Below are 115,343 nucleotides of genomic sequence, written 5' to 3'. Positions count from 1 at the left end.
TCTCTGACAGCGGGTTGGTTTGGTCGAGGAACTGCGACAGCTGAGAAGTACCAAAGAATGAGTTGATAACTGAGCTCAACGTACGTGCGTTGATCAGGTCAACAGGGGTAAATACTTCGTTGTCACGAACGTTCATACGTTCACGAATGGTACGGGCCATACGGGCCAAACCAACACCAAACTGCGCATACAACTGCTCGCCTACAGTACGTACACGACGGTTGCTCAGGTGGTCAATGTCATCAATTTCAGCCTTACCGTTGGTGAGTTTCACCAGGTATTTTACGATGGAAATGATGTCTTCTTTGGTCAGTACCTTCTTGGTAATAGGATAATTGAGGCCCAGCTTGCGGTTAATTTTGTAACGACCCACTTCGCCGAGATCATAACGCTTATCGCTGAAGAACAGCTTGTCGATGATACCACGGGCAGTTTCGTTGTCCGGAGCATCGCTACCACGCAACTGGCGGTAGATGTGCTGCACGGCTTCCAGTTCACTGTTCGAAGTATCCTTATTCAGCGTATTGTAAATGATAGCAAAATCACCACCTACGTCTTCTTTCTGGACAAACAGGCTCTTGATGCCCATTTCCAGAATTTCTTCCAATGATTTTTCGTCGAGTACACTGTCGCGTTCCATCAACACTTCGTTACGCTCCAGGCTCACTACTTCACCGGTATCCTCATCCACAAAGTCTTCTACCCAACTGCGGAGTACACGGGCAGCCAGCTTACGACCTACGAGGGTTTTGATAGATTTTTTATCGATGTTGATTTCATCGGCCATGCCAAACAACTCCAGAATGGATTTATCGGTTTCGAAACCGATAGAACGCAACAGGGTGGTTACGGGGAACTTTTTCTTACGGTCGATGTAGGCATACATCACGTTGTTGATGTCGGTCGCAAATTCCATCCAGGCACCCTTGAAAGGAATTACACGGGCACTGTAGATTTTGGTACCGTTGGGGTGCAGGCTCTGGCCAAAGAATACACCGGGACTACGGTGCAACTGGCTTACCACTACACGCTCCGCACCGTTGATAACAAATGTACCACGGGGAGTCATGTACGGGATATTGCCCAAGAACACATCCTGAACGATAGTCTGGAAGTCGATATGCTCTTCATCGTTACAGCTCAAACGCAGCTTAGCCTTCAGGGGCACAGCGTAGGTAAGGCCACGCTCCATACACTCATCGAGTGAATAACGGGGCGGATCGATAAAGTAGTCGAGAAATTCCAGCACAAAAATGTTACGGGTATCACTAATCGGAAAGTTTTCCTTAAACACCCGGAAAAGGCCTTCGTTGTTTCGCTTATCGGGGGTTGTTTCCAATTGGAAAAACTCTTTAAACGATTGAATCTGAATAGCCAGAAGGTCAGGAGACTCGGCGAGGTTTTTGGCTTTACCGAAGTTAATCCTGTTGGTCAGTTGTGTTGAAGACATATGCTAGAACCTGTTTTTTTTCTGTTCAAAAGCCGCAAAAACACTTAGAGCCCAGCCGGCAGAACCGGTGAGCCAATCTTGAAAACCATTAAGAATGAGCTGTTTGTGCCCCCAAAGTGTAAATGCCCTAATTTAAAAAAGGATGGCAAAAGTAAGGGCGAACAATCAATAATCCAAAACGGCTTTGGTGCTGTGGGTAATTCATTTGTCACAACGGGCCATTTAGGAGTGCTGGTAATTTTTTTGGCAACTCTTTTGCATTTAAAACTCTTTTCAGCCTACTTCAAAATACCACATAGGAGTTCAAATATACCTGCCATCCACTGTAAATAGATAATCTGTTCCTTTTCGAAAAAACAAGTGCTCCCCTGCCACTGCGGGCAGCACTTGTTATTGGTGAAAATAGTTATTGATCTGCCCCCTGCGGGTGTTGCTTTTGGGGCATAGCCCTTTTTTCAGGCAGTGGTTTAGTGGTTCCTTTTGCTGGTATTTTCAAACTCCCCTTATTGGGCAACATGCTGGCGGGCTTTATGCTTCCTGATGGCAAAAGTTCCTGATCGGCCCCAGCAGGATTGATGCTGCCTGCTGCCGGGTACACAACATCGCCATTTTCTTCAAGCAATATTTTTTCTAAAGGCCTTGGTGTATTGCCACCGCCGGTACAGCCCTGTATATAAGCCTGAAATTTTGTGCCTGACCGTGCACTGAAACCAGGATTTAATTGAACCCTGTTGCCGGCATTATAAGCTACCGATGTGCCCACACCGCCCGTAAGCACCTGTGTGGATGTAATGGTGGTAGACATTTCGGTGTAATTTAAGCCGGTAACATTGCCACTAAGCGTAATAGATGCGCCGCAACCTGTGTAAACTTCTGAATAGAAAACACCCCTGCCAAACGTGGCCGCATACACTCTGTGCGGCGACAAAGCACGGTTAATCTCAATATCGTACACCCGTGTTGTAGGAAGCCTGGTGCTGTACATAATCCAGTTTTGGAGCACATCGTTTCTTACAAAAACGCCTATATCTGTACCAACATAAATGGTATTGCTGGCATCATCGTCCATGGTTATACAATTGATGGGCACGTTGGGCAGCACCCCAACAATACTATTCCAGGTGGGGGTTGCAGCGTTGGCGTTGAAGGTTTCATACACTTTTCGGGTGGCTGTATAACCCCCAACTGAAATAAGAACATGCGAAGAATTGTTGGGATCTACGGCCAATTCGGTAATGTTACTCATGGCGGGCAGGTTGCCAGTAATAACAGTTGCCGCCGACCAAACACCTCCACTCAAATTGAAACGACGAACAGATGTGCCATCTGTAGCATACAAAATTGAGTTGCTACTTGGGGCAAACTCCAACGATTCGATGGCGCCGGCAAATCCGGTGGTGATGGTGCTCCAAGCGCCATTACCAGAAGTAGTATTGTAATCAATATTGGTGTAGCCGATATAAATATGGGTATCAAAACCCGGCCTTAAAACCGCTGGTGTTGTCCAGTTACCTGCACCACTTCTGATATCGGTATTGGTATTGCCGCCATCATCGCTTCGTGAAAAGTTGCCGTTTTGAGAGGACAGATAAATCACATTTGTATTACTCGGGGTTACTATGGTTTCCATACCATCGCCCCCACCAATGCTTTTGTATTGTGCCCCGGTGTTTCGGTAGGTGCCATTGTCTTGGAGACCAACGGTTACAAAAGCAGCAGAAGCCGTTGGGTCAATACCCATGCGGTACACCTGGCCTGTTTGCATGTTGTTGTTGAGACTGGCCCAACTATCGGTGCTGCGGGTCATGCGGTAAACGCCGCCATCGGTGGCAGCCCACAGGTAAGTACCATCACAAATGAGTTCGAAAATATCGGCATGGCAAAACTGATTGGCGGCAGTGGTGAACCAATCGGAAATCTGCGTCCAACCGCCGGTAGCACCACCTGTTGTGCTTTTGTACACATCAAGGCCACCTACATAAATGTCTTCTGCATCGGTGGGCGATACAGCAATGGCAATATTGCGCCAGGCCTGACTGCCCAAAACATTGGGGGCACTGCTGCGCAGCGCAAAACTGGTACCGCCATTGGTACTCCGGTACAAGCCCTGATAAGAAGTGCCATTGCCATACAGCAGATAGATGTAGGAACTGTTGGCAGCCGTAACACCAATTTGAGCTCTGCCACCAGATGTGGGTAGTCCGGCACCTACCCTGTCTACCCTTAAAAAGGTGAGGCCGCCATCGGTGCTTTTATAAAAGTACGGGCCGTTGCTGGTGGCATACAAGGTAGTAGTACTGCCGGGCTGAAATACAATATCGTATGCATTGGTAGAAAGATTGGTTTGCGTACCGCCAACGGTGGTATAGTATGTAACCAATTCCCAACTGGTGCCACCATTGCCGGTTCTGTAAAGGCCTGCATCGGTACAAGCCCATACAATACCTGAATTGCTGGGATGTACCAATAGCTTGTACCCCTTTGTGCTACCGCTTTCTGAAAAGTTGAGGCCTGTCAATTGCCATGTACTGCCAGCATCAGTAGATTTGATAACGCCGGTACTACGATACCCCGAGGCCGAACCCACCGCACCGGTAAGGGCATACATGACGTTGGTATTGGAAGGTGCAATTTCAATATCCTGCACGGCAAGGTTTGGTATGCCATCTGTTTGAGGACTCCAGTTGTAAGTGGTGCCACTTACAAAATCGCCAAACCACATACCGCCTCCGGGTGTGCTCACCCAAATATCATTGCCTTTAAAATCGAGACTGCTGGTGCGGCCTACCCCGTTTTGAGCGTATCCAGCCGGATAACTGGGGTTGGGTTGCCCCAACGCAATCCAGTTGGAAGATGCTGCCAGGGGCGTTACAGCTCCTTTGAGTAATTGGCTGGCTTTATATTGGTCGAGAGCTCTCTGGTTATTCTTTACCATATCGGGCAAAGTGCCATCTTCCGAAATATTATTTTTTACCATGAACTGCCAGCGTTTGTATTCTTTGTAGCCGGTACCCACCGTTCCATTGGCTGCAAAAAAAGCCTCCGCTTTTGCTACTATTGTGTAGTAATTATTGCTGGGGTCTCTGAGTATCTCGTCGATGTTGGTGGCTTGTGCCATAGCAGCGGAGCCCATCATTGTACAGAGACAGATGCAGAGCAACAGGTGTTTGATTGTTCGTGTCATGTTTGTGCATTAACTGATAAAGAAAAAAGCCTGTTCAGCATTACTGTTGATGGAAAGCTTTGCTTTCTAATGCCTGCACTTTTTGTGCAAGCACTTCGTTTTTCTTATTCAGTTCAATGATATAGAGTGTGAGCTCTTCCACTTTTTCCATGAGCTTTCGGTTCATCTCTCCCAATACAATACCATTTTGTTTTACTTCTGCAGCCGAGGGTATGTTGGGCAAATGTTTGTTCTTTAAAATATTTTGCTCAACTTCTGCAAGGGGCATGAGTTTGTACGCTTCATCAAACACATAATCGGGCCAGGTGGTGCTGTTTTGTACAGTTACCTCTTCTGCCATTATTCTTCCATCTACACTCAATTGATAACCCGTAGCAATACGGGATGAATTATTGCCAATCAGCTGTGAGCCATTGACATGAAATTTTGCGTTAGGCGTATAAGTACCAATGCCGGTGTTGCCCCAGCTGGGTTGCAACACGAGGTAGTTATTGGAAGCACTATTGCTCCATATCACCAACGAAGTATCAGTAGGAAAAACAGCACCGCCAAAAGCAGCTTCATTGGCTGTATAAAAGTTGATGCCAGTGCCACCCATATTCAGCGTTCTTCCATAGCTGGTACCGTTATAGCCAATACCCATTCTGCCATCATCCCGCATTCTCAACAGCGTATCTCCAAGACTATTGCGTAGCATCAGCGTATTGGTACTGCTGGTAGTACCTGCACCAATTACATCTACCCTGCCCAAGGGTACGCCAGGACCAGAAAAACCACCAATGCCCATGTTACCGTTTTGACTAAAGTAATGCCGCGGCGTAATGGTGGTACCACCATCGGTAGTGGTATACCAACGTAGATCCGCTCCAGCACCCGTGGTAGCCATCTGCCATTCGTTGGCTCCATTGTAGCCAAAGCGAATGAGACCGCTGCTGCTCTGTACAAATAAGTCGCCGCCGTTGATGTGCAGCAAATGCGCTGGTGAAGTAGTACCAATTCCTACCTTACCATCGGCTCCAATAGTTAATCTTGGGTTAGCCTGTATGGCCAGGTGCAATTTGCCGGCACTATTGCCAGTACCGGTGCCAAAGTCCACATCGGTTTCTGCTCCCGAATAAGAGCCCCAGTAGCCACGGTATACATCATTTTCGAAGATGCCCATGTACATAGGGGCTGCGCCATTAAACTGAGCCACGTAGCTACTGGTGGTTTTTACATCAAGCCTTGCTGCGGGAGTGTTGGTGCCAATGCCTACATTTTGAGATTTACCAAGGTTGCATACAATCAGCATTACGATTGCAAAGGGTACTTTTTTCATGTTGGTGAATTAGTGTTGGATAAAGAGTGGAAACCTTTTGAAGTGCAATAACAGGTGCGTCTGTTTATTACTTTATCAATGTAGAAACTTTATGTAACAACTAAAAGCAAACTCCCCTGTTTATATTCAGGTCATTCGTAAAATGGTCGATATTTCGATAAATGGCCACTGCCAATGAACAATATTGCTATCCGCTGCCACTTTACCTATTTACATTAAGCACAAGTACAACACCATGCCCAGTTCTCATAAAAAATCATTTTTGCCTCAGAAAACCTGCCTTACCTGCGGCCGTCCATTTACCTGGCGCAAAAAATGGGAAAAGGTTTGGGACGAAGTGAAGTACTGTAGCGATGCCTGCAGAAAGAAGAAAAAAACTTCCAACACCCAGGTGTAGCACTTATGACCATACGCATATTAGTGCCCGCAAAAGCCAGCTAATTTGCCCACCTATTTTGGTGTACTATGGCAAGTCGGTCGCAATCTATTCAACCTCATAATGTGCAACACGGCACAGATGTTTTAAAATGGGTAAAACTCTCATTAATCAGTTTTGCATTGGTGGCATTGGTGGGTGTAATGATGCGTATTAAAATTGGCTGGTCATTTCCGTGGCTCGATCAAAAACAACTGCAGCATGCCCACTCCCATTTTGCATTTGCCGGATGGATAACGCAAACGTTACTCTTACTGATAGCCACCCGTGTGTGGCCTGGCCAACCGGAAGCTGACCAAAGAAAAATGCGCAGAATATTGCTGTATAATTGGATATGTGCCGCCGGTATGCTCATTGCCTTTGCAATGCAAGGTTATGGGGCGGTGTCTATCAGTTGCTCCACTTTGTCTATCGTTGTGTTTTTGTGGGCAGCAGTTTACCTATTTCGTTGGATGCGCCTTGCTACGCCACATCCGGCCTTTGGCTGGCTAAGAGCAGCGCTATGGTTTGGACTGCTGTCAACAGTTGGTACAGCTGCATTGTCTTACATGATGGCCACACATCAGATAACGCAACACAATTATCTGGCTGCAGTGTATTGGTACCTGCATTTTCAATACAATGGTTGGTTCTTTTTTGGGGGCATGGCTTTGTTTAGCTGGTGGCTCACCGACCTTACAACCATTCCGCCCATACCAGCACTAGCAAGGCATTTGCTGGTGTGGAGCTGCCTGCCTGCATTTGGGCTCAGTGTGTTGTGGATGCACATACCACTGCCACTGTACCTGCTGGTAATTATAGCCAGCATTGCACAAGTGGCCGGCTGGGGTTTGATATTGATTCATGTACATAAGTATCGTTTATTACCACAACTGCCAGCCCAAAAAATGCTGAAGCTGCTGCTCATTTGTATAAGCATTGCCGTGAGCATAAAACTGTTGCTTCAATTAGCGTCCGTTATACCGGCAGTCAGCAAGTTGGCATTCGGGTTCAGACCCATTGTGGTGGCGTATCTGCACCTTGTATTGCTGGCTATCATTTCCCTTTTTCTGATGACTTATTTGTATGGCAAGCAGTTACTCTGCCAGCACAAAATGGTACCCAAAGCATTGCTGCTTTTGCTGGCAGGCATTGGCATCAATGAATTAACGCTGGGTATCCAGGGCATTGCATCGCTCCAATATATTGCCATTCCATTTACAAAAGAATTGCTGCTCCTTGCCAGCCTCCTGATGCTTTGCGCCATTGTTTGGCTCGTTGTTATGCAATGCCAAAAATCATCTGCAACGCAGCAATACTTATGATTGCAATCATAACGGCCGCCTGAGGTGCTGAATACATTTGGTAGTAAAACCAAACCAATATGAAAAGAAAATTTGTAATACCTGCACTGCTGATGGCGGTGGCAGTGTACGCCTGCACTTCACCTGCTACCGAGAATGCTGCGGCTACTACGGAAACCGCAGCAACTTCACCCACTACCGGGCAATCAGGTGTACAGGATGATGTATCGAACCCCAACGTAGTGCAAGTGGCGGTGAGCAGCAAAGACCACAGCACATTGGTAACTGCCGTAAAAGCGGCGGGACTGGTAGATGCGCTGAGCAACGCCGGACCGTTTACTGTTTTTGCCCCCACCAATGCGGCGTTTGATAAGCTGCCCAAAGGCACTGTTGAAGATTTGCTGAAGCCCGAAAAGAAAGGCGACCTCGAAAACATTTTAGGGTATCATACATACGTAGGCGTACTTAATGGTGCATTGCTGCAGGACGGATTGGAATACGACATGGTATTTGGTGGTAAAGTAAAAATTACCAAGCAGGGCGACAAGGCATTTGTAAATGGCAAAGAGATTGTAGCCACCATTACAGCCAGCAACGGCGTAATTCACGTAATTAATGATGTGCTGCTGCCGCCAGCAAAATAATGATCGGTTGGATTGTGATAGAACAAAGGGCACCGGTAATTAAACCGTGCCCTTTTTTGTTGCTCTCTTGTAAAAAAGAATGTATAACAATTGCTTATTGATGATGCAATATTTTCAATTGCATCACGGTAGCAATACTGGTAGCCCGCTGTTTGATGGTCTCTGCATTATCACCGGCAAATAACCGATCTACGGTTTGCGAAAATAAATACAACCATTGCTCAAAATGCGCTGGCTCCATGGCCGACTGATGATGCAATTGTTTGTGTCGCTCCATGGGATTGCCCGAATAGCCGCCTGTATGAAAGAGTACATTTTCCCAAAAAGCATACATGATGGGCAAATGCTTTTCCCAGTTGACAGCCACGGCTTCTGTAAAAAAATAACCGATGGTCGCATCTGCTTTTACGGCATCATAAAACTGATTGACCAACCGCTCAATATCTTGCCGGTTGGTAATGTCTGTCCGGTTGTTGGCAGTGTGTAACATAAGCATCAAAGGTCTTTACGTTTGAAAATGCGTAACGAAATCCAGAAAGGCACCAATGCCCAGGCAAGGAGTAAACCAAAGGATAATACAACACCCCATCCGCTGCCAAAATAGTTTTTGAAAATAGCGCCGGTGTAGCCCATCATGGCCGAAGCATCAATCTGCATGAGGTTGAGAATGCGGGCCAAATCCAAGGGACTTGTAGCACTTAACAGCACCATTGGTTTTTCTATAGGATAGTCAGCAAACTGAAACATCAGGAATAGCACCAGTCCATCGAACAATAAAGCGAAATACAACCACAACAAAATAGACACCCCAACGCCTTTGGCTTTATCACGGCTCATAATGGCGGCTAAAAATGCAAGGGCTACAAATATGGCAGACAACAAACAGCCTGTAGCAAACAGTATTACAGCCTGATGAAAATCGGCAAATAAAAAGAGCGGCAAGCCAACTGCCACCGCAAAGGCAATGATGAAACTGATAGACAAACCGCCAAACAAACTCAACCAAATTTGCGGCCGCTTTACAGGCTGGCTCAGCAACAGCTCAATAAACTCAGCACTGTTGTAAATGTAAATGGTAGAAAACAACACAGACACCAGTGGCACTACCAGCAACACAATATTGAGCAATGTGAGTACACCTTTACTGCCGGTGTCTTCCATATTAAAAACCGTCCACGACAACACGGCCATAAGCACAGCATAGGCAATCACAATTCGGTTGCGTAAAATATCTGTCAATACAAATCGTATAATCTTCTTCATGATGCCTGCTCCCGTAAAATGTGAGAAATCGCTTTGGCAATACTGTCTTTACCCGTATCTGCTTTCAGTGCTGCATTCGATTTGTGAAATGCCACCGATCCATCTTGCATAAATACTACTTCAGATACAATATCTTCCAACTCACTCAGCAAATGCGAGGTAATCATCACCAGCTTTTTGCGTTGCATTTCGGCCATGATTTTTTCTTTCAAAATTTCTGCAGCCAAAGGATCGAGCCCTGCTGTTGGCTCATCTAAAATGAGGATGCCCGGATTGAACATGAATGCCAACACTGCACTTACTTTTTGCCGGGTACCACCACTCAAAGTGTTCATGCGTTTGCCTAATAGCTGTTGCATTTTATAGGCTTCGTACAAATCAGTATCCACCGACTTATCTGCTCCACGCAATGTTTGAATGGTTTCAATCACCTGGCCCACATTCATGTTTTCGGGGTAGCGGCCAATCTGCGGCATATAGCCAATATCTGAGCGATATAAAAAATCGCCGGAGATGTCTTTGCCATTCACCAATATGCGGCCACTATCCGGAATTACCATGTTGAGTATGGATTTGATGAGAGTGGTTTTACCACAACCATTGGGCCCAATAAGTGCAATACACTCGCCGCTGTTACAGGTCAAATCCACCTTTTGCAACACCTGCAGTTTTCCAAATTTTTTGCTTACAGCTTCTACACGTATCATAATGGCAGCGGTTTCATTCTCGGGCTTTTATCTATAAACTGTTCGGGGGTAAGGCTGGGAAAAATCTTTTCTGAACGATCGAGGAGGCTTACCAGAAAACTGCGAAACAGCAGCATGGCAGAGGGATTTTTTTCGACAACCACACTGAACATGCTTAATGGCCTGAAAGGCACATCGGAAAATCCATTTCTATCTAAATCGTACCCTTCACATTTATCCCAATAGTTGCTGGCTACTGTGTTGAGCACCACATCGCCATTGGTTCCCATATCAAATGTGTTGGCTATAAAATTATTATCAGTAATGAGGTTGTCCATACAACTGGCTTGCACTTGCATAGCCCAACCATTTTGTACAAACGCATTGCGTTCCATTTTTATCCGGCTGGTACCCTCCATCCAAATGCCAGAAGTATTTTGCCGAAACTGATTGCCCGAAATATAACTGTCTGAAATTTCTTTGAGCAGCAATCCATACGCCGCATCACCCCAGTTTTGCTCAAAGTTGTTGTTCATCATGGTTACCTGCTTGCTGTACATGACCGCCACGCCGGCACCATTGTTTTTAAATGTATTGGTGAAATAACTGTCGTTGTTGGAAAACATAAAATGCAAGCCGTAACGAATATTGCCGGCAGAAACATTGCGCCAGATAACAGAAGCTGTCACAAATTCAAAGTAGATACCATCGCGGTGTCCGGAAATATTATTGCCAATAATTTGCAGGCTATCGCTTTTCCAGCAATGCACTCCATTGCCAATCTGTTGTTCTTCTTTGCCAAAGGCAACAAGGGTATTGTTTTTTATGAGGCAATGTTTACCGTACTGTACATACACACCAAAGAAATTATCGTACAATACATTCCCTTCAATCACCACATAATTGGCTTCCAGAATTTTAATGCCCCCCGGATCATCAAGCGATGCATGCCCCGAGTGTTGCACCCGAAAACCTTTTACAATGGTACTGTCAGCAGTTATCGTCAACACCTCGTATTTATGCTGACCATCTAATTCAGGAAAGTTTTCGCCCAACAACACCAGGCGTTTGTTGACCACTATATTTCCTTCTTTGTACAAACCTGCTGCTACCAAAATAGTATCGCCGGCACGGCTTTGCTTAATGGCAGCTTTAATGCTGTTGATGGCATGCTGCTTCCCCACCCTAATGGTGGCAGCCTGCAATTGGCAAGCCAGCAAAACACACAAAAAGATGCAGCCGTTTTTTTTCATTACTCACTTTTACTCACACTATCCCAAATGGTAACTGCCGCCTGCAATTTAGTTGCTATGGCACCTGCAGCTTCTTTGCTTACAAATGCAGCTGTGTTGCCACGCATGGGGCTATTGAAGGATTCATCTTGAATGTAATAGGCTGTTTTAGCATCAATGAGTTCTTGATGTCCGTTAAAATTACTGACCCACAAGCCGGAAAAAGCTACTTCGTTATGCTCACGTAAATAGGCAGTCATACAGGTAATATCATCAAACTTATACACCCTGCCTTTGGTAGTTTTTACTTCTGCTGCAAAACGAGGATCTGTAATCGTCATTTTGCAGTGACTGCAATTATCGCGGTTGTAGGCAATAGCTTCAGGCTCATTGCTGCTACAGCTTTGCAACAACAGCAACAACATTGTAGCACCTGCCAGCTTTTTATTTAAGAAACGATTAAGTACACCCGCTTCTTTAAGCACAGCTACTAACAACATTGCACCAGCTACAATAAACAACCATCCACCTGTATCGGGTATAGAAAAAGCCCCAAAATTAAGCAGCTGCTTAAAGCCAATCAACGGAGGCTGATAAGCCATGCCCGGCACAATGATGGCTGCATTGGGATCGAGGTTGTGACCATAGTCGTATTCCCAACGCCAAAAGTCAATCATAGCAACCACACCAAAAATTACAAAGGCAAAAAATACAATTTGCAACAACTTTCGTTTACCAATAGCTGCAGCTAACAATGCGGCTAATGCAAAGGCGGCAATGATGTACGGCAAAACTGTAAACTCTACAAAGTTTTCAGCATGCAAGGTTTGCATACCTATATAGTGGTTAAGGCCATTGATAATGTCTACATCGCCACCCAGTTTATGCGGAAAAATTTGCAACGCCAACCCTTCGGGGTATTGAGGTGCATCGAGTTCGATACGCCACATGGGCACGAACAAAGAAATGACCAACGCTATTCCTGCCAAAGCACTTAATACTCTCGACAACGGACTAATACCAGTCTTTTTCATATCACATTTTTTAAAAATAAAGGGAACAGGCACAGTTGATAAATGCCTGTTCCCTTTTAAAAAATCAACGCACTTATCAGGTTACTTCTTCGTTTCGGCAGGCTTGTTGGTGCCTACGCTATACGTAAGTGGCACATTGCTTCCTGCTGGTGAAACCCTTATGTATCCTTGCATTTCCTGGTGCAATGCACTACAGAAATCGGTACAGTACATGGGGAACATACCTACTCTGTCTGGCACCCATTTCAGGGTGGTTGTTTCGCCAGGCATAATCAGCAATTCTGCATTGGCGGCACCTTTTACAGCAAAGCCGTGTGGCACATCCCAGTCTTGCTCCAGGTTGGTTACGTGGAAGTAAACTTCATCACCCAACCTTACACCTTCAATATTATCTGGTGCAAAGTGTGAACGGATGGAAGTCATGTACACATGTACTTTATTTCCTTCCCGAACCACTTTTGCTTCTCCTTCACCTTTAGCGGCATAAGGGTGTTTGTTGTCGGCAATTTTGTAAATTTTTAATTGCCCGTTATTCTTTATAATATCCGCTGATGCAGCTTGTGCATAGTGTGGCTCACCAATGGTAGGAAAGTCAAGAATCATTTGCATTTTTTCGCCACTGATATCGTACAACTGTGCACTCTGCGCCAACTCTGGACCTGTTGGCAGGTAGCGGTCTTTGGTGATTTTGTTGTAAGCAATCAGGTATTTGGGATTTGGTTTGCGAGTATTGCCACCGGGGATACACAAGTGACCAACAGAATAGTAAGTAGGCACACGGTCTACCACTTTCAGGTCCTTGATGTTCCACTTCACTACTTCAGAAGAAACGAAGAATGATGTGTAGGCATTGCCTTTACCATCAAACTCGGTATGCAATGGTCCCAGGCCAGGCTTCTGCACTTCCCCATGCAAAGCCGCTTCATATTTCACTACAGGAATGCCTTCGTATTCGCCATCATAAGCCTTGTCGGCAATGGCTTTTTGAAGTTTATCAAAACTAAACACAGGAATTAACGCAGCCAGTTTGCCGCTACCTACAATGTATTCGCCGGTTGGGTCTACATCACAACCGTGTGGCGACTTAGGACAAGGAATGAAATAGCAGATGTCTTTCAACTCAGCTACGTCCAACACTGTTACTTCAGTTTTAATTTCTGACTTGGCAGTATGAGTGGCTTCATCCCACTTGTTGTGAGCATACTTCACTTTTACTTTTTTACCCTTGCCAGCTTTCAGGTACTCTTCGGCTTTTTTCCAGTTTACAGCCAAAATGAAATCCTTATCCCGCTGCGAAGCATTTACCTCCAGCAAAGTGTTGGCTTGCTCTGTGTTGTAGCAGCTGAAGAAGAACCAGCCATGCGATTTGGCTTTACCGGCACGGGCCAGGTCAAAGTTTACACCGGGTGTTTTCAGCTGAAAAGCGATGTCCATTTCGCCATTCTCTTTGTTTACACTTACAAAGCTGATGTGGCCTTTAAAGTTTTGCTTGTAACTATTGATGGGCACATCACCATTTACATCGTCAGGAGGAACGCTAAAGCGGGTACCAGCCACAATGTATTCAGAGTTTTCGGTACCAAAAGGTGAGCTGTGGTTGCCGCCGCTGTTGGGCAGTTCAATGATTTCAGCCGTCTTGAATGTTTTCAAATCAATACGGGCCAGGCGAGGCGTGTTGTTTGCATTTCCAAACACCCACTTGCCATCAATTTCACCATTGGTTTGGCTCATTTCTACGTGGTGCAAATCATCCCAAGGTACAAATCCGTGAGACGTGTTGAGCATAGGCTTGGTTTCTTCGCTGTAGCCCCAACCCTTTTCTGGATCAACAGAGAAAACAGGAATAACCCGCATAAGTCGGCCACTGGGCAAACCGTACACACTCATTTGGCCACTAAAGCCACCCGAAACGAAATTGTAAAACTCATCGTGCTTACCTGGTGCTACATAAGCTTTTGCAGCGGCATCGCCACCTACGGCACTGCCTGCATTTTTGGGTTTACATGCCTGAAAACCCAGCGCCAGCATTGCCGTTGCCAGCAATGGGAGTTTGAAATACTTGGTTGTTGTTTCCATATTGGAGGGGGATTAAAGTCGTTCGCTTATTTGGCACCATCGTTTTGGCGCATGAACTCCAGAATCTGCTTAGCATCATCTTCGGTAAGGTTCTGATTGGGCATACGCACCAGACAGAGTTCCAGTTGAGCCTGCACTTCGGGATCCTTGTCAATCATAGGATCGGGATTGGTAATGAAGTTGAGAATCCAGTATGGAGCTTTGCGGGTAGTAATCCCTTTCCAACCGGGGCCCACCAATCTTTCATCGGTAGTTTTGTGGCAAGACAGACATTTTGTTTCGGCAATCGCTTTGCCTTTGGTAGCCAAAGCAGCATCCAACGCACCCAGCTTCGTGTTTTCTTCACTAAACTTTCCTTCGCCACGCTTGGGGTCGTAAGAAGAAGCATCTGCTACCATACTTTTAGGTGCAGCAGTTTCGCCGGTAGTAGTTGCAGCAGGCTCGCTACTGCCACCGCCACATGCCACCAACAATACAACAGCAGTGGCAGCGGCAAATAGTACAAATGATTTTTTCATGTAGATTTCGTTTTGTTTTCAAAAGTAAAATGGGCATTTCCGGGCCATTATGATTGCAATCATAATGGTGCCTTTATCTCATAAGCGGCTACCAAACAAGTGCAAATGCCACTCCAACATCCGGCAAACTTTCATACTCCGGAATTGCCCACCTTTGTTACTCAGCAATTCATACTGACCTATGTTTTTCCTTCAATCGGCTGCGGCAGGCAATGGACCCATACTAAGCATAGAAATGCTACTGAGCTATGGTGCTGCCTACAAACAGGTAAAAAAGGGCGAACTTATTTTTCGGGAAGGACAGCAAGCCATTTTTTTTTATGTAATAGAAGCGGGTAAGGTTAAAATGTATAATGACACCGAAGGCGGCAAGGAATTCATTCAGGGCTTTTTTAGCTCCGGTGAAAGTTTTGGAGAGCCCCCAGTGATAGCAGGCAAAACCTATCCGGCATCGGCAATGGCCATGGAAAATGCCACCCTGTTGCGCCTGTCGAAAGACAATTTTATCATGCTGCTCAAAGAAAATCCGGAAGTGCACATCAGCTTTACGCAGCTGCTGGCCAACCGCCTGATGGCCAAGTCGAACAACATGAAAGACCTGACCAGCTATGGCCCCGAGCACCGCATACTCAGCCTGCTGAAGCAATACAAAAAACACTGTGGCTGCCCCGAGCAAGAGCAAATGCAGGTAAACCTTACCCGGCAAGAAATAGCCGATATGACAGGCCTGCGGGTAGAAACCGTCATCCGCACCATGAAGGCCATGGAAGAAAAAGGCGAACTCACCATTGCCAATCGAAAAGTGCTTATTTAAATCAGTATTGCCGCCATTCATCCGGCACAAAAGCCTTTAACCATTTATTTACGAAGCTTGTCGTATAATTGTACTTTCTTTCATTTTCAGAAGTATCATTACTTATGGCAAAGCAACTGAGCAATAAACCCACAGAAAGCGAACTGGAGATTTTGCAAGTGCTGTGGCAGCGGGGCAACGCCACCGTACGTGAAGTGCACGAAGAGCTGGCTGCCGTAAAAGATGCCGGCTATACCACCACCCTGAAGCTGTTGCAGATTATGCACGACAAAGGCCTGGTAACCCGCGACGACAGCAGTAAAACGCACATATACCAACCCAATGTAAGCAAGGAAAAAACGCAGCAGCAAATAGTGGGTAAAATGATGAATACCTTGTTTGAAGGCTCGGCCAGCCAACTGGTAATGAGGGCACTGGGCACAGCCAAACCCTCTAAAGAAGAACTGGACGAAATACAACGCCTGCTGGACAGCATGAAGTAACCACCTGTAACGAACGCACCACTATGCTCACCAACCAAATCAATACTTATTTGTACGCCATTGGCAACGGCATGCTGCACAGCATTTGGATTGCCGCCTTGCTCTTGCTGGCTTATCTGGCCATCACCCGCATTTGGAAACTATCGGCAAGCAGCAAATTCACTTTAGCAGTTGTTGCCAATGGCATAGTATTGGCCTCTTTTTTCTTAGTCATATTTACACGCACTGCTACGTATCAAGATGTTTGGACATTGCCTATGGCTGCACAAACATGGCTGCAAACTGCACTCCAAATTGTACGCATACAACTCATACCCATATTGGCCGCAGCCTATTGTATAGTAAGTGTGGGCATGCTATTGCGCCTGGCTATGGGCTGGCACAACATCAGCTATATGCGCCAGCACAACTTGCAAAAACCTGCAGTAGACATCCGGCTTTTTGTACAAGAAAAAGCACAATGGCTGCACATACAACAACCAGTAAAAGTTTGGTTAAGCAACCACATTAGCAGTCCCATGACCGTTGGCTTTTTAAAGCCGGTAATTTTGCTGCCGGTAGCCATCGTAAACCAACTTACACCAGCACAGGTAGAAGCTATTTTGATACATGAACTGGCACACATCAAGCGGTACGATTACCTCATCAATATTGGTTTGCAAATAGCCGACAGCTTCTTATTCTTCAATCCATTTGCCAAACAATTGTTGAAGATTGCGTATGCAGAAAGAGAATACAGTTGCGATGACTGGGTGCTGCAATTCAACTACGATAAACAGCTGTATGCACAAGCACTGCTCAACATAGGCAAAGCCAGTTTGCAGCCTGCCATGGCCATGGGATTGGCCAACAAAAAACATGGTTCGTTGTATCAACGCATTTGCCGCTTGGCAGGTATACAAACAGTGGGTGGACTTGCCTACAGCCAATACATTGGTCGCAGTATTTCATTGCTTTTGGTAATCGCTATCATCAGTATTGCAACGATTGAAAACAGGCAAGTGGCAAAAAGTAACAGTGAGCAATTGGCTCAACACAAAGAAGCCGTAATAGAACTGAAGTATGTACAAATGGCATTTGACTGGATGTTTGGCAATAAGGCAGCACCACTGAAAAACACAGCTGCTAAACCATTATCAGAATACACTACCATTGAAGAAACGCCTGCAACATTTGCAGCGATTGCCGACACGCATGAAGAACCAGCAACTATTCCCATGTTTGCCGTGGCCAATAATAATCATGAAGCAATTGTAGCAGACCTTTTACCCGATTTGCCTGCTGATGTAGCGCATGCCAACCAACAGGTGGCAGAGCTGGAAGCGTTGGGAGCGGAATTAGCGCACAGAGAAGCCGTGCTACAACACGAAATGGCCAGAAAAGAGGCTGTGCAGCAACAAGCCAAAGCTGCACAGCAAGAACTGGCACAGTTGAACAAGTGGAAACAATGGTTGAAAACTGTGTTGCTCGAAAACAAACACTCCATTGAAGCGTTGGAACAAGCCAAGGTATTGGAGCAGCACCTTGCAGTAGCTTCATTGAAAAAAGCGACTTATCCTGCTGTCAAACAACAAGAAGGATATACAGTGTTTGAAACACCAGACCTTTCTGTATCACTTAATGAAAACGAAGACCTGATTATTGCCCCAAAGAAACCTTTGGTTAAGCCTTTGGCACCTGTTTTGAAGATGGATAGCCTGCAATTCAAGCCTGCCAAACCCAGAAGGATTATTGCCCTTTAAGCAACATTTTTTGACGGCGAATGATGCTGAACTTCACCAATGTGTGTACCGCACCAAGCAGCAGCATAGATGTGATAGCAAACCAGCATTGCGTGGTTGCATCTCCATTTTTCCATACAAAATAAATACCGGCATTCAGGAGCAATTGAATGCTCATGTACAGCGCTGAAACTGCCACATGCGGCCATTGGGCCTCATTGGCCAGGTATTGAAATAAATGCTGGCGGTGAGCTTCAAAAATATTTTCCCGCTTCATCAATCGGTGTACGATGGTTAGTACGGTGTCTACACCATACACTCCAAACAGCAAAATAAACAACGGATTTCCTGTGGTAAAAATGAGCAGCATCACCGGAAAAATAAGAGAGAAAGCCATGCTGACACTGCCCACATCGCCGACAAAGCACAATGCTTTTTTACGAAAGTTCATGTATGCAAATACCAATGCTCCTGTAAGTAAAGCATACAGGTATTGTACATCTATAAACGAAACCTCCTGATGTAAGAAAATAAGGGTCAGCAACATGATGATAGCATACCCGCTGGTGATACCATTGATGCCATCCATGAAATTATAGGCATTGATTACCCCAATACTTAGCACAAAAAGGATGGGCAACAACCAATATGGCAAACTCATTTCATTTACCTGAAACAACAGCAACGATACAGCTGCAAAATGCACGGCCAGCCGGAGTTTGCGGGATTGATGTTTTAAATCATCGGCAAAACTAATAACAGCAATTAGGGTGAGCCCTGCTATAAAAAACAAGTATGGAAAACCATGAATAACTGAATACAACAATAAACTGACAGGAAAAATAACCCCACCACCCCGAACTGTAATACGTGTGTGACTACTACGCTGGTTGGGTTTGTCAATGATATTCAGTTTATCGGCCATACGCAGATAGGCCGCAGCCACCAGGCATAGCACCAGCAACAACAACAGATTTTCTATCAGCAATTCACTCATGCAATCATTTTTTTAAGAATCGGTTTATACAAGTGTCGATTCCAGCACTGGCTTCGGCAACCAGCCAAATGCGGCTTTTGCTTTAGCATCATTAAAAGTGAGTGTGGCTGTAATTTTGCGAAGCTTATCGCAATTAATAGGTGCCCGGCTGCCTAAAAAATTACCGGCGAATGCAGCAGGCAATGCCACCCAAGAAGGAAGATTGCCCGGCGGATTGCAATGCAACTGTTTCGCTATAACGGTAGCGAGTTCTGCAAAGCTGGGATGAAAACCGTCAGTAAGATTATACACGCCACCAACAGCCGCAATCTTAGGTATCCAGTTGGCCACATCTTCAGCAAGTACTACACTTTTACGGGCTTTGCCTTCTGATATATTAAAGTAACGACCAGTGCGAATGCCGTTCACCATTGCACCCAAATTACCGGGAGCATTTCGACCTGCTACCAATGGCAATCGCAGCATACTCAATCGAATATTTTTGTGGTCGCACCATTGCTGTAACCATTGCTCTGCTTGTATTTTACTCAACGCATAAGGCGTTTTACCTAGCAATGGATGGTCTTCATTAATGTCTGTTCCCTCATCTCTTCCATAAACGGCTACTGTGCTTATAAATACAAATTCCTGAGGCAATGAAGCAGCATTTTCCAATGCACTACAAAGCCTTTTCGTGCCCTTCAGGTTGACATCAAAGAAAGCTTGTGCTTCTGCATCGGTTGAAGGCACCATGTGGGCCTTGCCCATGGCATGTACTACCAAATTGGCATTGATATTACTAAGGTCTGGCACACTAACGGCGAGGTCGCATTCTATAGAGCTGGAACGGTGGCGGCCTAAGGTTGACACATGCCAGTTTTGCTGCGTAAATACATCTACGATATACTTGCCTAAAAATCCGGATGCTCCGGTGATTAAAACATGATTCATACCGGTAACAATTTATAAAGAACGAAGCAATACGGCTGGATTACCGGCATATACACCCGGTTCAGTAATATCTTTTGTAACCACACTGCCTGCTCCAATAACGGTATGGCTGCAAATACGCACCGGCAGTATGGTAGCATTACTACCAATGCTTACATGATCTTCTATCATGGTTGTTTTCCATTTGGATTGATCGCCTCCTGCAGGCTTTCCGTCAGTAAACAAATCATTTACAAACATGACCCCGTGACCAATAAAGCAATGATGCCCAATAGTAACTCCTTCACATATAAAACTGTGGCTTTGCACTTTGCAATGAATGCCCACCACAACGCCCCGTTGCACTTCGGTGAAGGGCCCTATAAAGCTGTGGCTGCCTATCACACAATCATACAAATTGACCGGAGCAATGATGGTTACATTTTCTCCGAGTTGAACATCTCTCACGCCAGATTGATGCATGGTATAAGCCATAGTACAAAAATTTACAATGAAGTGTGCTTTACGGTTTCTTCAACCTTCAAACACTGCTTCATTTTACGAACAAACAATTCAGCACCTGCCTCTCTGCTAAAATTACTACGTATGCGGATGGCATTGTTTTTATAAAACTGATACAAATCATGATTGTATTTCAACTGCTGAATAAAATCACAAATAGCCGACACTTCATCATTGTCGAATGCTTTACCCACCTGATAAGTATCGAGCAATTCACCACCTTCACTTTTAGGTGTGAGCACTGTTGGAATACCTACACCTATGTATTCGCTTACCCTTACAGGTATGGATCTTGCACTAATTTCATCATCGGTTCTGAAAGACAAACCCACATGGGCTTTTTGAATGATCTTAGCAAGTTCTTCATTATTCAACCTTCCTTTGAATTCAAGATTATTGAGGCCGGCTTTCTTAAATACTTGCTCCTTCGAGCCGGAGCCTATTGCAATACAGTGGAAGGTTTCTCCTCTATTGTTCAGCTCTCTTACAACTTCCACCAATAGCTCTGGATTCTGAAATTGTCCAATGTTGCCATGGAATGCCAACGTGAATTTTTCTTCCTTATCAGCGACTGGAATGAAAAGCTTGCCATTGAAACCATTTTTAATCAATTGCACATCAGCCTTCTTGCCTGTATTTTGAATGTAGCCAACTAATAACGGCGTAACCGTACTCGTAAACAAGGAATTGTTATAGCAGTATTTACTAACCCTAAACAACAGCTTAAATACCCATCCGTTTCTACTAATAAAACCAGAATTGGCATATACCAAAGGGTAGATATCTCTTACATCAAAAACATAGGGCTTGCGAGAAAAAAAGCACCCGAGTGCCACCATACACGATACAATAAATGGAGGGCTCGAAATGATTACTATCTGTCTTGGGGCCACTAATACTTTAAGAAACAACTCGGTTCCCAACAAGAGTTCCTGCATAAACCGCACATAAGGTTTTGTCCGGTTATCAGGTGTACTGAAAAAGTTTGGTATAACACCGGCCTGCCCTTTTGAACCTTTGTCTGTGTGAATCGTAATGCTGAATTTTCCAGCATCATTCAGCGCATCAACCCAAGGCTTCATTCGCAGTGATGTAGCATGGCTAGATGGTGTATACCAGTCTACCACAAATTTTACTTTCGAAGGTTCATTGCTGCGTAGCTGCTTCTCTCCCAACTGCACAGCCATTCTTTTTGCCCATGTGTTTTTATATGCCTCCTTTATCGCTTGAAGCATATCGGTTGCACACTTATCTCTGCTAAATACTCCGGCAGCCAATACTCTTGCATTGTTGGCGTCATTATTTCGGCGCTGTTCATCATCCAAATAAATGCACATCGCCGCTATCATATCCTCCGGCGCATCGGGCAACACGGTAATGCCAGCCTTGTGCTCTTCCAACATTTCCTTTATCCAACCTTGTGTAGTTTGAACAATGGGAACACCCGCAGCAAATGCATCAAACATTTTATTGGGTGATACAGTATTGAGTACAGGCACATTTTTAAAACAAACTACGGAGCAAACTGCATGTGTAAGCAGCGGAGCAAGTTCAGTTTTAGGTATGAGTCCTAAAAAAATAACGTGCTCAAGTTGATGTTCCTTTTTATAGGCTTCCATCATACTTCGCTCAATACCATCACCTATAATTAAAAACACTACATCCGGATACTTTTTAGTATCGAGCAATCTTGCGGCTTCCATTATTTGCATGCAATGATCCATTACACCCAATGAACCTGCATACACAATTAAACGCTTGTTGCTGTATGCGGCAGGCTTGGGTGCGTTTGCAAAAGGAGCAAAGAACTGGGTATCACAGGCATTGGGCACCACCACAATATTGCTGTATTGAAAACGGTTGTAGATATCCGCTTTCATGCCTTCGGAACAGGCCACAATAAGATGGGCATTTTTATAGCACAAATGCTCAAACCAATACGATAGCCTGATGAGCAATTTATTCTTCAACACCCCAAGCTGCACCGATCCTTCGGGCCACATATCCCGCACCTCAAATACAAATTTTTTGCGCCGTATTTTTTTGGCCACCAACCCTAAAAAACCAACGGTGATAGGCCCCGAAGAAGCGACAGCCACATCGTAACGCAACCGAAAAACATAATAAACAGCAAGCACGATGTATTGCAAAAACCGAACAATCCGCTTTAGTGTACTTTCCTTATTGGACTGTGGCACATTGAGTACAATGACGTCAATACCATCAATGGCAAAATGCTGCCGCCACCCTTTAAACGCTTCAATATCGCTTTTATCATATGGCGATGTAATGACGGTTACTTCATGCCCCTCATCTACCCAGCGGCGACACATCTCATACACACGTGTACTCCATCCACCCTTAGTAGTGCCGAAGTATTGGTAGAAATAGATGATTCGCAGTTTTTCTGAATGCATAGTAAGGTGCTATTATTTACAATGAAGGAAGCTGAAGTAATTCGCCTACTTTATAATCGTCTGCATTGTTTAAGAAAGGTCCATGGCCCCCCTCGGGGAACATGGTAATTTCGCCAAAGAAAATGCGGTCATCGTGTAAGTACAAATCCACCCTGGCAAACAAAAAATCTTTGCTGAGTTTTCTTACCACTTCCAGCATTTCGTTGAGCTGTGCTGGCTTGGGCACCTCTTCTTTGGCAATGGCATAACAAATACTAAAATCAAGTTTCTGCCAGTTAGTATCGTAATAAGCTCTTTCGTGATTGGTGAAGCGGCCAATATCAATTTGTACAAAAGCAGGCTCTCCGTTGAAACAGAAAAACTTATAATCCTCAATATTGAACCGCAGAAAAGACTCACACAAAATGGCCGGGGGAATGTTTTTATACTGATACTCACGGCTGAGGTAAAAAGCATTGTAACCTAACCAGCGGTTGAATTTTTTGCGTGTCAGTGCAATATCTAACGTTTGCTTATTGGTGCACACCACATTCCATCCAGAGCCATGATTTGTTTTCAACACAAACTTTTCTGGCAATTGCTCAAAAGGAATTTCGGCTGCTGTATTGTACACGCCCAACACGGGTATCAGATATTGCTCACCTATTTTTTCCTTTACATATTCCCGCACTGCTACCTTATCCGCCACCAATGTACCCAAAGGGTTTTGGTGATGCATCTTCAGGTAATTGAGCTTCTCGTTGAAAGAAAGTGGCTGCTCCAGATTCATGTCGTAAAATGGAGCATTAAATCTTTTGAAAGTGAGGTAAGTGGTAAGAATATGGAAATGCTTATCTGGTAGCAATATGAATACATACCGGCAAAGCAAATAGTAAATATGGCGTAGGAAATCTTTCATGTGCTTGAACTTACTTTTCCGAATACTGGTCAATTAATTGATGATACTTGTCCGCTATCTTTTTCATATTCACTTCGTAATTAGCATACGATTCAATAAAATCACGGTTATCATTCACTGCCTTTGATAATACTTCGGGTTGATGATAGAGGGTAATAATTTTTTCAGCTAATGCAGCACTGTCGTTTACAGGAATCAGTTGACCGTTATCACCATTGCGAACCCAATACCTGTTGCCAGGCAAATCTGTTACTAGCGGATAACAGCCTGCGGCCATGGCTTCAAACAGGGAAGCACTCACTCCTTCGGTCATGGGCATGCTCACATAAAAGGTGCTGCTGGCCAAATAAGCAGGCAAATCATGGTTGTGAATGCGGCCCAGAAATTTCACGTCTTGCTGTAAACCCAAATCGGTTACATACGCTTCTAATTCCTGTCGCAACACGCCATCGCCAACGATGAGCCATTCCAGTTGTATCCCTGCTTTTTTGATGCTGGCCGCTGCATCAAAAATAACTTTGTGGCAGTACACCCATGTAAGACTTCTGGTAACAATAACCCGCACGGGCTGCTGTTGCTTTTGTGCGATTGTGGTGAACTGAAACTTGCGCAAATCAATACCCTTCGGCATCACCATCACTTTTTGCATATCCGTTCCTACTCGTTGCATGTGTTCTGCCATCACAGGCCCCCATGCATGCAGCACATCGACATTGGTAAATGCTTTGCGTTGCAACCGCTTTTTTATAGGAATCATGATAGAACCAACAGGAAACAAATCGGTAACACCTTGCTGTGCCACGGCTATAGGATGCACACCACTAACAGCAGCAAGATATCCATAGCTGGTGGTACGTTCTGCAATCACCATGTCTGGTTTTTCTTGCCTTATTTTTCTCCGCACCTGCAAAGGGCCAATGAATAAGAACTCCAAAAAGCGAAAGATTTTTTTCCAGCCGCCGCCCTCTCCTTTCAATTCATAACTTACTATGTCGAAATCGCCAAACTCTTTCAGGCCATTGATCCACGTTTGTGCATCAGCCCGATAGACTTCTCCCAAAAACAATATTTTTCTTTTACCCGTCATTTGCTTGCTTCTACTTTATAAGGTCAGGTTTTTACAATAGCGTTGTATACTTTCAACACTACTTCAATAGCAGCTTCTTCCGAAAAAAACTTGTGTACATGCTTTTGCAAACGAGTTGCTTTATTAGCCGCTTCATCAGGATGCGTTAATGCATACAACATATTATCGGCCAACTCCTGCGGATGAGCAGCAGGTACTATCCATCCACTCTCCCTGTTTACCACAGCGGCACTCTGCCCCACATCGGTACATACAACCGCACAACCAGCAAACCCGTATTCAATAAGCGTTAATGGCAGCCCTTCACTGGATGAACTCAGCACAGCAAGATCTGCTATATTGTAATAGGCGAAGGGATTGGGCTGAGCTCCCATCAAGAATAAAGTATTTTGCAAACCAGCTGCTTCAATTTTCGCTTTTAGCGAATCTTTGTAAGCTTCGTCTTTGCCAGCACCAATGCAATACACTACTATATCCGGCAACTTTTGCACCAGCAATTGTACAGCAGCAATTAAATTTCCATGATCTTTTTGCGGCCGCAAATTGGCACTCATTACAATTACTTTTTTATCCTTCGGCTTGGCTACCTGCTGCGCAGGCGTAACCTGTAACGGTACCGAAAAGTTGTACAATAACTGTATGTGATGCGGATTTACATGCAAGTGTTTTTGTGCATTCTCTACCAACTGCTGAGATACACAAAACACATAATCGAATAACGGAGAAAACATTTTGTACGGATAGTTACGTTTGCCATCGGGCCGAACGGGTAATCCATAGTGGTCGTGCCAAATCAACATGAAATTGGAAAATGGCTCGAGGATAGCAGGGTATAAAAACGAAGTGGAATGCGCATGAACCACATCTACATTATTACGGATAAAATATTTGCGTAGCCGAAACAATGCTTTGATATCCAGCGGACCTTTTTTATTAAGTACCAGCAATTGTACTCCGGGTGCTATCCGCTGTCGCAAATCGCCGTCAGCATGGCGGGTAACCACCAAATGCGCCGTCACTCCCTCCACCCGGCTCAAAGCGTTGGCCATATTCACCGCTACTACTTCGGCACCTCCTGTGTCAAGACTATCAATAATGTGTGCTACAACCATGGAAATTGAATGGGCAATTTGGTTGCAATATTACGCTAATTGGGCAACCAGCCTTTGGCTCTTAATACATTGAGCTTTTGCCGGAACCATTGCTCCAATTGGTAATGGTTGGGATAATCCAAAATCGACTTGACCGGGGCGGCCATCATGGCATCGAATTGCGCCTCAGTAATGCCCAGTTTTTTAATCACAAACAGCCGGTCGCGGTGGTTTTGCAGCTCCGGTTGCTGCGGTTGCTGCAACGTGGCCAACGCCTCTTCCCTGCTCACTTCACCCGTACTCATCATGAGGCAGCTGAGGTGAGCTTTTCGCTTATCAATCCCAAACTTTTTGGGCAAGATGTACGACTGAAAAAAACGAGTATAAATCGATTCGTGATGCTTGCCTTCGTAGGGCCGGTAGCCCAGTTTTTCCTGAATAATGGCCATCGCCTCGTCTTTGCGAAAGGGCACATAATTGAGGATGCCCACATTTTTAATGCCTAGCACCAGGTTGTAATACAAAAAACGAGCTACGGATAAATGCGGCAAATGCCGGATGGACTTACTGCCAAATTGCTGTTGCACCGAACGAATGTATTTCCAATCCAAATGGCCCCTTGCCCAGCTGGGGGGCAACATGCCCTCGCTGCGAAAATTCATGCCGGATAAAATGTATTGCACACCAAACCTGGCGGCCACTTTGTATAGGGTAGCGAAAATGATATGGTCGGTGGGAATTTCGGCATCGGGTGTTGATGCTTGCAAAAACGACCATTGCAAATCTCGAAAGGTTTCCCAATCGAGCACTTCGGTATACAAGTCTATTTGTAAATGCTGCAGCAGTCGTTCAATGTTTTTTACTGCCAGTTCACTGTTCCAGCCATTGTCGAGATGCACTGCCAACGGCCGCAGCCCCAGTTCTTTTACCAACCAGGCCACGTAGGTGCTATCCACGCCACCACTCACCCCAATGATGCAATCGTATTGTTTTCCCTTGCCGGCGTTTTTAATGGATGAGACAAGCTTCTCCAATTGTTGTTTGGCCAGCTCCGGTTCGGGCACCCGTATTTTTAGTTTTTGTGTAAATGCATGGTAGTAATTGCATACGCCATCCGCATCGAACCGGATATCCGGATCGGCGATGTTGTCCATTACTGTTTTGCTGCAAATTTGATAGGCCATGCTATTGGTCAAATGTACGGCGTAGCGTGGCTGCATCGGGATAGTTGATGAGCACGGCTTTGTGCGGCCCGTAGTAAATAAACATAGAACCTGCGGCAAATGCCTGCATGCCCGACTGCACAGCCAATTGCTGCATGTGCTGCAAGCTGCCAGCACCGCCACAAGCAATTACAGGAATGCTGACTGATGACGCCAAATGTTGCATTATTTCCACCGGATAACCTTGCATCATCCCATCGGTACCAATGCTGTGGAGCAGCAATTCTCCGGCGCCTTGGGCTTCACATTGTTGGCAAAAGTCTAGCGGATGTATGCCCGTAGCCCGTTGGCCATTGTGGCTGTACACCTGCCATTTGCCCCATATATTTTTCTTGAAATCAACCGAAGCAATCACCGTAGAAGCACCGAAGCGTTTTGCAATTTGAGAGAGCAGTTCTGGATGTGTAAACAGGGCCGCATTCAACACCACTTTTTCTACGCCCAACCGCAATAGCTGCGCTACATCTTCCACCGAAGTAATGCCGCCACCATAGGTTAATGGCATGAAGACTTCGCTGGCCAATTGTTCTATCAACTCAAACTGAATTCTTTTTTTAGCTGTGGCTTCAATATCGAGCACCACCAGTTCGTCTACTTCTTTATCGTTGAATAATCGGACGGCATTCACTACATCGCCCACATAGCGTGGCTGCTTGAATCGAATGGTTTTTACCATCCCCATTTTACCCAACAATAGTACCGGTATTACTCTTGTTTGCAGCATGCTTACAGGTTGATGAAGTTTTGATACACCTGCATCCCAAAACGATGACTCTTTTCGGGATGACATTGAAAACCCATGAGGTGATGCTGCGCTACAACGCTGGTAAAATCAGCTCCATAATGTGTGATGCCCGCTACAAACGGCGCATTTGTTTGTTGCACAGCATACGAGTGTACAAAGTAAAATCGATTGTCTTCTGCGGACAGATTATTGAACAATGAAAAGCCGGGTTGTGCAAATTGAATATGATTCCAACCCATGTGCGGCACCCGCATTTTTTTATCACTGAATTGAAATTTTGTAACCACGGTATCAAACCAACCTAAGCCCTGCAGTTGGCCTTCCTCGCTGCCGGCACACATGAGCTGCATGCCGAGGCAAACGCCCAGCACAGGCTTGCGATGCTCTATAGCAAATGCCTGCAACGGAGCCAGCAAATCCTTTTGCCGGAGTTGCTTTATAGCTGTATCATAAGCACCAACGCCGGGCAAAATCAACTTGTCACAAGCTTGCATTGCTGCAGCGTCGCTCACCAGCATACAACTACCCTGCAAGTATTCAATCATGTTGACGATTGAACCAATATTGCCCATATCGTAGTTTACAATGCCAATCATGAAACAGTGCGTTGTTGTGTTAGTTGCGCATACAAATTGTTGAGCTGATGGCCAATGAAAGCATGCGTTACTGGTTCTATACATTGCCGGCCATTGCTGCGTTCATTGGCTTGCAAGATAGTCGCTATGGCAGCTACAAAATCTTTTACATCGAAGCCTTTGATAGCAACACTATGCGTTACGCCTGCCAGCCTTTCTTCCGCATCGCCTACTGCTGAAGCTACTACCGGGCAGTTGCAAGCCAGTGCTTCTTTCAACGAATTATTCGACCCTTCGTGCAAAGAAGGCAGCAGTAACAAATGTGCCGCATTATAATACAATGGCAGCTGCTGGTGAGGTACCTGTTGCACCCGCAGCATTTCTACAGTTGGAAATTGTTGTTGCACTGCTTGCAGTACTTCTTCAGCAAATGGCGCATTCTTTACCCGGTTGCCATTGTCGAAAAAAAGGATGTATTGTTTTGCTTCATCCCAACCCAACAGGCGTTTGGCTTCCTGCATAGGCATGGGGGAAAACAAACTATCATCAATACCTTCGGGGATGACATGCGTTTTATTGTACAAAGCCGGCGATAAACGGCTCTTCATTTTTGCCGACATCAATACCACTGCGTTAGCCCGAATGGCCGCCAACCGGCTGGTCCATTGCAGCAGCCAGCCTTTCCAAGATGATTTGCCTGCTGTATTGTAAGTGCCCATCAAATCGCTGCCCAACAATGACAAAACATAGGGTGTTTTGCCCGTGGCCTTGCTCATCATCCACGCAGCGGGGCCACCCCAAAACTGGTGTACGATATCAATGTTTTGTTGTTGTATAAATTGTTGCAATGCATTGGCCTGCTTTTTCAGCAGCCAGATATTTTGGCGTTGTACAATATGCCGTATTTCTATATGGCTATTATTGCCCAAAGCATGCTGCAAAGCCGCAATCGTCTGCAGGTTATTGACAAATTCCAGCCGGTCAAACACATGCGTTTGCCCCAGCAAATCTTTGCCAGGCAACTGTCTATCTGCCGGCAGTTCGTTGGGGGCATATACTTTTCCGGTGAGTAATATGAGTACCTGCATTAGCGAAACACTTTTGCAATGGTACGCAAATGCCAGGCGGCTTCTTCACTCGTTTGCCAAATTTGCTGCACAGCAGTATCAGGCATAAAACTGAGTGCTGATGGCAAATCGATTTTCAGTGTATTGGTGGCGCTGTTGTTTCCATTACGAAGCGCATTGATTTGCCGCAACGCATTTTTCAACCAAACCGGACCACTCCTGAATTGCTCTTGCAACCACTTTTGCGCAGCAAATCCAACACTGCCCAACCGATAGCCATTAGCATCGGGTATGGTTTGTAAGGATGCATCCAACTCCTGCATAAATGCATGATAGAAGCGGTATCGCTTTTTATACTCATCGGGCACTTGCATGGCCATTTGCACAAATACAGGATGATAAAACGGCGTGGTACTCCACATGAATAACCGGTTGCGGTCTTCGCCTTCAAAGTAGGCCCGGCGGGCCCTTTCGCTCAGTACAAAATGTATGCTGCGGTCGTTCATGCTGTGCTCGGAATACGCCGCCACGCATTCATACACCGACTGTGCCAATTCATCGCGGTGCAGTCCGGCCGCCTTTGCCGCCAACGCCGCTGGCACAATGGTATGTCGTACCAATAGCTTTTCCACTAAATCATCCAACGATGTCGGAGCTGTTGGTTCGCCGAGGTAAGGCAACATTTTATCGCCGCCATCTCCCGTAAGCATGATGTGTTGCGGATAGGCCGCAGCAACCTGTTCGAGATACGGTTTGATGAACGCCATGCCAGCGTAATTGAAACCCGCTTTGGCATGTATCAGCCAATCATCTTCGGTGGTGGGAGCTACTGTAAATGCCTGCCACGGTACACGGTACTGTGCAGCCAACTGCTCCGCTATCATGGCATCTGCAAAACCTTGGCCCATAGTAAAAGAAGATGCAGACAAATCTGGCGTTGCTTTTACAAAACCCGCCAGCACGGCCCTTGCATCTTGCCCACCCGACAGCGACACATGCCAATGTGGATGAGCAGCCGCCATCTGCTGGCAAACGGACAAAAATTGTTCGGCCAATGCTTTGGCCTGTACCTGCATCGGCGCTGTATTACGGGCGCTGTAATTGGCTATTATTTGGTTTAATACCTGATGCTTACCTGTTTGTTTTTCTATCAGCCAAATACTTCCGGGCGGCACTACTTCCAATTCTTTATACATGCTGGTGCTACCCAATGCATAGCCTGCCCATAAGGTTTGTGCAATGCCAACGGGGTTGGGCGTCAGAGAAATTTGTTGGCGAAGTGTTGTCAGATTTCTGCCCATGAATAACCGGCCGTTTTGCCGGCAGGCATACACGGGTAATCTTCCCTGTATATCATTGAAAAAAAGATTGGATTCGGGTGTTTCTATCCAGCAGGCAAACTCGCCGCCAGCATGTTGAAGCGCAGCCATCTCGGAAAGCAATGAGTTTGCATCTGCTAACGCTAATGTATGTGCTAATTTTTCCAACAACTCTTTTCTTGCTTCATTGTTCTGGCAGCTAAAGCCATTCCAATAAATGGTGCCAATTCCTGATTGAGGAAAAATATAAGTGCTCCTGTAAATGCTGTCTGCTTTATTAAACCCGATGCCATCGGGTTGTTCAGCAGCAATGCTCGCTTCCAACAAAACAAATCCGGGTGCTGCCATTTTGCATACAGTTTTCAGCACAAATGAAAAGGCTATGCCTCTTGCGTTTCAGGAGCTGCTTTCAAAGAATTTGCAAGCCCTTTATTAGCCCTGAGGTGCAGGGGTTTTAAATGTTTTTGTTTGCGTTGCTTTCCAACCAATGGGCGCCAATCGAAATCGGTAGGTACATATTGTATGAAGGCAAACGCAAACAGCAGCGGCGTAATCATGGTACGCATGGCGCTGTGAAAAGTAGAAGCAAGTGCAATGATAAGAAAAAGGAGCATGATTGATCGTCGATAATTATTGGGGTCATGCCACACTTTATAAAAGGGATAAATAAAAATCATGACCACCAATGCAAGGCCAAGCGAACCATGCTCTGCAAGCAATCGGGAAAATTCTAGGTGCGGGTTCATCCCTTCGCCGGCGCCATAATTCACACGTTGTATTTTGGAATAACCTACACCAACACCAAGCGCAGGATAATCTAAAAACATACGCAAATCAGAGATCATGATTCTATATCGTCCGGATGATAGCTGATCAATGTCTGCAGTTTTATTAAATCCGGTTTTCAAACTTCTCTCAGTTCGTCCCTGGTAACGGTACAACAGATAGTTATTTGTGTAAATATTAATAATGATAAAGCTGGCTGCCACCACCGTAAAAGTGAGGAAAATACTGGCGGGAGAAAATGAACGCAGCCTGATTTCACTATCCTGCCAGGCGGCCTTTGCTTTAGGAAAAATCATGACCAAGAAAATGGCAAATACAGCTGTCACCATTCCACCTCTCGAAAACGTAAGCAAACCCCGAACCATAAGCAACCCCATTACAGACATGTCTAAAACCCGGTACTTGAAAATTTGTTGCTTGGTGATGTACATCAACGCAATGAGGGCGATACCCAAACCAAAGAGTGTTGACACCTGGTTGGTAAAACCACCACCTGCAGCTTCGTTGTTTGCTGTAAGACCGTAGTCGATTTTTTCAATTTGCGCCGCATTAAAATAAGCAAAAAATGCCAGCGATATAATGGGAAACAAGATGACCGCCGCAAGTTCTTTAAAATCTTTGAAGGTGAGAATTTGACGGCTACAAAAAATTACACCCAAAAACAAAGCCAACGGTCCAAAATAGTTTAGGATAATAGGCTTTACGTTTTCGTATGGCGCCAATGCCAATGCTGGTGCCGACAACAGCAGCATGCCCACGCCATAAAGCGACACCCGTTTGATGGGGCCACCTAGCGCAAGTCCAAATGCAAACAGCACCACACCCAAATACTTACCCATTTGGTCGGGGATGTAGGGGTATGCTTTTAAAGCCCGGCCCAAAACTTCTACTCCTAATGAATATCCAAGCAGATAAACGATCTTAATCGAATTTTGCTTTTTGCTGTAGAAGAAAGAAAGGATGGTAGAAAAGAATAGGATGTAATACCAGACAATCAACGGCCATCTGGAATATACAGAGGCATAACCTAAAGCCACATGAAAAAATAACCAAAAAACTCTGAGTTCTTCTTTTCGGAGTAATGCTAACATGAGTGGCTGATTAAAATACTGCTGTTGATTGGTTTAGCGCAAATGTACAGGTTATGCCATGTTTGTGGGTATCACTATTTGTAAAGTAGTATACCTGTTTGCTCCCGAGGTTCATGGTCAGATTTTGCTGCAGATGGCTATTTTCGCCACAATTGGTTAGGCGATGCCAAAAAATGCTGCAACTCCAACCAACCAATGAAGCATCCGCCATGTCAGCCGTTCGCCACATTATCATTTGCCACAACTACAACAGCTTTTCGTATGCTGCCAACTCTGTGGCATTGGCGCAACAATTGGCAAGAGAAGGGCATCAGGTATTGTTTATCAGCCACGCCATACCCGAAGAGATGGCTGCTATTCCCAACCTCACAATAGTAACATGGCCGGGTGAAAGACCGGTTGGCTGGCAAGCATTCCGCTTTATCGCCATATGGATCCGCCGGCACAAATGCGATGTTCTGTTGGCACAGGCAGCCGCATTGAACATCGCCGGGCTGGCAGCCTGGCTTTTGAGGGTACCCAAGCGAATTGGCTACTACCACAGCATGTATGCCTCTACCGTAATCGACAACGCCGAGAGCAACTGGAAAACAAGCCTCAAAAAGTGGCGTAAAAAAATGTTTCTGGTTTGCTATGGCCACATGGTTTGCGTTAGCCGGCATGCTGCCAGCGATCTGCAAGTGCATTTTCAATTTCCCGCCAAGCGATGTCATATTATTTACAACAGCCTTGCCGACCGCGGACAAGATTTGTTAGACCCAAAACCAACAGAGGGGCCTATCCGCTTTTTTGCGCCTACCCGTCTCGATCCGGGCAAAAACATGTTGACAGTTATTGAGGCGTTTCAAACTTTTGTAGCAAACACAGGTATAGACGCAATGCTAGAGATTGCCGGGAGTGGCCTGCAAGAAGAACAGGTGCAACAACTGGCAGCCCAACAACCATGTACTCAATTTGTGGGGCTCCTGCCGTATCATCAGATTGATGCACATTTTCAACATGCCCATTTTGTGGTATGCTCCACTTTGTCTGAAGCTTTTGGGATGGTGAATATTGAAGCCATGATGCTGGGTACTCCTGTTATTGCCAGCAATATTGGCGGCATACCCGAAATAGTAACGGATGGAGAAACGGGCATACTGGTGGATGGAAATTCGGTGGAGTATTGGCAAGCCGCTTTTGCCAAAGCATGCCATCTCTTTGTAGCAGAAAGCGAAAAATATGAACGCATTCGCCAAGAGGCCCGGCAGCATTTTACCCAATCATTTACCCAACCGCAGCAACTACAGCAATTACACAAATTGATATTGGAAGACTGATATCAAATCAGCTTTTTTAAATCGGCTTCAAACTTATCCAACGTAAACTGGCGGCTCCATTCCATGCACAATGTACTCATGTGCTGGCACGCTGCTTTGTCGTTCCATAAAGCAAGCACCCGCTCCGCCATAGCAGCAACAGCATCGTTGGGTTTTGTCAAAATGCCCCGTTCGCCCTGGCCCAGCATTTCCGGAACGATGGATACTTCTCTGGTAACAGGAATGGCACCCCAAAACATGCTTTCTGCCACTGCTTTGGGCCATCCTTCCGATTTGGATTGAAACAATAAAAAATGAGCCGACTGATAATGCCGTTTCATCTCATCTTTCGGAATGCTGCCGGTACACTGCACCTGAGCCGCCAATCCATCTGCTGCGGCCATTTGCTCAATGGCAGGTTGTAAATAGCCGCCGCCACAAAATACCATTCGGGCACCTGGCACTGCCGTTGCAATGGTTTTAAATAATTGATACGCTACCAGTGGCTGCTTGTGTTCTTCGAGCACACCGCTAAACATAAACACAGGGGGCGCATTCCAGTCTTTTGTTACAGGTATTTTTTCCTGCTCCCGATAAGTAGCCGTAAAAAACGGCAGGATGTTTTTTGACCTGTACGGCCAGCTGCCATACACCAGCACTTGTATATTATGCGTTAGCCAGGTGTTGTTCGGAATTCGTTTTTGTAGTTTGTATGAAAAAGGGGCCGGAAAATGCCAGTCCCAGTTGCCGGCATATTTCATCGTTTTCTTTTTCCAAGGAAAAAGCATTTGAACAAACGTGGCAATGAGTGCAATGGAGGCGGGCCCACGAAAATGGATATGATCGGCCAGCCACATTTCGCGGATCATTCGAAAAATAAGCAGTGGCAACAAGGCTACTGAACGAATACTTGCTTTGGCAGATGTAAATTCAAATCCTTTGTGCCCCACCACTTTAATGGGTTTGGAATGCTCATAAGGAATGTCCATGCCTGCTGGCTCTCCATCGTGCAATTCGCACATTACCACCACTTCGTCTACCTGCGAAATCCAGATATTCATTTCACGTACATACGGGCCATAGGCATAAAACAGACCGTTTTTTTTGTAGTGATAAGCGCCGGATATGATCAGGAAACGCATGTGGTATGAATGGATTTAACGACCAATGAGGGATTGATAAAACAACACATTTTTCTGGACAAGCGTGGCAGCATTGTATTCATTTACCACCATCGTTCTTCCCGCACTGGCCATACTTGCTGCTTCCTGAGGATGCAACAACATGTAGGTGATTTTTTCCGCTATATCTGAGGGTTGGTGAGGATCGCAGAGCAACCCGTTTTGGTGAGGCGTAATTACTTCAGGACCGGGGCCCAGCTGGCTCCCTATAAACGGACGTTGCATGGCCAATGCTTCCAACCAGGCCAGCGGCATCGCTTCCATGTGCGATGGCAACACAATCACTGATGCTTTGGCCAATAAAGCCGGCATTTCATTGTTGGGCAACGCTTCGTGTATGTATACATTTTGCAATTTTAACTTTGCCAGCAATGTTTCCAGCAATGCTTTGTAGCTATCGCCACTTGGCCGCATGGGTATATCACGACCGTAAATATGCAAGGCTGCATTTTTCACGTTTTCATTTACCAAAGGCATGGCTTCAATGAGCTGGCGTACGCCTTTTTTTTCGGTAAGCGAACCAAAGAATAAAATGAATCCGTCTTGTTGCTCCCCTTCAAATTTGGATGGATCAAACCTGTTGACCAAAATGGGATTGGGAATAATGGCACTGGGCAAAGCCTGTATAAACGGATAATAGCTTTGTGTTTGTGTAAGTACATACTTGCTTACACCAATGATAGCATCTGCATTTTTCAACGATCTCTTTTCTACAAAAGCTTTTCGCCTGCGGGGTGGCGTATCGGTTGTGCTTTTCGCAAAAAAAACATGGCCACCGTTTAATCGAACCACGTATTGCACACCCGGTATTTTCTGCAAGGCAAACAATCCATACTCTGGTGCTTCTACAATGTGTAGCGGAGAACGGGCGTGTATTTGGCGCAATACTTTGTTGGTGTCAAGCTTTACTTTAATCAACCGCAGCTTGCCCCACTGGTTGGTATTAACCCAGTAGATGCTGAAACCGTCTAATGTTTCATGTTCGAGAGAAGCCTGCTGTTTGCGAAACGAAACAATGCTCACCTCATGTCCCTGCTTTACCAACTCGGCACTCAGGTTGGCCACAAATGTGCCAATGCCGCCGGTTTTAAAAGTGGGGGTGGCTATTTCGCCTACAAAACAAATGTGCATGCTACTGCAGTTTTTGGGCCTTGCCCGCTTCATCAATCGGTTACAAAATAGAACGGTACCACTCAATGGCCTCAGCCAGTTGCCCATCCAAATCATCATCGGGTGTGTACCCAATGGTTTGTTTGGCTTTGCTCACATCTGCAAGGCTTTGCATGATATCGCCGGGCCGGTTGGGGCCGTGTGTAACAGCTACTGTAGCTCCGGTAATACGACAAATTTTTTGCCATAAATCATTGAGCGTTGTGGTTTTGCCACAAGCAATGTTTAATACTTCATGAAAGCCTTCCGTTCTTTCTAATAGCAAGCTGTTGATATTGGCTTGCACCACATTTTTGACCGGGGTAAAATCACGGGTGATATTTCCATCGCCATTGATGGTGGGCGAAGTATTGGTGAGTGCCGCTCTTATGAACAATGGAATAACGGCGGCATATGGTCCGTTAAAACTTTGGTTCGGTCCAAATACATTGAAGTACCGGAAACCAACCAACTGCATGCCATAACTTTTGCTCCATGCCTGCGCATAAATTTCATTGGCATATTTGGTAGCCGCATAAGGAGACAGGACTTTGCCCACTCTTGTTTCTACCTTGGGGCTATCGGGCAAATCGCCATATACAGAAGATGAAGATGCATACACCATACGACGGATACCGGCTTTGTTAGCAGCCTGCAGCATGTTCACAAATCCGTTGAGGTTTACATCATGCGAAGTAACAGGATCGGCAATGGAACGAGGCACAGAACCCAGTGCAGCCTGATGTGAAATAGCATCGATGCCTTCTACTGCTGCCGCACAATCTGCAGCATGGCGAATGTCGCCCTCCAGCAATTCGAACTTTGGATGCTGCAAAAATGGCTGCAGATTCTCCCGATAGCCAGTCGCAAAATTATCGAACACCCTAACCAGCGTTACAGCAGGATGTTGCAATAAAGCCCCACACAAATTGCTGCCAATAAATCCTGCGCCGCCTGTTATTAAAATTTTCATGAAGTTGACGATTAGAAATGTTACAACCTGGCGTTCACAGCAGTCTTGGGTAAAAACGATTTAATGTCGTACACAATGCAATTTTCTCCTTTCAAAACATCGAGATTGAGCCCTGCAAATTCGGCATGAGCAACCGCTAAAATGATGGCATTAAACGGGCCTTGTGGCAGCGTGTTCGTTACAGCAATGCCGTATTCATGCTGCACTTCAGCAGGGTCGGCCCAAGGATCGTACACCACTGTATTCAGTCCAAACGCTGCCAGGCCTTCATACACATCCACCACTTTGGTATTGCGTACATCCGGGCAATTTTCTTTGAACGTAATACCCAATATCAACACGTTGGCTCCCTTTATCAGGTGATCTTTGTCTATCAGTTTTTTTACGACTTCAGTAGCTACATATTGCCCCATGCCGTCGTTGAGCCGGCGACCAGCCAAAATGATTTCGGGGTTGTAGCCATGCTCTTGTGCTTTTTGTGCCAGGTAGTATGGGTCAACACCAATACAGTGCCCCCCAACCAAGCCAGGTTTGAATGGCAGGAAATTCCATTTGGTACCCGCCGCTTCCAACACTTCTGTGGTATCAAGCCCCAACAGGTTAAAGATTTTAGCCAGCTCATTTACAAAGGCAATATTGATGTCCCGTTGGGCATTTTCAATCACCTTGGCTGCCTCTGCCACTTTAATGCTTGGTGCCAAATAAGTGCCCGCCTCAATTACAGAAGCATAGAGTTCATTTACATATTTGGCTATTTCAGGAGTAGAGCCCGATGTAACCTTTCTGATTTTGGTAACCGTGTGTTTCTTATCACCCGGATTGATGCGTTCGGGGCTGTACCCGGCAAAAAAATCTTTATTGAAAGTGAGTCCGGATACCTTTTCCAAAATGGGTACGCATTCCTCTTCAGTTACACCGGGATACACGGTGCTTTCATATATAACAACATCGCCTTTACGCAAAACTTTCCCAACCGTTTCGCTGGCTTTAATCAGCGGTGTAAGATCGGGGCGGTTATACTTGTCAACCGGCGTAGGTACAGTTACAATAAATGTGTTGCAGCTTTCCAAGTCTTGCCATTCGCAGCTAAAGCTGAGCTGTGAACTTGCTGCTAATTGTTCGGCTTCTACCTCAAGGGTTCTGTCGTGGCCAGCTCTTAACTCTTCTATCCGGGCAACGGCAATATCAAAACCAACGGTTGGAAATTTTTTACCGAATTCAACTGCCAGGGGCAGGCCAACGTAGCCAAGACCAACTACAGCAATCTTGGGTTCTGAAACCACTAAATCTTGAAATGTATTGTTCATAACAGATAATGCAACTTGATTAAGAATTTTCAATAACAATGGATGCGAGTGCTGCATGCCATTGCTGTGTTACCGTTTCGTTATACCCTGCATATTGTGCTGCAAAGCGTTGCTGATTTTGCTTTCGCATATTCATTCTTTCAGCTGCAGGCATTGCCGCAAAGAATTCAATCTGTGATTTCCATGCTTGCAACTCATTGGGGTTGGCTACAACAGCGGCATGATAACCTGCTACCAAATCTGGCATGCCGCCACTTTTACTTACAATAGGAATGGTTCCTCCTTGTAAATATTCTTGCAAGAGTACCGGCGCATTTTCAAACCATACACTGCTCATAATTCCAACATCGGCTTTGCCGATTTCTGCCAATAGTTCAGGCTGCTTCATACGGGGTAGTTCAACCACCCGAACACCGTTCAACGTATACTCACGACGATGGCTGCCCACATAGCGCAGTTCCATTTTATACTTCCATTGCTCCCCAATAGAAGCTACAGCGTTGAGCAGCAATTGCAACCCCTTATTGAGTGCGGTTCCTCCGCCATGAAAAATGGTAAACCTTTCCTGTGCCTGCACAATATCATTTGCCACAACAGTTTCGGCATTGATATGATTGGGAATGATATGCAAGGAAAAGGGCAGTGTATTTTCTTGCAGCCGGTTCCAGATGAATTGATACAAAGCCTGTGTTGGTACCACTACATGCAAGGGCTTACTTACTGCTTGTAAAAAAAGAGAGACGTCAGCCTGTTTTGGGAAATTGTGACACCAGAAAAAAACCTGCTGGGCCGAAAATGCATTGGCGAGCATTGCGGCACCAAGTGTATTTGGTGTTATCATGATGGCATCGTGTAGCCCACGTGCATTAAGCTGTTGAATGGCTTGCTGATAAAACAGCGTTTCATCTACAGCCTTCACTTTTTTGTGCAAGCGAAGCAGCTTGTACAAACGCTGCTTCCATTTGCCGGCATGCGGAATTTGCAACCGATTTTTATCTGTAGTAAAATTTTCTTGGCCAGGCCTTGTAATCAAAAACACCTCAAATGAACTGGCCAATAATGCTTCGTATAGATATGCCACTACCCTTGGTACAGATTGTGTAGCCTGAGTGGAAACCTGCCGGGTGGCATACAGCATAACAATTTTTTTGGGTGTCATGACAGAATCTTTGTCAACAGCCGGTTTGCTGCCATTACTTTTTCTTTTTCCCAAGGAGTTGTTGCACACTCAGTTTCATGCGAAACAGTTTGTAGCGAATGATGCTCCAGTTATTGCTCAGAAAAATGGCTTTTTGGCTTCGTTCGTGAAATGCTCTTTCGTGAACCCGGTACAAAAATGTTGCGTCTGTTTTAATAGCGCCTGCTGCCAATAAAGGATACTTTTCCAACTCGGTTGCTTTTACAAAAAACAACGCATTTTGCCGATAGGGCCAACGAATGCTTTCATCGTTCCAGATTCTTTGGCGAATGATATCGGCACACACATAACCATGCTGAGCAAACAGATTGGCCCAAAATTCCGGCCGCTGCTCATTGATGTGATTGGTGCCTCCCTGCCATGGAATAGCCGCTGAAAAAAGAATCACATCCGAGAGGCTTACAAGTGATGCAACGAAGGTGGCCGAGCTGCTGTTTTGCAAGTGTTCAGCTACTTCAAGCGACATGGCCAAATCGTACCGTTTGTTGGTAACCAAAGGTTGTTCCAGGTTGGCCGGTGTAAAAAATTCGGGGGCAATCCATAGCGCCTCTTTGTTTACATAATCACCATCAAAGCCTTGTATTGTAACCTCTGGCGACGACTCTTTGAACGCAGCCAACCAGGTGCCCACGCCACAGCCCACATCTACTACAGATTTGGGTTGAACAATGGTGAGCAATTCTTTTATTACCGCTTTGGCAGAAATGTATGAGCCATTGGACTGGCCCTGATAAAAATTACGGTTGTAGTGCTGTTTGTTGTCAGTCATTGATATGGTTGGTTGCTGCTTTTTTAAACTGCCAGACTTTATACAAATCGGGATTTGTCTGGCATGTTTTGAAAGGCTTTTTTGGGTAGGCGCCAAAAATAGCAATAAACCCTATTGGGTAGAAACCGAGGGGAATAACTTGCCCAAAAGGTTGATAATTACATTTTTATGCTTTTATTGCTGTTGCTCCAATTAGCAGTTGAATATTCATGCACTTGCTTAGCTTCGCAAGCATGCACATCTGTTTTATTGGTGAGTTTCCGCATCAGCAGCAGCCCGTAGGCGGCATAAGTGTGCTTTTGCAGGTTATGGCCCGGGAGCTAACAGCACTTGGTCACCGGGTAACCATATTATCGTTTTCGGCCAATGTGCAGGGCTGGGAACAACGAACGCCTTTTGGCTTATACCGTATTCATCCGCATCAATCTGTGGCTTTTAATTTTTGGCGCATCGCCCGGTCTCAAAATCATTTTTTGCAAGAGCTGCACCGTGAGCACCCCATTGATGTGGTTGAAGTGCCAGAGTCGGGGTTGTGTTTTTTACAAAAAATTGAAGGTGTTCGCTATGTCATCCGGCTGCATGGAGGACACCTTTTTTTTAGCCAACAGCTGCACCAACGCATCAAATGGTGGCAGGCCTGGCAAGAAAAAAGATCCTTTGCCAAAGCTGATGCCATCGCCGGCGTAAGCCGCTTTGTTCTGGCACAAACAAGGCCTTTTATTCCTGCACATATCCCCTGCACGGTTATTTTCAATCCCGTCGACAGCAATCGTTTTTTGCCAGCCTCCCCTCCCGAAACCAACCGTACCAAACTGGTATTTGTAGGTTGGCTGGCAGAAAAAAAGGGCATCCGGCAATTGATAGCAGCGTTTGGCTTTTTACAAAAAAAACATCCTTGGCTTAGCCTGCATTGCTATGGCAGCGATACCAAAACACCCGATGCCGGCAGCTACAAAAAACTGCTGGAGGATATGATAGCAGATCAGGGCATTAGTAAGGTATATTTTCATGGCATTGTAGCCAATGCACAGCTACCGGCAATCATCAACGAAGCACTTTGCTGCGTGTACCCCAGCCATATGGAAGCCATGCCTGTGGCCTGGCTGGAAGTAATGTCTTGCGGCCAAATACTGGTGGGTGGCAATACTGGTCCGGCTGCTGAGATCATTTCCGACAAACAAAATGGGTTGTTGTGCAACCCACATGATCCATCGTCTATAGCAGCGGCGGTCGACTGGTTGATTCTTCATCCGTCTGAAAGCGATGAAATACGACGTGCAGCAAGACAAACAGCCCTTTCTTCATTTTCCATCAGCCAAATTATTCAACAAAATATCCACTTTTGGACGGGGCGTGGGGAGTAAGAAACCTTCCTGCCCTGTCATGCTTGGCGAAAATCTCCTTTAATTTGCTCAAATTTTAAAGGAGCGAGGATGCAATATGCGTGTCCCTTCACCCATTTCCCAACATGCAATTGTCAGCACAAGCAGAAATACTTGCCATTATCCCGGCCAGAAGTGGTTCAAAATCCATTCCACACAAAAACATTCAATCGCTGAAGGGCAAACCCATGCTGGTGTATTCCATTGAGCATGCCCGGCAATCGAAACTTATCACCCGGGTAATTGTGTCTACCGATGATGCTTACTACGCCGAGCTGGCTAAAACAGCAGGCGCCGAAGTACCTTTTTTACGCCCTGCAGCTTTGGCCCAAGACAACAGTACCGATTTAGAAGTGTTTCAACATGCTTTACACTGGCTGGCCGAACACGAACAATACACGCCAGATTTGGTGGTACACCTGCGCCCTACCTGCCCGGTAAGAAATGCTGCTGATATTGACGCAATGATTAACCTGCTGCTGGAGCACCCCGAGGCCGATGCTATTCGTTCGGTGGTTGAAAATCCGGAACCGGTTTTTAAAATGTGGTTTAAAGATGCCGACGGAAAAATGAAGCCCGTGGTTGAAGACGAGCGTTTTCCGGAAGCCTATAATCTGCCGCGTCAATCTTTACCCAAAGCATACCTCCAAAACGCCAACATTGATATTGCCCGCACCAATACCATTTTGCATAAAAACTCAATGACCGGGCAAAATATACTTGGCTACGAAATGCCCGATTTTGTAGACATCGACCATTATCACCAATTGGAAAATATTGCAGCACATGGGCAAGAAGATGGTGCCAAAACATTTGTGGTAGATATTGACGGTGTCATTGCTTTTTTAAGTCCGAAAAACGATTACAGCCTGGCAGAAGGCAATCCTGAATTCATAAAAAAAGTGAATGAACTGTACGATGCCGGACACACCATTGTATTGTTTACCGCAAGAGGTTCCAAAACCGGCATCGACTGGCATGAAACCACCCGGAGCCAAATGGAACGCTGGGGTGTAAAATACCATGAACTGAAAATGGGCAAACCCTTTGCCGATTATTATGTAGATGACCGGCTGCTTAGCCCTGTAGAATTTCTGAAATTTTAAAAACTCCATAGCATGGCAAACTTTAATGACCTGTTTATTTTTGAAATGGCAAACAACCACCAAGGTTCGGTGGAGCATGGCATCAAGATTATTGAAGCCATGGGTGCTATTGCCAAAAAATATCAGATCAATGCTGCCGTTAAGTTGCAGTATCGTCACCTCGACAGCTTTATTCATCCTGATTTTCGCAACGACACTAAGGCCAAACACATCAGCCGTTTTTTGAGCACTGAGCTCAACGATGCACAGTTTTTGGAATTGGTAAAAGCCATTAAATCCAACGGTCTTACCGCTGTATGTACACCGTTTGATGAAAGAAGTGTTGACCTGATAGTAGAGCACGACATTGAGATTATCAAAATCGCCTCTTGCAGTGCCGACGATTGGCCTTTGCTGGAAAAAATCAGCAAAGCAGGCAAGCCTGTTATTACTTCTACCGGTGGCCTTACACCTGTACAGATAGACAACCTCGTTTCGTTTTTAACCCATGCGGGTACTGAGTTTGCTGTGCTGCATTGCGTGGGCATTTATCCAAGCCCCAACCAAACGCTCAACCTGCATTTCATCGAAAAGTTGATTAAGCGCTATCCCGGTGTAACCATTGGCTACAGCGGCCACGAAGACCCCGACAATCTGGACGTAATAAAAGTGGCTATTGCTAAAGGTGCCTGCATTTATGAACGTCACGTAGGTGTGCCAACCGACACCATTACGCTGAACAATTACAGCATGAACCCTGAGCAGGTAGACAACTGGATTGCAGCTGCTAAAACCACCCGTGAAATTCTTGGCAGTCACGAAAAAAACATTACGGAATCGGAAGCCAGTTCACTGCTGTCGCTGAAGCGTGGCGTGTTTGCCAAAAGACCCATCAGCAAAGGCGAAACCATTTCTGCCGACGACATTTATTTTGCCATGCCATGTGCGGAAGGCCAGCTCACCAGTGGCGAGTTTGGAGCCTATCGTGCCACCTATACCGCCAGCAAGGATTACGCAGCAAACGAGGGTTTGTTTGAAACCTGCAACCGCGATACGTACCATAAAATCCGTGAAATCATTCATACTGCGAAAAGCATGATGATGGAAGCCGGCGTAGTACTGAGCGACACAATGACTGTAGAACTCAGTCACCACTTTGGTCTGGAAACATTTCACGAAACCGGCTGTCTGATTGTAAACCTGGTGAACCGTGAGTATTGCAAAAAAATCATTGTGGTATTCCCCGGTCAGGTACATCCTGAGCAGTACCACAAACGCAAAGAAGAGACCTTCCATATTTTGTCGGGTAGCCTGGTAGCCACCATTGATGGGTTGGACCGCCACCTGAAGAAGGGCGATATTCTGCTGATTGAAAGAGGCATGCGTCATGCATTTACTTCTACTGAAGGCTGCATTTTTGAAGAAGTAAGTACCACACACTTCCGCGACGATTCTTTCTACACAGATCCTACCATTGCGTTGCAAGACCCCATGGCCAGAAAAACCATGTTGGATAGTTTTTAAGTAACTCGTTTTACATACAGCAAAAGGCCACCGACTCCAAATGGTGGCCTTTTTGTTTCTTTGCCCCTTTCCAGGCAAGCTTTTGTACAATAAACACCTTTGTAACCCGGCAGAAAAAGAGAAATATTTATGGTTTTAGGCATCATCATTCCGGATGGAGTAGGCATTAAGAATTATTTGTATACCCGTATTCCCAAATTGTTTTTACAAAACCCTGCCAATCGAATTGTTTTTATATCAAGCCAGTTTGATGAAGGGCTGCTGAATAGTATAGTAGAACCGCTGGGTGCTAAGGCCAGTCTGGTAACACTGCCTGCATACAATGAATCCACCACCAACAGATTACTGAGAGATGCCATCACATTTGCCCGCCTGAAATACTTTGCGCAAAAACTCAACAATCCAACCATACTTACAGCTGCACCCAATGCCAGCAGTTGGAAAAGAAAGCTTATCAATAATCTGGCATCCTTCATCGGTTCAGTTTCGGCCAAATCTTATTCTTCCATCGAAGCCATGGAGAAATGGTACACCGCCAGATTATCTATGATTGATGTGACAGCGCAAACTCAAATACTTACCAATTATAAAGTAGACACGATTATAAGTTTGCACCAACGGCCCATGGTAAACATTCCCATGTACGAGGCTGCAAGAAGGTTAGGCATTAAACGAACCTGTGTGATTTACTCATGGGACAATGTGGCAAAAGCAAGGCTCTTTACGCCTTCGGATGTGTACATGCTTTGGAGCCAGTACATGTTGGATCAGATGCAACTTTTCTATCCGGAAATTTCGAAAGAAAAATTATTCATCACCGGTACACCGCAGTTTAGTTTTTACTTCAATGATGACTACCGTAGCAACAGAGATTCCTTTTGTGAAAAGTGGGCATTGCCAGTTAACCGGCCGCTGATTTTATTTACAGGATCTGATCATAAAACATCACCTTACGACCCTTACCTCTTAAGAGACTGCGCTGAAGCTATCCTCTCTATTCCTGAAGACAAACGTCCTGCGTTAATATTCAGAAGAACACCTGCCGATTTTACAGACCGCTATGATTGGGTTTTCGACAAATACAGTTGGATTAAAAAAATGGATCCTGTTTGGTTGAACAATGGTACAGGTTGGGGAAGTGCGGTGCCTACACAAGCCGACATTGAAAACATTGTAGGCCTTGTGCAGCATTGCGCTGTAGTCATAAACGTCGCTTCCACCATGGCATTGGATGCCGCTACGCAAAACAAACCTTGTTTGTATTTATCCTACCATCCAAAAGAAGCAAGAGACAAAGGCATGCCTGTGTACAATATCACGCATGATGAAGACCATTTTAAAGTAATGAAAGACATAGATGCTGTAGCGTATGTGGAGCATGAAGATGCTTTACTTTCTACCATAGAAAAAGCATTGACAGCACCGGACAGCATTGCTACTGGCAGAAAAAAATACCTGCATGTAATTACCAACGAGCTTTACCTTACTGCAGAAGAATCAATCGTAAGATTACTGGAACAACAAACCGTTTAATTCTTATTCTCGGCATGTGTGGCATTGCAGGCATAATTGGTAAAGAAGTAAACGCCGAGGTGACGGCAGCAACACTTCATGCTTTGCAACACCGCGGCCCCAATGCTGCCGGCAATTGGCAACAAGGTGAAGTATGGCTTGGCCACAGAAGGCTTTCCATCATTGACCTCAGCGATTTAGGCAACCAACCCATGCATAGCAAATGTGGCCGCTATGTAATGGTATATAATGGAGAAATTTACAATTACCTGGAGCTGGCACAGCAGTATTTGAGTGATACCCGGCTCGTTTCCAAAAGCGATTCGGAAGTTTTACTGGAATTGTTTGTTCGCTATGGCGATGCCATTTACCCGCAGCTCAATGGCATGTTCTCAATAGCCATTTGGGATACCTCAGGACAAACGCTGTTTGTATGCAGAGACAGATTTGGTGTAAAACCTTTTTACTACACTCATCAGGGCAAAGAGTTTGTATTTGCATCAGAAATAAAAGCGTTCAAAAGCATGGGCCTTGTCATTAGCCCCAATGACAAAGTGTGGGCTGGCTATTTGGCCAATGGCACTTACGGAATGCCTTCCGAAACATTTTGGAATCCCATTGCACAACTACCTGGTGGTTATGCCGGTCGTTTTCATTTGCCCAGCAACTCTTTTACTACAACACGTTGGTACAAATTTGAAACTGCTGTTCGCACCACCCAACAATCTTTTGACGCAAATGCTTACAGCCAACTCTTGCAAGATGCTATTGCGCTTCGATTTAGAGCAGATGTACCTGTGGGCGTAGCAGTAAGTGGCGGTTTGGATTCATCCTTGCTGTTGGCTGCCATACACCAACAACAACTTGACCGCAACCAACTTCATGCGTTTACATTTTACAGCAATCATGCCGCTTACGATGAGCTGCCTTGGGTAGAGCCGTTGTTACAAACAATGCCCGGCATTCAGCACCATAAAATTTTACTAACACCCAATGATGTAATGCAATCGGCCACTCAAATGGCCACTCAACAAGATGAACCATTTGGTGGTATTCCTACCATTGCATACGCACAGATATTTAAAGCAGCTAAAGAAAGAAATATTCCTGTGCTGCTCGACGGACAAGGTGTAGATGAAGCCTGGGCTGGTTATGATTATTATTGGAATAACAGCAATGCTTTGGTACAAGGCACCAAGCAATTGGCTACACAACGCCACTGCCTGAACGATGAATTTGTAAATGCTGCCAATGCTGAAGCAATTCCTACCCCCTTTTTCAACCGGGTTTTAAACATGCAATACCGTGATCTGTTTTATACAAAACTCCCCCGGGCGCTACGCTTTAATGACAGAGCAAGTATGCAACATAGTATAGAGCTTCGAGAGCCGCTGCTCGACTATCGCCTGGTAGAAATGGCATTTGCATTACAAGATGCAGACAAAGTAAACAACGGACTTACCAAATGGCAACTAAGGAAGCTGGCCCAACATTGGTTGGGTGATACACTTACACTGGCGCCAAAACGCCCGGTGCAAACACCACAAAGAGAATGGCTAAAAAATGAACTCCGAGAATGGGCTGATGCCCATATACAATGGCTTTGTTATAGTGGCAACCCCGGTTGGATGAATGCTGAAAGTACATTGCAAACCTGGCAGCAGTATTTATTGGGGTATAGCGATAATAGCTTTTACATTTGGCAGTGGATTAACACTTCGCTCCTGCTGCAGCAAATGCAACATTCAAAAGCATAAATGCCATGAGTACGGAAGCAGCTACCTCTTCAACCATTGCTTTTTTAGTACCCGATGGCATTGGCGTACGCAATTATCTGTATAGCGAACTTCCTGCGTTGTTGCCCAATCATCGGCTATTGCTGATGCACAATCTGCCGCAGGAAATATTGAATTGGATAGAAGCAAAACATCCGGGAAGATTCACCTTTATTGCACTGCCTGAATTGCAGGAAAGCAGAAAACACGACATCTGGAGAAGGCTGCTAATGTTTGCTCAGCTGCACATCAACAGTAAAAAACTCAACAATCCATCTATAGGTGCCAACTGGCTTTTTTGGTACACACAAAAAGGTAGAAAAAAAAGAACATTGAAACTGCTGGACCGGGCGGCGAAAATACTTGCGGCATTTCCCTTATTACACAGGGTACTCGAGCAACAACTTTTTGCCAGTATGCTGCAAAGCAAATCCGGCAAAAATGCAATGGCGTTGCTGCAACAATACATGCCGGCGCATATTCTTTGTACGCACCAACGTTCTATTGAAGCTGGCTATGTAATGACCGCTGCAAATAAACTCGGCATCAATACATCGACTGTTATTTTTTCGTGGGACAATCTGCCCAAGAGTCGTATCAATTACAAAGCCAACCACTACCTGGTGTGGAGCAATTATATGCAGCAGGAACTCTTGCATTTGTATCCTTCTATTGAATCTCATCAAGTACATGTGACAGGTACGCCACAGTTTGACTATTACTACCAGAAAACAAATGAATGTTCATACGAAACATTTGCCCATTCGTTAGGCTTTCCCAAAGAGAGAAAAGCCATTTGCTTTTCTGGCAATGAGCCCAGCTTTCCCAGTGATCATTTATATCTGGAAGATATTTGTGCAGCAGTTGCTGCCATGGATGAATCACTAAGACCCATCATTCTGGTACGGCCATCTCCCAATGATCACAGCAAGCGGTTGGATGCTGTCGCCAGCAAATATCCGGGCATTGCTGTGATGGCCCCCCCAATATGGCAACGGTTGGGCAATCGTGATTGGGAGTCGAATTATCCAACCATTGAAGATGGTGCCATGCTGCAACAACTGACGGACCATGCAAGTGCTGTCATCAACGTGGGCTCAACAATGGGTATTGATTTTGCGCATGCCAATAAACCAGCAATGTACATTCGGTACAACCACCCCAAGTGTCCCGATTTTGATATCACTTACGGCTACCAACAAAATCATTTTAAAACCATGAACGGTATTGATGCAGCACTTTTCATTGACGATGTATCGCAATGGACAAAAGCTATTGCACAATGCTTGCAAGCTGCTAACGATGTAGCCAAAGACCGATTGGAATGGAAGAAGCGGGTTACAAACGATATTGCCAACAGTGCAGAGAAAATCGCTGCTTTTCTACAAGCCAATTCTACAACGGTTACACCATAAATTAGCTTTTAGAACCACTGTACTCCTCATTTTAAAATAATGAACCATGCCATACCTGATTGCTGAAATTGCACAAGCCCATGACGGAAGCATTGGAATAGCACACAGCTACATAGATGCCCTTGCTAACACGGGTGTGCATGCTGTGAAGTTTCAGGTACATATTGCTGCTGCAGAAAGTAGTGTACACGAACCCTTCCGTGTAGCTTTTTCAAAGCAGGATGCCAGCAGGTACGATTACTGGAAGCGGATGGAATTCAGCTTATCGCAGTGGAAAGAACTAAAACAACATACCGAAGAAAAAGGGATGGAATTTTTAGCCACTCCGTTTTCTGTTGCCGCGGTTGAACTATTAGCATCCTTACAAGTTTCCCGTTTTAAAATTGGCTCTGGCGATATCAATAATTTATTGCTGTTAGAGCTGATTGCACAAACGCAAAAACCGATACTTCTGTCCAGCGGCATGAGCAGTTGGCAAGAAATAGACACCGCGGTTTCATTTTTGCAAGAAAGACACGCCGATGTTTCGCTGTTGCAGTGCACAACAGCCTACCCTACACCGGCTGCATTGTGGGGGCTGTCGTACATCCAAGAAATGAAAAACAGATACCAGATTCCTGTTGGTTACAGTGATCATAGCGGAACTCCTGCGGCTTGTATTGCAGCAGCAGCTCTCGGTGCTGATCTATTAGAGTTTCATGCCGTTTTTGACAAACGCATGTTTGGTCCCGATGCAACTTCTTCTTTAACGATTGATGAAATAGCATGGCTGGCCAAGTCGGTACAACAGGTAAATGAAGGCCTGCAAACAAGTACCCTCAAAGAAGATGCTTCAGCTTTTGAGGAAGTAAAAAAAATGTTTGGCCGTAGCCTTGCCATTAATAAAACCTTGGAAAAAGGCAGCCTGCTTTCGATAAATGATTTAGAAACCAAAAAACCTGCTGGAATGGGTGTTGCAGCAAACCAATATCAAAACATAGTGGGCAAAAAATTACTGCAAAACAAATCTGCGGGTGATTTTTTACAACTGGATGATGTTGACCATTCAAGTTGATACAGCCCTACATTTACACTATGAATTTGCCGAGAAAAATATGCGTTGTTATTACTGCAAGGCCAAGCTATAGCCGGATCAAAACAGCACTTAGCGCCATTGTTGAACACCCCGACTTGGAACTGCAACTTGTAGTAGCGGGTTCTGCCTTGCTCAACCGATATGGCAATGCAGTTCAAGTAATTGAAAAGGATGGATTCACCATTAATGCCCGTGTGTATATGGTGCTCGAGGGTGAGAACAAAACCTCCATGGCGAAAACAACCGGACTCGCAGTAATGGAACTGGCCACTGTATTTGACAATCTGCAGCCCGATGCAGTAGTGTGCATAGCCGACAGATTTGAAACGCTGGCTGTAAGCATTGCTGCAGCCTATCAAAACATACCACTGGTGCATATTCAGGGTGGCGAAGTAAGCGGCAACATTGATGAAAAAGTGCGGCACGCCAATACCAAACTGGCAGACATTCATTTTGTTGCTTCTGAAGAAGCCAGAGAAAGAGTGCTAAAATTGGGCGAAAATCCCGCTGCTGTTTTCAATACTGGCTGTCCCTCTATTGACATAGCGGCGGCGGCAATTGCCCACACCACACCACCAACTGATATTTATGCAAGATATGGTGGCGTTGGTGCCACGCCTGATTATAGCAATGGCTATGTGGTAGTAATGCAACATCCTGTTACCAATGAATATGAAGCCAGTCGCCAACACATTGAAGAAACACTCAAAGCCATTGCCCAACTGGACTGTACCGTTTTTTGGTTTTGGCCAAATGTGGATGCCGGCGCCGATGGTACATCTACAGGCATTCGTTCCTACAGAGAAGTGCATAAATTAGAGCACGTTCATTTTTTCAAAAATATGGAGCCTGAAGATTTCATTCGCTTGTTACATCATGCCAAATGTTTGGTTGGTAATAGCAGCGTTGGCATCAGAGAATGTTCTTTTTTGGGCACACCGGTCATCAACATTGGCAGCCGGCAATTCAGACGGGAAAGAGGCGCCAATGTGATTGATGTTGATTATAATGAAACATCTATTTTAACTGCTATAAAATCATGCTTTACTGCTGAACGGCCAGAGCCTGCCTATATATATGGCGATGGTCATGCAGGAAAAAAAATGGCAGCACTGCTGGCATCAGCACCACTGGTACATCATAAAACAATTGCCTACTAAAACCAAGCTTATGCCTACACCCAATGTACTGGCCATTGTGCCCGCAAGGGGCGGATCGAAGGGTGTGCCTGGAAAAAACAGCAGGTTATTGCACCACAAGCCGCTCATTGGTTATGCCATTGAAACCAGTCTTGCCAGCAAAAAAATTACCTGCACCGTTGTCAATACAGACAGTGAAGCAATTGCAGCCATTGCCCAACCGTATGCTGTACACGTACAAATGAGAGAAGCTGCATTGGCCACAGATGAGGCTCCGATTTTACCTGTCATTCAATCGACTGTTGCATATGCCGAAACCAGAACAGGAATATCCTTTGATATCATTTTACTGCTGCAACCAACAGCGCCTTTCAGAACCGGTGCCGATGCAGATGCTGTCATTCAATTACTCATTGATCATCCGGAAAAGGATGGTGTCATCAGTGTAGTGCCAGTCGGAGACCATCACCCATCACGCATGTATTGGCTAAATGAGCAACACGACATGCAGCATTTTCTTGCACAAAATGAAACCGGTAATCGGCAGCAGCTTGCGCCACTATACATTCGAAACGGTTGTTTTTATGCCATTCGAAAAGCGGCTCTTTTTGCAGAAAAAACAGTGATGCCAGCCAAGAAGATTGCTTACATCATGCCATCGGACTGGCATGTAAACATTGATAAAGAAAAAGACTTTTTACTGGCAGAAGTGTTGGCTCCCCGGTGGATAGAATTACATCAGCTTTGAGCGGCAATGATTTTGCCTATCCGCGTCATATCGGCATAGGTTCGGTGAAATAAAAAGTCTGCCGGCAATGGCTCTTCCGAAAAGAGATTTAACTGAATGCTACGATTGAAATCAACCGGATCGAGAAACCACGGAAATGAAGTTATGTTCGTAAAATCTTGCTTGGCCAACTTCTGCACAAGAGAATCATGACTGCTCCCCACCCAATCCATCCAGCGTATTTTATTTGCTATAGCCCAATCGATAACAGTTTGCATATCCACAACATCGATCAATCTTAAGCCACTGGTTTTTGCAGCCAGCACAGCAGTCGATCCGTCTGCCAACTGAATGCCATGAAGATGAGGTTGCTTCCAAAAATGACCTGCTGGCTTTGGTAAATCAACATCCATAATGTAAGGTTTGAAAAAGTGATCGTCAATTTGTTGATGCCGGAGAGAAGGATGAATCCAAATCAATCTTTGCAATGGCTCAGCTTCCGTCCAACCCTTTTTGCGGAGCAACCCGGCTCCCGCTTCGTTTGCTACAGCTACGGTCAAAGGTCCACGTTTTCTGGCAGCATTAAAAAGCATTTCAATCATGCCAAAGCCTGAATACTTTTTATTAATGAGAATATTTACCAGCCATGTTCTGCCACCGCCCTGTACACAACCGAGATGCCCTACAATTTCGCCATCCTCATTTTGCGCAATTAAACAAATGCCATAGGGTTCATGCAAATACATCCACCGCCAAAACGCTTCATTAAACAATGGATGCCCTGCCGGATAATAGCTGGCGTAGAATGTTTGCAATCTAGTGAAGTCGTGCAGCGTTGCCTGATGAACAGTAAACATGTTGTGTAATTGTATGCTGCTAAAATTGGGTACAATCGAACCGTGTAATTCCATACGGTCTATTCAACAACGTTAGTTTGTCAACCTCTTGATGTTCTACACTGAATGCAAATTGAATACCGGCATTCTTCAAACAAGCAATTGTTGTGTCATTAAAAGAAGAAGCATAGCCATACGGGTAACAAAAGAATGACACTGGCTGATTCGTTGCTTCTGCTACAAAATGGACCGATTTCAATATATCACTCTCCTGCTCTGCAGCTGAAAAATTACTCAACACATAATGAGAAAAACCATGTGCCCCGAACACCATATTGGAAGCAGCCATTGCTGCAATCTGTTGTTCGGACAAATACCATTCACGGACAATCATCGGCTCGTTTTCATTACCCGCAAACCGACCAAACAGATCGCCTGCAATCTCATTCTGCAAAATGGGGTCTACATGAAAATTGATGAGTTTTTTGATTGCTGCTACAAGTGAGTCTCGCTCCTCCATATTGGCATAAAGTTCATTGCCGAACGTTGCAGCCAACTGAACATCTCCCTTGAAAAAATCAATTGTTTCGGAAAATGCCGTCAGCAATTGATCGGAAAAATGATGATGCAATAAGTAGTGTAAGCGGTGTACATTCAATAATCGTTTTTGCTTATACTGTAGACCGTTCACAAAAAAAAGTGCACTTACATTTCGCTTCGTCAATTCGGGAAAAACAAAGTGATAATGATCTGACAATGCATCATCAAAAGTCAACAGAAAGTCGTTTGGACGAGGTTCAAAATCTTTGTTTAGCAACTCTTTGGGGTGGATGATATTTCCGGTGGACGACATGCTATCCAATTGATGCCTGAAATGCTCCAGCGTTACCCAATGCAACGCTGAAGGAGCGTTGGCTGCCGGTTTTACATAATGATACATAACCACCTTCATACCTGCAATGTAATTACGAATTGAATTACTGCTACAATCAAGTTTCCTGATTCATTTCCCTGTCTTCCATGCTATCTTTAATGCACTTAATTTGTAGTATTGAAACCACGTATTTTAATTACAGAGCCCGGCAATTACTCCAGCGAAGCCATAGCGATGTATGAATCATTTGGCGAAGTCTCGCTTCTCAACAATATCGAGCAAATGGAATCTTCAACTGCTGATTTAAAGGATGTGGAGATTGTTGTGGTTCGGCTGGGAATATATTGGAGTGCCGCATTGTTGCAACAGCTACCTCGTTTAAGATGTATTGTAACCCCGACAACAGGCCTCACACATATTGACATGGCCGCTTATGAGGCTAAACACATCAGCATATTATCCCTAAAAAATGAGCAAGCATATTTGAGTAGCATCCCTTCTACAGCGGAGTTTACATGGAGTTTGTTGCTGGCACTCAGCAGAAATACGGTTACTGCCAGTAATCATACCACGCAACAAGGACAATGGAACCGTAACCTTTTTATTGGGCATAATCTGCAAGGCAAAACCATCGGCATTATTGGTGCGGGCAGAGTTGGGAAACAAGTAGCCAGGTTTGCACAAGCTTTCGGCATGAATGTGTTGGCTTACGACACTGCGGAGGAAACAATTGACAATGCTATCATGCAACAATCAGTAGAAATGCTGATTCGTCAATCAGATATCATTTCCATTCATATTCCAGCAGAAGGAAACACCGGTTTCATTTCGGCACCTTTAATTGAACTGAGCAAGCCCAATGCACTTTGGATAAATACATCACGGGCAAATGTATGGAATGAGGAGGCAATAGCTGCTGCCATAAAAACGCACCAAATAGCCGGCATCGCAACGGATGTTCTAAGTACAGAATATCTCGATACAGCACTTTTAAAAAACAATCCCCTTATAAAGGCAGCAAATGAAGGTTTCAAAGTAATCGTTACTCCTCATATTGCTGGTGCTACAAAAGAATCGATGGAGTCAACAGAAATATTTATGGCCAATAAATGTGCTGCATGGTGGAAGGCGGTACAAAATGCCACCTAAAATTTATTACCGCTTAATACGGAACTTCTGCTTTAGCATTGGCAGCTTATCTGTTATCACAGTAAGCGCCACTTTATTGTACTTCCAGGTAGCTGCTAAAAAAAGCAAACCCAATACAACCACCACTGCCACCAGTGTAACTACAGATACTACAAACCCTGAAAATTTGATGGCAACAGCTGACAGAAGAACGATCGCTAAAATAGTCAGCGTTTTTTTACAGTCCTGTAATATTTCCAACAGTTGAATTTTAAGAAAAGACAAACCCCATAATGCTTTCAATCCTTCCACCAATAAAGAAGCAAATACAAACACGAAAGCATACCAGAATATTTCATTTAAGAAATATGAAACAGCGAGTAATGAAAGACTTACCACCGCAAAGCTGAAATAAGTAATGATGGTGCTTTCTTTCATTTTGCGAAGTGCGGTAAGAATACTTAATGCGGGGGAGAATATAATTCGAACAAGTGCATAAATGCAATAGAGTGAAAATATAGGAGCTGCTTCAATCCACTGATCACCAAAAGCAATTGTCAAAATTTCATAGGAGAAAACCATGCCTATTATAATGGGAAAGCCCATTACCAGCAATGCGCCTTCTATATACTTATTGATACCGGCTCTCACCCTTTTAGGGTCATGTTGAAAATTTGCATAGTAAGGAAGCAGCACATTCATTTGTGATGACAAGATACCAGACTGTATTTCTATGCTATTACTGTAGCTGAAGTAAACCAACCCCACCTGATGCAGCGGGAAAAAACTTTTAATGATAATACTACTTACCTGATTGTACAGATAGCCTCCTAAGCCATTGAACCAAGAATGCTTGGCAAACCAAAACACTTCTTTTTTCCATTTATCAGGAATGGCTACCAACTTGGGTTTATAATGACCAGAAAGCGTAAGAAAAATAGTGCTGATAAAGTTGGCAACGATAAGACCTGTAGCCCAACCTACCAGTCCCATGCCGGCATACACCAAACCTACTTTTGCAATAGCCCCAACAATATCGCCAGATACTTTGGCATTTGTAATAACACCAAACATCAAGCGCTTTTTCAATCGTACTTCATTGATTTTCCCAAATATGGCAATGAGATAATTGAGGGAAAGAATACGCAGGTAAATATCAATGGGTGCATCAAACAGATGTCCTTTCCCCAAGTAAGAAATACCCACCTGCAGAGTAAACAACACCAGATTTGAATACAGTCTTATTTTGAAAACAATGTTTTCAATGAGTGCAATTTCTTCCGGAGAGGATTGATCGGGTCCATTTAGTTTCACCCGAACGATGTAGTAGTTTTCAAAACCTACGTCTATAACAACTGTAAAAATGGCTAGTATAATACCGACCACCAGCAGTTGGCCAAATCCTTCGGGGCCCAATACTGGTGTGACGAGCAACAGAGAAAGATAATTGATAATCTTTCCTACGAATGCGCCGAACAATACCTGCATGGATGATTTTGACGCAGACTGCTCCATAATACTTTACATCACAGATTTGTTATTCGCAATACCGCATCCATCTATCAGTAATACACCGATACACAGTTAAATTAATTGCTACTATTTTGCGGACCTGATTATATTTTATAAACCGAATATTCCGAGTATTCTGGCTAGCAATCCTTTCTTCCGTTCTTCTTCCATATAATACCCAGAACTGTTTTTACTATTTCCATAGTGACCATAACCATAACCGTAGCCGTAGCCATAGCCATAGCCATAACCGTAGCCATAGTTTTCGCCAGCGCCGGTTTTAATGCCGTTAACAACGATGCCTAAGTTCTTAAACTTCTGCTCTTCATAAATCTTTTCGATGAAGGAGAGTGTAGAACGGTAAGTGTATTTATGACGAATGATAAAGAACGTGAAGTCTGAAAATTTGTCTAATAGCAATGCATCAGTAACAAGACCTATGGGAGAAGTATCGATGATGACGAAATCATAATTAGCCTGAATCCATTCCATCGCTTCTTCCATCTTCTTGCTTAAAATAAGTTCGGATGGATTAGGGGGTGTAGGGCCCGATGGCAGCATATCAAAGTTATTGTACCCGGGCACTTTTAATATGGCCTTGCTCAGGTCTGTTTCAGAACCAATCAGGTAATTACTTAAACCAACTTTGTTATCGAAGCCCAAATACCGGCTCACCCTTGGCTTACGTAAGTCTAGTTCAATTAAGAGTACTCTCTCTTTTACCAATGACACCGCTGCGGCCAAATTGATAGAGAAAAAGGACTTACCCTCACCACTCATAAACGAAGTAGACGTTACACATTTAATTGGGCTGTCTACAGACAAATACTTTAGGTTTGTTCGAACAAGCCTGAACTGCTCTGAAATAGCTGAACGGCTTTTAGGTGTTACCACCAGCGGGTCATCTGACTGTTTGTAAACGATTTCGCCAATGATAGGTACACTTGTTGCAGCTTCAATTTCTGCCCGGTCGCCAATGGTATTATTGAAAATTTCAAAAATGATGAGCAGTATTGTCGGTACAATTAATCCGATGAGTATGGAGAACAGAATAATTTGAGAACGCACTGGCTTAACCTGACCCTGATTGAGTGCAGGATCAAGTACCCGTGCATCACTGGTGTTTGATGCAACGCTTAGTTCTGCTTCTTCTCGTTTTTGTAGCAGGAAGTTGGTGATTTCGTCTTTAACCCTTGCTTCCTTTTCCAGATTAAAGAGTTGCAGCTCTTTTAATGGAAGATTAGCAGCTTCGGATTCATTTGCCATCATCGACTTCCGGGCTGCATTCAAGCGGGTTTGAATGGCTTGCTTATAATTTTTCAAGTTGGTTAGCAAATTATCCCTCGAAGCCATGATGGAAGATTCGATTGACTTTACAAAAGGATCCTGTGCTGTTCCTACCTGCAACTTTGAGATACGTTCTCTGATAAGTCCGTTGTGATTTGAAATCAGCTCCACAAAAGAGGCATCTGGAATACCTACCGATGAAGGAACCAGTTCGAACAAGTTTTTAATATTGGCAATGTAATTGTACACCCCATTGACAACCTCTAGTTCGGTATTTACTGCAGCCTCCGCTTGCATTAAACCAGATGAGCGGGATATTATTTCTTTAATGTTATCGGATGCATCTGCGCTGATTAAGTTTTTGGACCTGAACTCTGCCACTTTATTTTTAGCACCATTCAATTCCTCACCTATAAGTGCTAAACGCTCATTGAGAAACCGTATTGAATTTCTACCCTGTGTGTTTTTATCTTCCAGCCCAGCCTGAATATATTTAATCACCAACACGTTCAGAATATCTTGTGCTCTTTGGGCAATGATATCATTCATTGACAGCTCCAATACCCCACCAAACTCGTGTGTGGGTGCCATTTGAAGAGCATTCCGCAAACCATCGGCCATTGAAGTTCTTTCAAGGAAAGAAATGAATACTGTGTTGTTAGGGTTTACCCTGTAGCCCGGATTTTTTCTTAAACTCAACCTGTGGCCTTCAAACGAAACCGTATCGTGGTATCGAAAACTTACGAAGTTACCACCTTCTCCTTCTATTGCATACCCCTCGTTGTTTACCTTAATTTTCTTTTCTCCCAAAAAAACCGCTTCCTCTTCATGATTGCCAGGCTTGTAGTATTCTACAATAAAAGGGCTTGTTTTTCCATACAGAGTAATTTTCCGGATCCTTCCTTCCACAAAAAACTGCAGATCCAAATTGAGAGAGTCTACTACCCTTGTCATAAGGGTTAATGACTTTAGCACGTCTTGTTCGTTTTCAATGCTACGGTCAGTAGGGCCCAAATTCAATGAGCTTAGCAACTTTTGCTCTTCGCCAGCTACCCTTCTGTCTCTAATCATTACTACAGAATAGGCGTTGTATACTGGTGTGGCAAATTCTAAATAAACGTATGCTGCCAACAAGCACAAAATGACAGAGATGATGTACCACGGAAGTATGGATACGGCTTTTGCAGCCAATTTCAATACATCAAACTTGCTTGATTCCTGATTTCCTAAGTCTATTTTGGCCTGTGCTATCTGGGATTGTTTTGCCATAAGGTAGTGCGGATGTGTTCTTTCGTTCTATTACTTCAAAACGGTGATTAACAACGTGGAAATAGCCAAAATGATGGTTGCCAGAGGTGCATAAGTTTGGCCAAAGTACTTCACATTTTTTTGCTTTACTGCCGGTACATATACCACGTCGTCTGGCAAGGGATAAAAAAACGGGGACGAAAGAAAAGAAGTATCAGTTAGGTTAAGGTGTCCTAAAAGCCTCGACCCATCAGGGTTTTCTCTGTATACCTTTACGTTTGCCAAATCAGCAAATTCTGTAACAGAACCTACCTGTGTCAAAGCTTCCAGCAGATTGGTTCGTTCGCGGATCAGTAAAACTGAAGCAGGCGATTTTACTTCACCCAACATACTCACTCCTCTTTTGGGTAAGTCTACCATGATGTAGGCTTCCTTTAGTATTGGCGCTACCAACTCCAGCAATTTCAATCGGAGTTGTTCTTTGGTAAGACCTTCCGCTTTAACTTTTCCGATTAAAGGATAACTTAAAAAACCCTGCGGGTCCACCTGTTGGCCAATTTGCTCACTTCCCTCTGGAGTTTTGGTTACTGTTTCTAACTGTATACCAGCATTACCGTTCAGCAATTCCATTACTTCTTTACTGCTACCGGCAAATTTTACCCTTACTAAATCAAACTTTTTGATAACTGGCTCGGCATAAGAAAACGGATACTTGCTTAATTCAACTGTACGGGTTGTATCGAGATATGTGCCTAACACATTAATGTTGCTTGTTTTGCAGCTTGTATTTGCAATAGCGATGAATACAAGGCTGAAGATCAGCAGAAAAAATTTATCAGGGTGTCGTGAAATTTGTGTCATGTAATGCTTGCTGAAATGTGTGCAAATGTATCTAAAAAACATTCTTAGCCAAGAGTGGATCGAGTACCGTGGATAAACTATCGGGGGCCACCTGTGTGAGTGGCCCCCGATTGATTATCAAACTTTTAGCAATTTTCTTGCTGTTCTGTTGTGGGATTTTAGTGTATGATAAATGGCAGCGTTTCTTTGATTAACCAGCTGCTCCAAATTATTTGGCGGCTGTTTTGCCTTTCATAATCATATCATCCATTACCCGAGATGTTTCAAACAGGTAGCGGTCGGTTTTCAAACCCTTGAGCCAGAGCATAAAGCGTTCGCTTTTGTCTTTGTCCATTTTGTTGATACGCTCCTGATCGGCCGTCATGAAGGCTACATCCATGGGCTGCTCCAGGGTTTGGAGGCTCTCGTTTTGTTTTACAGTGGTGCGTATTTGCTTTTGCAACTGCTGGTACTCTGGCAGGTACAGGCTCACCGACTCTTCGTTTACCTTACTCAGCCACTCTGCATTGGTACGTATCAGGCGGAAGGCTTCGTTTTCCAACAGCTTTTCCTGGTAAGTTGTTTTAACCTGGGCTATATCTACACCGGCGGGCCAGTTGGTGTAGGCGGCACGGGGAATTTCATCGTAAGCAAGGGCATTGGGGCTATGTTTTTCCCGTGATTTGGTAAACTCAAAATTATCGGGCATAATAATGTCTGGCGTTACGCCATTCAACTGTGTAGAACCGCCATTAATGCGATAAAACTTTTGCAATGTGAGCTTTAAAGTACCCAACTCAGATGCCGGCATAAAGAACCCAGTGTTGCGGTCGAGGCCTACATTGCGCTGCACTGTACCCTTGCCATAGCTGGGGGTGCCCACCACAATACCACGGCCATAATCCTGAATAGCAGCTGCAAAAATTTCGGATGCCGATGCGCTGAACTCATTAATCATTACCGCCAACGGACCATTGTACAATATGCCTTTGTCTTTATCGCGGTACACGCTGGCATCGCCGTCTCTGTCTTTAACCTGAACCACGGGACCATCTTCTATAAACAGGCCCACCATTTGAATCACATCTTGCAGGCTACCACCACCGTTGTAGCGCAGGTCCATCACAATACCATCTACGTTTTCTTCCTTCAGTTTCTTTATTTCATTGGCCACGTCACGGGCACAGCGGGCTCCGTTGGGGTCATCAAAATTGGCATAAAACTCAGGCAGAAATATGTACCCGATTTTATTGGTGCCTTTTACAATAGCACTGCGGGCAAAGGTTTCTTCCTGCACAATGCGGTCACGAATAAGCGATACCACTTTAACCGAACCATCCGTTTTTTTCATAGTCAGTCGAACTTCCGTACCCTTTTGACCACGAATCAGTTTAACGGCGTCGGTGGTTTCAAAGCCAGTGATATCAACTGGTTCGGCAGCACCCTGAGCTACTTTCAATATCACATCATTTACCTGTATTTCGCCACTCTTCCAGGCGGGGCTACCGGTAACAACGCTTACAATTTTTATAGCACCGTCTTGCTCACTCAGTTGGGCACCTATTCCAAAAAACTCGCCACTCATGGCTTCGTCAAATGCTCTTTTTTCGATAGGTGGAAAAAACTGGGTATGCGGATCCATGGTTTCCGCAATCGTGTTGATGTATTGATTGAATTTTTCGTCGAGGGTGAATTTGTTTTTTAACCGGTCGTAAGTGCGGTCCCAAATTTTCAGCACTCTTTCGCGGCTTTCCCGCTCCAGTGTAGTGTCTTCTTTTACAACGAATTCTTTTAGGCCTTTGTTTTTTTCACGGTTTTCAAGAGCATCAGCGTATCGCTCCAGCGTCATATACTTCAAGCGTTTGCGCCAGTTTTCGCGGCGCTGCGCATCGTTGGTAGCAAAGGGTGCATCTTCCATATCGAGTTGCACACTCTCCTTTACCATAAAATCGAAAGGTTTGTTTAGCACCGACTTATAAATACCCATCGACTCGGCCAACCGCTTGTTGAAAATGGCATCAACGGCCGGTATAAACTCCATTTTGCCCGACTTTAATTCATCGTCGATGCTGAGTTCGTATTTCGCCAGCTCCTTTATATCGCTTTGCAGCAAAATGGTTCTGTCAGGATCAATGCTGTTGAGGTAGGTTTTGAAAACCGCTTTTGAAAAATTATCGTCGAGGCGCTTGGGGCTAAAATGGGCCTGCTCCAGATAATCACCCACAATGGTGAGAATTTTTTCATACTTACCACCCGGCTCACTGGTTTTGCCATTGCCCCAGCTTTTGGCACCAATAAAAACCAACAATGCAATAGCCGGCACCAAAAAAGGCCACACTCTTTTATTCATCATAAATTGTCCTATTTTCTGCATGAGTTTCAAACCTAGCAATAAACTACAATGATATGCCGCCGATAGTTGAAATTAACAAACCCCGAAAGCTTTTTTACCAACCCTTTGAATGGGAAAAAAAGTACCGTCAGTTCTATCCCGTTCAAAAAATGTGTGCCCATTTTTTTTCTGCAAACCTGATTTCCCTATTTTTGCGCTCCGAAAAAACGGAGAGTGTAGCTCAGTAGGTTAGAGCGTCAGTTTGTGGCACTGAAGGCCGTGGGTTCGAGACCCATCATTCTCCCTCTTTCAACATCAACACAAACCTCCTGCTTGTCAGGAGGTTTTGTTTGTAAATGCACTATCCATGAATATTTGGCTGTTACTGATACCGGTTATTTCTGCCTTTATTGGTTGGTTTACTAACTGGGTAGCTATTAAAATGCTGTTTCATCCGCGGCAGCCCAAAAAAATACTGGGTATCACCATACAGGGCATTTTTCCAAAAAGACAAATACAGTTTGCTCAAAAGCTGGGCAAACTGGTAAGTGAGGAGCTACTCTCGTTTGATGAAATTGCCAATACCATCAGCAGCCCCGAAAATCTGGACAAGCTCCGCCCCATGATTGAAAGCCATGTAGATCATTTTCTCCGGGAAAAGCTATCGGCCGAAATGCCCATGATCAGCATGTTTATTGGCGATAAAACCATCACCAAACTCAAAACGGTGTTTATGGAAGAGCTCACCACGCTTTTTCCATCGCTAATGAAAGAATACGCCGGCGAACTAAAGCAGCAGCTGGACCTTGAAAAAATAGTAACAGAAAAAGTAGCCGGTTTTTCTTCAGACAAACTGGAGTCTATTTTGATGCAAATCATGGCCAAGGAGTTTCGTTTTGTAGAAATACTCGGCGGTGTGCTGGGTTTTCTCATCGGTTTGCTGCAGGTGGCTATCACCGTTTTTACAGCCTAATCTCCATTTATCCATTTCTTAACACTTGTATCGAGGGGTTAACGGGCGTGTGCCGTCAAACCTTCCTGTCACATTTTTGTCATACAATGCTTCCACAGTATGACAAAAGCATGACAATTACCTTTTCAGAACAATTAACCGGAATCAGCTTCCATTTTATGAAACGTTCATTTACACTCTTCTTTGTTTCCTTTCTTTTCACCGTAAGCATGGCTGTAGCCCAGCCTGGTGGTGCCCGCATGGGTACCGGCGGCATGAGTATGGGTGCCGGCCAAACTGGCCGCTTGTATGGCAAAATACTCGACAGCACCAGTGGAAAACCACTCGATGCCGTATCGGTACAGCTGGTCAGCAGCAAGTTTGATATGGTAAAAAAGCAACGGAAAGACACCATTATTAGTGGTATGCTCACACCTGCCAACGGCGATTTTTCGTTGGAAAATGTACCCATTATGGGCGATTACCGCATCCGCATTTCGGCTATTGGCTATGTTACACTGGAGCAAAAAGTATCCTTCCTTTCTGCCGAAGTGCAGCAAAAGCTGATGCAGGCATTTGCCAGTATGAACCAGCCGGCAGCCGATGGCAAGCCCGCTGCACAGCCCAACATGATGGAAGTGCTGCGCAAAGCATTTGGTGGCGATATGAGCCAAATGGCCAGCATGGCCGATAAAGACCTCGGCAATTTTATGCTGAAGCCCGATGCCAAAATGCTGGAAAACGTAACCGTAACCGCCAACCGCCCCATGATGCAAATGGGCATCGATCGTAAAATATTCAACGTAGATAAAAGCCTGTCTGCTTCTGGCTCCTCTGCTATTGACATTATGCGTCAGATTCCATCGGTAAACGTGGATATTGATGGTAATGTATCTGTTCGTAATGCTTCGCCTACATTGTTTATTGATGGCCGACCTACTACCCTTTCGTTGGACCAAATACCTGCGGATGATATTCAAAGTGTAGAACTGATTACCAACCCATCGGCAAAGTATGATGCTTCGGGTGGTACTGCAGCCATTATAAATGTGGTATTGAAAAAGAACAAAAAAAGCGGTTACAATGGTTCGGTAAGAGCAGGCATAGACAGCCGTTTCAGGCCAAACCTTGGTGGCGATATCAACGTTCGCCAGCAAAAGGTAAACCTGTTTGCTTCGGGCAACTTTAGCATGCGCAAAAGCCTTGGCTGGAGCGATATTGCTACCGATTACGCACCAACGGGTAACCTGCCTGCCTATGCCATTGCACAAGATGTAAACAGCAGCAACCGTGGCTTTTTTGCTTTCGGCCGTGCCGGTGCCGATTTTTTTATTGATAACAGAAACACCCTTACCCTTTCTACAAACATTGTAAATGGCAGTTTCGATAGCGAAGAGTCGAACTACATTAAATACGATACATTGTATGCGCCGCCTACCAGCTCTACCACCCGCCGCCTAACCGAAAGCGACCGTAACTTCCGCAACATAGGTAGCTCATTGAGTTTCAAACACCTGTTTGCCAAACCCGGCCACGAGTGGACGGCCGATGTAAACTTCAATAGCATGAAAAGCGACGGTGCATCGCTGTTTGATAATCAGCTGCTGGATGCCAACAGCAACCCCAAAGGCAACCCTGCCCTGCAGCGTACAGAAAGCGGTACTACCAGCACCTTTATAGTGGCACAAACAGACTACACGAATAAGCTGTCGAACAATGTAAAATTTGAATCGGGCCTTCGTGCACAGCTACGCAACTTCAGTGCTGATAACAACAACTTCATTTTTAACTACAATACCAACGGATTTGTATTGCTGCCAGCGGTTAGCAACGACTATGAATTTACCGACCGTGTGTTTGCAGGCTATGTAACCTTTACCGGCAAAGTAGGCAAAGAAGGAAAGCTGGGCTACAACCTTGGCCTTCGTGCAGAAAGCAGCAACTATGATGGCAAGCTGGTATCGCTTGATTCTGGCTTCAATGTTAAGTTCCCGATTTCGCTTTTTCCTTCTGCCTTCCTGAGCTACAAGCTTACCGAAAGAAGCGACATTCAGATGAACTATACCCGCCGTATCAACAGACCAAGCTTTTTCCAGTTGATGCCCTTTATCGACTTTACCGACCCGCTGAACCTGAGTGTGGGTAATGCTAATTTGTCGCCCGAATTTACCAACAGCCTTGAGGCAAACTTTAGCCAGCAGTTCAACAACAACCACACTTTGCTGGTAAGTACTTACTACAAGTACACCACAGGCTTACTTACCCGCTTTCAGTACAAAGACCTGAATCAGGTAAGTAAAGACAGTGCCATTTACAACACCTGGATTAATGCAAACAACTCTCAGACTTACGGTTTAGAAATAACAAGTACCAACAAATTCACCAAGAAATTTGAAACTACTACCAACCTGAATTTTTACAACGCCAGCATCAACAGCGAAAACATTCAGCAGAACCTGAACAACAGCCAGGCCAGCTTTTTTGGTAAAATAACGCTGACCCAACGCATTGGCAAAAGCAACCAGTGGACGTTGCAAATGAATGCCGAATACCAAAGTAAAACGGTACTGCCCGTAGGCGGAGGCCGTGGATTTATGGGTGGTGGCCCCATGGGCGGCGGCAGCCAGGCCGCTGGTAGTAACGGTTTTGTAAACCCGAACTATGGTGCCGATTTCAGCATTCGCCGCGACATTATTAAAAACAAAAACGGACAGGGCTACGCTGGCTCACTTACCCTCAGCATGAATGACATTTTCCGTACCCGTATTTATGATGCCACTACCAGCAGCGCCTTTTTTGTGCAAAACCTTACCCGCCGCCGCGACCCGCAAATTTTGCGCCTGCAGTTCAACTGGCGTTTTGGCAAAATGGACGCCAGCCTCTTCAAGCGTAAAAACATGAAGGGCGAAATGGAAGGCATGAGCGAAGGAATGAACATGCAATAACGTCCTACCAAAAAATAAACTTATTTGGGGTTTGCTTCAGAAACATGTCCCCGGGGCCTCTCGAAAGAGAGGCTTTTTTTATGCATACAAATGGGCAAAGCTTTGATTGGGTGGCAACAAATGAAAATGCGCAAAGAAGCCGTCATAGGTTAGCTTCTCTTGCCAAAGTTGTCTATTGGCCAATTGTAACTGCGGCCATTGAGCCAATGAAAAAGACTGATGAAAAGCAATTAATAGCCGGGCAGCTTCAGTCATTTTATGTGCTGGCACCTTAAGTATATGCGCATTCCAATCAATCAAGTTTTCCAATGGCAGCATACTGTCGGTATCAATCAACACAGGAATTCTGCCACTGGCCAAACAATCATAAAACCGTACAGAAAAATTACCAGCTCCTCTGATGCAAAGTGTGTAGGCATTATTGCTGATGTTTTGATAATATCGGAGTCGGGATTGTACTTGTTGCTCCTCACTACTCGCACCTCCTTTGTATTGGTCAAACAATAAAAAGTTGGCATTTACCAACTGCTCCTGTTGTAATGTTTGCAATACCTGATACCGTTGATAAGTGGTTGAAGTAAATGGCTGCAAATCGTATAGATAATTTCCTTGCAGTTGCTTTATCCATTTTACAGCAGCACGTACGTAATCCTTTAACCGGGCCAACTGGCTTCCATTTGCCTGCCCACAAAAACCTACGGTAGGTTTTGAAGGTAAATCCAATAGTTTGATATCACTTTCAACGGCGTAGCAGAGAGGGTCTGGCATAAACGGCGGCATCACAAACTGGTTGCCTTTGTTGCCCGACCTCGTACCAGACAGGCGCAAGATTTGCACATACTGATCGGGCCACGTAATGCCATAATCGCCGCCAGAAAATATCCAGCAAGGCTTTTGCCATTGCTTGGCTGTTGCAATGAATTCCTCTACTAACTGTCGCTGCCCCGTGTGTAAATACCAGGCAATATCCATGGGTAAAATAAAAACATCGGCAGTAGCAGCATCTGCTGTAATGGCATAATGCTTTTTCCACTGCGGATTCACCGTTTTAGCTACATCTGTAGCAATGGTGGCTGGTTGTAAAAACGGCTCTAACAACGGAAATAGATAATATTTGCCGGCAGAAGAAATAGTTGGTGCGGTGCAGAATACCTGAATCATGGACTTGAGCTAACCGTTCAAAGATACCGGGTTACATCATTAGCCATTCAACTTCCCCGGATGTACACCATGCATTAATATTACCTTGCGCAAAATGAATGCGTTCCTTACATGAAGCAACTCAAACAATCTTTACTCATAAGAAAACTCAGGTGCAGGTTATTCAACCTGTCATTTATCTTCAAAAAAATTCTTACTCCCTCCAGTACTACTAAACATGTTTTTGTAACCGCAGCCAGTGCTCCGTATTTTGAGTCGTTACATCGTTTGGTATTATCCATACGCCGGTACGAAACCGAACCCATTTTAATTTATGATATCGGACTGGACGCAGCACAAATCAAAATGCTGGAACAAATTCCGCAAGTAACTGTCAAATATTTTGACTTCAGTAAATACCCCGCACATTTCAACCTTCAATTATTTCCGTACGGCAGCTATGCCTGGAAGGTGGCGTTGGTACACGATGCCTTGCATAGCCTGCAGTGCGACATTACTTACCTCGATGCCAGGAATTTTGTGATTGGAAAATTCACTGTAGCCCGTTTCTACCTGCACAAATACGGTTATTATTTCCCCTATACATCTGGCAAAGTGTTGGATTGGACTCACCCGGCAACAGTGCAACATTTTGACCAACATAAGTTGGTAAATAAAACGGTACTCAATGGTTGCTACTGGTCGTTTTCTTTCAGCAGTCCGCTTGCTATGAGCATGGTGGAAAAATGGATGCGCCTGGCACTGGATCAGCAAATAATAGCCCCGGACGGATGCTCAAGGCTAAACCACCGGTACGACCAATCTGTACTCTCCTGTATTTTTCATGAAACGGTTGATGTAGCTGGCAACGAGCCGCAATCGACCCGTTATTACAACGTACTTACCCATTACGATGTGTTTTTAAAAAAGAAAGGAAAATGATGCAACTGCCGCAACTATATTTGACTGCCGCACGGATGTCATTTTCAAAGTAACATTTGCGCAGCATCCATAGCTTTATTCAAACTTGCACTCATGGGTTTTACCAACAGTTTTGCTGTTTTACAACACGACGTTTCGATTCAATTACTCCGGTCGGCCTTTACCGAGAGCAATCCTTTCATCTCCACATCAGAAGTAGTGGCCTGGTTACAACAACGCAATAATGAGGTAACGGTTACGGTAGAACAAATTGCTTTCAACCAATTACAAGGCTGGCAGTTTGATGAAGACAAGTCAAGCCTCCGGCATGTATCAGGTCGTTTCTTTTCCATTGATGGTATTGATGTGCAAACCAACTGGGGGCTGGTACCATCGTGGCAGCAGCCCATCATCAATCAGCCCGAAATTGGCTACCTCGGCATTTTGGTAAAAGAGTTTGATGGGGTTCTCTATTTTTTGTTGCAGGCAAAAATTGAGCCGGGCAATATCAATAACGTGCAGCTTTCGCCAACCCTGCAAGCCACCAAAAGCAACTACACGCAAGTGCATGGCGGCAAGCAACCTGCCTATCTGGAGCATTTCAAAAATGCAAGCCCTGCCAACGTACTATTCGACCAACTTCAATCAGAACAAGGAGCTCGTTTTTTGCAAAAAAGAAACCGCAACCTGATTGTAAAAGTGGATGAAGAGATTACAGTGCAGGAAGACTTTGTGTGGTTGACACTCGCCCAAATTAAATTGCTGATGCGCCACAGCAATGTGGTGAACATGGACACCCGGACTGTTATCTCATGCATTGGCTACAAACTGTTCAGCGAGTTTGGCATGAGTGGCTTGCCGGAAGGAACCAAAGGCACTTTATTTTTCAAATCATTTTTTGAGAAAAACATTGCGCTGTACTCCTTCGATGAATTGATTGCATGGATTACTCAACTCAAGTGTCAATACGAATTACGCATCAGGCAAATTCCATTGCACAGCGTAAAAGGCTGGATGATTACAGACAGCGAAATCAAACATGAATCGGGACGTTTTTTTAAAGTGATTGCAACCAAAGTGGCCATCAGCAACCGGGAAGTGTCCAGCTGGAGCCAACCATTGGTACAACCCATCAATGAAGGATTGATTGCTTTCGTGATTACTGAAATACACGGCGTGTTACACTTTTTGGTGCAGGCCAAACTGGAGTGTGGCAATTTCGACATCCTCGAACTGGCACCTACTGTACAAACCATTACCGGCGACTACCGCAATCCTGAATACACTGTGCCATTTTTGGATGTGGTACTAAATGCTGCACCAGAAAACATTTGGTACGATGCCAAACAATCTGAAGAAGGTGGTCGCTTTTACCAAGAGCAAAACCGCAACCTGATGGTGCATGTTCCCAATGCTGCTGCTTTGTCGCTACCAGAAAACTTTACCTGGATGACCTTGCATCAGTTGCAAACATTTATCAAATTCAACAACTACTTGAACATACAGGCCCGAAGCCTATTATCTACCATTGGCTTTATCTGATTTTACCATGAGTCGTATTTTACCCATTGGCGTATTAGGCTGCTCAGCCTTCGCTAAAAGATCATTTATTAAAGAGTTGAAAAACTCAGGCTTGTTTGAGCTGAAAGCCATTGCCAGCCGCTCCCTCAGCAAGGCAGAAGCGTATGCGCAACAATTCAATTGCGATGCTGTAGGCAGCTATGAAGCACTGTTGCAACGCACAGATATTGAAGTAGTGTACATGCCACTACCCATTGGCATACATACCGAATGGCTCATGAAGGCGCTGCAAGCCGGCAAGCATGTACTGGTAGAAAAATCTTTCACCAGCAACATTGATGATACGAAAGCAATACTGGCACTGGCAAAAGAAAAAAGTCTTTGTGTTTTTGAAAACTTCATGTTTCCGTTTCATTCACAAATGACCTATGTACAAAATGAACTGGCCCATGGAACCATCGGCCAGTTGCAGGCAGTACGCAGCAGCTTTGGTTTTCCCATGTTTGATGCCACGGATAATATTCGGTATAAAAAAGAATTGGGTGGTGGAGCTTTGCTCGATGCCGGCGCTTACACCTTGCTGGCAGCACAGTTGTTTTTAGGAAAGCAACTACAGGTAGTGGGTGCGGTACTCAACAACGATGGCCATGAAGTAGATTTCAACGACCATGTATTGCTGCAAAATGAACAAGGCATTTGTGCTCAGTTAAGCTTTGGCTTCAACCATTTTTACCAAAATAATATTGAGCTGTGGGGCACCACGGGTAAAATAGTAATGAAGCGGGCCTTTACTGCAGCACCTGGTTTTGCACCAACCGTGGAGATTGAAAAACCCGATGGTATTACCAGTCTGCAATTGCCTGCCGACAATCATTTTCAAAAATTATTGCAGCAGTTTTACCGCAGCATACTTGAGCAACCCGATTGGCAATTTGCCCAGATAGAAGCACAATCTGCACTCATCACTGCAGTGTTTGAAAAAGCAAATCAACACTCATGAAAAAAGCAATGGTATTTGGCTGCAATGGCTACCTAGGCCGAAACATGTGCTGGTATTTGCAACAGCAAGGCTGGACGATAACTGGTGCAGATATTCAGCCTTCAGGTTTTCAAAATGGCTTCGATTATTACAGCATAGATGTGGCTGACGCCAGCAGTATAGCACAAATTGACCTCGCAACATTTGAACTCATTTTTTTCTTTTCCGGTCTTACTGGCACCTGGAATGGATTTGAACAGGCAGATACCTATCTCCGTATCAACGAGCTTGGATTGCTGCACTTCATTCGTCAATACCAGCAACAACAAGCCAAAGGCAGAATTGTCTTTCCTTCTACCCGTTTGGTGTACAAAGGCATCGCCAATACGCCGCTCAAAGAGACCGACGAACTGTTGCCGTTAACGCCCTATGCTGTCAACAAAATTGCCTGCGAACATTATCTGGCAGCATTCAAAAAAGCATGGGGCATTCATTATACCGTTTTCAGGTTGTGTATTCCTTATGGCAATCTTACCGATGCTACGTCTTCATATGGTACCATTGGTTTTTTTGAATCAATGGCAGCAAAAGGACAACCCATTTCATTGTATGGCGATGGACAACTGAAACGTACTTTTTCGCACATGCTGGATATTGTAACTGCCATGCTGCAGGCAGCAACGATGGATGAAACAGATGGTGAAATCTACAATCTTGGTGGTGAAACGTACTCGTTGTTGGAAGTAGCAGAGTTGGTCGCTAAAAAATATGGCAGCACTGTTGCGTTTGCCGAATGGCCTGCACAAGCTGCCCTTATCGAAAGCGGCGATACCATTTTTGATAGTACTAAAATTGAAGCACTGGGTATACGCACCACAAAACTGTTGAAAGAAAACTTGTAGAGTGCTACTCTTGTACCGCCAATAATGTAGCGCCACCCACATAGGCAGCATACCTCGAAAACTGACTGTGGTACATGTCGCCCAAAAGCAGTTGGTGTATTTGCCTGCACTGGCACAAGAGGTAAAAATCGGTAAAAGCTTTGCACAACACATCATCCGCATGGTTCACATCAATGTGACCAATATTGTCCGCATCAATCAGCAATCTGGTCACATAGTGGTGAATGGTTGCATCCTGCTGAACAGCTTGTAGAAAGCGGGCAGAGTCAGACACTGCTAAAATGTTGCAGTCGGTATTCTCCATGGCAATCTGCCTTACTGATGCAATGCATTTTTCCAGCAGCTTTTTTTGTGAAGCCGTATCGATAGTTGCTTTGTTTACATCTTGGAAATCGCCCAGCAAACCCATGAATCTAGAATGCACCCCTACAAGTGGCAGTTCATTCTTGGGCAGTTTTGCGGCAGCATGCGCCACCAAAAAATCGCTGAAGTGAAACAACTGTTGAAACAGGCTCGACCAATATTTGCCGTAATCTTCTTTGGACAGGTCCGGTTGTAACAAACTGGTATAATCCTGATTGCCATACACATGAAACTGCCTGTACTTTCCACGAAACTGCTGCAACAACTTTGTGGCTGAAGTTAGTTGTACGTCATTCAGGTACAAAGGTTTTGAGAGCTTTGTATTCAAGTACAATGCTGCTGAACTGCAAACAAGTGAAGCATCCTTCGGCGTCAGATATTTGAATAAATCGAAGCTATTGTTGTCTACATAAATTTTGAAATCATATCCCAGTTGCTGTGCAATCTGAAAAGCAGAAATACTGCCTTTAATTCTATCCAGCAATCCACCATGCTTCAATTGATTGTTCATTACATGCACCACACATGGTTTATAACGCTCAGGCATTGCTGCTGGCAATGGTTGCCGATAGCTCTTGGCTATCTGCCATTCCCGCACTGGTCTGCGCAGCTTGCGTTTTATCCATTTCGTCAGTTGTTGCATGTTTATTTTTTTGGAGGCTGCTCATTCTTCCCTTTCAGCATGGGCACAAACCGAAACACATCGTACAGCTCTTCTATCAAGCGACCGTCGGCTTTTTTAATGATGCGCTTCATGCGTTGGGCTTCGCCTTCGTCTACCGGAATCACCAGCATGCCTTCAGGCTTTAGCTGATCGAGCAGGGCTTGCGGTACAAAGGGGGCAGCTGCTGTTACCAATACTTTATCGAAAGGGGCATACTCGGGTAAACCCTTAAATCCATCACCATAAAAAAAGTACAGCTTACGATGCCGCTCCGCAAACGGATACGACTTCTGTACTTTATCGTACAGCTTTTGCTGCCGTTCAATGGTGAATACTTCGGCACCCATTTCGGCCAATACCGATGCCTGATAAGCACTACCTGTACCAATCTCTAATACCCGTTCGCCGGGTGTAATATTGAGCAGTTCACTCTGGTATGCCACGGTGTACGGCTGGCTGATGGTTTGCCCTTCGCCAATGGGAAAAGCCCGGTCTTCGTAGGCAATTTTATCCAATGCCGGGTCTAAAAAGAAATGCCGAGGAATATTGCGCATGGCTTCCAGTACCAGCGGATCGCTGATGCCTTTTTCCGCCAAACTATCAATGAGTTGTTTGCGCAGCCCTTTGGTTCTGTAATCGTCGGTATGCAATGATAAAATGCTTGTGCTCATAAAGATACAACCCGCAAGATGCAGCATTCCGATTAATCTGTGCCGCTCTTCGCAACACTCATTTCCCACGGTTGTTGAAAGAAAGCCATTGGCCGTTTCGGGCTATAAAAAAGCCGGTGATGGCAACTGCTCTCACCGGCACCTACTATTGTTGTTCAACAACTTTTACAAATTCATATCCTTGATAATCGCTTCAATACGGGCCATCAAACCGGCTTGTACCGTTTTGTAATTGGCAGCATTGTCCAGCGGGGCATTTACACTAAAGTAAAACTTGATTTTGGGCTCAGTGCCACTGGGGCGGGCACTTACCTTGCTACCATCAGCCAGCACAAATTGCAGCACGTTGCTCTTGGTGAGTGCAATGGGGAAGGTATCGCCGGCAGTCAGGTTGGTGCCTTGCTGCAGCTGGTAATCGAGCAGTTGCGCCACAGCTACACCGCCCAGTTGTGCAGGCGGATTGTTGCGGTAGCTTTCCATCATTTCCGCAATTTCTTTCTGGCCATTCATGCCTTTTTTGGTAATGGAAATGAGGTGCTCCTGATAGCAACCGTATTGTACATACAGGTCTACCAGTTTTTCAAACAGGCTGCGGCCTTTGTCTTTTTCATAAGCGGCCATTTCGCAGAGCAGGGCCACGGCACTCACCGCGTCCTTGTCCCGAATCTGATCGCCAATCATCAGGCCATAGCTTTCTTCGCCACCAACGATATAGTTTTCTTTGCCGGTCTTTTCCCGAATCATTTCGCTGATGTATTTAAAGCCGGTCAATACATCGTAGCAAGCCACACCGCTCTGCTCTGCAATGCGGTTGATCATGTCGGTGGTTACAATGGTTTTGATCACCATGTCGTTGGGCTGTGCAATGCCTTTGGCTTTGCGGGCTTCAATCATGTAGTTGAAAGCCAGCACCGCTGTTTGGTTGCCATTCATCAGCACCCAGTTGCCGTCGGTGTCTTTAATGCCAATGCCCACACGGTCGGCATCGGGGTCGGTACCCAGCAGAATGTCGGCATCAATTTGCCTGGCCTTGTCCAGACCAATGCTCATGGCATCTTTCTCTTCGGGGTTGGGGCTGTGCACGGTTGGAAAATTGCCGTCGGGAGTAGCTTGTTCTTCTACCACAGTTACGTTGGTAAATCCAAAACGCTTGAGCACCCGGGGCACCAACTGAATGCCACTGCCATGAATGCTGGTGTACACAATCTTCAAATCGTGCTGGCGTTCGCAGGCATCGGGGTAAATGCTCAGGCTCTTCACCATTTCGGTGTAAGCCGCATCCAACTCCTCACCTATCAAAGTGATGTTGGCTTCGCCGCCAGTCCATTTCACATCGTCAACGGAAAGAATTTTATCTACCTCGGTAATCACGTTTTTATCGTGTGGTGGCACCAGTTGTGCACCATCTTCCCAATAGGCTTTGTAGCCGTTGTACTCTTTGGGGTTGTGGCTGGCCGTGCATACTACGCCGCCCTTGCAGCCGAGGTGGCGAATAGCAAAGCTCAGCTCCGGTGTGGGCCGCAGGCTTTCAAACAGGTACACTTTAATACCGTTGGCGCCCATCACATTGGCCACTGTTTTAGCAAAAAAGCGGCTGTTGTTGCGGCTATCGTGTGCAATGGCAACGCTGATGCCATCGCCAAAACTTTGCTTCAGGTAGTTGGCATAGCCTTGAGTGGCCATGCCCACCGTGTATTTATTCATACGGTTGGTACCAATGCCCATTACGCCACGAAGGCCGCCTGTACCAAACTCCAGGTTTTTATAAAATCCTTCTACCAAATCATCGGGGTTGTTGGCCAGTGCATCGGTAATGTAGGCCTTGGTGTCTGCGTCAAAATTGCCCGCCAGCCAGCTGTCTACTTTGGCTTTAATTGCTGCGTCCATAAATCGTTGTTTGTGGTTTGAATATGTCCTCCGAAAGGTGGATGCTGCCTGCAGTTGCCTCCTTCCAAAGAGCGGCTAAGATATTCGGAAATTACTTCCATTTCACAAACCTTGCTCATCTCTATAAATGGCAGCACCGTAAGTTTGCTAATGTCTTTTTGTTTACCAGCACCCCTGCTACTATTGAACCAAGTTGTGTCACTCACTTCTGCTGCATACCGCTACTCAGCGTTCCTGCTGCTTTGCCTGTTCAGCATGGGCAGCAGTGCCCAAACCCGCACCGATAGCCTGCCGCTGGAAGTCATTCGTCATGCCAGCCTCGATACCATTTACACCCGTGTACCCGATTCCGCCGCATACGTGGCATTGCCCAATACAAAAAGAGTGTATACCGTTGCAGGGTTGCATGCAGGCATTTATGGCGGTTCGTTGCTTTTGCTCAACCAAGCCTGGTACAAAGACTACCCCAAAACGAGTTTCCAAACCTTCAACGATAGCAAGGAATGGCAGCAGGTAGACAAAGTGGGCCACGCCTGGAGTGCCTACCAGCTTAGCCGTGCCAGCATGGCCAGCTGGAAATGGGCGGGCCTCAACCGCAACCAACAAATTTGGCTGGGCGGCATGAGTGGGTTTGCCTTTCAAACCGTGATAGAAGTGCTGGATGCCCATAGTGCCGAATGGGGCTGGAGCTGGAGCGATATTGCCGCCAATACCGTGGGCAGTGGCCTGCTCATTGGCCAAGAGCTGGCATGGGCCGAACAGCGCATCAGTTTCAAGTTTTCGTTTCACAAAATGAACTACTCACAAGGCATGCTGGAGCAGCGGGCCAACAATCTGTTTGGCAGCAGCCTGCCCGAACGCATGCTCAAAGATTACAACGGACAAACCTACTGGCTCAGCGCCAACCTGAAATCGTTTTTCAAACAGAGCAACCTGCCGCCGTGGCTCAACATTGCCGTAGGCTATGGCGCCGGCGGCATGCTGGGCGGCTTCAGCAATACCTGGACCGATGGCAGCAGCACCATCACCCGCAACGATGTACAAAGAGTACGTGAGATTTACCTGGCTCCTGATATCGATTTCACCCGCATCCGCACCCGCAGCAAATTGTTGAAAAGCGTTTTTTTCTGCCTCAATGCCTTTAAACTCCCCGCTCCTACGCTGGTACTCAGCAATGGCAAAATGCGGGTGCATGGGTTGTATTTTTAAGTTTTTTTCAGTAGGGAAATATACTTACGGAGCATGCGATTTGAATGTTTTGAAGCAGCAAATAATCCGTGAAAATCCGTTTCAATCCTTCAAATCTGCGTCCCATCTTATCGCTGTATTTGCTGCCATACTTTAAAGCTGAATTAGTATTGAGCATTAGTAACGCATCGTCACAGGCCGGGAGGCCTGCGACAGCAACATCATCCGCGAAAAACTGTTTTCATCCTTCCAATCCGCGTCCCATTTTTACCCGTGGCCCATCATCCATCCACCTCAATACCGTTATTTTTGCGGCGCATGCACATTCCTTTACAAGCGTACGAAGCCAGCATTTTCGAAAAAATTTCCTCCCGGGCACAGCATCTTGGTATTCAGGCCTGGGTGATTGGTGGGTTTGTTCGGGATAAAATATTGCAACGCCCCACCAAAGACGCAGATATTGTATGCACCGGCGATGGTATTGCCCTGGCACATGCTGTGGCCGATTTGTTTAAGCCCCGCCCACATGTCAGCTTCTTCAAAAACTTTGGTACTGCGCATATCCGCATTGCCGATTTCGACATTGAGTTTGTAGGGGCCCGCAAAGAAAGCTACAACCGCGACAGCCGAAAACCAGCCGTGGAGGCCGGCACTATTGAAGACGACCAATTGCGCCGCGACTTTACCATCAATGCGCTGGCCATCAGCCTAAACGCTAAAGACTACGGCACACTGGTTGATCCTTTTGGCGGCATTCAACACCTGCAGGAAAAAAGCATCATCACCCCGCAGGACCCCATCCAAACCTTCAGCGACGATCCGCTGCGCATGATGCGGGCCATCCGCTTTGCCAGTCAGCTACAGTTTACCATTCACGAAACCACGCTGGCGGCCATCAAAACTGATGCCCACCGCATCAGCATTGTGTCGAAAGAACGGATTGTTGATGAACTCAATAAAATCATCCTCAGCAGCAAGCCTTCGGTAGGTTTTAAACTGCTGTATGATACGGGTTTGCTCAAACTCATTTTTCCGCAGATGGTGGCGCTGGCCGGAGCTCAATACCTCGACGGGCACGGGCACAAAGACAATTTTTACCATACCCTGCAAGTGCTCGACAACATCAGCGAAAACACACGTGACCTGTGGTTGCGCTGGGCGGCCATTTTGCACGACATAGGCAAACCTGCCACCAAGCGGTTTGAAGAAGGCCACGGCTGGACATTTCACGGGCACGAAGTAGTGGGCGGCCGCATGGTGCCCAAAATTTTTGCGCAGCTGAAACTGCCGCTCAACGAAAAAATGAAATACGTGAAGCTGCTGGTAGAGCTTCATCTGCGGCCCATTTCGCTGACTAAAGAAAACATTACGGATAGCGCCATCCGCCGACTGTTGTTTGATGCTGGCGAACACTTCGACGACCTCATGACGCTTTGCGAAGCAGACATTACTTCGAAAAACAAACAGAAGGTAAAACGCTACCTCAGCAATTTTGAAATGGTACGGCAGCGATGCGTAGAAGTAGAAGAGAATGACCGCATCCGCAACTGGCAGCCACCCATTGATGGCGAAACCATCATGCAATATTTTGGCATTGGTCCCAGCCGCGAAGTGGGCATTATCAAAAATGCGATTAAAGATGCCATCCTCGACGGTATCATCCCCAATACACTCGAAGCCGCTACAGCACTCATGTTGGAGCAGGCCCAACAATTAAACCTAACCCCTGTTCGGTAAAAAGTATTTTCTTTGCCGCACATCAAAACGCAGGCCCTCCAGGGTCAATCATTGTAGCCATGGCAGTATTGAAATTCAGGGTGTATCTCGAAGAAGACGAAAGCATTTACCGCGATATTGTGATCAAGCATACACAGTATTTCATCGATTTGCACAAGACCATTCTTCAGGCCTACGAATTCGACAACAAGCATCAGGCTACATTCTATCGCAGCAACGACAACTGGTTACGAGGCCGCGAAATTTCGCTGGAGAAATACGACAAAACCTATCAGGCGCCCCCCCTGCTGATGGAAGAAACAACGATCGCTTCTGAAATCCGCGATACCAATCAGAAGTTTATTTATGTGTACGATTTCAATAAGAACTGGGTGTTTCTGGTAGAGCTCATCAATGTGTCGAAAGAAGAAAGCAGCAAGATTGCGTACCCTTCAATTAGCCGCAAAGAAGGCGTAGGTCCAATGCAGTATGGCACCCGTGGTTTACTCGGCCCCAAGTTTGCCGAAATGGAAGAGAAATACGACCTGCAGGGCAACGAAGAAGGCTTTGGCGAAGAAGGCGACAGCGACACTACCAGCAGCGACGAAGAAACTTTTACCGACGACATCAGTAGCGGCGAAGACTATTAATCATTTGTACGCATGGCCGGTCAGCAGCACTTACTGGTAGCCGTAGCCGGCCCCACAGCCGTTGGCAAAACAGCAGTGGCCATTGCATTAGCCCAGCATTTTCATACAGAAATCATCTCCTTTGATAGCCGTCAATGCTATCGGGAAATGAACATTGGTGTCGCCCGGCCTTCCGATGAAGAGTTGGCAGCAGTGCCGCATCATTTCATTGCCAGCCACAGCATACACGATCCGGTGGATGCCGCACAGTATGAGCAATGGGCACTAAAAAAACTCAGTACTCTTTTTCAGCAATACAAAGTAGTGATAGCTGTGGGTGGTACGGGTTTGTACCTGAAAGCACTCACTGATGGGCTGGATGCTATGCCTGATATTCCGGCAAACATTCGGGAGCAAATAAGAGAAGACTATGAGGCAAACGGCATGGAATGGTTACAGCAAACCTTACAGCAAGAAGATCCTTTGTTTGCCGCCAGTGGCGAAATGCAAAACCCACACCGCATGCTGCGGGCTTTGGAAGTGATTCGAGCCAGTGGAAAATCCATCAAACAGTTTCAGCAACGCAGCAGCAATGCACGCCCGTTTGATACCCTCATCATTGGTTTGGAAATGGAACGACCGCTGCTCAACCAACGCATACAGCTACGGGTAGAACAAATGATGCAGGAAGGTTTGTTAGCAGAAGTAAAGCAGCTGCTCCCCTACGAACAGTTGCAAGCCTTACAAACTGTGGGTTATCAGGAATTGTTTGATGCCATACATGGCCGATGTAGTATAACTGAAGCAGCAGAATTGATAGCCACACATACCCGCCAATACGCCAAGCGGCAAATGACCTGGTTCAAAAAAAATCAGGCAGTGCAATGGTTTCATCCACAGCAACTGCCTGATATGATTTCGTTGATACAATCGAGGCTTACATAAACTTAAATCCAAACGTTAATACTATGTTGCCGCGGCTGTTTCTGCCATCGGCTACTACGTTGGCTTTATCGGCCAGCCAGTATGGTACGTGGCTGTAATTGATGAGTGCATGCACATACGTAAGGTCAACAAACATGCCCTTGTTGCGGTAGCCCAAACCTCCACTTAGCAACATGCGACTGCCCTTTAATTCTTTGGTAGCGTAAGGGCTGCCCATGTAAGCAAAACCAAGACGTGTCATAACGGTCTTGAATTTAAGCTCACCACCAAGGCGAAGGTTCATGGCGCCTTTGTACCGATTTTTGATGGTATTATTGAGTTCGTCGTAGTAGCGAACATCATCAACGTTTGTAGCGTCATCAGCATGGTAGCGTGTACCCCGGTAGTTTACATATTCCACATCGGCCGTTACAAAACCTTTTTGTTGTTTTACTTCTTTCACTTCATTTATGACAAAAGAAACAGAACCCAGCAAACGGTAAGGAGAAGTCATGTTGTAGCGGTAGTTGCCTGCATTGCTATTGCCTTTTAGTTCATCGCTGGTTTTAGTAACCGGCTGAGGGTACACTGTGTAGTTTTCTGTATTGGCAGTAAGCGAAGAACTTATGCGGTCAGTCATGCTGCTAAAGGTGGGAGTATGCAAGGCCAAACCGAGCCGCCATTTTTCTACCGGCCGAAAGATCATGCCAAGCTTGGCATTAAATCCCAAGCCAGTTGTGCGGTAATTTTCTTTGTATTCGAAGTAGGAGAAATCGTTGTTGGTATTGCCGCTGGCATCTTCTTCGCGGTAGGTTTGATCTTTTTGATAGGTGAAAAACGGCACATTAAACGACACACCAAAATGTAGTTTGTCCTTAAAGTTGTTGGCAAAGGCCAAAGCAATTTCGTGAGCACCGCCACGGGTTTCAATCAGGTTGTTTTGTATTACGCCCTCTGGCCCGCCGTTTGGCCCGGGTAATGGCACTACACTTTGGTAGCCTACCACATTATTATTTGCGTCGGACACTGTATCCACCAGATATGTCCAAAAAGCCAAAGAAGATCCGAATATGTAATTGTTTTCTGCCTGATTAATATTGGCCCTGTTATTAGCCAATTCTTCTACGTACTGCTCACTCCAACTGCTAAAATTGTTGAAGCCTTTGTACTGCATCCGGTTGTTGTAATTGGCCGTTTGATTGATGGAGAATGAAATGGCCGAACTGCTGGAGCGCCTGTACTGGTTGTTGTTTTGGCCCCATACAAAACCTGATGTACCATAGCCTACACCATTATCATTCGACTTGGTTTGGTCGCCGCGAAAATTGAATTTGTTATTGAGAAAACTAAAGTTGGGAGACAGTACGAATTCTTTGTTTTTGTACATACCAATGCCAGCGGGATTAATGTGTGCCGCGGTAATATCGCCACCCAGCGAACCCATGGCGCCACCAATGGCCTGGTTGCGGGCTGTGCCTCCCATTAGCGGGTAGGCATAGCGTAGCACATCTTCCGGAACCTGAGCATTTGCCACCAATTGCAAAGCCATGATTGCAGCGGAGGCCAACAGTAATTTTCTTCTCATACAGATACAAGATTAGCAGGCCGCAAATTGACATGGAAAAAGTCGGCGGCTATTCAATAGAATAATTCTAGATAAGGTTTGTAAAGTGCTGTTGAAAGAGGTTGAACTTTCATTAGTTTCCACCACGGCCACCACGGCTACCACCGGACGATGACGATGATGATGAAGAAGAAGATGATGATGATGAACCACCACCCGAAGTACGGCTGCTACCGGAGCTGCTGCTGCTGGAAGAAGGTTCGAAAGTACGGGTGGGGCGAGACCAGCTGCTACCGGAGTTGCTGTTGCTACCACCACTGGATGGCGTACTAAAAATGGTACGGAAAAGTTCACGGGTACCATAACCAGCTTGCTGTTGTGAAGATGGCTTGCCACCGGTACGGTTAAATCCTTCATTGCCACCGCGGGTAAATACACTATTGTTATATCCACCTCTGTTAAAGCCAGGACGAGGAGTTTGTGCAACCACACCAATCGGATTTTTATTGATGATTACCACTGGGCGGTTCCAGCACCATGGGTTATTCCAACTGTTGTACATGCTGTTGAAAACAAAAGGATTATTCCATGTATTCCAGCCAGTACCGTAGTTCAACATCCATGACGAGTTATTCCAACTGTTCCAGGAATTGAAACTCCATGACGGGTTGAACATAGTGTTGGGATTATTATATCCGTACCAATAATTTACATCGTCTATGCTGCTCCAACGGCTGCGGTCCTGCACTTTCATGCGCAGGTAACGGTCGTCGGCATTTTGCCAATAGCTTACATATTCATCATCTTCTACCCTTTCCTGGCGGGCAGCCTGCGTTGGCCCGTAGGAATAATAAACGTCATCGGGAGTTTCGGCGGTTTTAAAAGCAGCCGAACAACTGGCCAGCAAAACAGTGGCGGCGAGCAGGGGATAAATGATGTGTCTCATTGATACAGGCTTTAATGGTGTCAAATATCAGACGCTGAATGGTACAAAAACTTGGTTCTAATTACTTCGTGCAAAAAAACGGGTTAATCGCATTCAGCATCTACAAATGGTTTCCGTAGCTAAGTTATTTGTTTCCATGGCTCCCAAATGCTAATGTTTTCTTGAAAGACACAATAAATCAGGCTTTTAGTGTTAAGGCTTACCTAATTCCAAATGCTTAATTTCGCCGCCCTGTAAGCTGTAATAGCCAGGCACATTAAATCATTCATTTTTTACCAGCAAACAATATTATGAGCAAGGTGATCACTCCCATGGAGCAAGACTATTCGCAATGGTACAACGACCTCGTATTGCGGTCGGGTTTGGCCGATTACAGCGCCGTTCGTGGCTGTATGGTTATCAAACCCTATGGCTACCGCTTGTGGGAAAACATGCGGGATGTACTCGACAAAATGTTTAAAGATACCGGTCACGTAAACGCTTACTTTCCGCTGTTTGTACCCAAAAGCCTGTTTGAAGCAGAAGAAAAAAACGCAGAGGGTTTTGCCAAAGAATGTGCGGTGGTTACGCATTATCGCCTCAAAAACGACCCGGCCAACCCCGGCAAGCTGATGGTAGACCCCGAAGCCAGGCTGGAAGAAGAGCTGGTCGTACGTCCTACCAGCGAAGCCATTATTTGGAATACCTACAAAGGTTGGATACAGAGCTACCGCGACCTGCCCATTTTGGTAAACCAATGGGCCAACGTGGTGCGATGGGAAATGCGTACCCGACTGTTTTTGCGTACCGCCGAGTTCCTGTGGCAAGAAGGGCATACTGCGCATGCCACTGAACAAGAGGCCCGTGAAGAAGCCGCAAAAATGCTGGAAGTGTATGCGGATTTTGTAGAAAACTACATGGCATTGCCCGTAGTGAAAGGCGTGAAATCGGAAAGTGAACGCTTCGCCGGTGCCGTTGATACCTTGTGTATTGAAGCATTGATGCAGGATGGCAAAGCTTTGCAAGCCGGCACTTCGCACTTTCTGGGGCAAAATTTTGCCAAAGCTTTTGATGTGAAATTTAGTGACAGCAACAACAAGCTGGAATATGTATGGGCTACCAGCTGGGGCGTAAGTACCCGTTTGATTGGTGCCCTTGTAATGGCCCACAGCGATAATCAGGGTTTGGTACTTCCTCCAAAAATTGCACCGCTGCAAGTGGTTATTGTACCTATTTATAAAGGTGACGAACAACTGGCCGCCATTACCGATACCCTCAAGCCAATCATCAGCCAACTGAAAGACCTCGGCATTTCGGTAAAGTATGACGACAGCGAACATACCCGCCCGGGTTGGAAGTTTGCAGAATACGAACTGCAGGGTGTACCCGTTCGCATGGCCATTGGTGCCCGTGATTTGGCCAACGGCGTAGCCGAAATTGCCCGCCGCGATACCAAAGAAAAAATGACCGTGAACCTCGATGGCATTGCATTTTACATCAAAACATTGCTGGATGAAATTCAGCTGCACCTGTTTGAAAAAGCCAAAAATTTCAGGGCAGCGCATACCACCGAAGCCAATAACTGGGATGAGTTTGTGAGCATTTTGGATGGCAAGGGCGGCTTTGTATCAGCGCATTGGGATGGCACTGCCGACACAGAAGAAAAAATTAAAGACCTCGCCAAGGCCACTATTCGTTGTATTCCTTTAGATGCAAAAGAAGAAGCCGGCACTTGCATACTCACCGGCAAGCCCAGCAGCAAGCGGGTACTGTTTGCACGTGCCTACTAATCGATAGGTTTAAACTTCATATTTCAAACCGGCGGCCATTGGTTGCCGGTTTGTTATTATTGCAAAGCATGGATAACAAAGCTGCGTATTTATTGGGGGGCACCCCTGCCAGGCTGCTGCTATCGCTGATAGTGGTGGCCAGCCACTTGGGATCGCTTACAGGTTTGTACCGCAACAAGTTTTTGTTTGATGCCGACTTTGCTGTGTCTTGTTTTTTTGTGCTTTCTGGATTTGCCATGATGCACAGCTATGGCAAGCTGCAAGCACATATCCATGGTTGGAAAGCCTTTTACATCCAGCGATTCTTTCGCATAATGCTGCCCGTATGGGTGCTCGTGGCATTGCAGGTGGTATTGCTGTTTGCCGTAAGTGTACTGCCGCTGTCGCAATACCTGAATGGTACCACCGGAAAGTATGTGTTGGCCAATGCGTCACTGCTCAATTTTTTGCAACAATCGCTACCTGGTGTTTTTGAAAATAACGGTTCTGCAGTGGTAAATGGCTCTCTATGGACATTGAAAATTGAGATGTGCTTTTACGCCGCATTTCCATTGCTGTTTTTGTTGGCAAAGCCCAAACGAATAGTTTGGTTGTGGCTGCTGTGGGCACTTTCTGTCGCTTATCGTTTGCTGCTGCATCAATCGCATCCCGTGATGAGTTATCAGTTGCCGGGGCAGTTGTATTTTTTCATCAGCGGCATGTTGTTGTACCATTACGGCTGGCATCAGCAGTGCCGAAAATGGATTATTGCTATAGGCTGGCTCTGGTTTCTAAAAAACTGCTTGTGGGGCTATGATATTGCAGAAACACCTGTTGCATTCCCATTTATTTTACTGGCGTTTTGCCATGTATTACAACGGGCAGATGGCTTGCTGAAAAAACACGACTATTCATTCACAGTGTATATGCTTCACTGGCCCATTATACAGGTGGCGGTTCATGTTTTTTTTAATGATGGGCAAACCATAGCAGGTGTTGTATTTGTGGCAATCGTTTTGGCAGTTAGCTCTTGGTTGTTTAAAACACAGGTTGAAGACAAAGCCATGCAAATGGGCAAGGTACTCAGCCATCGTTTTTTGCAATAAGTAGGCACTCACAAAGCTTTTGCCAGCATTCGCCATACATTTTTATCCGGTTTGAAATTTGTAACGGGCATTCATTTATATTGTACAAAAATCTACACCGCACATGACAGAAAATCAATCTCCACTGTTTGATGTTCAGATAGATGAAACATCGAAAAGCTATCTCATTGAAATTGCCAAATGGAGCAAGTTCTTTGGCATTCTTGGTTACATTCTCGCAGCTTTGCTCTTGCTGGTAGGCTTTTTTATAGTGTTTGTCGGGGCTGGTTTGTCTAGTGCTTTCGATGACTTGGGCGTATCGGGCAGTTTCCTTGGCATTTTCTACATCATTATTGCTGCATTGTACTTTTACCCATCTTATAAAATGGTACAATTTGCAAAGCATATGCCCGCTGGCTTGTACAATCAACAGCAAGATTTGGTAACAGAAGCGTTTGCCAATCTGAAAGCTGTATACCGTTACTTCGGCATTATTACCATTGTAGTGTTGGGGCTGTATGTACTGGCGTTTATTGGCGGGCTGATGTTTGCCTCACTGGCATAATCAGGCCTTGTCTTTGGTAGCCAGATAATTATAATCACTCAGCAATTTTTCAAGGAAGTCCAGTACCTCCAAGTCAGTTTGGATGTTCAGGACTTCCTTTACTTTACCGGCCACCCGGTGGGCTGTTTCGTACTTGTTATTTTTTTGCGTGTAGGCAATCACCGATCTGATGGCATTGATATCCCTATCACTGAGGCGCATCACTTCCGGATATTTTACCACATAGTTGTTGGTTGTAATTTCCATAAACAGGGTATCAGCCAAAGAATATTTGTAGCGTAAATCTACCACCGTGGTACCTGCAGCCAAATCGCCGAGGCGTTGGCTTTTCGAACTCACCGCTACTATCACCACCACTACCAAACCACACACACCGGTAAGTACCACCTGCACCAAAAACCAATACGAACCCATGGCGAGATAGCCGAAAAACATAGGCCACTCCCACAACCGAAACAACCAACGCATGAGGTACTGGCCCAGCCTTGGCTCACCGCCTTCAATACTGATGACGCGGATGCCCATCAGCTTTTTTCCAAGGCTTTGGCCCTGGCTTACGGTTTCCATGATAAAATGGTAGAGCAGCATGGGCAACGAAACCAGCACTATATCCACGCCAATGCTTACTTCTTTAGAACCATACATCACCTGGTCTAAAAAAAACTTCATGCCACGGGCATACAGCATGAGTAGTGTGGTATCTATAAGCCACGCCAACATGCGCCTTGTAAAAGGTGCAATCTCAAATTCGAGGTAAATATTAAAAGGCGTAGAAACAGATACCTGAGACATGAAAGCAAATTAACCGCATTCTGAATGCGACGATTGCATTAATTTGACATCGTTTAAAAAATTACATGAGGGAAGCACTTTTTATAAAGCGCAACAGAGATAAATGGATTCGCTATCAGCAGGAGCAAACCACCGATCCGGATGAACAAGCCGAACGGTTTATTACCCTGCTGGACGATTTGGCTTACAGCCGAACCTTTTACCCACAGAGCAAAGTAACCCGGTGGATTAACAGCATTGCCGTAGGTATTTACCAAAACATTTACCAGAACAAGAAAGAGAAATTTACCCGGCTCATAACGTTTTGGACCACCGAACTTCCGCTGCTCATTCGCAGGCACCATGGTGTGTTTTTATTTACGTTTATTTTTTTTATGCTGTGTGTACTCATGGCTATCGTTTCTTCTTCGCAAGACGACTTTTTTGTAAAAGCCATTTTGGGTGAAGACTACGTACAAATGACGCAGGAAAACATTGCCAAAGGCGACCCCTTTGGTGTGTACCGCGATGAAGACAAATTCACGATGTTCATACGCATTGCGTTCAATAACATTCAGGTGGCACTGCGTACCGTTGTGTTTGGTATTTTCTTTGGCATTGGCAGCTTGTACATTCTTTTTAAAAATGGTTTGCTGGTGGGCTCATTTGAATACCTCTTTTTTGCTCAAGGCCTCGGCTGGAAAAGCATCATGGTGATTTGGATTCATGGCACCATCGAAATTTCGAGCATTATTATTTCTGGTGCTGCAGGCCTTATTGTTGGCAGCAGTATCCTTTTTCCGGGCACCTACAGCCGCTTTCAATCTTTTAAAAAAGGGGTAAAAGATGCATTAAAAATTGCACTGGCATTAATTCCGTTTTTACTGGTAGCAGCGCTGCTCGAAAGCTATGTTACTTACCTCATGAGCAACACCTTTAGCAATCAAAAAGCTGGCGGCATGCCGCTGTGGGCAGGCATTGGCATATTAGCGGCATCTGTAGCACTTGTTGCATGGTACTTTGTGTGGCACCCTATTCAGGTGGGCAAAAAGCACCAAAAAGCTGCAGCTGCATCTACACCCAAAACTCAAACGCTGCAATGGCCCGAATAATCAGCGTTTGTATCGCATGTGTATTGATGCTGCTGTTTTACAACAGCACTGCTCAGGTAGCCCCGCCCACAGAGGTAGATACGGGCATGGTTGAAGAGTATGTAGCTGAGGATACTGTTTTTACCAACACCTACGAAACTTCGGAAGACGAGCCCAGCCTCTCTGCACCTGCCGACTTGGTGTTTGGCAAAGAAGACCTGCGACAATTGCGGCAGCAGCCCGACTATGAATACATGGCATATATTGACAGTTTGCTGCGCCACCAAAAACTGGAACCCGAAGACAAAAAAGTAGCAGACGATGGCAGAGAATTGTCGCTGGAATGGATACGTCCTTTGCTGTGGGTGCTCAGCATTGTAGGCCTGTTGTTTTTGCTCTATAAATTATGGACAGACCACGCAGGCATATTTAAGCCATTTGATAAAAAGAAAGCTGCCGACCAAAAAAATGTACCCGAAGACCCACTGATGGTGCAAGGTGCAGCTGCTTTAGCAGCACAGGCCATTCAGCAAAAAGACTACCGCTCGGCTGTACGTTATTTATTTATTGATGCACTGGCCCGGCTGGATGAGCAAGGCCTGATACAACGCATAGCCCGCAAAACCAACCAGCAATACCTGGCCGAAATACAACAGCCCGAACTCAAAGAATTGCTGGCCACCATGATGCTGCAATTTGAATATGTGTGGTACGGAGAGTTTACCCCCAGCGAACAACAGTTCAACCGCATTTTGCAAACACACAAACAACTGGAGGCAAGATGGCTGTAACGAAGCGCTTTTCAGTTTTGCTGGCGGGTTTAATACTGCTGCTGTACAGTTGCAGCAACAAGCCCAGTGGCCGGTTTGTAGATGAACGCTACACACTGGGTGCGGCAGATAAAAAACCTTTTGGCGGCCACGTGGCCAGCTTTATGATGGATACCATTTTTGGTACCAGCCGCATAGAAGCAGTATCAAAACCATTCAATCAGTGGTACGATGATTTTTTAGACCAGTCGGAAACAAGCAATCATGTATATGTGATTATTGCCCCCACGGTGAGGGCCTTTGATAAGGAAGCTGCCGACATGCAGCGGTTTGTAGCCCGTGGAAACACCCTGCTGGTGGTGACAGACGAATTAAGCGAGGCTTTTGAGAAGCAATTCCATTGCAAACTGATAGACGAAGCCGAAAACCTCTCCCGGTTTTTGCGTTTGCAAATGCTCGACACCAAAGTGAGCATTGCCGACAGCAGTGCTCATGCCATGCTGTCATACCAATATTATTATTATCCACTCATGGCAAGGCTTACTGTAGATAGCACCGCTACCGATAGCTTGCAATGGCTGGGCCGAAACAATGGCGGCCAACCCCACATAGCCCGCTACACTGTGGGCGAAGGGCAGCTTATTTTGGCCACCAATGCCCGTGCCCTCAGCAATTACTTTTTGCTATCACAGCAAAATTTCGGCTATTTCAAAGCCCTGCTTTCTTACCTGCCCGCCTACCCTAATCTTATCCATCGCGACTTGTTTTTTCAGCGCAACATAAACCGTCAACCCGAGGATTATTCTGTGTTTCAGGCACTGATGGCTATACCGCCGCTACGTTGGTCGTTTTGGATATTGCTGGTGTTGGCCGCCATTTGGGTACTCAGCAATTTGCGCCGCAAGCAAAAAATGATTCCTGTTGTGAGCCCCAATACCAATACCACGGTATCGTTTATACAAACCATTGCACAGCTGTACTTCAACCGGCAAGACCATGCCAATGTGGGCCGGAAAATGGCAACTCATTTTACCGATTATTTGCGCAGCAATTACTACATGCCTCCACTGGCTATGCAAAATGAATGGGCCTATATTCTGCATCAAAAAACAGGCATGCCCATAGCCGAGGCTACCGAAACTACCCGCCTGATACGCAAGGCTCAACAGAGCAACGACTTTACCGCCACCGACCTGCTGCAACTGCACCAGCTGATAGCAGATGTAATGAACCGCAAGAAAACACATCGCCAACAACAATGACATTTCGGCGCAGTTCATCCCTTGCACTATAATTGATACATTGTACCAGCAATACTGCACAATATTTAGAAGCTCCTTTTCATGAAAATACTCTGGCACTACCTGCGCCCCTACAGAGGCATGGTATTTATATCGCTGCTGCTGGCGGCAGTCAATCAAACTTTTTCGCTGCTCGACCCCTTGTTTTTTGGTAAGCTGTTTGATGAATACATCATCAAAGCCGAAAGCTTTAGAAATGCCGGCAAGTCGGCGGAGTTTTTTAAAGGCGTAATGGGCTACCTCGGCATACTCATTGGTGTGGCCATGGTAAGCCGCATTGCCAAAGCCTTTCAGGATTATTTCAGCAGCGTGGTGATTCAAAAGTTTGGCGCCAGCATTTTTACCGAAGGCCTGCGACACAGCATGCGCCTGCCCTTTCAGGAGTTTGAAGACCAACGCAGTGGCGAAACCCTCAGCATCCTCACCAAGGTGCGAACCGATACGGAAAAGTTTATCAGCCTGGCCATCAATGTGGTGTTTGGCATATTGGTGGGTATTGTTTTTGTTTCAGTATTTGCGTTTAACAAACACTGGAGCATTGTACCCGTGTACCTGGTAGGTGTGCTGCTGCTGAGCTGGCTTACCAGTGCCCTCAGCAAACGCATCAAAAGCATTCAAAAAAACATTGTAAAAGAAACCACCTCATTGGCAGGCAGTACCACCGAAAGCCTGCGCAATATTGAACTGGTAAAAAGCCTTGGCCTTACCGATCAGGAAATACAACGCCTCAATAAAAACACTTACAAAATATTGGGGCTGGAGCTGCGCAAAGTAAAAAGCATTCGGATGCTGAGTTTTATACAAGGTACGTTTGTGAATTTTCTGCGGCAGGTCATCATGTTTACCCTGTTGTTTTTGGTGTTCAACAACAAACTGCAACCCGGCGAAGTACTTACCCTTACGTTTTACAGCTTCTTCATATTTGGTCCGTTGCAAGAAATCGGCAACATTATTATTGCCTACCGCGAAGCAGAAGCCAGCTTGCAAAATTTTCATAACCTGATGCAGAAACAACCAGAACCCCAACCCGCTGCACCACAGCATTTGGGCGCTATTGAAAAGCTGGAATACCGCAACGTTTTTTTCAAACACAATACTGCTGCACAGCATGCATTGCAGGGCATTAGTTTTACGGCAGGCAAGGGCGAAACCATTGCCTTTGTAGGCCCGAGCGGCTCAGGTAAATCTACATTGGTAAAACTGCTGGTGGGTTTGTACCGACCCGAGCAAGGCCATATTTTATACAACAATGTAGAAGGCGACCAGATTGACTTTGATGAACTGCGCACCCAGATAGGTTTTGTAACGCAAGACACCCAATTGTTTGCCGGCAGTATAAAAGAAAACCTCCAGTTTGTATCGCCCAGCGCCAGCGATGAGGATATGCTGAAAGCCTTGCAGCAAAGCGCCAGCCACAGCATTCTGGCCAAGGCCGACAATGGCATTCACAGCATTATTGGTGAAGGCGGCATTAAAATAAGTGGTGGCGAAAAACAACGCCTTAGCATAGCCCGTGCATTGCTGCGCAAACCACAACTACTCATTTTTGATGAAGCCACTTCTGCCCTCGATTCTATTACCGAAGAAGAAATTACCAATACCATTAAAGACATCAGCAGCACGGGTAATCAAATCACCATTTTGATTGCACACCGCCTGAGCACCATTATGCATGCCGACAGAATTTTTGTGCTGGAGCAAGGTGAAATTGTAGAAACCGGCTCACACGAAGAACTGTTGAATGAAAAAGGCTTGTACTACGCCATGTGGCGACAGCAAATAGGCGAACGCAAAAAACAAAGTACATTAGCCTCCTCATAAATTCAACCGGCCATTTTTGGCCCACACTCAATTGTAACATCATGGTTTTTGCAGAAAGTATTCAAAAGAAATTTCCGGGGTTTGAAACAGCACTGACGGAGCAAATGGAGTTGGATGCCAAATTCAGGCAGATTCCGGCAGGTACAGAGCTGATACGCCCCGGCCAGTTTATCCGCAGCACCATGCTGGTGCTTGATGGGCTGGTGAAAGTGTACCGCGAAGATGGCGAAGGCAACGAATTTTTTATGTATTACCTGAAGCCAGGAGATGGCTGTGCCCTCAGCATGACTTGCATGGTAGGCCAGGAGACCAGCAATATTGCTGCCAAAACGGTGCAAGACAGCGAAATCATCATGGTGCCGCTGGAAAAAATGGATGCCTGGATGAACCAGTACAAAAGCTGGTATCATTTTGTGGTAAAAACCTACCGCGACAGGTTTGAAGAATTGCTGCAAACACTCGATAGCGTTGCCTTTCGCAATATGGATGAGCGACTGGAGTTTTACCTGAAACGACATTATAAAACGCTGGGCAGTAAAATCATTCCCATTACCCATCAGGAAATTGCACAAGAGCTCAACTCTAGTAGAGAAGTGATTTCGCGGCTATTGAAAAAAATGGCCGAACGAGGCAAAGTAAAACTGAACAGGTACAACATAGAAATATTGGATTTATAAGTTGTTCTTAAGCTAAACACCGATAGCTTATTATTATTCAACACACCGCCCATGCGGTGTTTTTTTATGTGCAAACCCCATTTTAGTTCAATAAAAACCAAATGCTTTGCTAACAGATTTTTACCAGTGATATAAGTCACTGTATCAGCCTTGCCGAACCTTCAATTTTGACAAATCAACCTCAAAAAAATGTCATCATGAAAATTGAACAGATTTACACCGGCTGCCTGGCACAAGGAGCCTACTATATTGAAAGCGAAGGCGAAGCTGTGGTAATAGACCCGCTACGTGAAGTACAGCCTTATATAGACCGTGCCGAAAAAGATGGTGCCAAAATCAAGTTCGTTTTCGAAACCCATTTTCATGCCGACTTTGTAAGCGGCCACATAGACCTGAGTCAAAAAACCGGTGCCTCCATTATTTACGGCCCCACAGCCAAGCCCGGCTTTGATGCAATCACGGCTACCGATGGTCAGCAGTTTCAAGTAGGCAAACTCACGTTTACCGTATTGCATACACCCGGCCATACTATGGAAAGCAGCTGCTTCTTGCTGACCGATGAACACGGAAAAGACGTAGGCATTTTCACCGGCGACACATTGTTTATTGGCGATGTTGGCCGCCCCGATCTGGCACAAAAAGTAGTAGCCGATCTGACGCAAGACAAACTGGCTTCGCATCTGTACGATTCTTTGCGCAATAAAATTCTGCCTTTGGCTGATGATATCATTGTATATCCTGCACATGGTGCGGGTAGTGCCTGCGGCAAAAACATGAGCAAAGAAACTACGGACACACTCGGTCATCAAAAAGCAACGAACTACGCATTGCAGCCCATGACCCGTGAAGAATTTATAAAAGCAGTAACTGATGGCCTAATGCCGCCACCTGCTTACTTCCCGCTGAATGTAATGATGAACATTCAAGGGTATGACAGTATTGATGCTGTGCTGGAGCGTGGACAACACGCCCTTAGCCCTGCAGCATTTGAAGCAGCAGCCAACGAAACAGGTGCTTTGCTGCTCGACACAAGAGATCAGCAAGTATTTGCAAAAGGCTTTGTGCCCAATTCTATCAACATAGGTATTGATGGCAACTTTGCCCCTTGGGTTGGTGCCATGATTCCTGACATCAAACAAGAAATATTGCTGATTACCGACAAAGGCCGTGAAGAAGAAGTCATCACCAGACTGGCACGTGTGGGATACGACTTTACCATTGGCTACCTCGAAGGCGGATTTGAAGCATGGAAAGCAGCAGGTAAAGAATGTGATCAAATCAAAGACATTACTGCAGAAGAACTTGCGGCAATTGTAGCCGAAGGCCCTGTAAACATTTTGGATGTACGCAAAGCCAGCGAATACCAGAGTGAACATATTATTGGTGCTGAAAATGCCCCACTCGACTACATCAACGACAGTATGCTGATGGTAGACAAGAATAAAACCTACTATCTCCATTGTGCTGGCGGCTACCGCTCTATGATTTTTGCTTCTATCCTCCGTGCACGGGGTTACGACAATCTCATCAACGTAGAAAGTGGATTGGAAGCAATTAAAGCCACCGGCAAATTCGAATTTTCAGCTTACGTGTGCCCAAGCACACTGCTGTAATTTCCATCAACAAGGTAAATATTAAACCATGGATAATCAACAAGTATACAGCATGCCCCGCATAGGCGACAAGGCTCCCGATTTTATGACGACAACTACAACAGGACCGTTGAAGTTATCGGAATATAACAAAGACAGCTGGATCATTTTCTTTTCGCACCCTGCCGACTTTACACCGGTGTGTACTACAGAAATGAGTGGCTTTGCACAAGAAATGGATGGCTTTTTTGCAGAGCACAATACAAAACTGTTAGGGCTGAGTATTGATAGCATTCACTCGCATATTGCATGGGTTGATAATGTAAAAAGAAACACAGGCGTCTATTTTAAGTTTCCCATCATTGCCGATTTAGACATGAGCATTTCTAAATTATACGGAATGCTACAGCCAAACGAAAGCGAAACTGCTGCAGTAAGGGCGGTTTTCTTCATCGACCCCAATGGAATCATCCGCCTCATTATGTATTATCCGCTAAGTGTAGGCCGCAATATGCACGAGATAAAACGATCATTGCTGGCATTGCAAACTTCGGATAAGAACAAAGTGGCGCTTCCGCTCAACTGGGAGCCCGGTGAAAAAGTGATAGTACCACCACCTAAAAATTTGGCTGACTACGAAGCCCGTGTAAACAGCGACTACGAAATGGTTGATTTTTACCTCGCCAAAAAGTCGTTGTAAGCACAACGAAAACTTAAAAAACAAAAGGCTTCCAATCGAAAAAATTACGGAAGCCTTTTGTTACAATACCAAACCTGAATTAGTCTACTTGCTATGATAAAGTTTTTAAAGAAAATATTTGGTGCCGGCGAAAGGCCTGACTTTGCAGCTTTGGTGGCAGCAGGCGCAATCGTCATTGATGTAAGAACGCCCGAAGAATACAGGATGGGGCACATCAAACAATCCATCAATATACCATTACAAATACTCTCTGGCAAAGTGGCTGAATTAAGCAAAAAGAAAAAGCCCATCATTACAGTGTGCAGAAGTGGCAGCCGCAGCGGAATGGCCAAAAACATGCTGCGCAGGCAAGGTGTAGAAACCTACAACGGTGGCGCCTGGACTTCATTTCAGCATTACGTAAAAAAGTAAAAGTATATGTGGCAACGAGCAACAACGAACTGGAATTTTATTCGATTTATCAGATTAGCATTAGGCATCATGGTCATTGTGCAGTCCATTCAGTTTCGTGAATATTGGTTTGTATTTTTTGGGGTACTACTGGCAGTATTAGCCATATTAGATATGGGTTGCGCATCGGGTGCATGTGGTGTACCACCGCAAAAGCAAACGCAACAAAACACAAAACCAATGGAGGAAATTACGTATGAAGAAGTGGGTAAATAACAATAAGCTGTACATAGCAGGTGCCATAGTTGGCGCAATTGGCGGCTATGCGTATTATCATTTTATTGGTTGCGCCAGTGGCACTTGTGCCATCACCAGCAAACCCCTCAATAGCACGGTATATTTTGCTGTAATGGGTGCTGTACTGTTTGGCATGTTTAAAAAAGATCAGCCGAAAAATTCTACTGTCAGCTAAATAAATATCAAATGGCAACTTTTCAGGAAATCATTAATAGTGACAAGCCAGTACTGGTAGATTTTATGGCCGAATGGTGCGGCCCTTGCAAAATGATGGCCCCTATACTGAAGCAAGTAAAGGAAGAACTGCAAGACAGTGTCACTATTCTAAAGATAGATGTAGACAAAAATCCGCAGGCTGCACAAGCTTATCAGGTGATGGGCGTACCAACGCTTATCATATTTAAGCAGGGCCAGATATTATGGCGCCAAAGTGGTGTAGTGCCCGCAGGCAACCTTAAGCAAACACTGCGTAAATACTTGTAACATGGGTGTACTTCAGCATAAAAAAACAAATTGGTTCTGGGCGTTGCCTGTTTTCCTTTTGTTGGCAGGCTGTGCCGTTACAAGCTCTGCCGGCAATAAAATGCTGCGCAGCAATGCTTTTCAAAAACAAATGCAGCAGCCAGGCATTGTGCTGTTAGATGTACGCACACCAGAAGAATATGCTGCGGGGCATTTACCCAATGCGGTATTGTATGATTTTAACGCTGGCGCATTTCAGCAGGCATTGCCCACACTCGATAGCAATAAAACCTACTTGCTCTACTGCCGTAGTGCCAAGCGGTCAGACAAAGCTGCCAGCCTGATGAAAGCAGCAGGCTTTAAACAGGTATTGCAATTAAAAAATGGCATTCAAGGTTGGAAAGGTGAAGTCATTCAATAATTTTTTTAGACATACCGTTATTATACTAACCACAGCAGGATGGCTGTGGAGTGGCAATGCTATTGCCCAACACGAACCGTATGCCAATCCTGTATGGAAAATTAAACCCCGTAGCGATTTCGATAGCAGTAGTTTGTGGCATGCATTCAAAGGCGGCTTGCTTAGTGGGCATATTCGTCAGTTTAGCATGGCCACCATTAACCAGCACCAAGCGCCAGACTACTATGCATTGGCCATTGGTGCCGGCATACGCTATCAAACAGCGCCCTTTCATGGCTTTCAGGTTACACTGAGTGGTTATTTTATTCAAAATGTAGCCAGCACAAATCTAACTGAAACAGATGCTGCAACGGGTGCAGTAAACCGCTACGAAATAGGCTTATTCGACATTGAACATCCGGAAAACAAAGCTAACCTCGACCGGCTCGAAGAGCTCAATATAACCTACGCCCACAAAGGACTAACCGTAACTTATGGAAAGCAGATTGTGAAAACAGCTTTTATAAACCCTCAGGATGGCAGGATGAGGCCTACAGAAGTGAGTGGCTTGTGGACGGTGTGGCAACCAAATCAAAAACAACTTACACTGGAAGCAGGTTGGCTCAACCGCATTGCCCCCCGAAGCACTTTTCGCTGGTATGATGTGGATGAAACAATGGGCATTTATCCATCGGGGGTACAAACAAACGGACAACGATCTGACTACCACCACAACCTCAATAGCAAAGGCATATTGTACACCAGTGCTGCATGGAATGCAAACAAATGGCTCTCCATGCAAGTGAACAATCATTTGGTAGAAAATATTTTTCAAACAACGCTGCTGCAAGCAGATGTTGAATGGAAAAAAAAGACCATCAGTTGGCTGGCTGCAGCACAATACACATTCCAAAGTGCGGTGAACAATGGCGGCAATGCAGACGTTAGCAAAACGTACTTTGTGCCTGGGCAAAATGTTGGCGCTTTCAGTGCAAGACTGGGTATTACAAAAGGTCGCTTGCAAAGCAGCCTCAATTTTACACGTATCGGAAAAGGTGGCCGCTTTTTAATGCCCCGTGAGTGGGGGCGGGAACCTTTCTTTACCTTTCTGCAGCGGGAGAGAAATGAAGGCCTAGGTGATGTAACTGCCTGGATGCTGAAAAACACTTACAAACTACCCAAGGTACGCACCGTGCTTGATGCAGGCATTGGCTTGTATCAACTTCCACACCCCACAGATTATTTACACAACAAGTATGGCATGCCATCTTATGGCCAGCTCAACCTGAGTGTACAGCATGAGTTCAATGGATTTTTAAAAGGATTGTATGGAGAACTTTTGTATGCCTACAAATGGAACAGATTGAGCAACAACAGCAATACAAAGTGGATAGTAAATAAAGTAAACATGACCAATCTGAACCTGATGCTGAATTATCATTTTTAGCAACCAACTTCAATAAAAATTCAATTCTGTAACCAAATCAATTACCAAATATGTTAGAATTTATCACAAAGCCCTGGCCCTGGTATGTGGCTGGCCCGCTTATCGGATTAACGGTACCTGCATTGCTGCTTATTGGCAACAAAAGTTTCGGTATTTCATCTTCGCTGCGCCACATGTGTGCTGCTTGTATTCCTGCAAAAATTCCATTTTTCCAATACGATTGGAAGAAAGAAGTATGGAATCTCTTTTTTGTATTTGGCGTGTTGGTAGGTGGCATTATTGCTGCGCAGTTATTGGCCAATCCTGAGCCAATCGTCATTCATCCCGATTTGGCTGCTGATATGGCCAAATACAACATCACCGACACCAGCCACATTGTGCCCAGCGATTTATTTAGCTGGCCAGCACTGGCTACGCCTCGTGGCATTATTATGATGGTTGTAGGTGGCTTTATGGTAGGTTTTGGTACCCGCTATGCTGGCGGTTGCACATCGGGCCACGCTATCATGGGTATAAGCACTTTGCAATGGCCTTCATTAGTAGCCACCTGTTGTTTTATGATTGGCGGCTTCATTATGACCCACCTTATTTTGCCCTATATACTGGCACTTTAATCATTTATCCTTCAATTGAAAACTGAAAAATATATGGCTCAACATAATCAACAGCAACCTATCGGCAATACCGATTTTGAAGTACGTTCGCAAAATGCTGTTTGCGTAAATAAAAGTGAGTTAGATGCTCCTTTGAGTTCTAATATGAAGTATGCCGTTATAGGTATTTTATTTGGTATTGTATTTGTAAAAGCAGAAATCGTTTCCTGGTTTCGCATACAGGAAATGTTCCGGCTCGAAAGCTTTCACATGTATGGTGTAATTGGCAGTGCCATTGTGGTGGGTATGATTAGTGTTTTCATCATCAAGAAATTCAAAATTAAAACACTGGCTGGCGAAACCATTTCTTTCACAGATAAAACTTTCAACAAAGGCCAGATTTATGGTGGACTGATGTTTGGTCTTGGATGGGCTATTACTGGTGCATGCCCCGGCCCTTTGTATGCACAAATTGGCACAGGTGCCACAGCAGTAATTGTAACATTGCTAAGTGCTATTGCCGGCACTTGGGTGTATGGCCGCTTCCGAGAAAAACTGCCACATTAATAAAACCATTAATGCTCATTGCTTAACAGCCGCACTGCACAAGTGCGGCTTTTTTATGCATCGTAGTTATGTTGAAAAAAGAAAACAGTACATTTTCAAATGTCCAAAAAAGTGTGGCGATTGTTTGGCAGCATTCACATGACGAAAGTCAGTAAAAGAAGCGCCGCAGAGTGACTATAGTCCTGCACAGGGCCGCAAATCAGTAATAGTTTAGCACTACCAAAAACCAACCGAATCTTTCACCTGAACAGGCTACTGTTCAAAAATGAAATGTAGTATGAAACATCATCAGATTTTAGTAGTCGGAGGTGGCAATGCCGGCCTGTCTGTATCAAGTAAATTGCTGCTGAAAAATAGCAAACTCGATATTGGTATTATTGAGCCAAGTGACAAACATTATTACCAACCAGCGTACACACTGGTGGGTGCCGGTACATTCAACATCAACGATACTGTAAAAAACGAAGCAGATTATATACCTAAAAATGCCACATGGATTAAAGATGGCGCCGCGTCATTCGACCCGGAACACAACACAGTTACTTGTACAAGTGGTGCTCAGTATTCTTACGATATTTTAATTGTGGTACCGGGTATTCAACTCGACTGGAAAAAGATAGACGGCCTGGCTGAAACACTGGGTAAAAACAATGTGACGAGCAATTACAGTTTTAAAACAGCACCATACACATGGGAGCTGATTGAAAATTTCAAGGGCGGCACCGTGGTGTTTACCAACCCTCCCACCCCCATAAAATGTGGTGGTGCCCCGCACAAAATTATGTGGCTGGCTTGCGACTACTGGCGCAAAAAAGGCATTCTCGATAAATGTGATGTACACTTTGTATCGGGCGGCACCATCATGTTCAGTGTGCCGGAATATTTGAAAACACTGGAAGAAAAAATTGAGGAATATGGAGTAAAAGTTCACCTCAAACAAACCATTACTAAAATAGATGCTGCTTCGCAAACACTCTATTACGAAAGCACTGACGAGCAAGGCAACATAAATAAGCAAACGTTACACTACCACATGCTGCATGTAGTACCGCCACAAAGTGCTCCCGATTTTGTCAAAACAAGTCCGCTGGCCGACCCTGCATCGCCATTGGGTTGGGTAGAAGTCGACAAAAATAATTTCCAGCACGTTCGCTATCCTAATGTGTTTAGCTGTGGCGATGCTTGTAATGCACCCGCATCAAGAACGGGTGCAGCCATACGCAAGCAGGCACCTGTAATGGTCGATCACATTCTTGCATTTATGAAAGGCGAAAAAGCAACCAGCAGTTACGATGGTTACTCTGCCTGCCCCATTCCTACGGAGTATGGCAAGCTCATGCTGGCAGAATTCGACTACAACAACCGCCCCAAAATGACGGTCCCCTTCGACCAGGCCAAGCCACGCTGGACCATGTGGCTGCTCAAAAAATTTGTACTGCCCTGGCTGTACTGGAACCGCATTTTGCAAGGCAAAGCATAGGTTAGATTTGGTTTGGTGTTTCTTGAAAGGCGGCTGCAAAGCTGCCTTTCGCTTTTGATACAGCATCCGGCAAATTCAGTTTTCTTTGCAGCATGCAACACGTGTACCAACCAAGCATTATAGCCGAAACAGACAACTGGGTAGCCGTCAACAAACCATCGGGGCTGCTCAGCATTCAAGACCGTCACCAACACGAAATTCCGTCTGTTCGCAGCTGGCTCGAAAGCCGCTACCCACAGGTTTTTGTAGTACACCGCATCGACCGCGACACCAGCGGCCTCATCATTTTTGCCAAAAATGAAATAGCCCACAAGCATTTGTCGCAGGCATTTGAAAACCGGGAAGTCACCAAAAACTATTTGGGCATAGTAATGGGCAAACCTGCCAAAGAGAATGGAACTATAGATGCAGCCATTGCGGAGCACCCTGCCAAAAACGGCACCATGGTTACGCATGCCAAGGGTAAACATGCTATCACGCACTACACATTGCTGCAGTCGTTCGGCAAATTCAGCCTGCTGACTTTTGATATTGAAACGGGCCGTACCCACCAGATACGGGTTCATGCCAAATACATGGGCCATCCCATTGTAGCCGACCCTTTGTACAACGATGGACGTGGTGTTTTTCTCAGCGACTTCAAACGCAAAGTGAAGCTCAGCAAGCATGATGAAGAAGAGCAGCCCATCCTCAACCGCTTAGGACTGCATGCACATACTCTACAATTTACCGATGTAGATGGCACTGCTGTTTCGCTGGAAGCGCCGCTGTTTAAAGACATGCGGGCCCTGCTGAACCAACTGGAAAAACACGGCAAATAAAACTTTCGAAAGCCATCAGACGGACAGGCCAACCTCTACCAAAAACAGGCCATGTGCCGGCGTTGTAAAGTCTGCCTTGGTGCAATCTTTGGCCTGAATGATGGCCTCGAATTCAGCCAGTGAAATTTTGCCACGGCCAGCCTGCAACATAGTGCCTACCAGCCCACGCACCATGCCCCGCAAAAAGCGATTGCCTTTTACCGTGTAGCGGTAGCCTTCTGCCGTTTGTTCCCAGCGGCTTTCGCTCAGGCGGCAATTCATGGTTTTGGTTTGTGTATTGCGTTTGCTGAAGCTGGTAAAGTCTTCATACGTCATCAGCAATGCAGCTGCGTTATTCAGCACATCCAAATCAACCGGGTAGGGATAAAACCATGCCCTATCGTTGAGAAATGGATTTTTTTGCTGATAAATAAAATAATGATACACCCGATGCGTCGCATGAAAACGACAATGCAAATCGTCGGGAACTTGAACAATGCGTTTCAGTACAATGTCGGGCGGCAGCATGGCATTAAGGTTGTACACATGTGCCTCTTGAAACAACGGCTCCACTATATCTGCCTGAAAATAATTTTGCAGCGCATGTACCCCTGCATCAGTGCGGGATGAACCAGTTAAATCAATGGGCTGTTTGTAAAAGGTACGCAACACTTTTTCTAAAGCCCACTGAATGGTTGGCGCATTATCCTGCACCTGAAAACCGGCGTAGTTCGTGCCTTTATACGCTACTTCGAAAAAATAACGCATGGGCATTACTGCTGAATCAGCGATTTGAATTTGCTACTGTAATAATTGTCTTTTATCAGCCCTGCTAACTCGCCAAATGCATAATAATCTACCGTGTAGGGATATGCAGCTTCGAGCACTTTGTAACGGCTTACATCACTGGCCAGGCTGTTACAAATCTTTTTGAGATTCGTGGTGGTTACACATTTGTCTTTGAATAAAGTGGCATACGCTGTAGCTATTTCATCAGCGTTGCTCAGCTTTCCATTGGCAGCCATGGCCGCTTCTACATCACTTCGGGAAAGAATTTCAACACAAGGAGTACGCTTTACAACAGTTGGACTGGCAGCCACAACGCTATCCGCTGTTGGAGCAGGTGCAGGTGCATTTGCCACTATTTTTTCTTTTGGAACATCAGGTTCAACCAAAACTGGTTTCGCTACAGAGTCCTTCGCTGCCTGTTCTGTCACAACTGCAACTTTAGTTAGTGTATCCAAAGCAGGTTTTGCTACGGGTTCTACTTTGGCTGCTGCTATTGTATCTACAGCAACAACCGCCACTTCCGCAGTATCTTTTACTTCAGGCAAAACTTTTGGCGCCGCACCCGAATCTGCTTTCATGGAAAATTCCATATCGAGCATGGCCGGCTTTTTTTCTGTCGTTTGGTTGTTGGTTACTGGTGTTGCTACGGTGGCTTTTGCTACAGGCTTCTCTACTACATTATTGGCAGCAGGGGGGGGTGCTTTAGCCTCATTTGCAGCTTGCAATGCAGCCTGCAAATCTTTCAACTCTTTTTCTTTTTGTGCAATTACCTGTGCCAGACTATCTGCAGAATTGAGTGCTTTTTTTTCTGCTACAACAATCGGCTTTTCTTCTGTTGGTTTTTGTGGTACTGGTGTAGTGGGCACTACTACTGCTGGCGGGTTTGAAATGGTTTGTACAGTATTTGTTGCTGCAACTGCTTTTTGTGCAGCAGCCGCATCATCTGCGACTTGTATGCTATCTTCTTTGCGTTGCTTTTCCAAAGCAAGCGTAGCATCGTGTGCAGCTTGCCGGGCATTGGCCGTGTTATCTTTTATGCGCTGCAGCTCGGCTTCTTCCATCGCTTTTTTACGGGCATTTTCTGCTGCAATTGCAGCACTCCATTCCATGCTCATTTGCATGGCATTGGTATTAATGTCTGTGATACTCCAACCTGTTTCTGCACTTTTTTTAATAACGTATCCTGCATCGCGGCCCTGCACACGTATGCCATATTCCTGCACATCGCCGCTGCCCAGCACACCCAACTTTACCATGTAGATGCTATCAGTCAACTTGCCCAACAGCAGATAACCTGCAGCTGTTGACGACACCGTTTTTCCATTCATTTGAATGTAAAATGGCGTCAGGTCTTCTGTTTGCAGATATACAAAATGCTTTTGCTGTGCCAGCGCAGGTAAAGTGCTGGTAAGCAAACATGCAATCAACAGGTAGCGTTTCAATGTTTTCATTGTTCTAAAGTGGTAAAGCAAACCTACAATAATTCGGCCCTTTTGTGGGTTGAATGCGGATAAATATTAACAATTATACGTAGTGGCCAAGGGTATTTTTGCGCCACAATTTCTTGTCCATGTTCAAACTTGCCATATGCGGACTGCTGCTTGCAGCCAGCATAAGCGGCCGGGCACAACAAGCCGGCACCAATAACAAAACTGTGGCTATTGTGCCAATTTCGGCACAGCCTAACTACAGAGCAACACCCGAAAAAATTTGGAACCTGCAACATACCCGGCTCGACGTTCGGTTTGATTATGAAAAACAACGCATGCCCGGCAAGGCGTGGCTCACCCTGCAACCGCACTTTTATCCGTCGGCCATGCTACAGTTAGATGCAAAAGGCATGTTCATCCATAAAGTGGCGTTGGTAAAAGGCAACAATATGCTGCCACTCCAGTACAGCTACCCCGATAGTTTGCAGCTACACATTACACTTGATAAAGCATACAAGCGTAATGAACAAGTAAACATTTACATAGAATACACGGCAAGGCCCAATGAAGTAAAAGTAAAAGGCAGCCTGGCTATTACTGATGCCAAGGGTTTGTATTTCATCAACCCCGTTGGCAAAGACAGTACAAAGCCCATTCAAATTTGGACACAGGGCGAAACGGAAGCTACCAGTGTGTGGTGCCCAACGATTGACAAAACAAATCAAAAAACCACACAGGAAATTACCATGACCGTGCCAGCAAAATTTGTAACGCTGAGCAATGGCTTACTGGTAAAACAAATTAAAAATAATGACGGTACAAGAAGCGATACCTGGAAGATGGATTTGCCCCATTCGCCCTATTTATTTTTTATGGGTGTAGGCGATTTTGCCATTATTAAAGACAAGTATAAAAACCTGGCTGTAGATTATTATGTAGAGCCTAAATATGCGTCCGTGGCAAAGGGCATCTTTGGTGAAACACCAGCTATGATGCAGTTTTTCAGCCAGTTGCTGGGTGTAGAATATCCATGGGCTAAGTATGCGCAAATGGTAGGACAAGACTATGTGAGTGGTGCAATGGAAAATACAACATCCACCTTGCACGGTGCCGGAGCATATCAAAATGCTAGACAATTAAAAGATGGCAATAGCTGGGAAATTGTAGTAGCACATGAGTTGTTTCACCAATGGTTTGGCAACCTTGTAACTGCCGAAAGCTGGAGCAACCTCACCGTAAATGAAAGCCTTGCTGATTACAGCGAATACTTATGGATGGAACATCGCTATGGCAAAGACCGTGCATTGGAATACAACCAGGAAGCGATGGAAAGCTATCTGGCTCAGCCAACAAACAGCAGCAAGCATTTGGTTCGCTTTCAATACGCCGATAAAGAAGATATGTTTGATGGAGTTAGCTATCAGAAAGGTGGTCGCATTTTGAACATGCTGCGTCAATACCTGGGCGATAGTGCATTTTTCAAAGGCCTGAATGTGTACCTCACTACCAACAAATTTAAAAATGCAGAAGCGCATCAGCTGCGCCTGGCCATGGAAGAAGTGAGTGGCAAAGACCTCAACTGGTTTTTCGATCAGTGGTTTTTCGGCAACGGGCATCCCAAAGTGGGCATTCATTATCAGTTCATCGATTCGGCCAATCAGCTCAACGTAATTGTAGAACAAAAGCAAAAAGACAAGCTGTTTTATTTCCCTGTAGAGATAGATGTTTACAACAACAATAACGAAGCAGAACGTGCTACTTTTTGGATTGGCAAACAAGCCGTAGATACCATCCGTATTGCATACAGCACAAAGCCAGTGTGGGTGAATGTTGACCCGCAAAAGCTAATGCTTTGGGAGAAAGACAACAATCAGGATGATGCCATGTGGATTGCCCAAAGTACACTTGGCAAAAACCATTTGGATAAAACGGAAGCATTGAACTTTTTGGCTAAAAACTGGAAAGCAGAACCTGCTTACGCAGCTATTGCTGAAAAGCTGCTGCAAGACCCATACGCTGGTACACGCAAAGCTTTGTTGCGTCTCATGAAAAGAGGAAGCATGCCTGTACTTGCAACAGCACATGCACTGATAGAGAAAATGGTAGTATCAGAACCCGATTTGCCTACAAGAGCATTGGCCATAGATGTGCTGAGCATGAGTACACAGGCAGACCACGAAAACCTATTTGTGAAGGCCCTTACTGATAGCAGCTATAGTGTAGCTGGTGCTGCACTAGAAAGTTTGGCCCGCAAAAATGCCTCTAAAGCCATAGCACTTGCACCACAAGTAGAAAAAGATGCAAAGGGAAGACTGGAAGCATCGCTGAAAATAATTGAGTACCTGAAAAAAGATGTATCCGATTTTACAACAGTGCTGGCCGATTACCGCAAGCTACCGATGTTTGACAGGCTCATGAGTACCAATGGGATGCTGTACTTTGCCAACCAGCTAAAAAACCTCAACGATTTCAAAAAAGCAACTGGCTCCGCTATTGAAGCATATAAAATGTTGCGTATTGATTACATGGGCTTACAAACAAATATTGCTGCCACCTTGCGGTGGATGATTGCGCAAAGACAAACAGCGTTATTAGTAGACCCGGATAACAATGTGCTGAAAGATCAGCTGAAATACCTGCAAGAGAAAGCTGGACTATAACCTGCTTTTCAATACAAAAGATTATGGCCAATTTTGCTACATGTTTACTATTCCTTTACATGCCTTTCAGGTACCTATTCATGTCAATAAAGCAGATATTGACATATTGAATCACGTCAACAATACCGTGTATTTGCGATGGGTGCAGGATGTAGCGACCGCACATTGGGATACGCTGACCACTCCAGCGCAAAGACAACAATATTGGTGGGTGGTCCGTCGTCACGAAATAGATTATTTACGGCCCTGCACTATCGACGATGCTATCATAGCTTATACATGGGTGTACTCAGCCAATGGCAAAGCCAGCGACCGCATTGTAGTGTTTCAGCACAACGAAACCGGCAAAACCATTGCCCAGGTTAAAACCACTTGGATACTGGTAGACCCCGCTACACAAAGAGGCACGATTATACCCGATGAACTCCTGCGCAGCTTAGGGTTGTAATGAATAAGAACGATGCACTGCAATGCGGGCTGTTTTGATTCGCTGTGTTTCTACATCCGTCCATGCGAGGTACACAAAACCATTGCTGTAACAAAGCTGCGGAAAACCGCCGGCTCTTTTGCCAGAAGTAACTGCTACAGTTTTTACGGCACTCATTTCGCCAGAAGTACTCACTGTACGAAGCTGCAACTTTTCATTGTCCATCCAGCTTACCACAACGGTGTTTTCATTTATCCAATCGATATCTACTCTACCTATCGTGTTTCCCTCATCTATACGAATGCCCTTGGTAAATGTTTTGCCAGCATCTGCTGAAAAAACAACCTGCACATTTGATGAATCGTTAGGCGATGAAAACAAAACGGCAGCAATCCGTTGACCGTTGGCTACCATGCGTGGCCCATTTACCGGGCATCCGGGCATTACCCAATTTTGCTGCAACACGTTTTTAGGTTCAGACCAGTTGTTGTTCATCCATTGTACCACACTCATGTCACGTACTTCCCTCTCTGATCTGTCGCGGTAGATAACTACAGGTCCATCATTGGTAATGGCAGCCGTGGTTTGGCAACAATCACAAGTGCGGCTGTCCAGTTCCCACTCTTGTTGCACATGGCCATCAAAGCCAAGCGTAGCAGCCCGCAAACTCATAGCACCTGCATGCCCTTCATGAGCAGCCGGCATTTCGTGGCCGGCAGTTGCATTGCGGCCATCGAGCCAGCAAGCAAAAAAACCTTTTTGATAAGGCAGTAAACTCACAAATCCATGCTCGGCATGTATGCCATCATCATGCAGCAAACCTGCATGATGCCAGTTTTTGCCTGCATCGGCACTGCTGGCCAAATGAATATCGTAGGTAAATTTTCCGGTATCACTTTTTACCAGATAGCTGGCCAACATGCGGCCACTATCGGCCAAGGCCAAGGTGGGGTAATCGGCCCAATTGACAAACCAATATTTGCCTGCTGCAATCAGCGCAGGTGTAGTCCATCCATTGTTTTGTAAAGAAGAAAAATGTAAGGCTGCACTATCGCCCTGTTGCCATTGATAGCTCAGGTACACAGTGCCATCGGCACTTTTTACCAACGAAGGGGTTTGGTACTTACCACTGTCAGTTTGCAGCAATGTAATGTACGTTACTTCATCAGCCAACTTAACAGTGGGCCGCTGGCATGCTGTTGCAAAAAGAAATATGGCAAAGAAAATAGTGTAAAAAAGTTTCATTTATGAACGTATCAATGGAGGCGAAAGATACGAACAGCCTGCATGCAGTTGTTACCAACTACCACCGGCGCCACCGCCACCAAAGCTGCCACCACCAAAACCGCCGAAGCCACCGCCGCCGCCGCCACTCCAGCCACCGCCGCCGGAGCGACCACCGCCGCCGCCACCCGGGAACCAGAAAATAGGAGGAATGCCATCGTGGTAGCCACGACGGCTGGCCATGCCACCACCGCCACCGCCACGTGAGCTGAGTATAAAAATGACTACAATGAAAATGATGACGAAAACGACAGCACTGCTACCGCCACCCTTGCCTTTTTTCTTGTAGCCGGCAGGGGCTTTGTATTCGCCTTTGGTAGCTTTTATAATAGCATCTGTAGCCTCATCAATACCCCGATAGTAATTGTCTTGCTTAAAGTTGGGGATGATTTCGTTTTCTACAATTTGCTTGCAGGTAATATCAGGCAGAGCCCCTTCCAAACCGTAGCCAGGCGCAATGAAAACTTTACGGTTGCCTTCTTCTACACTAATCAGCAATACAACCCCGTTATTCGTTTTTTTATTGCCCACTTTCCATTGGCGGCCAAGCTCGGTAGCAAAGTCTACCGGTTCGTAGCCACCGAGTGAGTTTACAATCACCACGGCTACTTGCACAGATGTAGAATCATCATAAGCCACCAGTTTTTGTTCCAGGTGCGCTATCTGATCGGGCTGCAGCACTTTACCCGTCAGGTCATTCACCAGCCGTGGCGGGTTGGGCACCGGAGGGATGGGCTGAGCATGTAACAAGCCCATGCAGCAAATCAGTACAATGGAAAAAAAGTATCTCATGATGAAAGTAGCCAAAGGTTTGCCTGATGATTATTTACCAAACACAATATCATCGGGCAGTTCGTTTTTATCGCCTTTCTGGTCGTAAGGAAAATGGGATTGCAGTGCTTCGCCAATGTCGTGTATAACGGTAATGATTCCTTCAACATAATCGTTTTTAGCAAAGCTGGACAGCATTTTGCCGGCCTCTGCATTCCAGTAATCAGTGCCCATTTCACGGAAAATACCTTCATCGGCAAAAATGGCAAACTGACGGTCTTTAAACGCTACATACACCAACACGCCATTTCGGTGATGGGTATGGTCCATTTGCAAACCGAAAAAAACTTCTGCAGCCCGGTCGATGGGGTTGACGAAACGGCAACGGGATTCAAAAAATACCCGCACTTCGCCACTGGTACGTGTTTCGGCTGCTCTAATGGCATCAACGATGCGTTCATTATCGCTGTGCGAAATGTACCGGGCTGCAGAAGAAGAGAAACGACGGAAGAATGCCACAGAATGAATTTAGAATTTTACATCGGGGGCACGTTCGCTGCCTGGGTCTGCTTTAAAGCCTTCTTTTACTGCAAAACCAAACATGTTGGCCAAAATATTCATCGGAAACTTGCGGGCCTTCACATTGTACTCCTGCACCGCTGCGTTGAAATCGTTGCGGGCAACTTTAATGCGGTTTTCAGTGCCTTCGAGCTGTGCCTGTAAGTCGCGGAAATTTTGATTGGCTTTCAGGTCGGGGTAGTTTTCTACCACAGCCAGCAAGCGGCCTATACCAGATGAAATTTGTGTTTGTGCCGCTTGAAACTGAGCCAGTTTTTCGGGCGTCAAATCATCGGCATTTACATTTACAGAAGTTGCTTTTGCACGGGCTTCCATCAGCTTGGTGAGTGTTTCCTGCTCAAAGTTGGCAGCACCTTTCACGGTGTTCACCAAATTCGGAATAAGGTCGGCACGGCGCTGATAATCACTTTGTACGTTGTTCCATGCTTTCTTCACGTTTTCATCTTGCGTTATTAAACCGTTGTAACCGCTACAGGCGCAGCCGCCAAATACCAGCAACGCACCGAGAATAACAATGAGTGAAAGATTTTTCGATTTCATGGGTAATCTGTTTTTAAGAGAATAAAGATATTGATTGCCAACGGTGCTATGCGGAAATTTTATGCCAGTCGGCGTGTAGATTTACAATCGGCAGTTATACATGATGTGATGAACCGCCTGCTAAAAAAAGATAATTCATGTGTGGCAGATATTCTTTGTTTACCCCAAAAGAAAAAGTAGAAGAAAGGCTGCAAGCAACTGCAGTAGAGTGGGAAAACTGGCAGGCCCGCTACAATGCCGCTCCCACTCAACCCATGCCGGTTATTACCAATGAGTTTCCGGGCATTATTCAATACATGCGGTGGGGGCTGGTGCCAAAGTGGGCAAAAGATATGCAGGTGGGTAGTAAAATGATTAACACCCGAAGTGAAAGCATCAGAGAAAAACCTTCGTTCTTCAATATTTTCAAGTACAAGCGGTGCTTGGTTTTGGCAGATGGCTACTACGAATGGAAGGTAGGTATCGATGCTAAATCGGCCCGTCAACCCTACCGCTTTCATTTGCCCGACAATGAGCTGATGCTAATGGCAGGCTTGTGGGATACCTGGCAAAATGGCCTGCAAACTTTTTCCATCATTACCTGTCCGGCCAATGCCGACATTGCACCCATTCATCATCGCATGCCGGTGCTGCTTACCCAAAAGTCTGCTACAGCTTGGCTGAGCAATGAAAGCTCAACAGATGAATTGCTCCATCTTTTGCTACCTGCCCCTAAAGGATTAGTGCAGCGTTATCCAATATACCCACTCCTCAACAGGGCTGGCTACGATCATCCGGATGTGATTACACCAATGCCCAGCTTACTATAACTACAAAGGCACTCCCGATGGAAGTGCCTTTGGTATTCTAACAGTTAAGTCTTAGTCTTTTACCAACTTAAAATCTACGCGGCGGTTCTTCAAACGACCGGCGTTGGTTTTATTGTCGGCTATGGGTTGATCGGCACCAAAACCGGCTGTTGTCAGTTGCGTAGCAGGAATGCCATTTTTCACCAACCAGGCTTTTACTGCATCAGCACGGCGTTTGCTCAGGCTCATGTTGGTTTTAGCACTGCCAGTGTTATCGGTATGGCCTTGAATTTGAATGGGGTTGCTGCCAATAGCTTTAATGGCAGGCAACACATTTTCTTTCAATTCCTTTACACCTTTTGCAGTAAGGGTGGCAGAACCAGTACCAAAAGTGATGTTTTCTGGAGTAAACTTGATTTCGGGGCAACCGTAGTTGGCTACAATACCCGCAACGGTTGGGCATTTGTCCTCTTCATCATTTACACCATCAGCATCGGTATCAGGTATAGGGCAACCCTGATAACGGGCAATACCGGGTACGCTTGGGCACTTGTCTTCTTCATCGTTGATGCCATCCTTGTCGGTATCGGGAATGGGGCAACCCTGATAGCGGGCAATACCAGCTACACTTGGGCACTTGTCTTCTTCATCATTAATGCCGTCTTTGTCGGTATCAGGAATGGGGCAGCCCTGGTATTTAGCCAAACCCTTTACTGTAGGGCATTTGTCTACATTGTCTGCTACACCATCACCATCGGTATCAACCGGTGCAGGTGGTGCAGGTGGTGGAGGCGGAGGTGCTACAACTACAGGAGCGGCAGCTTTAGGCTTGCCGATATTTACGGCAAGACCCATAGTGGTAAGAAAATGGAAATTACCTCTTTCTGTAACAGGTACTCTATATTGGAAGTTGGTCATTAAAAAGGTACCGGGTGCAAGTTTTAACTGAAGGCCAGCTCCCAATGGAAGAAATGCATCGAAACGACCGCCTCCATATGCAGAACCGCCAATACCAGCTGACAAATAAGGTACTAGTGTGTGCCTGTCAGTCAATAATTTCATATGCAGGCTGGCATCCATTTCGTGGAGTGCTTTCTTAGCCACTGTTCTCGGGGTAGCATCGCGAAATGGATAATCAACCCAGCCGAGAAAGTAATTTGCAGACACATCAAAATGTGGGCTTAGACCTTTCAGGTAAGAAATACCAAACGTAGGATCCTGCTCCCTGAATTTTGCCCATCTTTTGTTTGATAAAACGCTTTGCAACGATGATGATCGAATACGTTGCGGAGTAACAAAGTCCTGTAATCCAAAATGGATGGCAATGGTTGCCGGCTTCTTTTCATCGTCCTTTTGCTGGGCTGTTGCAATACCAACGGTCATTAAAGCCAGCAGTGAAAGGCTTAGTTTTCTCATAAGGGGAAATTTATGTGCGACAAAAGTAGGTTTGAATTAGTAACAGCTATAAAAATTTTATCCATAATCTGTTTACCATCAATTTGTTGGCAAAAGCAAAAGTGCCACCCTTTTTGGAGTGGCACTTTGGATGAATATTTTAATGATGTATTACAATGAGGCTACAGGCAAAGACCTGCCGAGGTCTTCTACTTTAACCTGAGCTACGCCGGCAGTTACCATGCCCAGCTCTTTGGCGGCACCTTTACTAAGGTCAATAATGCGTTTCATTTTGGGGTGCATACGATCATTTACACGCACAATCACTGATTTACCAGTTTTGATATTCGTTACCCGCAGCCAGGTACCCAAGGGGTAGCGGTTGCTGGCACATGTAAGCCCGTGCATGTCGTATTTATCGCCGGTGGCCGTTTTACGGCCATGAAAGTTTGGCCCGTACCAGCTGGCGGTACCTGTAGCTACTTTTACCTCTTCGGTTTCTTTCGAAGCCGTTTTATTTTCGGTTTTAGTAGCATACAAAGACAGGCTAAACATTACCAGCAACACCAACATGAGTGGCGCCAGTATTGCATTTTGCCTGATGTATGATTTTTTCAACTGCATGATGTAAGAATGGGTTTGGGTTAAAAAAGTGCGGATTACTGTATAATATCAATAATGCCTACAGGTAACGGAAAGGAGGTGTGGTTATTTCGGTTTCGGGTGCAAAGAAAACCTTTTACCCCCTTTTAGACAACCCTTGGGGAAAGATAGGCCTTGGAAGGAGCAGTTTTTTAACAGAATTTCCGTCAATATGACACGAAAAATGACCAATTGGCTTGTGGCCGGAGTAGTTTTTTTTAGCCTTATGGCGTGTATTTGGGGCTGCTCGGGCCGCAGAAACCCGTATCATCTCCCCCTTACCCTACGGGCAAACCACCTGAAACTGCAATACGACAGCAACCCACAATTGCAAATGGTCTCATTGGAAGGGTTTATTCCGCACCTGAAAACAGACCAGCGCTACACCACAACCAACAACTTTACCAGCCAGATATTGTACAAAGAGCCGGGTGTTTTTTTGCGCAAAGCCGCTGCCGAACCACTTAAAATGGTAGCCGACTCACTGGCCAAACGCGGGCTGGGCCTGCTGGTGTACGATGGCTACCGCCCCTATGCCGCTACGCTAAAAATGTGGAAAATAGTGCCCGATGACCGCTATGCCGCCAACCCGGCCAATGGCAGCGGCCACAACCGCGGTATTGCTGTGGACCTGGGTTTGTACAATTTAACAACGGGCGACACACTGCCCATGCCTACTGGTTTTGATGATTTTACTGAGAAAGCCCACCACAATTACCAGCAACTGCCAGCCGAGGTATTGGCCAACCGGGCTACACTGAAGCAAGTGATGGAGCATTTCGGGTTTGTGGCCCTGCCCACCGAATGGTGGCATTTTTACCTGCCCGAGCCCAAACGGTATCCGTTGATGGATGTTTCATTTAGCACATTTAAGAAGCTACAGTAATCATCAACCTTTCAACTGCTCTTCCAGTTCCATCAGGGCTTCAAAAGCTTTTTCGTATTGCTGTTGAGCGGTATCGAGCTGTTGCTTTACCGTGCTATACTCTTTTTCGGCCTGCAAAAATTGTTGCTTGTCGGCGTACACTGCCGGGTCAGCCATGCGCCCTTCCACCTCCTGCATTTTTGCCTGGAGCTGCTGCAGCTGTTGCTCTTGCTTTTCAAATGCTTTGTGCTGCTTCTGATATTCTTTTTGCAGCTCCCGGTTTACCGGTTGTGGCTTGGGCTGTGCGGCTTTTACAACTACGGGTTCTGGTGCCAGCTGCTCTTGTTTGGCAGCCGCTTCCTGTTGCAGCAACTTTTCTTTCCACTCTAAATATTCCTCGTAGCTACCCCTGAACTCACGGATTTCGTGGTTGATGATTTCCCAAAACACATTGGCCGTTCGGGAAATAAAATAACGGTCGTGGCTAACGATGATAAGGCTGCCTTCGTATTTATTGAGGGCTTCAATGAGCAGCTCCACGCTGTGCATGTCCAGGTGGTTGGTCGGTTCATCGAGCATCAGAAAGTTGGCCTTGCTCACAATGGTTTTGGCCAAAGCTACCCTGGCTTTTTCGCCCCCGCTCAATACCTTGATTTTTTTATCGGTATCATCGCCGCTAAAAAGAAAACAACCCAAGAGTGCCCGGTATTCCAGTTCAGTTTTGCCGGCACGGCTGGTCGTCATTTCTTCCAGCACGGTGTGGTTTACATTCAGCGATTCCAGCTGGTGCTGGGCATAAAAAGCCTCCTGCACATTGTGGCCCCAAATGCGTTCCCCTTCAATTTTTTCGGTACCGGCTATGATGCGCAGCAAGGTAGATTTACCCTTGCCGTTGGCACCAATCAGGGCTACTTTATCGCCCCTGAAAATTTCGGCACTGGTATTACGCAAAATTTCTACATCGCCATAAGCCTTGCTCACATGCTTGAGGGTACAAATGGTGCGGCCGGGCTGCTGACCCACCATAAAGTTGATGCGAATGTTGGGGCGTTCTATTTCTACATCTTCTATTCGGTCGAGTTTATCGAGGCGCTTGGCCACACTTTGTGCCTGTGCGGCCTTGCTGGCCTTGGCTTTAAAGCGTTCTATAAAACGTTCCTGCTGGCGTATGTAATCCTGCTGATTTTCGAAAGCTCTTTTTTGCTGGGCAATGCGTTCGGCTTTTTCTTTTTCATAAAAATCGAAATTGCCTGTGTACATGTGCAGTTGCTGCTGGTATAGCTCCACTACTTTATTTACCATGCGGTTCATAAAGTATTTGTCGTGGCTTACAATGACCACGCTGCCGGGGTAATGCTGCAGGTATTTTTCCAGCCATTCAATACTGGGCAGGTCAAGGTGGTTGGTCGGTTCGTCGAGCAACAGAATTTCGGGCTTTTGCAAAATGAGCTTGGCCAGCAACACCCGCATCCGCCAGCCACCGCTAAACTGATTGAATGGTTTTTCAAACTGGTCGGTTTCAAAACCCAGGCCGTGCAGTACCTCTTCGCTTTGGTGCTGCATGGTATAGCCGCCTGCCAGTTCAAAGTCGTGCAGCATATCGGCATACTTGTGCAGCAGGTCTTCATTGCTATGATCGGTCTCCAGTTGCTTTTCCAGTTGCTTGAGTTCGGCTTCCAGACGGCGGGCTTCTGTAAAAGCATCCATCGCTACTTCAAGCACCGGCTTTTCAATTTCGGTACTCAGCAAATCCTGGTGCAAAAAACCAATCTGCACATTCTTTCCTCTTTCTACCGTACCTGCCGAGCAGGTGTATTCGCCCACCAGCAAGCGCAGCAAAGTAGATTTACCGGTGCCGTTGTAGCCAATCAATCCAATACGTTCGTTGGGCTGTATATGCCAGGTAGCATCCGAAACAATAACCCTGGCGCCAAATTCAAAAGTGACATTATTAAAACCTGCGAGCATGGCGCAAAAGTAAGGGTTGGCCAATAGCGGGCCGTGGGCAAAAACCAACGCTTGCCCAAGGCGGCTTACAATTACATTTGTACAAACATTTGAACATGCCTCGTAAGATATTGATGTTGTTGGCGCTAGTTATTATTGGTGGCGGACTCACCTATTATTTTGGTTTTCGCCATAGCGATGATGAAGCTACAACAGCGCCTGCGCCTTTGCAGGTAAGTGCCGTGTCCGATTCATTTTCGGTATCGGTGCAGCGGGCATTGGGCGAATACTATCAGCTTACAGAAGCATTTGTACAAAAAGAC

Annotated in this window: 103 protein-coding genes and 1 tRNA gene (2 of these 104 cut by a window edge); 53 read left to right on the top strand and 51 right to left on the bottom strand. The window is 45.5% G+C overall.

The features are described from left to right. From rpoB to V7Q13_RS10085, 3 genes are all read right to left on the bottom strand, one after another. On the bottom strand, nt 1-1,450 hold the beginning of the coding sequence (gene rpoB / locus V7Q13_RS10095) for a DNA-directed RNA polymerase subunit beta (protein ID WP_333800562.1). Its footprint begins 2,354 nt before the window's first position; the window shows 1,450 of its 3,804 coding nt (coding positions 1-1,450); the start codon lies at nt 1,448-1,450; the stop codon falls past the left edge of the window. 406 nt (nt 1,451-1,856) lie between these two features. Beyond that, nucleotides 1,857-4,586 carry a 3-coathanger stack domain-containing protein gene (locus V7Q13_RS10090; protein WP_333800561.1) on the bottom strand — a complete coding sequence of 910 codons (2,730 nt, stop codon included), beginning with the start codon at nt 4,584-4,586 and terminating at the stop codon, nt 1,857-1,859. 88 nt (nt 4,587-4,674) lie between these two features. Continuing rightward, on the bottom strand, nt 4,675-5,952 hold the full coding sequence (locus V7Q13_RS10085) for a hypothetical protein (RefSeq protein ID WP_333800560.1): 1,278 nt from the start codon (nt 5,950-5,952) through the stop codon (nt 4,675-4,677). Nucleotides 5,953-6,187: 235 nt separating this feature from the next. Here V7Q13_RS10085 and V7Q13_RS17430 point away from each other — a divergent pair, with 235 nt between their 5' ends. From V7Q13_RS17430 to V7Q13_RS10075, 3 genes are all read left to right on the top strand, one after another. Then, entirely contained in the window at nt 6,188-6,349 is a 162-nt protein-coding gene (locus V7Q13_RS17430) for a DUF2256 domain-containing protein (protein ID WP_442958255.1), read from the top strand. Nucleotides 6,350-6,453: 104 nt separating this feature from the next. Next, nucleotides 6,454-7,692: a hypothetical protein gene (locus V7Q13_RS10080; protein ID WP_333800559.1), complete on the top strand. Its 1,239-nt coding sequence runs from the start codon at nt 6,454-6,456 to the stop codon at nt 7,690-7,692. A 59-nt stretch (nt 7,693-7,751) separates the two neighbouring features. Beyond that, nucleotides 7,752-8,315, top strand: coding sequence for a fasciclin domain-containing protein (locus V7Q13_RS10075; protein ID WP_333800558.1), 564 nt, complete (start codon nt 7,752-7,754; stop codon nt 8,313-8,315). A gap of 94 nt (nt 8,316-8,409) precedes the next feature. On the opposite strand, the gene V7Q13_RS10070 is transcribed toward V7Q13_RS10075, so the two are convergent. The 7 genes from V7Q13_RS10070 to V7Q13_RS10040 all read right to left on the bottom strand — a co-directional run bounded on the left by V7Q13_RS10070 (nt 8,410) and on the right by V7Q13_RS10040 (nt 15,124). After that, nucleotides 8,410-8,805 carry a group III truncated hemoglobin gene (locus tag V7Q13_RS10070; protein WP_333800557.1) on the bottom strand — a complete coding sequence of 132 codons (396 nt, stop codon included), beginning with the start codon at nt 8,803-8,805 and terminating at the stop codon, nt 8,410-8,412. Between the two features lie 5 nt (nt 8,806-8,810). Next, nucleotides 8,811-9,578, bottom strand: coding sequence for an ABC transporter permease subunit (locus V7Q13_RS10065; protein ID WP_333800556.1), 768 nt, complete (start codon nt 9,576-9,578; stop codon nt 8,811-8,813). Then, nucleotides 9,575-10,285: an ABC transporter ATP-binding protein gene (locus tag V7Q13_RS10060; protein WP_333800555.1), complete on the bottom strand. Its 711-nt coding sequence runs from the start codon at nt 10,283-10,285 to the stop codon at nt 9,575-9,577. The genes V7Q13_RS10065 and V7Q13_RS10060 overlap by 4 nt, the downstream gene beginning before the upstream one ends. After that, a complete protein-coding gene (locus V7Q13_RS10055) occupies nt 10,282-11,517 on the bottom strand; it encodes a nitrous oxide reductase family maturation protein NosD (RefSeq protein WP_333800554.1) in 1,236 nt (411 codons plus the stop codon). The genes V7Q13_RS10060 and V7Q13_RS10055 overlap by 4 nt, the downstream gene beginning before the upstream one ends. Then, nucleotides 11,517-12,530, bottom strand: coding sequence for a nitrous oxide reductase accessory protein NosL (locus tag V7Q13_RS10050; protein WP_333800553.1), 1,014 nt, complete (start codon nt 12,528-12,530; stop codon nt 11,517-11,519). The genes V7Q13_RS10055 and V7Q13_RS10050 overlap by 1 nt, the downstream gene beginning before the upstream one ends. An 81-nt stretch (nt 12,531-12,611) precedes the next feature. Continuing rightward, the gene (nosZ, locus tag V7Q13_RS10045) at nt 12,612-14,606 is read right to left on the bottom strand and encodes a Sec-dependent nitrous-oxide reductase (protein ID WP_333800552.1); all 1,995 of its coding nucleotides are present in this window, start codon (nt 14,604-14,606) and stop codon (nt 12,612-12,614) included. 26 nt (nt 14,607-14,632) lie between these two features. Beyond that, the gene (locus tag V7Q13_RS10040; RefSeq protein ID WP_333800551.1) at nt 14,633-15,124 is read right to left on the bottom strand and encodes a c-type cytochrome; all 492 of its coding nucleotides are present in this window, start codon (nt 15,122-15,124) and stop codon (nt 14,633-14,635) included. A 181-nt stretch (nt 15,125-15,305) separates the two neighbouring features. Between V7Q13_RS10040 and V7Q13_RS10035 the strand changes: the two genes are divergently transcribed. The 3 genes from V7Q13_RS10035 (at nt 15,306) to V7Q13_RS10025 (ending at nt 18,162) form a co-directional block, all read left to right on the top strand. Further along, nucleotides 15,306-15,938 (top strand): Crp/Fnr family transcriptional regulator, encoded by a 633-nt coding sequence (locus V7Q13_RS10035; RefSeq protein ID WP_333800550.1) that lies wholly within the window; start codon nt 15,306-15,308, stop codon nt 15,936-15,938. A gap of 104 nt (nt 15,939-16,042) precedes the next feature. Next, the gene (locus V7Q13_RS10030; RefSeq protein ID WP_333800549.1) at nt 16,043-16,420 is read left to right on the top strand and encodes a BlaI/MecI/CopY family transcriptional regulator; all 378 of its coding nucleotides are present in this window, start codon (nt 16,043-16,045) and stop codon (nt 16,418-16,420) included. Between the two features lie 23 nt (nt 16,421-16,443). Next, a complete protein-coding gene (locus tag V7Q13_RS10025; RefSeq protein ID WP_333800548.1) occupies nt 16,444-18,162 on the top strand; it encodes a M56 family metallopeptidase in 1,719 nt (572 codons plus the stop codon). Here V7Q13_RS10025 and V7Q13_RS10020 read toward each other — a convergent pair. Genes V7Q13_RS10020 through V7Q13_RS09960 form a run of 13 tightly spaced genes read right to left on the bottom strand, consistent with a single transcriptional unit; the run spans nt 18,149 to nt 32,616 of the window. After that, nucleotides 18,149-19,138 (bottom strand): MraY family glycosyltransferase, encoded by a 990-nt coding sequence (locus tag V7Q13_RS10020; RefSeq protein WP_333800547.1) that lies wholly within the window; start codon nt 19,136-19,138, stop codon nt 18,149-18,151. The two genes, V7Q13_RS10025 and V7Q13_RS10020, sit on opposite strands and share 14 nt — an antisense overlap. Before the next feature lie 24 nt (nt 19,139-19,162). Further along, nucleotides 19,163-20,068, bottom strand: coding sequence for an NAD-dependent epimerase/dehydratase family protein (locus tag V7Q13_RS10015; RefSeq protein ID WP_333800546.1), 906 nt, complete (start codon nt 20,066-20,068; stop codon nt 19,163-19,165). A 12-nt stretch (nt 20,069-20,080) separates the two neighbouring features. Further along, the gene (locus V7Q13_RS10010; protein ID WP_333800545.1) at nt 20,081-20,542 is read right to left on the bottom strand and encodes an acyltransferase; all 462 of its coding nucleotides are present in this window, start codon (nt 20,540-20,542) and stop codon (nt 20,081-20,083) included. A gap of 11 nt (nt 20,543-20,553) precedes the next feature. Beyond that, nucleotides 20,554-22,986 (bottom strand): glycosyltransferase, encoded by a 2,433-nt coding sequence (locus V7Q13_RS10005; protein WP_333800544.1) that lies wholly within the window; start codon nt 22,984-22,986, stop codon nt 20,554-20,556. 16 nt (nt 22,987-23,002) lie between these two features. Next, nucleotides 23,003-23,884, bottom strand: coding sequence for an ATP-grasp fold amidoligase family protein (locus V7Q13_RS10000; RefSeq protein WP_333800543.1), 882 nt, complete (start codon nt 23,882-23,884; stop codon nt 23,003-23,005). A 10-nt stretch (nt 23,885-23,894) separates the two neighbouring features. After that, nucleotides 23,895-24,971: a glycosyltransferase family 4 protein gene (locus V7Q13_RS09995; RefSeq protein ID WP_333800542.1), complete on the bottom strand. Its 1,077-nt coding sequence runs from the start codon at nt 24,969-24,971 to the stop codon at nt 23,895-23,897. 23 nt (nt 24,972-24,994) lie between these two features. Continuing rightward, nucleotides 24,995-26,083 carry a glycosyltransferase gene (locus tag V7Q13_RS09990; protein WP_333800541.1) on the bottom strand — a complete coding sequence of 363 codons (1,089 nt, stop codon included), beginning with the start codon at nt 26,081-26,083 and terminating at the stop codon, nt 24,995-24,997. A gap of 35 nt (nt 26,084-26,118) precedes the next feature. After that, the gene (locus V7Q13_RS09985; protein ID WP_333800540.1) at nt 26,119-27,246 is read right to left on the bottom strand and encodes an N-acetyl sugar amidotransferase; all 1,128 of its coding nucleotides are present in this window, start codon (nt 27,244-27,246) and stop codon (nt 26,119-26,121) included. A gap of 1 nt (nt 27,247) precedes the next feature. Next, nucleotides 27,248-28,009 (bottom strand): AglZ/HisF2 family acetamidino modification protein, encoded by a 762-nt coding sequence (locus tag V7Q13_RS09980; RefSeq protein WP_333800539.1) that lies wholly within the window; start codon nt 28,007-28,009, stop codon nt 27,248-27,250. A 2-nt stretch (nt 28,010-28,011) separates the two neighbouring features. Further along, a complete protein-coding gene (hisH, locus tag V7Q13_RS09975; RefSeq protein ID WP_333800538.1) occupies nt 28,012-28,626 on the bottom strand; it encodes an imidazole glycerol phosphate synthase subunit HisH in 615 nt (204 codons plus the stop codon). Then, complete coding sequence (locus V7Q13_RS09970; protein WP_333800537.1) at nt 28,623-29,693, bottom strand: glycosyltransferase; 1,071 nt, start codon at nt 29,691-29,693, stop codon at nt 28,623-28,625. The genes hisH and V7Q13_RS09970 overlap by 4 nt, the downstream gene beginning before the upstream one ends. Next, entirely contained in the window at nt 29,693-31,339 is a 1,647-nt protein-coding gene (locus V7Q13_RS09965; protein ID WP_333800536.1) for a hypothetical protein, read from the bottom strand. The genes V7Q13_RS09970 and V7Q13_RS09965 overlap by 1 nt, the downstream gene beginning before the upstream one ends. Before the next feature lie 32 nt (nt 31,340-31,371). After that, complete coding sequence (locus V7Q13_RS09960) at nt 31,372-32,616, bottom strand: O-antigen ligase family protein (RefSeq protein ID WP_333800535.1); 1,245 nt, start codon at nt 32,614-32,616, stop codon at nt 31,372-31,374. A 425-nt stretch (nt 32,617-33,041) separates the two neighbouring features. On the opposite strand from V7Q13_RS09960, the gene V7Q13_RS09955 reads away from it, so the two are divergent. Then, nucleotides 33,042-34,187, top strand: coding sequence for a glycosyltransferase family 4 protein (locus V7Q13_RS09955; protein ID WP_333800534.1), 1,146 nt, complete (start codon nt 33,042-33,044; stop codon nt 34,185-34,187). Between the two features lie 2 nt (nt 34,188-34,189). Here the strand turns inward: V7Q13_RS09955 and V7Q13_RS09950 are convergent, their stop codons facing one another. The 6 genes from V7Q13_RS09950 to V7Q13_RS09925 are packed head-to-tail and all read right to left on the bottom strand — an operon-like array spanning nt 34,190 to nt 40,743. After that, nucleotides 34,190-35,308 carry a glycosyltransferase gene (locus V7Q13_RS09950; protein WP_333800533.1) on the bottom strand — a complete coding sequence of 373 codons (1,119 nt, stop codon included), beginning with the start codon at nt 35,306-35,308 and terminating at the stop codon, nt 34,190-34,192. Between the two features lie 15 nt (nt 35,309-35,323). After that, nucleotides 35,324-36,478, bottom strand: coding sequence for a glycosyltransferase family 4 protein (locus tag V7Q13_RS09945; RefSeq protein WP_333800532.1), 1,155 nt, complete (start codon nt 36,476-36,478; stop codon nt 35,324-35,326). Between the two features lie 40 nt (nt 36,479-36,518). Beyond that, complete coding sequence (locus V7Q13_RS09940; protein ID WP_333800531.1) at nt 36,519-37,469, bottom strand: NAD-dependent epimerase/dehydratase family protein; 951 nt, start codon at nt 37,467-37,469, stop codon at nt 36,519-36,521. A gap of 20 nt (nt 37,470-37,489) precedes the next feature. After that, nucleotides 37,490-38,776, bottom strand: coding sequence for a nucleotide sugar dehydrogenase (locus V7Q13_RS09935; protein WP_333800530.1), 1,287 nt, complete (start codon nt 38,774-38,776; stop codon nt 37,490-37,492). A 19-nt stretch (nt 38,777-38,795) separates the two neighbouring features. Further along, the gene (locus V7Q13_RS09930; protein WP_333800529.1) at nt 38,796-39,935 is read right to left on the bottom strand and encodes a glycosyltransferase; all 1,140 of its coding nucleotides are present in this window, start codon (nt 39,933-39,935) and stop codon (nt 38,796-38,798) included. A 34-nt stretch (nt 39,936-39,969) separates the two neighbouring features. Further along, entirely contained in the window at nt 39,970-40,743 is a 774-nt protein-coding gene (locus tag V7Q13_RS09925) for a methyltransferase domain-containing protein (protein WP_333800528.1), read from the bottom strand. A 233-nt stretch (nt 40,744-40,976) separates the two neighbouring features. On the opposite strand from V7Q13_RS09925, the gene V7Q13_RS09920 reads away from it, so the two are divergent. The 9 genes from V7Q13_RS09920 to V7Q13_RS09880 all read left to right on the top strand — a co-directional run bounded on the left by V7Q13_RS09920 (nt 40,977) and on the right by V7Q13_RS09880 (nt 52,398). Beyond that, a complete protein-coding gene (locus tag V7Q13_RS09920; RefSeq protein WP_333800527.1) occupies nt 40,977-42,107 on the top strand; it encodes a glycosyltransferase family 4 protein in 1,131 nt (376 codons plus the stop codon). Nucleotides 42,108-42,211: 104 nt separating this feature from the next. Beyond that, entirely contained in the window at nt 42,212-43,231 is a 1,020-nt protein-coding gene (locus tag V7Q13_RS09915; protein WP_333800526.1) for a cytidylyltransferase domain-containing protein, read from the top strand. A gap of 12 nt (nt 43,232-43,243) precedes the next feature. Continuing rightward, nucleotides 43,244-44,734, top strand: a complete 1,491-nt coding sequence (locus tag V7Q13_RS09910) for an N-acetylneuraminate synthase family protein (RefSeq protein ID WP_333800525.1) — start codon at nt 43,244-43,246, stop codon at nt 44,732-44,734. Nucleotides 44,735-44,863: 129 nt separating this feature from the next. Then, nucleotides 44,864-46,267, top strand: a complete 1,404-nt coding sequence (locus tag V7Q13_RS09905; protein ID WP_333800524.1) for a hypothetical protein — start codon at nt 44,864-44,866, stop codon at nt 46,265-46,267. A gap of 14 nt (nt 46,268-46,281) precedes the next feature. After that, the gene (asnB, locus tag V7Q13_RS09900; protein ID WP_333800523.1) at nt 46,282-48,003 is read left to right on the top strand and encodes an asparagine synthase (glutamine-hydrolyzing); all 1,722 of its coding nucleotides are present in this window, start codon (nt 46,282-46,284) and stop codon (nt 48,001-48,003) included. 5 nt (nt 48,004-48,008) lie between these two features. Then, nucleotides 48,009-49,436, top strand: a complete 1,428-nt coding sequence (locus tag V7Q13_RS09895; protein WP_333800522.1) for a hypothetical protein — start codon at nt 48,009-48,011, stop codon at nt 49,434-49,436. Nucleotides 49,437-49,482: 46 nt separating this feature from the next. Beyond that, on the top strand, nt 49,483-50,490 hold the full coding sequence (locus tag V7Q13_RS09890) for an N-acetylneuraminate synthase family protein (protein WP_333800521.1): 1,008 nt from the start codon (nt 49,483-49,485) through the stop codon (nt 50,488-50,490). Nucleotides 50,491-50,510: 20 nt separating this feature from the next. Then, nucleotides 50,511-51,671: a UDP-N-acetylglucosamine 2-epimerase gene (neuC, locus tag V7Q13_RS09885; protein WP_333800520.1), complete on the top strand. Its 1,161-nt coding sequence runs from the start codon at nt 50,511-50,513 to the stop codon at nt 51,669-51,671. 10 nt (nt 51,672-51,681) lie between these two features. After that, nucleotides 51,682-52,398, top strand: coding sequence for an acylneuraminate cytidylyltransferase family protein (locus V7Q13_RS09880; RefSeq protein ID WP_333800519.1), 717 nt, complete (start codon nt 51,682-51,684; stop codon nt 52,396-52,398). Here the strand turns inward: V7Q13_RS09880 and V7Q13_RS09875 are convergent. Continuing rightward, nucleotides 52,389-53,234: a GNAT family N-acetyltransferase gene (locus V7Q13_RS09875; protein WP_333800518.1), complete on the bottom strand. Its 846-nt coding sequence runs from the start codon at nt 53,232-53,234 to the stop codon at nt 52,389-52,391. The genes V7Q13_RS09880 and V7Q13_RS09875 overlap by 10 nt on opposite strands. 19 nt (nt 53,235-53,253) lie before the next feature. Beyond that, on the bottom strand, nt 53,254-54,165 hold the full coding sequence (locus V7Q13_RS09870) for a polysaccharide deacetylase family protein (RefSeq protein WP_333800517.1): 912 nt from the start codon (nt 54,163-54,165) through the stop codon (nt 53,254-53,256). Between the two features lie 99 nt (nt 54,166-54,264). Between V7Q13_RS09870 and V7Q13_RS09865 the strand changes: the two genes are divergently transcribed. Next, nucleotides 54,265-55,236, top strand: coding sequence for an NAD(P)-dependent oxidoreductase (locus tag V7Q13_RS09865; RefSeq protein ID WP_333800516.1), 972 nt, complete (start codon nt 54,265-54,267; stop codon nt 55,234-55,236). Between the two features lie 6 nt (nt 55,237-55,242). Here the strand turns inward: V7Q13_RS09865 and V7Q13_RS09860 are convergent, their stop codons facing one another. The 4 genes from V7Q13_RS09860 to V7Q13_RS09845 all read right to left on the bottom strand — a co-directional run bounded on the left by V7Q13_RS09860 (nt 55,243) and on the right by V7Q13_RS09845 (nt 62,455). Beyond that, a complete protein-coding gene (locus tag V7Q13_RS09860; RefSeq protein WP_333800515.1) occupies nt 55,243-56,703 on the bottom strand; it encodes an oligosaccharide flippase family protein in 1,461 nt (486 codons plus the stop codon). A gap of 135 nt (nt 56,704-56,838) precedes the next feature. Beyond that, nucleotides 56,839-59,283, bottom strand: a complete 2,445-nt coding sequence (locus tag V7Q13_RS09855) for a GumC family protein (protein ID WP_333800514.1) — start codon at nt 59,281-59,283, stop codon at nt 56,839-56,841. A 30-nt stretch (nt 59,284-59,313) separates the two neighbouring features. Further along, nucleotides 59,314-60,123: a polysaccharide biosynthesis/export family protein gene (locus V7Q13_RS09850; RefSeq protein WP_333800513.1), complete on the bottom strand. Its 810-nt coding sequence runs from the start codon at nt 60,121-60,123 to the stop codon at nt 59,314-59,316. A 208-nt stretch (nt 60,124-60,331) separates the two neighbouring features. Beyond that, complete coding sequence (locus V7Q13_RS09845; RefSeq protein ID WP_333800512.1) at nt 60,332-62,455, bottom strand: carboxy terminal-processing peptidase; 2,124 nt, start codon at nt 62,453-62,455, stop codon at nt 60,332-60,334. Nucleotides 62,456-62,664: 209 nt separating this feature from the next. Here V7Q13_RS09845 and V7Q13_RS09840 point away from each other — a divergent pair. The 3 genes from V7Q13_RS09840 to V7Q13_RS09830 all read left to right on the top strand — a co-directional run bounded on the left by V7Q13_RS09840 (nt 62,665) and on the right by V7Q13_RS09830 (nt 66,331). Beyond that, nucleotides 62,665-62,738 (top strand) — tRNA-His (locus V7Q13_RS09840). 63 nt (nt 62,739-62,801) lie between these two features. Continuing rightward, nucleotides 62,802-63,407: a DUF445 domain-containing protein gene (locus V7Q13_RS09835; RefSeq protein WP_333800511.1), complete on the top strand. Its 606-nt coding sequence runs from the start codon at nt 62,802-62,804 to the stop codon at nt 63,405-63,407. Between the two features lie 158 nt (nt 63,408-63,565). Next, on the top strand, nt 63,566-66,331 hold the full coding sequence (locus V7Q13_RS09830) for a TonB-dependent receptor domain-containing protein (RefSeq protein ID WP_333800510.1): 2,766 nt from the start codon (nt 63,566-63,568) through the stop codon (nt 66,329-66,331). A gap of 78 nt (nt 66,332-66,409) precedes the next feature. Here the strand turns inward: V7Q13_RS09830 and V7Q13_RS09825 are convergent, their stop codons facing one another. Further along, nucleotides 66,410-67,492, bottom strand: a complete 1,083-nt coding sequence (locus V7Q13_RS09825; RefSeq protein WP_333800509.1) for an exostosin domain-containing protein — start codon at nt 67,490-67,492, stop codon at nt 66,410-66,412. A gap of 111 nt (nt 67,493-67,603) precedes the next feature. On the opposite strand from V7Q13_RS09825, the gene V7Q13_RS09820 reads away from it, so the two are divergent. The 4 genes from V7Q13_RS09820 (at nt 67,604) to V7Q13_RS09805 (ending at nt 71,794) form a co-directional block, all read left to right on the top strand. Further along, the gene (locus V7Q13_RS09820; protein ID WP_333800508.1) at nt 67,604-68,413 is read left to right on the top strand and encodes a DUF1647 domain-containing protein; all 810 of its coding nucleotides are present in this window, start codon (nt 67,604-67,606) and stop codon (nt 68,411-68,413) included. 93 nt (nt 68,414-68,506) lie between these two features. Next, on the top strand, nt 68,507-69,934 hold the full coding sequence (locus V7Q13_RS09815; protein ID WP_333800507.1) for an NDP-hexose 2,3-dehydratase family protein: 1,428 nt from the start codon (nt 68,507-68,509) through the stop codon (nt 69,932-69,934). Nucleotides 69,935-69,941: 7 nt separating this feature from the next. Next, a complete protein-coding gene (locus tag V7Q13_RS09810) occupies nt 69,942-70,913 on the top strand; it encodes a Gfo/Idh/MocA family protein (protein WP_333800506.1) in 972 nt (323 codons plus the stop codon). Then, nucleotides 70,910-71,794 (top strand): NAD-dependent epimerase/dehydratase family protein, encoded by an 885-nt coding sequence (locus tag V7Q13_RS09805; protein WP_333800505.1) that lies wholly within the window; start codon nt 70,910-70,912, stop codon nt 71,792-71,794. The genes V7Q13_RS09810 and V7Q13_RS09805 overlap by 4 nt, the downstream gene beginning before the upstream one ends. 4 nt (nt 71,795-71,798) lie before the next feature. On the opposite strand, the gene V7Q13_RS09800 is transcribed toward V7Q13_RS09805, so the two are convergent. The 3 genes from V7Q13_RS09800 to V7Q13_RS09790 form a co-directional block, all read right to left on the bottom strand. Beyond that, a complete protein-coding gene (locus V7Q13_RS09800) occupies nt 71,799-72,800 on the bottom strand; it encodes a hypothetical protein (RefSeq protein ID WP_333800504.1) in 1,002 nt (333 codons plus the stop codon). Between the two features lie 2 nt (nt 72,801-72,802). Beyond that, nucleotides 72,803-73,492 (bottom strand): protein-L-isoaspartate(D-aspartate) O-methyltransferase, encoded by a 690-nt coding sequence (locus V7Q13_RS09795; RefSeq protein WP_333800503.1) that lies wholly within the window; start codon nt 73,490-73,492, stop codon nt 72,803-72,805. Nucleotides 73,493-73,657: 165 nt separating this feature from the next. Then, a complete protein-coding gene (locus tag V7Q13_RS09790; protein ID WP_333800502.1) occupies nt 73,658-75,379 on the bottom strand; it encodes a phospho-sugar mutase in 1,722 nt (573 codons plus the stop codon). Between the two features lie 183 nt (nt 75,380-75,562). Here V7Q13_RS09790 and V7Q13_RS09785 point away from each other — a divergent pair, with 183 nt between their 5' ends. The 4 genes from V7Q13_RS09785 (at nt 75,563) to miaA (ending at nt 79,857) form a co-directional block, all read left to right on the top strand. Next, nucleotides 75,563-76,588 (top strand): DUF2279 domain-containing protein, encoded by a 1,026-nt coding sequence (locus tag V7Q13_RS09785; RefSeq protein ID WP_333800501.1) that lies wholly within the window; start codon nt 75,563-75,565, stop codon nt 76,586-76,588. Between the two features lie 297 nt (nt 76,589-76,885). Continuing rightward, nucleotides 76,886-78,304 (top strand): CCA tRNA nucleotidyltransferase, encoded by a 1,419-nt coding sequence (locus tag V7Q13_RS09780; protein ID WP_333800500.1) that lies wholly within the window; start codon nt 76,886-76,888, stop codon nt 78,302-78,304. A gap of 59 nt (nt 78,305-78,363) precedes the next feature. Continuing rightward, entirely contained in the window at nt 78,364-78,933 is a 570-nt protein-coding gene (locus tag V7Q13_RS09775; RefSeq protein ID WP_333800499.1) for an IS1096 element passenger TnpR family protein, read from the top strand. Nucleotides 78,934-78,945: 12 nt separating this feature from the next. Continuing rightward, nucleotides 78,946-79,857 carry a tRNA (adenosine(37)-N6)-dimethylallyltransferase MiaA gene (gene miaA / locus V7Q13_RS09770; protein WP_333800498.1) on the top strand — a complete coding sequence of 304 codons (912 nt, stop codon included), beginning with the start codon at nt 78,946-78,948 and terminating at the stop codon, nt 79,855-79,857. Here miaA and V7Q13_RS09765 read toward each other — a convergent pair. Next, the gene (locus tag V7Q13_RS09765) at nt 79,850-81,421 is read right to left on the bottom strand and encodes an OmpP1/FadL family transporter (protein WP_333800497.1); all 1,572 of its coding nucleotides are present in this window, start codon (nt 81,419-81,421) and stop codon (nt 79,850-79,852) included. The two genes, miaA and V7Q13_RS09765, sit on opposite strands and share 8 nt — an antisense overlap. 112 nt (nt 81,422-81,533) lie before the next feature. After that, the gene (locus tag V7Q13_RS09760; protein ID WP_333800496.1) at nt 81,534-82,346 is read right to left on the bottom strand and encodes a hypothetical protein; all 813 of its coding nucleotides are present in this window, start codon (nt 82,344-82,346) and stop codon (nt 81,534-81,536) included. A 290-nt stretch (nt 82,347-82,636) separates the two neighbouring features. On the opposite strand from V7Q13_RS09760, the gene proS reads away from it, so the two are divergent. The 3 genes from proS to V7Q13_RS09745 all read left to right on the top strand — a co-directional run bounded on the left by proS (nt 82,637) and on the right by V7Q13_RS09745 (nt 85,744). Then, entirely contained in the window at nt 82,637-84,115 is a 1,479-nt protein-coding gene (proS, locus tag V7Q13_RS09755) for a proline--tRNA ligase (RefSeq protein ID WP_333800495.1), read from the top strand. A 68-nt stretch (nt 84,116-84,183) separates the two neighbouring features. After that, nucleotides 84,184-85,200, top strand: coding sequence for an acyltransferase family protein (locus tag V7Q13_RS09750; protein ID WP_333800494.1), 1,017 nt, complete (start codon nt 84,184-84,186; stop codon nt 85,198-85,200). A gap of 103 nt (nt 85,201-85,303) precedes the next feature. Continuing rightward, nucleotides 85,304-85,744, top strand: coding sequence for a DUF5362 family protein (locus tag V7Q13_RS09745; protein ID WP_333800493.1), 441 nt, complete (start codon nt 85,304-85,306; stop codon nt 85,742-85,744). Here V7Q13_RS09745 and V7Q13_RS09740 read toward each other — a convergent pair whose 3' ends face one another. Further along, entirely contained in the window at nt 85,745-86,536 is a 792-nt protein-coding gene (locus V7Q13_RS09740) for an RDD family protein (protein ID WP_333800492.1), read from the bottom strand. It lies immediately after the preceding gene. A 65-nt stretch (nt 86,537-86,601) separates the two neighbouring features. Here V7Q13_RS09740 and V7Q13_RS09735 point away from each other — a divergent pair, with 65 nt between their 5' ends. The 17 genes from V7Q13_RS09735 (at nt 86,602) to V7Q13_RS09655 (ending at nt 100,924) form a co-directional block, all read left to right on the top strand. After that, nucleotides 86,602-87,627: a stage II sporulation protein M gene (locus tag V7Q13_RS09735; protein ID WP_333800491.1), complete on the top strand. Its 1,026-nt coding sequence runs from the start codon at nt 86,602-86,604 to the stop codon at nt 87,625-87,627. Next, complete coding sequence (locus V7Q13_RS09730) at nt 87,615-88,397, top strand: DUF4129 domain-containing protein (protein WP_333800490.1); 783 nt, start codon at nt 87,615-87,617, stop codon at nt 88,395-88,397. The genes V7Q13_RS09735 and V7Q13_RS09730 overlap by 13 nt, the downstream gene beginning before the upstream one ends. Beyond that, nucleotides 88,388-89,638 (top strand): DUF4350 domain-containing protein, encoded by a 1,251-nt coding sequence (locus V7Q13_RS09725; protein WP_333800489.1) that lies wholly within the window; start codon nt 88,388-88,390, stop codon nt 89,636-89,638. Before V7Q13_RS09730 ends, V7Q13_RS09725 begins: the two co-directional genes overlap by 10 nt. An 81-nt stretch (nt 89,639-89,719) precedes the next feature. Continuing rightward, complete coding sequence (locus V7Q13_RS09720) at nt 89,720-91,498, top strand: ABC transporter ATP-binding protein (protein ID WP_333800488.1); 1,779 nt, start codon at nt 89,720-89,722, stop codon at nt 91,496-91,498. A 41-nt stretch (nt 91,499-91,539) separates the two neighbouring features. Continuing rightward, nucleotides 91,540-92,175 (top strand): Crp/Fnr family transcriptional regulator, encoded by a 636-nt coding sequence (locus V7Q13_RS09715; protein WP_333800487.1) that lies wholly within the window; start codon nt 91,540-91,542, stop codon nt 92,173-92,175. A gap of 197 nt (nt 92,176-92,372) precedes the next feature. Next, the gene (locus V7Q13_RS09710) at nt 92,373-93,788 is read left to right on the top strand and encodes an MBL fold metallo-hydrolase (protein ID WP_333800486.1); all 1,416 of its coding nucleotides are present in this window, start codon (nt 92,373-92,375) and stop codon (nt 93,786-93,788) included. A 28-nt stretch (nt 93,789-93,816) separates the two neighbouring features. Next, nucleotides 93,817-94,467, top strand: coding sequence for a peroxiredoxin (locus V7Q13_RS09705; RefSeq protein ID WP_333800485.1), 651 nt, complete (start codon nt 93,817-93,819; stop codon nt 94,465-94,467). A gap of 93 nt (nt 94,468-94,560) precedes the next feature. Next, complete coding sequence (locus tag V7Q13_RS09700) at nt 94,561-94,878, top strand: rhodanese-like domain-containing protein (RefSeq protein WP_333800484.1); 318 nt, start codon at nt 94,561-94,563, stop codon at nt 94,876-94,878. 6 nt (nt 94,879-94,884) lie between these two features. Then, the gene (locus V7Q13_RS09695) at nt 94,885-95,133 is read left to right on the top strand and encodes a hypothetical protein (protein WP_333800483.1); all 249 of its coding nucleotides are present in this window, start codon (nt 94,885-94,887) and stop codon (nt 95,131-95,133) included. Continuing rightward, nucleotides 95,114-95,329, top strand: a complete 216-nt coding sequence (locus tag V7Q13_RS09690) for a DUF6132 family protein (protein WP_333800482.1) — start codon at nt 95,114-95,116, stop codon at nt 95,327-95,329. Before V7Q13_RS09695 ends, V7Q13_RS09690 begins: the two co-directional genes overlap by 20 nt. Nucleotides 95,330-95,340: 11 nt before the next feature. Next, nucleotides 95,341-95,637 (top strand): thioredoxin, encoded by a 297-nt coding sequence (gene trxA, locus V7Q13_RS09685; protein ID WP_333800481.1) that lies wholly within the window; start codon nt 95,341-95,343, stop codon nt 95,635-95,637. Between the two features lies 1 nt (nt 95,638). After that, nucleotides 95,639-96,037, top strand: a complete 399-nt coding sequence (locus V7Q13_RS09680; RefSeq protein ID WP_333800480.1) for a rhodanese-like domain-containing protein — start codon at nt 95,639-95,641, stop codon at nt 96,035-96,037. Beyond that, nucleotides 96,000-97,463, top strand: coding sequence for a hypothetical protein (locus V7Q13_RS09675; protein WP_333800479.1), 1,464 nt, complete (start codon nt 96,000-96,002; stop codon nt 97,461-97,463). The genes V7Q13_RS09680 and V7Q13_RS09675 overlap by 38 nt, the downstream gene beginning before the upstream one ends. A gap of 50 nt (nt 97,464-97,513) precedes the next feature. Next, on the top strand, nt 97,514-98,077 hold the full coding sequence (locus V7Q13_RS09670; protein WP_333800478.1) for a YeeE/YedE family protein: 564 nt from the start codon (nt 97,514-97,516) through the stop codon (nt 98,075-98,077). Between the two features lie 33 nt (nt 98,078-98,110). After that, a complete protein-coding gene (locus V7Q13_RS09665) occupies nt 98,111-98,623 on the top strand; it encodes a DUF6691 family protein (RefSeq protein WP_333800477.1) in 513 nt (170 codons plus the stop codon). A gap of 277 nt (nt 98,624-98,900) precedes the next feature. Next, nucleotides 98,901-100,103, top strand: coding sequence for an NAD(P)/FAD-dependent oxidoreductase (locus V7Q13_RS09660; RefSeq protein WP_333800476.1), 1,203 nt, complete (start codon nt 98,901-98,903; stop codon nt 100,101-100,103). Nucleotides 100,104-100,195: 92 nt separating this feature from the next. Next, nucleotides 100,196-100,924 carry an RluA family pseudouridine synthase gene (locus V7Q13_RS09655; protein ID WP_333800475.1) on the top strand — a complete coding sequence of 243 codons (729 nt, stop codon included), beginning with the start codon at nt 100,196-100,198 and terminating at the stop codon, nt 100,922-100,924. A gap of 15 nt (nt 100,925-100,939) precedes the next feature. On the opposite strand, the gene truA is transcribed toward V7Q13_RS09655, so the two are convergent. Further along, complete coding sequence (gene truA, locus V7Q13_RS09650; RefSeq protein ID WP_333800474.1) at nt 100,940-101,671, bottom strand: tRNA pseudouridine(38-40) synthase TruA; 732 nt, start codon at nt 101,669-101,671, stop codon at nt 100,940-100,942. 5 nt (nt 101,672-101,676) lie between these two features. Next, a complete protein-coding gene (locus V7Q13_RS09645; RefSeq protein WP_333800473.1) occupies nt 101,677-103,143 on the bottom strand; it encodes a hypothetical protein in 1,467 nt (488 codons plus the stop codon). Between the two features lie 119 nt (nt 103,144-103,262). Between V7Q13_RS09645 and V7Q13_RS09640 the strand changes: the two genes are divergently transcribed. Together V7Q13_RS09640 and V7Q13_RS09635 are read left to right on the top strand one after the other, a co-directional pair. Next, a complete protein-coding gene (locus V7Q13_RS09640) occupies nt 103,263-105,782 on the top strand; it encodes a M1 family metallopeptidase (RefSeq protein WP_333800472.1) in 2,520 nt (839 codons plus the stop codon). A gap of 40 nt (nt 105,783-105,822) precedes the next feature. Continuing rightward, nucleotides 105,823-106,230 (top strand): acyl-CoA thioesterase, encoded by a 408-nt coding sequence (locus V7Q13_RS09635; protein ID WP_333800471.1) that lies wholly within the window; start codon nt 105,823-105,825, stop codon nt 106,228-106,230. On the opposite strand, the gene V7Q13_RS09630 is transcribed toward V7Q13_RS09635, so the two are convergent. The 4 genes from V7Q13_RS09630 to V7Q13_RS09615 are packed head-to-tail and all read right to left on the bottom strand — an operon-like array spanning nt 106,219 to nt 109,383. After that, the gene (locus V7Q13_RS09630) at nt 106,219-107,454 is read right to left on the bottom strand and encodes a sialidase family protein (RefSeq protein ID WP_333800470.1); all 1,236 of its coding nucleotides are present in this window, start codon (nt 107,452-107,454) and stop codon (nt 106,219-106,221) included. The two genes, V7Q13_RS09635 and V7Q13_RS09630, sit on opposite strands and share 12 nt — an antisense overlap. A 51-nt stretch (nt 107,455-107,505) precedes the next feature. Continuing rightward, nucleotides 107,506-108,285, bottom strand: a complete 780-nt coding sequence (locus tag V7Q13_RS09625) for a TPM domain-containing protein (RefSeq protein ID WP_333800469.1) — start codon at nt 108,283-108,285, stop codon at nt 107,506-107,508. Nucleotides 108,286-108,315: 30 nt separating this feature from the next. Then, nucleotides 108,316-108,783, bottom strand: coding sequence for a TPM domain-containing protein (locus tag V7Q13_RS09620; RefSeq protein WP_333800468.1), 468 nt, complete (start codon nt 108,781-108,783; stop codon nt 108,316-108,318). A 9-nt stretch (nt 108,784-108,792) separates the two neighbouring features. Then, complete coding sequence (locus V7Q13_RS09615; protein ID WP_333800467.1) at nt 108,793-109,383, bottom strand: LemA family protein; 591 nt, start codon at nt 109,381-109,383, stop codon at nt 108,793-108,795. A 137-nt stretch (nt 109,384-109,520) separates the two neighbouring features. Between V7Q13_RS09615 and V7Q13_RS09610 the strand changes: the two genes are divergently transcribed. Next, nucleotides 109,521-110,192 (top strand): SOS response-associated peptidase, encoded by a 672-nt coding sequence (locus tag V7Q13_RS09610; protein WP_333800466.1) that lies wholly within the window; start codon nt 109,521-109,523, stop codon nt 110,190-110,192. Between the two features lie 51 nt (nt 110,193-110,243). Here the strand turns inward: V7Q13_RS09610 and V7Q13_RS09605 are convergent, their stop codons facing one another. Together V7Q13_RS09605 and V7Q13_RS09600 are read right to left on the bottom strand one after the other, a co-directional pair. Continuing rightward, nucleotides 110,244-111,587: an OmpA family protein gene (locus V7Q13_RS09605; protein ID WP_333800465.1), complete on the bottom strand. Its 1,344-nt coding sequence runs from the start codon at nt 111,585-111,587 to the stop codon at nt 110,244-110,246. A 150-nt stretch (nt 111,588-111,737) separates the two neighbouring features. After that, nucleotides 111,738-112,190 (bottom strand): septal ring lytic transglycosylase RlpA family protein, encoded by a 453-nt coding sequence (locus V7Q13_RS09600; RefSeq protein ID WP_333800464.1) that lies wholly within the window; start codon nt 112,188-112,190, stop codon nt 111,738-111,740. A 244-nt stretch (nt 112,191-112,434) separates the two neighbouring features. Here V7Q13_RS09600 and V7Q13_RS09595 point away from each other — a divergent pair, with 244 nt between their 5' ends. After that, entirely contained in the window at nt 112,435-113,094 is a 660-nt protein-coding gene (locus V7Q13_RS09595) for a M15 family metallopeptidase (RefSeq protein ID WP_333800463.1), read from the top strand. A 3-nt stretch (nt 113,095-113,097) separates the two neighbouring features. Here V7Q13_RS09595 and V7Q13_RS09590 read toward each other — a convergent pair whose 3' ends face one another. Further along, complete coding sequence (locus tag V7Q13_RS09590; RefSeq protein ID WP_333800462.1) at nt 113,098-115,041, bottom strand: ATP-binding cassette domain-containing protein; 1,944 nt, start codon at nt 115,039-115,041, stop codon at nt 113,098-113,100. Nucleotides 115,042-115,136: 95 nt separating this feature from the next. Between V7Q13_RS09590 and V7Q13_RS09585 the strand changes: the two genes are divergently transcribed. Continuing rightward, nucleotides 115,137-115,343, top strand: partial view of a DUF3347 domain-containing protein gene (locus V7Q13_RS09585; RefSeq protein WP_333800461.1) — the start only. The gene runs 384 nt beyond the window's last position; only the first 207 of its 591 coding nucleotides appear in the window; it begins with the start codon at nt 115,137-115,139; its stop codon lies off the right edge, out of view.

The sequence above is a fragment of the Phnomibacter sp. genome, assembly GCF_036803085.1.
In the GTDB taxonomy this organism is placed as follows: domain Bacteria; phylum Bacteroidota; class Bacteroidia; order Chitinophagales; family Chitinophagaceae; genus Phnomibacter.
Note: the sequence above shows the minus strand (reverse complement) of the source record. Positions and strands in the feature narration are given on the sequence as shown.

What these genes read in the sequence shown, in the direction of transcription:
- V7Q13_RS09945 (WP_333800532.1), bottom strand. Translation starts at nt 36,478, where the DNA reads ATGCACATTTGTTTTGTAGGCGAAATAGCCACCCCCACTTTTAAAACC.
- V7Q13_RS09830 (WP_333800510.1), top strand. Translation starts at nt 63,566, where the DNA reads ATGAAACGTTCATTTACACTCTTCTTTGTTTCCTTTCTTTTCACCGTA.
- V7Q13_RS09815 (WP_333800507.1), top strand. Translation starts at nt 68,507, where the DNA reads ATGGGTTTTACCAACAGTTTTGCTGTTTTACAACACGACGTTTCGATT.
- V7Q13_RS10050 (WP_333800553.1), bottom strand. Translation starts at nt 12,530, where the DNA reads ATGAAAAAGACTGGTATTAGTCCGTTGTCGAGAGTATTAAGTGCTTTG.
- V7Q13_RS09805 (WP_333800505.1), top strand. Translation starts at nt 70,910, where the DNA reads ATGAAAAAAGCAATGGTATTTGGCTGCAATGGCTACCTAGGCCGAAAC.
- V7Q13_RS09850 (WP_333800513.1), bottom strand. Translation starts at nt 60,123, where the DNA reads ATGACACAAATTTCACGACACCCTGATAAATTTTTTCTGCTGATCTTC.
- V7Q13_RS09985 (WP_333800540.1), bottom strand. Translation starts at nt 27,246, where the DNA reads ATGGCCTATCAAATTTGCAGCAAAACAGTAATGGACAACATCGCCGAT.
- V7Q13_RS09855 (WP_333800514.1), bottom strand. Translation starts at nt 59,283, where the DNA reads ATGGCAAAACAATCCCAGATAGCACAGGCCAAAATAGACTTAGGAAAT.
- V7Q13_RS09905 (WP_333800524.1), top strand. Translation starts at nt 44,864, where the DNA reads ATGGTTTTAGGCATCATCATTCCGGATGGAGTAGGCATTAAGAATTAT.
- V7Q13_RS09920 (WP_333800527.1), top strand. Translation starts at nt 40,977, where the DNA reads ATGCACATCTGTTTTATTGGTGAGTTTCCGCATCAGCAGCAGCCCGTA.
- neuC (WP_333800520.1), top strand. Translation starts at nt 50,511, where the DNA reads ATGAATTTGCCGAGAAAAATATGCGTTGTTATTACTGCAAGGCCAAGC.
- V7Q13_RS09680 (WP_333800480.1), top strand. Translation starts at nt 95,639, where the DNA reads ATGGGTGTACTTCAGCATAAAAAAACAAATTGGTTCTGGGCGTTGCCT.
- V7Q13_RS09640 (WP_333800472.1), top strand. Translation starts at nt 103,263, where the DNA reads ATGTTCAAACTTGCCATATGCGGACTGCTGCTTGCAGCCAGCATAAGC.
- trxA (WP_333800481.1), top strand. Translation starts at nt 95,341, where the DNA reads ATGGCAACTTTTCAGGAAATCATTAATAGTGACAAGCCAGTACTGGTA.
- V7Q13_RS10030 (WP_333800549.1), top strand. Translation starts at nt 16,043, where the DNA reads ATGGCAAAGCAACTGAGCAATAAACCCACAGAAAGCGAACTGGAGATT.
- V7Q13_RS09625 (WP_333800469.1), bottom strand. Translation starts at nt 108,285, where the DNA reads ATGAGATACTTTTTTTCCATTGTACTGATTTGCTGCATGGGCTTGTTA.
- V7Q13_RS09860 (WP_333800515.1), bottom strand. Translation starts at nt 56,703, where the DNA reads ATGCAGGTATTGTTCGGCGCATTCGTAGGAAAGATTATCAATTATCTT.
- V7Q13_RS09940 (WP_333800531.1), bottom strand. Translation starts at nt 37,469, where the DNA reads ATGAAAATTTTAATAACAGGCGGCGCAGGATTTATTGGCAGCAATTTG.
- V7Q13_RS09875 (WP_333800518.1), bottom strand. Translation starts at nt 53,234, where the DNA reads ATGTTTACTGTTCATCAGGCAACGCTGCACGACTTCACTAGATTGCAA.
- V7Q13_RS09700 (WP_333800484.1), top strand. Translation starts at nt 94,561, where the DNA reads ATGATAAAGTTTTTAAAGAAAATATTTGGTGCCGGCGAAAGGCCTGAC.
- V7Q13_RS09935 (WP_333800530.1), bottom strand. Translation starts at nt 38,776, where the DNA reads ATGAACAATACATTTCAAGATTTAGTGGTTTCAGAACCCAAGATTGCT.
- proS (WP_333800495.1), top strand. Translation starts at nt 82,637, where the DNA reads ATGAGCAAGGTGATCACTCCCATGGAGCAAGACTATTCGCAATGGTAC.
- V7Q13_RS09715 (WP_333800487.1), top strand. Translation starts at nt 91,540, where the DNA reads ATGGTTTTTGCAGAAAGTATTCAAAAGAAATTTCCGGGGTTTGAAACA.
- V7Q13_RS09845 (WP_333800512.1), bottom strand. Translation starts at nt 62,455, where the DNA reads ATGATGAATAAAAGAGTGTGGCCTTTTTTGGTGCCGGCTATTGCATTG.
- V7Q13_RS09950 (WP_333800533.1), bottom strand. Translation starts at nt 35,308, where the DNA reads ATGCGTTTCCTGATCATATCCGGCGCTTATCACTACAAAAAAAACGGT.
- V7Q13_RS09800 (WP_333800504.1), bottom strand. Translation starts at nt 72,800, where the DNA reads ATGCAACAACTGACGAAATGGATAAAACGCAAGCTGCGCAGACCAGTG.
- V7Q13_RS10090 (WP_333800561.1), bottom strand. Translation starts at nt 4,586, where the DNA reads ATGATGGGCTCCGCTGCTATGGCACAAGCCACCAACATCGACGAGATA.
- V7Q13_RS09915 (WP_333800526.1), top strand. Translation starts at nt 42,212, where the DNA reads ATGCAATTGTCAGCACAAGCAGAAATACTTGCCATTATCCCGGCCAGA.
- V7Q13_RS09835 (WP_333800511.1), top strand. Translation starts at nt 62,802, where the DNA reads ATGAATATTTGGCTGTTACTGATACCGGTTATTTCTGCCTTTATTGGT.
- V7Q13_RS09590 (WP_333800462.1), bottom strand. Translation starts at nt 115,041, where the DNA reads ATGCTCGCAGGTTTTAATAATGTCACTTTTGAATTTGGCGCCAGGGTT.
- hisH (WP_333800538.1), bottom strand. Translation starts at nt 28,626, where the DNA reads ATGATTGGCATTGTAAACTACGATATGGGCAATATTGGTTCAATCGTC.
- V7Q13_RS09825 (WP_333800509.1), bottom strand. Translation starts at nt 67,492, where the DNA reads ATGATTCAGGTATTCTGCACCGCACCAACTATTTCTTCTGCCGGCAAA.
- V7Q13_RS10040 (WP_333800551.1), bottom strand. Translation starts at nt 15,124, where the DNA reads ATGAAAAAATCATTTGTACTATTTGCCGCTGCCACTGCTGTTGTATTG.
- V7Q13_RS09980 (WP_333800539.1), bottom strand. Translation starts at nt 28,009, where the DNA reads ATGCTGCAAACAAGAGTAATACCGGTACTATTGTTGGGTAAAATGGGG.
- V7Q13_RS09705 (WP_333800485.1), top strand. Translation starts at nt 93,817, where the DNA reads ATGGATAATCAACAAGTATACAGCATGCCCCGCATAGGCGACAAGGCT.
- V7Q13_RS09730 (WP_333800490.1), top strand. Translation starts at nt 87,615, where the DNA reads ATGGCCCGAATAATCAGCGTTTGTATCGCATGTGTATTGATGCTGCTG.
- V7Q13_RS10015 (WP_333800546.1), bottom strand. Translation starts at nt 20,068, where the DNA reads ATGAATCATGTTTTAATCACCGGAGCATCCGGATTTTTAGGCAAGTAT.
- V7Q13_RS10035 (WP_333800550.1), top strand. Translation starts at nt 15,306, where the DNA reads ATGTTTTTCCTTCAATCGGCTGCGGCAGGCAATGGACCCATACTAAGC.
- V7Q13_RS10055 (WP_333800554.1), bottom strand. Translation starts at nt 11,517, where the DNA reads ATGAAAAAAAACGGCTGCATCTTTTTGTGTGTTTTGCTGGCTTGCCAA.
- V7Q13_RS10075 (WP_333800558.1), top strand. Translation starts at nt 7,752, where the DNA reads ATGAAAAGAAAATTTGTAATACCTGCACTGCTGATGGCGGTGGCAGTG.
- V7Q13_RS09910 (WP_333800525.1), top strand. Translation starts at nt 43,244, where the DNA reads ATGGCAAACTTTAATGACCTGTTTATTTTTGAAATGGCAAACAACCAC.
- V7Q13_RS09655 (WP_333800475.1), top strand. Translation starts at nt 100,196, where the DNA reads ATGCAACACGTGTACCAACCAAGCATTATAGCCGAAACAGACAACTGG.
- V7Q13_RS09760 (WP_333800496.1), bottom strand. Translation starts at nt 82,346, where the DNA reads ATGAGACACATCATTTATCCCCTGCTCGCCGCCACTGTTTTGCTGGCC.
- V7Q13_RS09615 (WP_333800467.1), bottom strand. Translation starts at nt 109,383, where the DNA reads ATGAAATCGAAAAATCTTTCACTCATTGTTATTCTCGGTGCGTTGCTG.
- V7Q13_RS09645 (WP_333800473.1), bottom strand. Translation starts at nt 103,143, where the DNA reads ATGAAAACATTGAAACGCTACCTGTTGATTGCATGTTTGCTTACCAGC.
- V7Q13_RS09735 (WP_333800491.1), top strand. Translation starts at nt 86,602, where the DNA reads ATGAGGGAAGCACTTTTTATAAAGCGCAACAGAGATAAATGGATTCGC.
- miaA (WP_333800498.1), top strand. Translation starts at nt 78,946, where the DNA reads ATGGCCGGTCAGCAGCACTTACTGGTAGCCGTAGCCGGCCCCACAGCC.
- V7Q13_RS09740 (WP_333800492.1), bottom strand. Translation starts at nt 86,536, where the DNA reads ATGTCTCAGGTATCTGTTTCTACGCCTTTTAATATTTACCTCGAATTT.
- V7Q13_RS09600 (WP_333800464.1), bottom strand. Translation starts at nt 112,190, where the DNA reads ATGCAGTTGAAAAAATCATACATCAGGCAAAATGCAATACTGGCGCCA.
- V7Q13_RS10000 (WP_333800543.1), bottom strand. Translation starts at nt 23,884, where the DNA reads ATGAAAGATTTCCTACGCCATATTTACTATTTGCTTTGCCGGTATGTA.
- V7Q13_RS09795 (WP_333800503.1), bottom strand. Translation starts at nt 73,492, where the DNA reads ATGAGCACAAGCATTTTATCATTGCATACCGACGATTACAGAACCAAA.
- V7Q13_RS09995 (WP_333800542.1), bottom strand. Translation starts at nt 24,971, where the DNA reads ATGACGGGTAAAAGAAAAATATTGTTTTTGGGAGAAGTCTATCGGGCT.
- V7Q13_RS09970 (WP_333800537.1), bottom strand. Translation starts at nt 29,693, where the DNA reads ATGCAGGTACTCATATTACTCACCGGAAAAGTATATGCCCCCAACGAA.
- V7Q13_RS09720 (WP_333800488.1), top strand. Translation starts at nt 89,720, where the DNA reads ATGAAAATACTCTGGCACTACCTGCGCCCCTACAGAGGCATGGTATTT.
- V7Q13_RS09665 (WP_333800477.1), top strand. Translation starts at nt 98,111, where the DNA reads ATGGCTCAACATAATCAACAGCAACCTATCGGCAATACCGATTTTGAA.
- V7Q13_RS09690 (WP_333800482.1), top strand. Translation starts at nt 95,114, where the DNA reads ATGAAGAAGTGGGTAAATAACAATAAGCTGTACATAGCAGGTGCCATA.
- V7Q13_RS09750 (WP_333800494.1), top strand. Translation starts at nt 84,184, where the DNA reads ATGGATAACAAAGCTGCGTATTTATTGGGGGGCACCCCTGCCAGGCTG.
- V7Q13_RS09955 (WP_333800534.1), top strand. Translation starts at nt 33,042, where the DNA reads ATGCTGCAACTCCAACCAACCAATGAAGCATCCGCCATGTCAGCCGTT.
- V7Q13_RS09780 (WP_333800500.1), top strand. Translation starts at nt 76,886, where the DNA reads ATGCACATTCCTTTACAAGCGTACGAAGCCAGCATTTTCGAAAAAATT.
- V7Q13_RS09765 (WP_333800497.1), bottom strand. Translation starts at nt 81,421, where the DNA reads ATGAGAAGAAAATTACTGTTGGCCTCCGCTGCAATCATGGCTTTGCAA.
- V7Q13_RS09610 (WP_333800466.1), top strand. Translation starts at nt 109,521, where the DNA reads ATGTGTGGCAGATATTCTTTGTTTACCCCAAAAGAAAAAGTAGAAGAA.
- V7Q13_RS10010 (WP_333800545.1), bottom strand. Translation starts at nt 20,542, where the DNA reads ATGGCTTATACCATGCATCAATCTGGCGTGAGAGATGTTCAACTCGGA.
- V7Q13_RS09895 (WP_333800522.1), top strand. Translation starts at nt 48,009, where the DNA reads ATGAGTACGGAAGCAGCTACCTCTTCAACCATTGCTTTTTTAGTACCC.
- V7Q13_RS17430 (WP_442958255.1), top strand. Translation starts at nt 6,188, where the DNA reads ATGCCCAGTTCTCATAAAAAATCATTTTTGCCTCAGAAAACCTGCCTT.
- V7Q13_RS09775 (WP_333800499.1), top strand. Translation starts at nt 78,364, where the DNA reads ATGGCAGTATTGAAATTCAGGGTGTATCTCGAAGAAGACGAAAGCATT.
- V7Q13_RS10025 (WP_333800548.1), top strand. Translation starts at nt 16,444, where the DNA reads ATGCTCACCAACCAAATCAATACTTATTTGTACGCCATTGGCAACGGC.
- V7Q13_RS09635 (WP_333800471.1), top strand. Translation starts at nt 105,823, where the DNA reads ATGTTTACTATTCCTTTACATGCCTTTCAGGTACCTATTCATGTCAAT.
- V7Q13_RS09880 (WP_333800519.1), top strand. Translation starts at nt 51,682, where the DNA reads ATGCCTACACCCAATGTACTGGCCATTGTGCCCGCAAGGGGCGGATCG.
- V7Q13_RS09790 (WP_333800502.1), bottom strand. Translation starts at nt 75,379, where the DNA reads ATGGACGCAGCAATTAAAGCCAAAGTAGACAGCTGGCTGGCGGGCAAT.
- V7Q13_RS09925 (WP_333800528.1), bottom strand. Translation starts at nt 40,743, where the DNA reads ATGACTGACAACAAACAGCACTACAACCGTAATTTTTATCAGGGCCAG.
- V7Q13_RS10005 (WP_333800544.1), bottom strand. Translation starts at nt 22,986, where the DNA reads ATGCATTCAGAAAAACTGCGAATCATCTATTTCTACCAATACTTCGGC.
- V7Q13_RS09660 (WP_333800476.1), top strand. Translation starts at nt 98,901, where the DNA reads ATGAAACATCATCAGATTTTAGTAGTCGGAGGTGGCAATGCCGGCCTG.
- V7Q13_RS09725 (WP_333800489.1), top strand. Translation starts at nt 88,388, where the DNA reads ATGGCTGTAACGAAGCGCTTTTCAGTTTTGCTGGCGGGTTTAATACTG.
- V7Q13_RS09930 (WP_333800529.1), bottom strand. Translation starts at nt 39,935, where the DNA reads ATGACACCCAAAAAAATTGTTATGCTGTATGCCACCCGGCAGGTTTCC.
- V7Q13_RS09630 (WP_333800470.1), bottom strand. Translation starts at nt 107,454, where the DNA reads ATGAAACTTTTTTACACTATTTTCTTTGCCATATTTCTTTTTGCAACA.
- V7Q13_RS09960 (WP_333800535.1), bottom strand. Translation starts at nt 32,616, where the DNA reads ATGGGTAAGTATTTGGGTGTGGTGCTGTTTGCATTTGGACTTGCGCTA.
- asnB (WP_333800523.1), top strand. Translation starts at nt 46,282, where the DNA reads ATGTGTGGCATTGCAGGCATAATTGGTAAAGAAGTAAACGCCGAGGTG.
- V7Q13_RS10060 (WP_333800555.1), bottom strand. Translation starts at nt 10,285, where the DNA reads ATGATACGTGTAGAAGCTGTAAGCAAAAAATTTGGAAAACTGCAGGTG.
- V7Q13_RS09965 (WP_333800536.1), bottom strand. Translation starts at nt 31,339, where the DNA reads ATGGCAGCACCCGGATTTGTTTTGTTGGAAGCGAGCATTGCTGCTGAA.
- V7Q13_RS09605 (WP_333800465.1), bottom strand. Translation starts at nt 111,587, where the DNA reads ATGAGAAAACTAAGCCTTTCACTGCTGGCTTTAATGACCGTTGGTATT.
- V7Q13_RS09675 (WP_333800479.1), top strand. Translation starts at nt 96,000, where the DNA reads ATGGCATTCAAGGTTGGAAAGGTGAAGTCATTCAATAATTTTTTTAGA.
- V7Q13_RS10070 (WP_333800557.1), bottom strand. Translation starts at nt 8,805, where the DNA reads ATGTTACACACTGCCAACAACCGGACAGACATTACCAACCGGCAAGAT.
- V7Q13_RS09810 (WP_333800506.1), top strand. Translation starts at nt 69,942, where the DNA reads ATGAGTCGTATTTTACCCATTGGCGTATTAGGCTGCTCAGCCTTCGCT.
- V7Q13_RS09710 (WP_333800486.1), top strand. Translation starts at nt 92,373, where the DNA reads ATGAAAATTGAACAGATTTACACCGGCTGCCTGGCACAAGGAGCCTAC.
- V7Q13_RS09820 (WP_333800508.1), top strand. Translation starts at nt 67,604, where the DNA reads ATGAAGCAACTCAAACAATCTTTACTCATAAGAAAACTCAGGTGCAGG.
- V7Q13_RS09745 (WP_333800493.1), top strand. Translation starts at nt 85,304, where the DNA reads ATGACAGAAAATCAATCTCCACTGTTTGATGTTCAGATAGATGAAACA.
- truA (WP_333800474.1), bottom strand. Translation starts at nt 101,671, where the DNA reads ATGCGTTATTTTTTCGAAGTAGCGTATAAAGGCACGAACTACGCCGGT.
- nosZ (WP_333800552.1), bottom strand. Translation starts at nt 14,606, where the DNA reads ATGGAAACAACAACCAAGTATTTCAAACTCCCATTGCTGGCAACGGCA.
- V7Q13_RS09990 (WP_333800541.1), bottom strand. Translation starts at nt 26,083, where the DNA reads ATGGTTGTAGCACACATTATTGATAGTCTTGACACAGGAGGTGCCGAA.
- V7Q13_RS10085 (WP_333800560.1), bottom strand. Translation starts at nt 5,952, where the DNA reads ATGAAAAAAGTACCCTTTGCAATCGTAATGCTGATTGTATGCAACCTT.
- V7Q13_RS09890 (WP_333800521.1), top strand. Translation starts at nt 49,483, where the DNA reads ATGCCATACCTGATTGCTGAAATTGCACAAGCCCATGACGGAAGCATT.
- V7Q13_RS09695 (WP_333800483.1), top strand. Translation starts at nt 94,885, where the DNA reads ATGTGGCAACGAGCAACAACGAACTGGAATTTTATTCGATTTATCAGA.
- V7Q13_RS10065 (WP_333800556.1), bottom strand. Translation starts at nt 9,578, where the DNA reads ATGAAGAAGATTATACGATTTGTATTGACAGATATTTTACGCAACCGA.
- V7Q13_RS09595 (WP_333800463.1), top strand. Translation starts at nt 112,435, where the DNA reads ATGGCGTGTATTTGGGGCTGCTCGGGCCGCAGAAACCCGTATCATCTC.
- V7Q13_RS10020 (WP_333800547.1), bottom strand. Translation starts at nt 19,138, where the DNA reads ATGAGTGAATTGCTGATAGAAAATCTGTTGTTGTTGCTGGTGCTATGC.
- V7Q13_RS09870 (WP_333800517.1), bottom strand. Translation starts at nt 54,165, where the DNA reads ATGAAGGTGGTTATGTATCATTATGTAAAACCGGCAGCCAACGCTCCT.
- V7Q13_RS09670 (WP_333800478.1), top strand. Translation starts at nt 97,514, where the DNA reads ATGTTAGAATTTATCACAAAGCCCTGGCCCTGGTATGTGGCTGGCCCG.